At 46.3% G+C, this 115,343-nt stretch carries 99 protein-coding genes, 2 tRNA genes, 1 other RNA gene and 1 other annotated feature (2 of these 103 only partly in view); of the genes, 27 read left to right on the forward strand and 75 right to left on the reverse strand.

Annotation, left to right across the window (positions count from 1 at the left end):
- From ACUALS_RS11235 to yaaA, 8 genes are all read right to left on the reverse strand, one after another.
- A protein-coding gene (locus tag ACUALS_RS11235) for a phosphopentomutase (RefSeq protein WP_038139636.1) crosses the window boundary here: on the reverse strand, nt 1–259 show its beginning. Its footprint begins 962 nt before the window's first position; 259 of the gene's 1,221 nt are visible here — the first part of the coding sequence; it begins with the start codon at nt 257–259; its stop codon lies off the left edge, out of view.
- Between the two features lie 188 nt (nt 260–447).
- A complete protein-coding gene (gene deoA / locus ACUALS_RS11240) occupies nt 448–1,776 on the reverse strand; it encodes a thymidine phosphorylase (RefSeq protein ID WP_454448375.1) in 1,329 nt (442 codons plus the stop codon).
- 113 nt (nt 1,777–1,889) lie between these two features.
- Complete coding sequence (gene deoC, locus ACUALS_RS11245; protein WP_408690508.1) at nt 1,890–2,666, reverse strand: deoxyribose-phosphate aldolase; 777 nt, start codon at nt 2,664–2,666, stop codon at nt 1,890–1,892.
- Nucleotides 2,667–2,928: 262 nt separating this feature from the next.
- Entirely contained in the window at nt 2,929–3,099 is a 171-nt protein-coding gene (locus tag ACUALS_RS11250) for a XapX domain-containing protein (RefSeq protein WP_005473572.1), read from the reverse strand.
- Between the two features lie 301 nt (nt 3,100–3,400).
- A complete protein-coding gene (locus tag ACUALS_RS11255; RefSeq protein ID WP_038215636.1) occupies nt 3,401–4,663 on the reverse strand; it encodes a NupC/NupG family nucleoside CNT transporter in 1,263 nt (420 codons plus the stop codon).
- A 204-nt stretch (nt 4,664–4,867) separates the two neighbouring features.
- Nucleotides 4,868–5,641, reverse strand: coding sequence for a TatD family hydrolase (locus ACUALS_RS11260; RefSeq protein ID WP_454448376.1), 774 nt, complete (start codon nt 5,639–5,641; stop codon nt 4,868–4,870).
- Between the two features lie 2 nt (nt 5,642–5,643).
- Nucleotides 5,644–5,787, reverse strand: a complete 144-nt coding sequence (locus ACUALS_RS11265) for a DUF5363 family protein (protein WP_179944652.1) — start codon at nt 5,785–5,787, stop codon at nt 5,644–5,646.
- 14 nt (nt 5,788–5,801) lie between these two features.
- Entirely contained in the window at nt 5,802–6,575 is a 774-nt protein-coding gene (yaaA, locus tag ACUALS_RS11270) for a peroxide stress protein YaaA (protein WP_038139643.1), read from the reverse strand.
- 126 nt (nt 6,576–6,701) lie between these two features.
- On the opposite strand from yaaA, the gene ACUALS_RS11275 reads away from it, so the two are divergent.
- A protein-coding gene (locus ACUALS_RS11275) for an IS3 family transposase (RefSeq protein ID WP_454448377.1) occupies nt 6,702–7,939 on the forward strand; the annotation gives its coding sequence in 2 pieces (ribosomal slippage) (nt 6,702–7,073 and nt 7,076–7,939; 1,236 coding nt in all).
- Nucleotides 7,940–8,001: 62 nt separating this feature from the next.
- On the opposite strand, the gene ACUALS_RS11280 is transcribed toward ACUALS_RS11275, so the two are convergent.
- Complete coding sequence (locus tag ACUALS_RS11280) at nt 8,002–9,432, reverse strand: alanine/glycine:cation symporter family protein (RefSeq protein WP_038139645.1); 1,431 nt, start codon at nt 9,430–9,432, stop codon at nt 8,002–8,004.
- Nucleotides 9,433–10,139: 707 nt separating this feature from the next.
- On the opposite strand from ACUALS_RS11280, the gene ACUALS_RS11285 reads away from it, so the two are divergent.
- Complete coding sequence (locus ACUALS_RS11285) at nt 10,140–10,322, forward strand: DUF3545 family protein (RefSeq protein ID WP_038139648.1); 183 nt, start codon at nt 10,140–10,142, stop codon at nt 10,320–10,322.
- 38 nt (nt 10,323–10,360) lie between these two features.
- Here the strand turns inward: ACUALS_RS11285 and ACUALS_RS11290 are convergent, their stop codons facing one another.
- The 3 genes from ACUALS_RS11290 to nfo form a co-directional block, all read right to left on the reverse strand.
- Nucleotides 10,361–10,912, reverse strand: a complete 552-nt coding sequence (locus ACUALS_RS11290) for a hemerythrin domain-containing protein (RefSeq protein ID WP_454448378.1) — start codon at nt 10,910–10,912, stop codon at nt 10,361–10,363.
- A 90-nt stretch (nt 10,913–11,002) separates the two neighbouring features.
- Nucleotides 11,003–11,689: a uracil-DNA glycosylase gene (ung, locus tag ACUALS_RS11295; protein WP_454448379.1), complete on the reverse strand. Its 687-nt coding sequence runs from the start codon at nt 11,687–11,689 to the stop codon at nt 11,003–11,005.
- Between the two features lie 247 nt (nt 11,690–11,936).
- Nucleotides 11,937–12,830, reverse strand: coding sequence for a deoxyribonuclease IV (gene nfo, locus ACUALS_RS11300; protein WP_331400899.1), 894 nt, complete (start codon nt 12,828–12,830; stop codon nt 11,937–11,939).
- 324 nt (nt 12,831–13,154) lie between these two features.
- On the opposite strand from nfo, the gene grcA reads away from it, so the two are divergent.
- Nucleotides 13,155–13,532: an autonomous glycyl radical cofactor GrcA gene (grcA, locus tag ACUALS_RS11305; protein WP_005473448.1), complete on the forward strand. Its 378-nt coding sequence runs from the start codon at nt 13,155–13,157 to the stop codon at nt 13,530–13,532.
- 138 nt (nt 13,533–13,670) lie between these two features.
- Nucleotides 13,671–14,531: a LysR family transcriptional regulator gene (locus ACUALS_RS11310; protein ID WP_454448380.1), complete on the forward strand. Its 861-nt coding sequence runs from the start codon at nt 13,671–13,673 to the stop codon at nt 14,529–14,531.
- Here the strand turns inward: ACUALS_RS11310 and ACUALS_RS11315 are convergent.
- The 6 genes from ACUALS_RS11315 to secA all read right to left on the reverse strand — a co-directional run bounded on the left by ACUALS_RS11315 (nt 14,467) and on the right by secA (nt 24,526).
- Nucleotides 14,467–15,246, reverse strand: a complete 780-nt coding sequence (locus tag ACUALS_RS11315; RefSeq protein WP_005473553.1) for a TSUP family transporter — start codon at nt 15,244–15,246, stop codon at nt 14,467–14,469. The genes ACUALS_RS11310 and ACUALS_RS11315 overlap by 65 nt on opposite strands.
- A 178-nt stretch (nt 15,247–15,424) precedes the next feature.
- The gene (carB, locus tag ACUALS_RS11320) at nt 15,425–18,658 is read right to left on the reverse strand and encodes a carbamoyl-phosphate synthase large subunit (RefSeq protein WP_454448381.1); all 3,234 of its coding nucleotides are present in this window, start codon (nt 18,656–18,658) and stop codon (nt 15,425–15,427) included.
- Nucleotides 18,659–18,674: 16 nt separating this feature from the next.
- The gene (gene carA, locus ACUALS_RS11325; RefSeq protein WP_038139660.1) at nt 18,675–19,814 is read right to left on the reverse strand and encodes a glutamine-hydrolyzing carbamoyl-phosphate synthase small subunit; all 1,140 of its coding nucleotides are present in this window, start codon (nt 19,812–19,814) and stop codon (nt 18,675–18,677) included.
- Between the two features lie 524 nt (nt 19,815–20,338).
- Nucleotides 20,339–21,148, reverse strand: coding sequence for a 4-hydroxy-tetrahydrodipicolinate reductase (gene dapB, locus ACUALS_RS11330; protein ID WP_005473506.1), 810 nt, complete (start codon nt 21,146–21,148; stop codon nt 20,339–20,341).
- 93 nt (nt 21,149–21,241) lie between these two features.
- Nucleotides 21,242–21,640, reverse strand: coding sequence for an 8-oxo-dGTP diphosphatase MutT (mutT, locus tag ACUALS_RS11335; protein WP_005473541.1), 399 nt, complete (start codon nt 21,638–21,640; stop codon nt 21,242–21,244).
- 156 nt (nt 21,641–21,796) lie between these two features.
- The gene (secA, locus tag ACUALS_RS11340) at nt 21,797–24,526 is read right to left on the reverse strand and encodes a preprotein translocase subunit SecA (protein WP_454448382.1); all 2,730 of its coding nucleotides are present in this window, start codon (nt 24,524–24,526) and stop codon (nt 21,797–21,799) included.
- A gap of 341 nt (nt 24,527–24,867) precedes the next feature.
- Between secA and ACUALS_RS11345 the strand changes: the two genes are divergently transcribed.
- Nucleotides 24,868–25,332, forward strand: a complete 465-nt coding sequence (locus ACUALS_RS11345; protein ID WP_331398860.1) for a DUF721 domain-containing protein — start codon at nt 24,868–24,870, stop codon at nt 25,330–25,332.
- A gap of 51 nt (nt 25,333–25,383) precedes the next feature.
- Here the strand turns inward: ACUALS_RS11345 and lpxC are convergent, their stop codons facing one another.
- The 16 genes from lpxC to rsmI all read right to left on the reverse strand — a co-directional run bounded on the left by lpxC (nt 25,384) and on the right by rsmI (nt 43,561).
- Nucleotides 25,384–26,301: a UDP-3-O-acyl-N-acetylglucosamine deacetylase gene (gene lpxC, locus ACUALS_RS11350; protein WP_331398859.1), complete on the reverse strand. Its 918-nt coding sequence runs from the start codon at nt 26,299–26,301 to the stop codon at nt 25,384–25,386.
- 101 nt (nt 26,302–26,402) lie between these two features.
- Nucleotides 26,403–27,635, reverse strand: coding sequence for a cell division protein FtsZ (ftsZ, locus tag ACUALS_RS11355; protein ID WP_454448383.1), 1,233 nt, complete (start codon nt 27,633–27,635; stop codon nt 26,403–26,405).
- A 30-nt stretch (nt 27,636–27,665) separates the two neighbouring features.
- Complete coding sequence (gene ftsA, locus ACUALS_RS11360; RefSeq protein WP_454448384.1) at nt 27,666–28,928, reverse strand: cell division protein FtsA; 1,263 nt, start codon at nt 28,926–28,928, stop codon at nt 27,666–27,668.
- The gene (locus ACUALS_RS11365; protein WP_331398857.1) at nt 28,921–29,703 is read right to left on the reverse strand and encodes a cell division protein FtsQ/DivIB; all 783 of its coding nucleotides are present in this window, start codon (nt 29,701–29,703) and stop codon (nt 28,921–28,923) included. Before ACUALS_RS11365 ends, ftsA begins: the two co-directional genes overlap by 8 nt.
- A 186-nt stretch (nt 29,704–29,889) precedes the next feature.
- Nucleotides 29,890–31,350, reverse strand: a complete 1,461-nt coding sequence (gene murC, locus ACUALS_RS11370; RefSeq protein WP_454448385.1) for a UDP-N-acetylmuramate--L-alanine ligase — start codon at nt 31,348–31,350, stop codon at nt 29,890–29,892.
- A gap of 12 nt (nt 31,351–31,362) precedes the next feature.
- Nucleotides 31,363–32,424 (reverse strand): undecaprenyldiphospho-muramoylpentapeptide beta-N-acetylglucosaminyltransferase, encoded by a 1,062-nt coding sequence (gene murG, locus ACUALS_RS11375; RefSeq protein WP_454449253.1) that lies wholly within the window; start codon nt 32,422–32,424, stop codon nt 31,363–31,365.
- On the reverse strand, nt 32,411–33,610 hold the full coding sequence (gene ftsW / locus ACUALS_RS11380; RefSeq protein ID WP_454448386.1) for a cell division protein FtsW: 1,200 nt from the start codon (nt 33,608–33,610) through the stop codon (nt 32,411–32,413). Before ftsW ends, murG begins: the two co-directional genes overlap by 14 nt.
- 38 nt (nt 33,611–33,648) lie before the next feature.
- A complete protein-coding gene (gene murD / locus ACUALS_RS11385) occupies nt 33,649–34,974 on the reverse strand; it encodes a UDP-N-acetylmuramoyl-L-alanine--D-glutamate ligase (RefSeq protein WP_454448387.1) in 1,326 nt (441 codons plus the stop codon).
- A 15-nt stretch (nt 34,975–34,989) separates the two neighbouring features.
- Nucleotides 34,990–36,072, reverse strand: coding sequence for a phospho-N-acetylmuramoyl-pentapeptide-transferase (gene mraY, locus ACUALS_RS11390; RefSeq protein ID WP_005476334.1), 1,083 nt, complete (start codon nt 36,070–36,072; stop codon nt 34,990–34,992).
- Entirely contained in the window at nt 36,069–37,427 is a 1,359-nt protein-coding gene (locus ACUALS_RS11395) for a UDP-N-acetylmuramoyl-tripeptide--D-alanyl-D-alanine ligase (RefSeq protein WP_454448388.1), read from the reverse strand. Before ACUALS_RS11395 ends, mraY begins: the two co-directional genes overlap by 4 nt.
- Nucleotides 37,427–38,908 carry a UDP-N-acetylmuramoyl-L-alanyl-D-glutamate--2,6-diaminopimelate ligase gene (gene murE / locus ACUALS_RS11400; protein WP_454448389.1) on the reverse strand — a complete coding sequence of 494 codons (1,482 nt, stop codon included), beginning with the start codon at nt 38,906–38,908 and terminating at the stop codon, nt 37,427–37,429. Before murE ends, ACUALS_RS11395 begins: the two co-directional genes overlap by 1 nt.
- A gap of 12 nt (nt 38,909–38,920) precedes the next feature.
- The gene (locus ACUALS_RS11405) at nt 38,921–40,648 is read right to left on the reverse strand and encodes a penicillin-binding transpeptidase domain-containing protein (protein ID WP_038190840.1); all 1,728 of its coding nucleotides are present in this window, start codon (nt 40,646–40,648) and stop codon (nt 38,921–38,923) included.
- On the reverse strand, nt 40,645–40,962 hold the full coding sequence (gene ftsL / locus ACUALS_RS11410) for a cell division protein FtsL (protein WP_038215675.1): 318 nt from the start codon (nt 40,960–40,962) through the stop codon (nt 40,645–40,647). Before ftsL ends, ACUALS_RS11405 begins: the two co-directional genes overlap by 4 nt.
- 6 nt (nt 40,963–40,968) lie before the next feature.
- Entirely contained in the window at nt 40,969–41,919 is a 951-nt protein-coding gene (rsmH, locus tag ACUALS_RS11415; protein ID WP_454448390.1) for a 16S rRNA (cytosine(1402)-N(4))-methyltransferase RsmH, read from the reverse strand.
- Nucleotides 41,920–42,105: 186 nt separating this feature from the next.
- Nucleotides 42,106–42,548, reverse strand: an RNA gene (gene rnpB / locus ACUALS_RS11420) — RNase P RNA component class A.
- Between the two features lie 149 nt (nt 42,549–42,697).
- Nucleotides 42,698–43,561 (reverse strand): 16S rRNA (cytidine(1402)-2'-O)-methyltransferase, encoded by an 864-nt coding sequence (rsmI, locus tag ACUALS_RS11425; RefSeq protein ID WP_038139690.1) that lies wholly within the window; start codon nt 43,559–43,561, stop codon nt 42,698–42,700.
- A gap of 63 nt (nt 43,562–43,624) precedes the next feature.
- Here rsmI and ACUALS_RS11430 point away from each other — a divergent pair, with 63 nt between their 5' ends.
- From ACUALS_RS11430 to ACUALS_RS11445, 4 genes are read left to right on the forward strand one after another with little or no spacing between them, the layout of a single operon-like run.
- Nucleotides 43,625–45,439, forward strand: a complete 1,815-nt coding sequence (locus ACUALS_RS11430; RefSeq protein ID WP_454448391.1) for a penicillin-binding protein activator — start codon at nt 43,625–43,627, stop codon at nt 45,437–45,439.
- Nucleotides 45,426–45,791, forward strand: a complete 366-nt coding sequence (locus ACUALS_RS11435; protein WP_081980393.1) for a YraN family protein — start codon at nt 45,426–45,428, stop codon at nt 45,789–45,791. Before ACUALS_RS11430 ends, ACUALS_RS11435 begins: the two co-directional genes overlap by 14 nt.
- A gap of 3 nt (nt 45,792–45,794) precedes the next feature.
- The gene (locus ACUALS_RS11440; RefSeq protein ID WP_005476318.1) at nt 45,795–46,385 is read left to right on the forward strand and encodes a phosphoheptose isomerase; all 591 of its coding nucleotides are present in this window, start codon (nt 45,795–45,797) and stop codon (nt 46,383–46,385) included.
- Nucleotides 46,386–46,389: 4 nt separating this feature from the next.
- Nucleotides 46,390–46,962, forward strand: a complete 573-nt coding sequence (locus ACUALS_RS11445) for a BON domain-containing protein (protein WP_454448392.1) — start codon at nt 46,390–46,392, stop codon at nt 46,960–46,962.
- A gap of 49 nt (nt 46,963–47,011) precedes the next feature.
- On the opposite strand, the gene sspB is transcribed toward ACUALS_RS11445, so the two are convergent.
- From sspB to zapE, 8 genes are all read right to left on the reverse strand, one after another.
- Complete coding sequence (gene sspB, locus ACUALS_RS11450) at nt 47,012–47,488, reverse strand: ClpXP protease specificity-enhancing factor (RefSeq protein ID WP_454448393.1); 477 nt, start codon at nt 47,486–47,488, stop codon at nt 47,012–47,014.
- A 10-nt stretch (nt 47,489–47,498) separates the two neighbouring features.
- Nucleotides 47,499–48,134: a stringent starvation protein SspA gene (gene sspA / locus ACUALS_RS11455; protein WP_038139696.1), complete on the reverse strand. Its 636-nt coding sequence runs from the start codon at nt 48,132–48,134 to the stop codon at nt 47,499–47,501.
- Between the two features lie 97 nt (nt 48,135–48,231).
- Nucleotides 48,232–48,969: a cytochrome c1 gene (locus tag ACUALS_RS11460; protein ID WP_038190850.1), complete on the reverse strand. Its 738-nt coding sequence runs from the start codon at nt 48,967–48,969 to the stop codon at nt 48,232–48,234.
- Entirely contained in the window at nt 48,966–50,231 is a 1,266-nt protein-coding gene (locus tag ACUALS_RS11465; protein WP_005476328.1) for a cytochrome b, read from the reverse strand. Before ACUALS_RS11465 ends, ACUALS_RS11460 begins: the two co-directional genes overlap by 4 nt.
- On the reverse strand, nt 50,231–50,824 hold the full coding sequence (gene petA, locus ACUALS_RS11470; RefSeq protein WP_038139701.1) for a ubiquinol-cytochrome c reductase iron-sulfur subunit: 594 nt from the start codon (nt 50,822–50,824) through the stop codon (nt 50,231–50,233). Before petA ends, ACUALS_RS11465 begins: the two co-directional genes overlap by 1 nt.
- Before the next feature lie 332 nt (nt 50,825–51,156).
- Nucleotides 51,157–51,549, reverse strand: coding sequence for a 30S ribosomal protein S9 (gene rpsI / locus ACUALS_RS11475; protein ID WP_005436094.1), 393 nt, complete (start codon nt 51,547–51,549; stop codon nt 51,157–51,159).
- Between the two features lie 15 nt (nt 51,550–51,564).
- A complete protein-coding gene (rplM, locus tag ACUALS_RS11480; RefSeq protein WP_038139704.1) occupies nt 51,565–51,993 on the reverse strand; it encodes a 50S ribosomal protein L13 in 429 nt (142 codons plus the stop codon).
- Between the two features lie 247 nt (nt 51,994–52,240).
- Nucleotides 52,241–53,344 carry a cell division protein ZapE gene (gene zapE / locus ACUALS_RS11485; protein ID WP_039476717.1) on the reverse strand — a complete coding sequence of 368 codons (1,104 nt, stop codon included), beginning with the start codon at nt 53,342–53,344 and terminating at the stop codon, nt 52,241–52,243.
- 152 nt (nt 53,345–53,496) lie between these two features.
- On the opposite strand from zapE, the gene zapG reads away from it, so the two are divergent.
- The 3 genes from zapG (at nt 53,497) to degS (ending at nt 56,648) form a co-directional block, all read left to right on the forward strand.
- The gene (gene zapG / locus ACUALS_RS11490; protein ID WP_038215686.1) at nt 53,497–53,952 is read left to right on the forward strand and encodes a Z-ring associated protein ZapG; all 456 of its coding nucleotides are present in this window, start codon (nt 53,497–53,499) and stop codon (nt 53,950–53,952) included.
- Between the two features lie 121 nt (nt 53,953–54,073).
- Nucleotides 54,074–55,441, forward strand: a complete 1,368-nt coding sequence (locus tag ACUALS_RS11495; protein ID WP_038139711.1) for a DegQ family serine endoprotease — start codon at nt 54,074–54,076, stop codon at nt 55,439–55,441.
- 145 nt (nt 55,442–55,586) lie between these two features.
- Nucleotides 55,587–56,648, forward strand: a complete 1,062-nt coding sequence (degS, locus tag ACUALS_RS11500) for an outer membrane-stress sensor serine endopeptidase DegS (RefSeq protein ID WP_005472798.1) — start codon at nt 55,587–55,589, stop codon at nt 56,646–56,648.
- Between the two features lie 51 nt (nt 56,649–56,699).
- Here degS and parC read toward each other — a convergent pair whose 3' ends face one another.
- The 6 genes from parC to nudF form a co-directional block, all read right to left on the reverse strand.
- Nucleotides 56,700–58,976: a DNA topoisomerase IV subunit A gene (parC, locus tag ACUALS_RS11505; protein ID WP_454448394.1), complete on the reverse strand. Its 2,277-nt coding sequence runs from the start codon at nt 58,974–58,976 to the stop codon at nt 56,700–56,702.
- A gap of 3 nt (nt 58,977–58,979) precedes the next feature.
- Nucleotides 58,980–60,860, reverse strand: coding sequence for a DNA topoisomerase IV subunit B (gene parE, locus ACUALS_RS11510; protein WP_038139715.1), 1,881 nt, complete (start codon nt 60,858–60,860; stop codon nt 58,980–58,982).
- A gap of 253 nt (nt 60,861–61,113) precedes the next feature.
- Nucleotides 61,114–61,695, reverse strand: coding sequence for an esterase YqiA (gene yqiA, locus ACUALS_RS11515; RefSeq protein ID WP_454448395.1), 582 nt, complete (start codon nt 61,693–61,695; stop codon nt 61,114–61,116).
- 9 nt (nt 61,696–61,704) lie between these two features.
- On the reverse strand, nt 61,705–62,523 hold the full coding sequence (gene cpdA / locus ACUALS_RS11520) for a 3',5'-cyclic-AMP phosphodiesterase (RefSeq protein ID WP_038139719.1): 819 nt from the start codon (nt 62,521–62,523) through the stop codon (nt 61,705–61,707).
- 10 nt (nt 62,524–62,533) lie between these two features.
- A complete protein-coding gene (locus ACUALS_RS11525) occupies nt 62,534–62,974 on the reverse strand; it encodes a DUF1249 family protein (protein ID WP_038139721.1) in 441 nt (146 codons plus the stop codon).
- Nucleotides 62,962–63,591, reverse strand: coding sequence for an ADP-ribose diphosphatase (gene nudF / locus ACUALS_RS11530; RefSeq protein ID WP_038139724.1), 630 nt, complete (start codon nt 63,589–63,591; stop codon nt 62,962–62,964). The genes ACUALS_RS11525 and nudF overlap by 13 nt, the downstream gene beginning before the upstream one ends.
- Nucleotides 63,592–63,824: 233 nt before the next feature.
- Between nudF and tolC the strand changes: the two genes are divergently transcribed.
- On the forward strand, nt 63,825–65,150 hold the full coding sequence (gene tolC, locus ACUALS_RS11535) for an outer membrane channel protein TolC (RefSeq protein ID WP_454448396.1): 1,326 nt from the start codon (nt 63,825–63,827) through the stop codon (nt 65,148–65,150).
- 70 nt (nt 65,151–65,220) lie between these two features.
- Here tolC and ACUALS_RS11540 read toward each other — a convergent pair whose 3' ends face one another.
- The 4 genes from ACUALS_RS11540 to ACUALS_RS11555 form a co-directional block, all read right to left on the reverse strand.
- Nucleotides 65,221–65,667 carry a hypothetical protein gene (locus tag ACUALS_RS11540; protein ID WP_454448397.1) on the reverse strand — a complete coding sequence of 149 codons (447 nt, stop codon included), beginning with the start codon at nt 65,665–65,667 and terminating at the stop codon, nt 65,221–65,223.
- A 1-nt stretch (nt 65,668) separates the two neighbouring features.
- Entirely contained in the window at nt 65,669–68,032 is a 2,364-nt protein-coding gene (gene arcB, locus ACUALS_RS11545; protein WP_454448398.1) for an aerobic respiration two-component sensor histidine kinase ArcB, read from the reverse strand.
- Nucleotides 68,033–68,149: 117 nt separating this feature from the next.
- A complete protein-coding gene (locus tag ACUALS_RS11550; protein ID WP_038190876.1) occupies nt 68,150–69,901 on the reverse strand; it encodes a GGDEF domain-containing protein in 1,752 nt (583 codons plus the stop codon).
- A 64-nt stretch (nt 69,902–69,965) separates the two neighbouring features.
- Complete coding sequence (locus tag ACUALS_RS11555; protein ID WP_454448399.1) at nt 69,966–70,910, reverse strand: TIGR01212 family radical SAM protein; 945 nt, start codon at nt 70,908–70,910, stop codon at nt 69,966–69,968.
- Between the two features lie 535 nt (nt 70,911–71,445).
- Between ACUALS_RS11555 and gltB (ACUALS_RS11560) the strand changes: the two genes are divergently transcribed.
- The 5 genes from gltB (ACUALS_RS11560) (at nt 71,446) to ACUALS_RS11580 (ending at nt 84,321) form a co-directional block, all read left to right on the forward strand.
- A complete protein-coding gene (gene gltB / locus ACUALS_RS11560; RefSeq protein WP_038215706.1) occupies nt 71,446–75,993 on the forward strand; it encodes a glutamate synthase large subunit in 4,548 nt (1,515 codons plus the stop codon).
- On the forward strand, nt 75,993–77,462 hold the full coding sequence (locus tag ACUALS_RS11565; RefSeq protein WP_005472921.1) for a glutamate synthase subunit beta: 1,470 nt from the start codon (nt 75,993–75,995) through the stop codon (nt 77,460–77,462). The genes gltB (ACUALS_RS11560) and ACUALS_RS11565 overlap by 1 nt, the downstream gene beginning before the upstream one ends.
- Before the next feature lie 429 nt (nt 77,463–77,891).
- Nucleotides 77,892–82,355 (forward strand): glutamate synthase large subunit, encoded by a 4,464-nt coding sequence (gltB, locus tag ACUALS_RS11570; RefSeq protein WP_454448400.1) that lies wholly within the window; start codon nt 77,892–77,894, stop codon nt 82,353–82,355.
- A 20-nt stretch (nt 82,356–82,375) separates the two neighbouring features.
- The gene (locus tag ACUALS_RS11575; protein WP_038215710.1) at nt 82,376–83,788 is read left to right on the forward strand and encodes an FAD-dependent oxidoreductase; all 1,413 of its coding nucleotides are present in this window, start codon (nt 82,376–82,378) and stop codon (nt 83,786–83,788) included.
- Nucleotides 83,789–83,892: 104 nt separating this feature from the next.
- Nucleotides 83,893–84,321, forward strand: a complete 429-nt coding sequence (locus ACUALS_RS11580) for a DUF1499 domain-containing protein (protein WP_038139734.1) — start codon at nt 83,893–83,895, stop codon at nt 84,319–84,321.
- 64 nt (nt 84,322–84,385) lie between these two features.
- Here the strand turns inward: ACUALS_RS11580 and truB are convergent, their stop codons facing one another.
- The 10 genes from truB to ubiT form a co-directional block, all read right to left on the reverse strand.
- The gene (gene truB, locus ACUALS_RS11585) at nt 84,386–85,336 is read right to left on the reverse strand and encodes a tRNA pseudouridine(55) synthase TruB (protein ID WP_005472787.1); all 951 of its coding nucleotides are present in this window, start codon (nt 85,334–85,336) and stop codon (nt 84,386–84,388) included.
- A complete protein-coding gene (gene rbfA / locus ACUALS_RS11590) occupies nt 85,336–85,743 on the reverse strand; it encodes a 30S ribosome-binding factor RbfA (protein ID WP_038139735.1) in 408 nt (135 codons plus the stop codon). The genes truB and rbfA overlap by 1 nt, the downstream gene beginning before the upstream one ends.
- Nucleotides 85,744–85,857: 114 nt before the next feature.
- Complete coding sequence (gene infB / locus ACUALS_RS11595) at nt 85,858–88,545, reverse strand: translation initiation factor IF-2 (RefSeq protein ID WP_038139736.1); 2,688 nt, start codon at nt 88,543–88,545, stop codon at nt 85,858–85,860.
- A gap of 22 nt (nt 88,546–88,567) precedes the next feature.
- The gene (gene nusA / locus ACUALS_RS11600; protein ID WP_005472880.1) at nt 88,568–90,055 is read right to left on the reverse strand and encodes a transcription termination factor NusA; all 1,488 of its coding nucleotides are present in this window, start codon (nt 90,053–90,055) and stop codon (nt 88,568–88,570) included.
- Nucleotides 90,056–90,079: 24 nt separating this feature from the next.
- A complete protein-coding gene (gene rimP, locus ACUALS_RS11605) occupies nt 90,080–90,535 on the reverse strand; it encodes a ribosome maturation factor RimP (RefSeq protein ID WP_005472901.1) in 456 nt (151 codons plus the stop codon).
- Nucleotides 90,536–90,746: 211 nt separating this feature from the next.
- Nucleotides 90,747–90,823, reverse strand: a tRNA-Met gene (locus ACUALS_RS11610).
- Nucleotides 90,824–90,879: 56 nt separating this feature from the next.
- Nucleotides 90,880–90,963 (reverse strand) — tRNA-Leu (locus ACUALS_RS11615).
- Nucleotides 90,964–90,994: 31 nt separating this feature from the next.
- Nucleotides 90,995–91,327: a preprotein translocase subunit SecG gene (gene secG / locus ACUALS_RS11620; RefSeq protein WP_005472784.1), complete on the reverse strand. Its 333-nt coding sequence runs from the start codon at nt 91,325–91,327 to the stop codon at nt 90,995–90,997.
- A gap of 279 nt (nt 91,328–91,606) precedes the next feature.
- Nucleotides 91,607–92,110, reverse strand: a complete 504-nt coding sequence (locus tag ACUALS_RS11625; RefSeq protein WP_038139737.1) for a GNAT family N-acetyltransferase — start codon at nt 92,108–92,110, stop codon at nt 91,607–91,609.
- The gene (gene ubiT / locus ACUALS_RS11630) at nt 92,094–92,621 is read right to left on the reverse strand and encodes a ubiquinone anaerobic biosynthesis accessory factor UbiT (RefSeq protein ID WP_005472920.1); all 528 of its coding nucleotides are present in this window, start codon (nt 92,619–92,621) and stop codon (nt 92,094–92,096) included. The genes ACUALS_RS11625 and ubiT overlap by 17 nt, the downstream gene beginning before the upstream one ends.
- A gap of 197 nt (nt 92,622–92,818) precedes the next feature.
- Between ubiT and ACUALS_RS11635 the strand changes: the two genes are divergently transcribed.
- The 3 genes from ACUALS_RS11635 to ACUALS_RS11645 all read left to right on the forward strand — a co-directional run bounded on the left by ACUALS_RS11635 (nt 92,819) and on the right by ACUALS_RS11645 (nt 96,888).
- Nucleotides 92,819–94,858 carry an EAL domain-containing protein gene (locus tag ACUALS_RS11635; RefSeq protein WP_039483618.1) on the forward strand — a complete coding sequence of 680 codons (2,040 nt, stop codon included), beginning with the start codon at nt 92,819–92,821 and terminating at the stop codon, nt 94,856–94,858.
- A gap of 117 nt (nt 94,859–94,975) precedes the next feature.
- Nucleotides 94,976–95,989, forward strand: a complete 1,014-nt coding sequence (gene ubiU, locus ACUALS_RS11640; RefSeq protein ID WP_038190899.1) for a ubiquinone anaerobic biosynthesis protein UbiU — start codon at nt 94,976–94,978, stop codon at nt 95,987–95,989.
- Between the two features lie 20 nt (nt 95,990–96,009).
- The gene (locus ACUALS_RS11645; protein ID WP_038190900.1) at nt 96,010–96,888 is read left to right on the forward strand and encodes a U32 family peptidase; all 879 of its coding nucleotides are present in this window, start codon (nt 96,010–96,012) and stop codon (nt 96,886–96,888) included.
- Between the two features lie 50 nt (nt 96,889–96,938).
- Here the strand turns inward: ACUALS_RS11645 and ACUALS_RS11650 are convergent, their stop codons facing one another.
- The 5 genes from ACUALS_RS11650 to rpsO all read right to left on the reverse strand — a co-directional run bounded on the left by ACUALS_RS11650 (nt 96,939) and on the right by rpsO (nt 102,624).
- Nucleotides 96,939–98,276: an MATE family efflux transporter gene (locus ACUALS_RS11650; protein ID WP_454448401.1), complete on the reverse strand. Its 1,338-nt coding sequence runs from the start codon at nt 98,274–98,276 to the stop codon at nt 96,939–96,941.
- Nucleotides 98,277–98,319: 43 nt separating this feature from the next.
- Complete coding sequence (locus ACUALS_RS11655; protein WP_454448402.1) at nt 98,320–98,730, reverse strand: MarR family winged helix-turn-helix transcriptional regulator; 411 nt, start codon at nt 98,728–98,730, stop codon at nt 98,320–98,322.
- A gap of 118 nt (nt 98,731–98,848) precedes the next feature.
- Nucleotides 98,849–99,763, reverse strand: a complete 915-nt coding sequence (gene nlpI, locus ACUALS_RS11660; protein ID WP_454448403.1) for a lipoprotein NlpI — start codon at nt 99,761–99,763, stop codon at nt 98,849–98,851.
- Between the two features lie 121 nt (nt 99,764–99,884).
- A complete protein-coding gene (gene pnp, locus ACUALS_RS11665; protein ID WP_454448404.1) occupies nt 99,885–102,014 on the reverse strand; it encodes a polyribonucleotide nucleotidyltransferase in 2,130 nt (709 codons plus the stop codon).
- Nucleotides 102,015–102,354: 340 nt separating this feature from the next.
- Nucleotides 102,355–102,624: a 30S ribosomal protein S15 gene (gene rpsO / locus ACUALS_RS11670; protein ID WP_005472830.1), complete on the reverse strand. Its 270-nt coding sequence runs from the start codon at nt 102,622–102,624 to the stop codon at nt 102,355–102,357.
- A 206-nt stretch (nt 102,625–102,830) separates the two neighbouring features.
- Here rpsO and mtnN point away from each other — a divergent pair, with 206 nt between their 5' ends.
- From mtnN to ACUALS_RS11690, 4 genes are all read left to right on the forward strand, one after another.
- Nucleotides 102,831–103,526 carry a 5'-methylthioadenosine/S-adenosylhomocysteine nucleosidase gene (gene mtnN / locus ACUALS_RS11675; RefSeq protein WP_005472895.1) on the forward strand — a complete coding sequence of 232 codons (696 nt, stop codon included), beginning with the start codon at nt 102,831–102,833 and terminating at the stop codon, nt 103,524–103,526.
- Between the two features lie 24 nt (nt 103,527–103,550).
- Complete coding sequence (locus tag ACUALS_RS11680) at nt 103,551–104,504, forward strand: cobalamin biosynthesis family protein (RefSeq protein WP_454448405.1); 954 nt, start codon at nt 103,551–103,553, stop codon at nt 104,502–104,504.
- The gene (gene btuF / locus ACUALS_RS11685) at nt 104,505–105,326 is read left to right on the forward strand and encodes a vitamin B12 ABC transporter substrate-binding protein BtuF (RefSeq protein WP_454448406.1); all 822 of its coding nucleotides are present in this window, start codon (nt 104,505–104,507) and stop codon (nt 105,324–105,326) included.
- 73 nt (nt 105,327–105,399) lie between these two features.
- Entirely contained in the window at nt 105,400–106,020 is a 621-nt protein-coding gene (locus tag ACUALS_RS11690; RefSeq protein WP_454449254.1) for a TRIC cation channel family protein, read from the forward strand.
- Nucleotides 106,021–106,072: 52 nt separating this feature from the next.
- Here the strand turns inward: ACUALS_RS11690 and thrC are convergent, their stop codons facing one another.
- From thrC to thrL, 4 genes are all read right to left on the reverse strand, one after another.
- A complete protein-coding gene (gene thrC / locus ACUALS_RS11695; RefSeq protein ID WP_454448407.1) occupies nt 106,073–107,356 on the reverse strand; it encodes a threonine synthase in 1,284 nt (427 codons plus the stop codon).
- Nucleotides 107,353–108,309, reverse strand: coding sequence for a homoserine kinase (gene thrB, locus ACUALS_RS11700; RefSeq protein ID WP_454449255.1), 957 nt, complete (start codon nt 108,307–108,309; stop codon nt 107,353–107,355). Before thrB ends, thrC begins: the two co-directional genes overlap by 4 nt.
- Nucleotides 108,310–108,324: 15 nt before the next feature.
- On the reverse strand, nt 108,325–110,784 hold the full coding sequence (gene thrA / locus ACUALS_RS11705) for a bifunctional aspartate kinase/homoserine dehydrogenase I (protein ID WP_005472878.1): 2,460 nt from the start codon (nt 110,782–110,784) through the stop codon (nt 108,325–108,327).
- A 29-nt stretch (nt 110,785–110,813) separates the two neighbouring features.
- Nucleotides 110,814–110,932, reverse strand: a sequence feature (Thr leader region).
- Entirely contained in the window at nt 110,868–110,945 is a 78-nt protein-coding gene (gene thrL / locus ACUALS_RS11710) for a thr operon leader peptide (RefSeq protein ID WP_072016647.1), read from the reverse strand. It overlaps the preceding feature by 65 nt.
- A 271-nt stretch (nt 110,946–111,216) precedes the next feature.
- Between thrL and ACUALS_RS11715 the strand changes: the two genes are divergently transcribed.
- Nucleotides 111,217–111,681 (forward strand): hypothetical protein, encoded by a 465-nt coding sequence (locus ACUALS_RS11715; RefSeq protein ID WP_038190929.1) that lies wholly within the window; start codon nt 111,217–111,219, stop codon nt 111,679–111,681.
- A gap of 10 nt (nt 111,682–111,691) precedes the next feature.
- On the opposite strand, the gene ACUALS_RS11720 is transcribed toward ACUALS_RS11715, so the two are convergent.
- Both ACUALS_RS11720 and ACUALS_RS11725 read right to left on the reverse strand, forming a co-directional pair.
- Nucleotides 111,692–112,174 carry a putative 4-hydroxy-4-methyl-2-oxoglutarate aldolase gene (locus ACUALS_RS11720; RefSeq protein WP_005472882.1) on the reverse strand — a complete coding sequence of 161 codons (483 nt, stop codon included), beginning with the start codon at nt 112,172–112,174 and terminating at the stop codon, nt 111,692–111,694.
- Nucleotides 112,175–112,263: 89 nt separating this feature from the next.
- A complete protein-coding gene (locus tag ACUALS_RS11725) occupies nt 112,264–112,653 on the reverse strand; it encodes a DUF3293 domain-containing protein (protein ID WP_005472927.1) in 390 nt (129 codons plus the stop codon).
- A 327-nt stretch (nt 112,654–112,980) separates the two neighbouring features.
- Here ACUALS_RS11725 and arcA point away from each other — a divergent pair, with 327 nt between their 5' ends.
- Nucleotides 112,981–113,697 carry a two-component system response regulator ArcA gene (gene arcA, locus ACUALS_RS11730; protein WP_005472905.1) on the forward strand — a complete coding sequence of 239 codons (717 nt, stop codon included), beginning with the start codon at nt 112,981–112,983 and terminating at the stop codon, nt 113,695–113,697.
- A 99-nt stretch (nt 113,698–113,796) separates the two neighbouring features.
- Here arcA and hldE read toward each other — a convergent pair whose 3' ends face one another.
- The gene (gene hldE, locus ACUALS_RS11735; RefSeq protein ID WP_038140719.1) at nt 113,797–115,227 is read right to left on the reverse strand and encodes a bifunctional D-glycero-beta-D-manno-heptose-7-phosphate kinase/D-glycero-beta-D-manno-heptose 1-phosphate adenylyltransferase HldE; all 1,431 of its coding nucleotides are present in this window, start codon (nt 115,225–115,227) and stop codon (nt 113,797–113,799) included.
- Between the two features lie 96 nt (nt 115,228–115,323).
- Nucleotides 115,324–115,343: the end of a bifunctional [glutamate--ammonia ligase]-adenylyl-L-tyrosine phosphorylase/[glutamate--ammonia-ligase] adenylyltransferase gene (gene glnE / locus ACUALS_RS11740; RefSeq protein WP_454449256.1), read on the reverse strand. It continues 2,779 nt past the right edge of the window; only the last 20 of its 2,799 coding nucleotides appear in the window; the start codon falls outside the window, past its right edge — the gene reads right to left on this strand; its stop codon occupies nt 115,324–115,326.

The following is a 115,343-nucleotide window of genomic DNA, read 5'->3' on the forward strand; positions in this document are numbered from 1 at the left end:
AAGCACCGATAATTTCCGCGTCAGCGTCAAGGCCAGGTGCAAAACTACCTGTTGACTCTTTGTGCGCCATCGCAAGACCCAGTTTAGATAGGTTAGGTAGCTTGAGTGCGCCGCTACGATCCGCGTTGTCAGCCAAGCCTTTGTCACACTGCTCAGCGATATGACCTAGCGTGTCTGAACCCACATCACCAAAATCTTTTGCATCAGCCGTTGCGCCAATACCAAATGAGTCTAAGACTAAAATAAATGCTCTTTTCATTGCTCTCTTCCTATAACTGGCCGAGAGCAAATGCTCAATCGACCAATCTAATAATAATAGTAATTCAACTCTAAATAGTTGGACTTGCAGCAAGGCAACAAGCAAGTGAATCCCCTGAGCATAGCTCGTCTATGTGACTGGGGTGAGCGAGCGCAGTTAACGCCGCTGCAAGTTCAAATATGAGGAGTTTAAAGATCTTCTGCGCGAATCTGACGGTACACCTCTGGCGTTGGCGTATATTCACCACCGATTGTAATCGCCGCTTTCAGTGCGTTAGCCGCTTCTTGCCACTGCTCTTCATTACGAGCGTGGATAACCGCTAAAGGCTTGTCACTAGACGCTTGTTCACCCAAGCGAATAAAGCCATCAAAACCAACAGCGTAGTCAATTTCGTCGGTTGCTACGCGGCGACCACCACCCATAGCCACAACAGCCATACCGATCGCACGAGTATCCATAGCAGAAACCACACCTGACTCATCAGCGTAAACTGGCTTGATGATCTCTGCTTTTTCTAGGTAGTTATCGTAGTTTTCAACGAAGTCGGCTGGGCCACCAAGACCTGCAACCATCTTACCGAAGCATTCTGCCGCTTTACCGTTATCCAGAACTGCCATCAGTTTGTTACGCGCCTCTTCCGTATTCTCAGCCAGCTTGCCAAGAACCAGCATTTCCGCACATGACGCCATGGTAACTTCTAGAAGACGAGGGTTACGGTATTCACCGGTTAGGAACTGAACCGCTTCACGAACTTCTACTGCGTTACCCGCCGAAGAAGCCAGTACTTGGTTCATGTCAGTAAGAATAGCGGTTGTCTTGGTGCCTGCGCCGTTTGCTACTGCAACGATCGATTTTGCTAGCTCTTCAGAAGCTTCGTAAGTTGGCATAAACGCACCAGAACCTACTTTTACGTCCATGACTAAAGACTCAAGGCCTGCTGCAAGTTTCTTAGATAGGATTGAAGCGGTAATTAGCGAGATGTTATCTACCGTCGCCGTGATATCGCGTGTCGCGTATACGCGCTTGTCAGCAGGAGCTAAGTCGCCCGTTTGACCAATAATTGCTACGCCAGCGTCTTTGGTTACGTCACCAAACACTTCATTAGTCGGTGTGATGTTGTAGCCAGGGATCGACTCAAGCTTATCAAGCGTACCACCAGTATGGCCAAGGCCACGACCAGAGATCATAGGAACGAAACCGCCACATGCAGCGACCATTGGGCCAAGCATTAGTGAAGTTACATCACCCACACCACCAGTAGAGTGCTTATCAACGATTGGACCACCAAATTCTTTATGGCTCCAATCAATCACCATACCGGAATCACGCATTGCACACGTTAGTGCGATACGCTCAGGCATCGTCATTTCATTGAAAAAGATAGTCATAGCAAACGCTGCAATCTGACCTTCAGATACTGTGTTTTTTGCTACGCCTTGAATGAAGAAGTTAATTTCGTCGGCTGTTAGAACTTCGCCGTCACGTTTTTTACGAATAATTTCTTGAGGTAAGTACATTAGATCCTCCCATGCTTTGAACAGCAAGGTTGTAGGGTAAAGAGGTAATGTGGAGCAGCGGTTTGCTACTCCACCAAACAGACTTTGTTTTTATCTATTCTCGAATAAGAGAATTAGTATGCTGCTGGATCAGCAGTTTCGTCTGTCACTTCTAATGTATTAAGTAGGTTAGTTAGCAAGCTTGATGCGCCGAAACGGTAGTGACGAGCATCAACCCAGTTATCACCTAGGATTTCATCAGCCATTGCAAGGTACGCAGCGGCATCTTCTGCAGTGCGCACGCCACCAGCTGGTTTGAAACCAACTGTTTCAGCTACGCCCATATCGCGAATCACTTCAAGCATCATGCGAGCGTACTCTGGAGTCGCGTTTACTGGCACTTTACCAGTAGAAGTTTTAATGAAGTCTGCACCTGCTTTGATACAGATTTCAGAAGCTTTCTTGATTAGTGCTTCTTCTTTCAGCTCACCCGTTTCGATGATCACTTTAAGAAGGATGTCACCACACGCTTCTTTACATTGCTTAACTAGCTCGAAGCCAACTTCTTCGTTACCTGCCATTAGAGCACGGTAAGGGAATACTACGTCTACTTCATCTGCACCGTAAGCTACTGCCGCTTTTGTCTCAGCAACGGCGATCTCAATGTCGTCGTTACCGTGTGGGAAGTTAGTTACAGTTGCGATGCGAACTTCTGGCGTACCTTGCTCACGAAGTGTCTTCTTAGCAATAGGAATAAAGCGAGGGTAAATACAGATTGCAGCTGTGTTACCTACTGCTGATTTTGCGTCATGACATAGTGAAATAACTTTCGCGTCAGTATCGTCATCATTCAGCGTAGTTAGGTCCATTAGTTTAAGTGCACGTAGTGCTGCTGCTTTTAAATCGCTCATTTCTATCTCCGATCAATATTCAAAAATTTTACTGCCCAGCTTGATGATTTCGACTCTAATCAAGCTAGCCTTGCAGTCATTAATGAACGGACTTGGTTCCTTGAAGACTCAGGGGTAAACAGCGAATTGACCCCTAATTGCTATCCTTGTCACCGCACAGTACCAGTTTGGTCTATGGCACAACAATCTGCGATTGAAGTGTCTAACGTATATGCAGACATGCTGCAACCAACGCTCATCATACTCCTTGTACTCAGTAGCGCTAGCTAAAAAACTTCTCAATAATCCATTGATAAGTTATGCCACCTAAGTAAACACCGACAATGCCCATGATTCCTGATAACACAGGTGGAGCAGGTATTGGCAACTTGATGGCGGAAAACAGGATTCCGACAACAAACCCAGCAAGGGTTGCGAGGATAACTTCATTCATAAGTTAAGTCCTACTTTCTATAGATATATACATTATAGATATTTGTCGCAAAACTGTAGTGGCTCATAGAGCGCAAACGGTTTGTATCTCAAAAAAGTCGTTGGTTAACGTTTGCTCGATTCAGTGCATCGGCAAACCTTATCCAACTGGACACTCAACTGACTAAGAGTGTCGCGTTCAAGGCGTTTTATAACCTTGAGATTGTTTTACTGCAGCTAGGTACAGAAAAACAAAAAGCCCCGCAGCAAGAAACTTGCTACGGGGCTTTATAAAACGGCGTCTATATAATCTATCTACTTAATTAGAAAGATAGGAAGAAGCCAGCGATTGTCGCCGCCATTAGGTTAGATAGCGTACCAGCACAAACCGCTTTAACACCCATACGAGCGATGTCGTGACGACGGTTTGGCGCTAGACCACCTAGACCACCTAGTAGAATCGCAATAGAAGAAAGGTTTGCGAAACCACATAGAGCGAACGAGATAATTGCTGCTGTCTTAGTAGACATAACTTCACCAGTTGCTGGTACAACTTGTGCTGCGTCACCAACGTAAGGTACGAAGTTTAGGTAAGCGACGAATTCGTTAACAACCAGTTTCTGACCGATGAACGAGCCAGCTAGCGTTGCTTCTTCCCATGGCACACCAATTAGGAATGCTAGAGGAGCAAATACGTAACCAAGAATGATTTCTAGAGTAAGTTCTGGCATACCGAACCAACCGCCAACGCCACCTAGGATACCGTTGATAAGAGCGATTAGACCGATGAATGCAAGTAGCATTGCACCAACGTTTAGCGCTAGTTGTAGACCAACTGATGCACCGCCTGCTGCTGCATCGATAACGTTAGCTGGCTTGTCGTCGCCGCCATCGATATCCGCACCTAGATCTTCATCTGGAGTATCTGTTTCAGGTTTGATGATTTTAGCGAATAGTAGACCACCTGGTGCTGCCATGAATGATGCTGCTACAAGGTACTCTAGAGGTACACCCATAGATGCGTAACCCGCTAGTACACCACCAGCTACAGACGCAAGACCACCACACATTACTGCAAATAGCTCAGATTGAGTCATTTTAGGAACAAACGGACGAACCACTAGTGGAGCTTCTGTTTGACCTACGAAGATGTTAGCTGCTGCAGACATTGACTCGGCACGTGAAGTACCTAGTGCTTTTTGTAGACCGCCACCAAGAATCTTGATAACCCACTGCATCACACCGATGTAGTAAAGTACAGAAATTAGCGCTGAGAAGAAGATTAGCGTTGGTAGTACTTGGAAAGCAAAGATGAAACCGATACCGTCAACTGAGAAGTTAACTAGGCTGCCGAATAGGAAACCAGTACCGTCTTTACCGTAGTCGATCACGTTTTGTACACCAGCTGAGAAACCAGCTAGAAGATCACGACCCCATGGTACGTACAGAACGAAACCACCGATGATGAATTGGATAGCAAAAGCGCCACCCACAGTTCTTAGATTGATAGCTTTGCGGTTATCTGACAGTAGTAATGCAATTCCTAGCAATACTGCCATGCCGACTAGGCTCATAAACAGGCTCATAGTTTATGACTTCCTTATATGTTATTTGTTGGCGTGTTACAAAATGGAGCTCAAAAGCGGAGGCAATTATACTCATCCGTCCATTGATAAAGTAATGCCATCCTCACAGTTTCTGCGAAGATTCATCATGCGTTCACTCATTTACGTGAACAAGATCACCATTCACTCTCTGGGTAATCACTAAAAACACATTTTATTTAGAATTTATTCACAAATACCGAACGCCGAATTGCTATTTTTCCAAACGTTTTCAGCAATCGTTTGCTCTGACATTCCTTTTAACGATGCGAGACAGGACACTATTTCACCTATCATCTTCGGATGATTGGCCTTGCCCTGGTGTCCATTTAGTGGCATGTCGGGTGCATCAGTCTCAAGGACCAATTTCTCAAGAGGCAACTGAGCCACAGTTTGCCTCGTTTTGTTCGCTCTCGGGTAAGTAATTACACCACCAACACCGATATAAAACCCCAGCTCTATAAACTGCATCGCTTGCTGATAACTGCCCGAAAAGCCGTGTAAAACACCACCAAATTGGAATCGACACTGCTTCAATATTTGTAGAGTTCGGTTGTGCGTTTTTCTGCTGTGGAGAATCAGAGGAAGTTGAAATAATGTTGCCAATTTCACCTGAGCGATAAAAATGTGTTCCTGCTCAGCGGCACTGATATTAACAAGGCCATCTAAGCCACATTCGCCAACGGCAACACAGAACTCCGTTCGGGTCCGAAGCCGATTTTCTAGCTCAATAAGGTAATCACCGCTTTCATCAGTCAGAAAATAAGGGTGTAAGCCTAGCGCATGATAAACGCCGTGAAACTGAGAAGATAAGGCTTCTACTTCTTGCCAGTTTTGTGGACCCACTGTGGGAATAACAAAGCGCTCTACGCCACACTGGTTTGCATGGGCGAGATTGTCAGAAAAGTTGTCGGCGAATGGTTCAAAGTCGAAGTGGCAATGAGTATCAAAAAGGCGCATGGTTACTGCGCCTTATCACAAGTCTTGTCTTGGCTGTTTGGATCGCGTCGATATGGAACGCAGCTCCGCTTGTTTTCAGGTGTTAGCCCCATCGACAAACACCAAGCATCATATTTTGCTACCAAACGCTTAATCCATCCCAGCATGCCTGACTCCTTGATTACTGCTCTTCGCGCTTGAAGACCAATTCTGTTGGCGTTGACTCTTCTTCAACGAAGTAATAGCCGGCTACATCAAACTTGGTAAGCTGTGCGACACTCGAGATACGATTTTCAATAATGTAGCGCGCCATCATGCCGCGAGCCTTCTTCGCATAAAAGCTGATCACTTTGTACTGACCATTCTTACAATCTTTGAAGATAGGAGTAATCACCTGCGCATCTAACGCTTTGGGTTTTACCGCTTTGAAGTATTCGTTGGACGCTAAGTTAATGAGGACATTATCACCTTGTGCGGCAATCGCCTCATTCAGTTTGTCGGTAATGACGTTACCCCAAAACTGATACAAGTTCGTGCCTTTATCATTCGCTAGCTTAGTTCCCATCTCGAGGCGATATGGCTGCATCAAATCCAGCGGCTTTAGCAATCCGTATAGGCCGGACAACATACGAAGATGTTTCTGGGCATACTCAAAATCCGCCTCAGTCAAAGATTCTGCATCTAACCCCGTGTACACATCCCCTTTGAACGCCAAGATAGCTTGTCGAGCGTTGTCCGTGGTGAACTCTTCACTCCACTCTTGAAAGCGACCAACATTCAAATCGGCAATCTTGTCGCTGACTTTCATCAAGCTCGCCACATCTGCCGGCGTCAGTTTACGACAAACCTCGATCAGCTCTTTTGAGTAATCAATCAACTCAGGCTGAGTGAACGTCTCTGTCGCAAGAGGAGATTCATAATCTAACGTTTTCGCAGGTGATACGACAATTAACATGACTTTACTTAACCCTTCTCTATTATTTATAACGTTTAGGGTACAAAAAAAGCCACACATTGTCTGCATGGCTTTTTGAATCGTATTGTCCCGTCCTGAAATGTGTTTACACATTGAGGACGAATTATGACTACTTCAAATAAACTCTACATTAAGCGCACTCAGCGTGATTACACACTAGGCTTTAAATTGCAGGTTGTTGATGCCGTAGAAAAAGGCGAAATGACCTACAAGCAAGCACAAGCCATCTATGGTATCCAAGGTCGCTCAACTGTTTTAACTTGGCTGAGAAAGCACGGAAAAATGGATTGGACGCAAAACCCAAGGAGAAACGCTATGCATAAAACGACCAAACCTAGTGAGTCTCCCGCTCAAAAAATTAAACGTCTTGAAAAAGAACTCGAAGATGAGCGAATAAGAAATCTGTTCTTGAATGAAGTGGTTGATATTCTTGACGCTGAGCATGGGACAAGCCTAAGAAAAAAGTATCTCGCCAAGGAGCGAGAAGCCTTCAAAAACAAAAAGGGGTCAGTCTAGCTAGAATTTGCCGCTTATGTGGCATATCGAGACAAAGTGTTTACCAAGGAGAAAAGCGAGCAGCTGCCCGTCAAATTAAGCTCGCTCCCGTAAAGCAAATGGTTTTAGAGCTCCGACGTTATATGCCTCGAGTTGGAACAAGAAAACTGTATTTCTTACTCAAGCCAAAGCTAGAAAAAGCAGGCATTAAACTAGGTCGGGATGCGCTCTTTGACTACTTACGCAATGAGAGACTTCTTGTTCGACCAAAACGTAGTTTTATCAAGACAACCAATAGCCAACACTGGATGCAAAAGCATCCTAACTTACTGAAGGATCTTAAGCCGAGTCATCCCGAAGAAGTATTGGTCAGCGATATCACCTACGTCCAATCGGATAAAGGTGTTCACTATTTATCTCTGGTTACAGACGCATTTAGTCGAAAAATCATGGGGTATGAGTTGAGTCATGAGATGAAAGCAACAGATGTTGTAAAAGCTCTGCGTAAGGCAATAAGAGCGCGTCAATATCGATGCTCTTGCATTCATCACTCAGACCGCGGTCTTCAATACTGCTCAACAGTTTATCAAGAGCAGCTGAAAAGTGGGAGCATAAAGCCATCCATGACCGATGGGTATGACTGCTACCAGAATGCGTTAGCAGAGAGAGTCAACGGGATACTAAAACAAGAGTTCCTACTCAATAGGTGTCAAGACATCAAAGAACTCAACCAACTAGTAAAAGAGTCTATTAGTATCTATAACAATATGAGACCGCATCTTAGTCTCGGGATGAAAACCCCAAATGAGGTTCATGGAAAAAGCCAACTGCTAACGCAGTTGGCTTAGTATAAAACTGTCAACGTATTTTAGGACGAGACATATTAATAGGTAAACGCTATAGTGAACGATTAATCTTTCTTGCTTTGATCCCAGATCCCATCTTCAAGCTGAGACTTCAGTTCTGGGAAATCGTTCGAATCAAATGTCGGCACTTTACCTTCATCAAGCTGACGGTTGTAGTCTTTTGCCAGCTTAATCACGATACCAGACAGTAGGATGATCGCCACTAAGTTAACAATTGCCATTAAGCCCATTGATACGTCTGCTAACGCCCAAACAACTGGCAGCGACGCAACCGCACCAAACATCACCATACCAAGAACAATCACACGGAAAATTCCAAGACCCGCTTTGTGGTTATGCTCAAGGAAGATAAGGTTCGTTTCTGCGTAAGAGTAGTTAGCAATAATTGAGGTAAATGCGAAGAAGAAAATCGCAACCGCAACAAAGATACCACCCCACTCGCCAACCTGAGAGCTTAAGGCTGTTTGAGTTAGCTCGATACCTGTCACTTCACCGTGTGGTACGTACTCACCTGACATCAAGATAATCGCAACCGTCGCCGAACAAATCACGATGGTGTCCATAAACACACCAAGCATTTGCACGTAACCTTGAGACGCTGGGTGCGGAGGATAAGGCGTTGCCGACGCAGCTGCGTTTGGCGCAGAACCCATACCGGCTTCGTTCGAGAATAGACCACGCTTAATGCCGTTGATCATCGCTTGCGCAATTGCGTAACCCAGACCACCTGCAGCGGCTTCTTGCAGGCCGAATGCGCTCTTAAAGATAAGCACTAAGATGTCCGGTAACTTTTCGATGTTCATCATCATTACGAACAGAGCAAGCAGTAAGTAAGCAAGCGCCATGATTGGAACAACTAACTCAGCCACACGCGCGATACGCTTAATGCCACCAAAAATAACCACCGACGAAAGCAGAACAACGAAGATACCAACATATGTATCTTCCCAGCCGAACGCATTGTGCATCGCGTTGGCAATTGAGTTCGCCTGCACCGCATTAAATACAAGACCAAAAGCGATAATTAGGAATACTGAGAACAGTACGCCCATCCAACGCATACCTAGGCCTTTTTCCATGTAATACGCAGGACCGCCACGGTAGTTTCCGTCGTCATCCTTGGTTTTGTATAGCTGTGCTAAGGTACTCTCGGCAAACGATGTTGCCATACCAAGCATCGCAATTAGCCACATCCAGAAAATCGCGCCAGGACCACCAGCGGTTAGGGCAACCGCAACACCAGCCATGTTACCGGTACCAACACGAGCAGCAAGACTAGTACAAAGCGCTTGGAAAGATGAGATACCAGCTTTGTCTGCTTTACGACTGTTCTTCAGAACAGAAAACATGTGGCCAAAGTGGCGGAACTGGATGAATCCCAAACGGACAGTGAAGTAAATTCCAACTCCGACAAGAAGGTAAACGAGAATGGAACCCCAAAGTAGGTCATTCATCAAATTGATTAAATCTGTCATAAGTTCCTCATAGTGAGATTTCGCTGATCATCGCGTCCCTGCCATCCATCTAACTGCCTGACTAAGTGTCAAGATAGCTTAGTGCATTGTTGTTTAATTATGCAGTTTAGACCTGTAAAACTCGCCTCATGCTTCCATTTTACGTATCAGCGTATTTTTTGACGGGCGGATAATGCAGCGAAGGCTCGCAAAAATCAATATGCAACCAAATTCATCTTTATGTTATTTTTCACTATAAAATCACCAATAATTAACACAAGAGAGAACATCAAAAACACAAAACCAGAACATCAACATAATTTATTAACAACATAACAGATATTCCGCTTCAACAAAGAGCCTCTTTCCTACATGCAGGTCGCACCCCTTACCCGCCAAGGTCTCGCATAAAATCTCGCTCATGTGATATTTCGTCGCTTAGACGTCATTTTTTGCACGTAAAGCAACTCTTTGCACATTGGCGAAAAGTGCTCTTTTTTTAAACACGAGATTAACAATCATATTTTGAGAATTTAATCGTTTTCGTTAACTCGTTTGCACAAAAAAAAACCACACCATACGGAAAATAGTGTGAGCCGATGTCAGATTTTTTAGGAAATCTTCATTGAATCGTAACAAATGAGAAACGAATCAAAGATACGCTTCAGTGAGAATGGTATTTAGATAGTACCCCTTCAAAGAGTAATAATTTAAAAAAGAGGTAGCTTATGGATGGCTTAAACTTTGAAGAAATGATGGAAATGGGTTTACCAAAAGCGCGTGCGACGCGTTCGAAACCGGTAAAACGCAAATGGCGAGAAATAGAGGCAATTAAAGATAGGCAACGCCTACAAAGAGAACTCAAAGAAATGGATATCGGCTTTGAAGACTCGGCAGATTTAGAATTCTAAAAAAAGAGGCGCAATGCCTCTTTTTTGTTTCTACGCTATTACAAAGCTTCTGTTTCGTTCTGCCTTACACGACTGGCCAGTTGCTGGTATTGCTCTGCAATCGTCTCACCAAACACTGGATCGTCTTCGTTGACACTCCACATCGCCTCAACCGCTTGCCAATCTTTGACCGTAAAGTTTCTCAGGATTATCGGCAGAACTGATCGCTCTTCCATATCTAGGTGTTGATACTGAGAGCCGATGAACTCTTTCAGTTGCTCCAAGAATATATCTTGTGGTACTACCGCGTCTTGCAAAATCATCTCAACAGTCGCCAAAAACTCGTGAGTCTTCTCAGAGAGTTGTTTATGTTCGGCTTCCAAATTTTCAATGGATTCAAGATGACCAAATTTATCGAGATAATATTGATAAATAATGTCTTCTTTAGGGTGATGAACCCGCTCTGAATGCTCCGCAAGATAGGCAACTATCTCGTACAGCAAGGAATAATTTATCGCTTGCTCGTTTTCAAGTTGAGCCATCTTTTGCTTGAGAACGGCCAACAAACGAACCATGTAGCCGTGCTCTCTTCTTATCCTTTCAATCATCATAGCGCTCTCCTTACACTTACTTATTATAAGTGTATAGCAGATGGTTTGATGACACTTTGACGCTGTTCGAATTTTAAGCAGAGCAAGTGGTTATGACAAGACCTCTAGTGGCAGGTGCCAATCAATGGCAGATTTGCCCTGTTGAGCTAATAGCGCATTGGTTTGTGAAAAATGTCGGCATCCAAAAAAACCTCGATGCGCAGACAATGGAGAAGGGTGCGGCCCAGCTAGCACATGATGCTTATCTCGATCGATAAAGCGGCCTTTTTTCTGAGCATGAGCCCCCCAAAGTAAAAAGACAACGCCGGATTGATGCTGATTGATCGCTTCAATCACTCGGTCTGTGAATGTTTCCCAGCCCGATTTAGAATGCGAATGCGCCTTACCTTGCTCAACCGTTAATACGGTATTCAATAAAAGCACGCCTTGCTCAGCCCAACTTTGTAAATAGCCGTGCTGAGGAATTTGGAAGCCTTCAATATCTTGTGCGAGCTCTTTATACATATTGACAAGAGAAGGCGGCGTTTTGACACCAGGTAACACGGAGAAACAGAGACCATGCGCTTGGTTTGGTCCGTGGTAAGGGTCTTGACCAAGTATCACCACTTTCACATCACCAAACTCAGTGGCGCGGAAGGCATTAAAGACATCTTGCGCCGGAGGAAAGACGACCTTACCTGATTGACGCTCTGCCTCAACAAAACTCAAAGTGTCTTGAAAGTAGGCTTGCTGCTTTTCTTTGCCGATAACATCATGCCAAGTTAATGACTGAGTCATATCCCGTTCCTTCTTCTATTTTAAGTCGCACAAATTGTCGCAAATATAGAAGAAGGAACAAAGGAGTTAATGACTGTGATAACTACTTTTTCTGTGGCGTACGATAATGCCCCTGTCCAGTAATATGACGATTAGGCGCTGGTAGTCGAACAACACGAACAGGAATATGGTAAGAGGTAAAAGGCATAGTTGCACCCTCATTGGTAAAACACAGACTACGCTATGAAAGAATGGTGCCACCTTCTCACTATGAGGTGGATTCAGCTATCGATTGAAGGTGAAATTGCCGCATTGATTGAATCTCCTGTGGCCAAAGATCAGGTTCGATCGTTTCTAAAATCAAAGGGATACCATCAAATCTCGGGTCTTTGGAGATATACTCAAAACAATCCCAACCAATCTCGCCTTTACCGAGTGCGTGATGCCTGTCAACTTTGCCGCCCAAGGCAACTTTTGAGTCATTGATGTGCATTGCGCGTAAATAGTGCATACCAACAATGCGATCAAACTCAGCAAAGGTGGCGTCACAAGCATCAAAATCCCTTAAGTCATAGCCAGCTGCGAAGGTGTGGCACGTATCAATACAGACACCGACACGAGACTTATCTTCTACTTGATCAATGATTTGTGCCAAATGCTCAAACCGCCAACCTAGGTTGGTTCCCTGCCCTGCCGTATTTTCGATCACCGCAATCACTTCAGGTACCGCTTTGTGGGCAAGGTTGATGGACTCGGCAATTCTCGAGAGGCAATCTTGTTCCGAAATTTTCTTTAAATGACTCCCAGGATGGAAATTAAGCAAAGTCAGCCCTAACAAATGACAGCGTTTCATTTCATCGATAAACGCCGCGCGCGATTTCTCGAGCTTATCATCTTCAGGGGCACCTAAATTAATTAAATAGGAGTCGTGAGGCAAAATCTGCCCTGCGTCGAACCCTAAGCGTTTACAGTTCGCCTTAAATGCTTGAATGATTTTGGGCTCCAATGGCTTCGCTGCCCATTGGCGCTGATTTTTGGTAAACAGTGCAAACGCATTTGCACCGATCTCACTTGCTCTGAGCGGAGCCTGATCAACGCCGCCCGCGGCGGAAACGTGCGCTCCAATAAACTTACTTCCAAGCTCTCTTTTTAACATTGTCATTTAATCACTTTACACTTTCAATATACGAACCATTTACCGCTTTTTTTCGGCGACAGGTCAACATTTAAACTCAATTTGTAGTAAATTTACTACAAATTGAGTTATTAACTATTTTTTTATATTATCAGATTTATTGTAACCACATTGTTTTTAAAGAGTTTATTGATTTAGAACAATAAAATAACCTTCATAAAAATAGTGTTTTTAGTTGTTTTTTGACCTAAATCAATATTATCATAAGGGATATTCGCTATATAATACGTAGCTCAACAAAATTCGAAAGTTAACACCAATAACACCACGTAAGTGGACTAGGAGACGGTAATGATCCAAGGTATTCAAATCACTAAAGCAGCTAACGATGACCTACTAAACTCGATCTGGCTACTTGATAGCGAAAAGAACGAAGCACGTTGTGTCGCAGCAAACGCAGGCTTCGAAGCTGACCAAGTTGTAGCGATCAACGATCTAGGTGACTACGAAAGCCGCGAAGTTGCTATCGAAACGGCTCCACGTATTGAAGGTGGTCAACACCTAAACGTAAACGTTCTTAAGCGCGAAACGCTAGAAGATGCAGTTGCAAACCCAGAGAAATACCCACAGCTAACGATTCGCGTTTCTGGCTATGCGGTTCGTTTCAACTCTCTAACTCAAGAGCAACAACGTGACGTTATCGCACGTACGTTCACTGAATCTCTATAAGTTTTAGAGTAAAGAATACACAGACGGCGCCATTCGGCGCCGTTTTTTTATTTAAGCATGCCACTCTCTTCAATGGTGCATAGCATCAGCAAATCAGTTACATTGATCAACCGCATCTCAATGGAAGGGTAACCAATTATGCTTCTGGAAGGCATCGAAACTCTACTTGTATTAAGCAAAGCCAAAACAATGAGTCGAGCCGGCAGTCTGCTTTACATTAGTCAATCAGCCGTGAGTAAACGCATTGCCAATTTAGAGAAAAAAATGGGCAAAAAGCTGATTGTGCCTGCGGGTCGAAATATTCAACTCACTCAAGATGCCATTAACCTTATCGAAAGTATTAGCCCGACATTTAAAGAGCTCCAAGGGCTTATCAACGAACAACAAGCGCTTCCAGATTCAACGCCGCTACGTTTAGACTGTTCTGAAACCTTAGTCGCAGGCTACCTTCACTCGATTCTAGGCGATTATATCGAGCTCGATCCGCATATCACGCTAACGACAAATCACACGCCAAGAATCATTGAGCATGTTCAATCGGGTAAAGCGCATATCGGCATTTGCGCCGGCTATCTGCCTAAACACCCAAGCCTGCTTCAATTGCATTTAATTGACGAGCCATTTTATGTCGTTTCAAAGCAACAGATTCGTCATATGCCTGACACCATCATCACCAATGATCTCAGCAATCCAGCTAACACTTATCAAATCGAGATACTGAGTAAACTCAATGTGGAGCCTGTGATGCAAATGGACTCTTATACTGCATCCACTCAGTTGGCGATCTCTGGCATCGCCCCAGCCCTCATTCCACTGTCTGTAATCAAGGCGATGAAAGTCGAACCAGAATACTGCTTTCATTTTGAACAGCTCACGCCTTTATATCGACCAATTCATATCTGTATGCGGCCGTCCTCATACCGAAATCCGCGAATCAAATCACTGACAGAAGCCATTGCTGATGTTGTTCCCAAAGTAGCTTCAGCGCCATTAGCATAGACATAGTAATCACCAGAGGGCGAATCCATTTTTGCCCTTTAGTTACCACCACCTTAGCGCCCAACTGAGCCCCCATAAATCCTCCGATCGCCATCACCAAACCTAACTCCCACACAGGTAAACCTGCGAGTATGAAAAAGAGTAACGCAGCGATATTTGACGTAAAGTTAAGCACCTTGGTTCGAGCCGTTGCATCCACCAAAGAGAAGTGACCAAAAGCGACGAAACAGACCGTAAAAATGGATCCAGTTCCAGGACCAAAGAAGCCATCATAAAAGCCCACCCCACCACCAACGCTGAACGCAAACATAGCTTCCGAAACCTTCGCTTCACCAGAGTGTTGCTTGGTTTTAGGCATCAGCAGAAAGTAGAGCGAAATAGCAACCAGTAGAATCGGGATCAGACTCGTCAGTACACCTGCATCTATATACTGTACAGCTTCAGCCCCCACCGCTGAGCCAATAAACGTGCAGGCAATAGCAAGGCGCATCTCTTTAATGCTGACAATACCATTGCGGATAAAATACCAGCTTGCGGAGAAACTACCGAATGAGCTTTGAAGTTTGTTCGTTGCCAGAGCTTGAGTCGGTGGAACGCCCGCCGCCAAAAGTGCGGGCAAAGTGAGTAGCCCTCCGCCACCTGCCATCGCATCGATGAAACCTGCGGCCGTCGCAACAAAGAAAAGAATCGTCAGTATTTCGAGTGTAAGTTCCATTTTCAATCAATTAGTTATCAATCGCTACCCATCAAAATACCACCAAGTTAACAATTCCCTTAGAGAAACATTAGACTTAAATCCATTCCAATTTTTCACTATTAAATACAAAAAAAGCCCACTCAAATGAGTGGGCAATGAGGTTGTCATATAAGCTCTGTTGCGAGCCTACTGATTTTTATTTTGCTTCATTCTCTGCAACTTTTGCGTGCAATTCTTGTACTGATGTTACTGACGTTTTCGCGTCTGCAGTGTGAGCCATACATACAGCAAATGCAGCGTTTAAGGTTGTTGTGTAGTTCACTTTCTCAGCCAACGCACCACGACGTAGTACTTTTGAATCCTCAATCGCTTGACGACCAGCAGCCGTGTTTACGATGTAGGTGTACTCGTTGTTCTTGATACGGTCAAGAATGTGTGGACGACCTTCATGTACCTTGTTCACTAGACGTGGGTTAATGCCTGCTTCGCCTAGGATCACTGCTGTACCGTGCGTTGCATCCAGCTGGTAACCAAGCTTAGTGAGCTTAGATGCTAGGTCAACTACACGCTGCTTATCGCCTTCACGAACAGACAGTAGTGCACGACCACCTTCTGGGTAAACTGCGCCGCAACCTAATTCAGCTTTCGCGTAAGCTTCTGCGAACGTTGCACCAACGCCCATAACCTCACCAGTAGAGCGCATCTCTGGGCCCAACAGTGGGTCAACGCCAGGGAACTTGTTGAATGGCAGAACCACTTCTTTCACTGAGTAATAAGGTGGGATGATTTCTTTCGTAAAGCCCTGAGACTCTAGAGATTGCCCCGCCATAACACGTGCAGCAATTTTCGCTAGTGGTGCACCCGTTGCTTTAGATACGAATGGTACTGTACGCGCAGCACGTGGGTTAACCTCGATTAGGTAAACCTTGTTGTTCTTAACCGCAAACTGAGTGTTCATTAGGCCGCGTACACCCAATTCGAAAGCGAGCTTTTCAACTTGCTCACGCATCACATCTTGGATTTCTTGGCTTAGCGTGTAAGCAGGTAGAGAACATGCAGAGTCACCTGAGTGAACACCCGCTTGCTCGATGTGCTCCATGATGCCGCCAATTACGACGCGCTCACCGTCACAAATCGCATCGATGTCGACTTCTACAGCATCATCAAGGAAGCTATCTAGAAGAACTGGAGACTCATTCGATACACTTACTGCTTCGTTGAAGTAGCGACGTAGGTCTTGCTCGTCGTAGACGATTTCCATCGCACGCCCACCTAGAACGTAAGAAGGACGAACAACCAACGGGAAGCCAATTTCTTTTGATTTCTCAACCGCTTGCTCTAGCGTCGTAACCGTTGCGTTCTCTGGCTGTAGAAGACCTAGACGGTCAACAGCAACTTGGAAACGCTCACGGTCTTCAGCGCGGTCAATCGCATCCGGGCTAGTACCAATGATTGGCACACCTGCTGCTTCAAGTGCACGAGCCAGTTTAAGTGGAGTTTGACCACCGTATTGAACGATAACGCCTTTTGGCTTCTCAACACGGACGATTGAAAGCACATCTTCCAGAGTTACTGGTTCAAAGTACAGACGGTCTGAAGTGTCGTAATCAGTAGAAACTGTCTCAGGGTTACAGTTAACCATGATGGTTTCGTAACCATCTTCACGCAGTGCGAGTGAAGCGTGTACACAACAGTAGTCAAACTCGATACCTTGACCGATACGGTTAGGACCACCGCCCAGAACCATGATTTTGTCTTTATCTGTCGGCTGCGCTTCACACTCTTCATCGTAAGATGAGTACATGTACGCCGTGTCAGAAGAGAACTCAGCCGCACACGTATCAACGCGTTTGTAAACTGGGTGGATGTCGTACTGGTCGCGTAAACGGCGAATTTCACTTTCAGACACACCTAAGATTGTAGAGAGGCGAGCATCAGAGAACCCTTTGCGCTTCATCTTGCGCAAAACGTCTTGAGTTAGACCAGCGAAACCACCCGCTTTTACTTCGTTTTCTAGGTTAACTAACTCTTCGATTTGAACTAGGAACCAGCGGTCAATTGCTGTTAGGTTAAATACACCTTCCACAGACATGCCAGCACGGAATGCGTCTGCGATGTACCAAATGCGCTCAGCACCCGCTTCTTTTAATTCGTGACGAATTGTTGTTAGTGCGTCTGGCGCATCCAGATCAACCATCTCATCAAAACCGTTCACACCAACTTCAAGACCGCGCAGTGCTTTTTGTAGAGATTCTTGTTGGTTACGACCGATAGCCATAACCTCACCCACTGACTTCATCTGAGTCGTCAGACGGTCGTTGGCACCTGCAAATTTCTCGAAGTTAAAGCGAGGAATCTTAGTCACTACGTAGTCGATGGTTGGTTCGAAGGATGCGGGAGTCGCACCACCCGTGATATCGTTTTGTAGCTCATCAAGCGTGAAGCCCACTGCCAGTTTTGCAGCGATCTTAGCAATTGGGAAACCTGTTGCTTTAGAAGCAAGCGCAGAAGAGCGAGATACACGTGGGTTCATCTCGATGATAACCATACGGCCATCTTTCGGGTTAATACCAAACTGTACGTTTGAACCACCTGTCTCAACACCGATTTCGCGCAGTACCGCTAGAGATGCGTTACGCATCAACTGATACTCTTTGTCCGTTAGCGTCTGTGCTGGAGCTACTGTGATTGAGTCACCAGTGTGGATACCCATTGGGTCGAAGTTTTCGATAGAACATACGATGATACAGTTGTCCGCTTTGTCACGAACCACTTCCATCTCATACTCTTTCCAACCGATCAGTGATTCATCGATAAGAAGCTCGTTAGTTGGCGACAGGTCCAGGCCACGACGACAAATCTCTTCGAACTCTTCTTTGTTATAAGCGATACCACCACCAGTACCACCCATAGTGAATGACGGACGGATGATACATGGGAAGCCAACCATGTCGAGAACGCCATAAGCTTCTTCCATGCTCTTCGCTGTATCAGCACGAGGACACTCAAGGCCGATAGACTTCATCGCTTTATCGAAACGAGAACGGTCTTCTGCTTTGTCGATTGCGTCAGCTGTTGCACCAATCATTTCTACGCCGAACTCTGCAAGTACGCCGTGTTTCTCAAGGTCTAGTGCACAGTTAAGAGCCGTCTGACCACCCATTGTTGGTAGTACTGCATCTGGGCGCTCTTTCTCGATGATCTTACGAACAACTTCCCATTGGATTGGTTCGATGTAAGTTGCATCCGCCATGTCCGGGTCAGTCATGATGGTCGCAGGGTTTGAGTTTACAAGGATAACTCGGTAACCCTCTTCACGCAGTGCTTTACATGCTTGTGCACCAGAGTAGTCAAACTCACATGCCTGACCGATAACAATCGGGCCTGCACCTAGAATTAGAATACTTTTTAAGTCAGTACGTTTTGGCATTCTCTACTACTCCGAATTAAGCGCTGTGTTGTTTGATTAGTTCGATAAAGTGGTCAAATAGCGGAGCCGCGTCGTGTGGACCTGGGCTTGCTTCCGGGTGACCTTGGAAGCTAAATGCTGGCTTATCTGTGCGGTGAATACCTTGTAGAGAGCCATCAAATAGTGACACGTGCGTTGCTCGTAGGTTCTCAGGCAGTGTCGCTTCATCAGCGGCGAAACCATGGTTTTGAGACGTAATCATAACAACGTTGCGGTCTAGGTCTTTAACCGGGTGGTTTGCACCGTGGTGACCAAACTTCATCTTCACTGTCTTAGCACCAGATGCTAAAGCTAGGATTTGGTGACCTAGACAGATACCAAAAATTGGTAGGCCTTTTTCTAGGAATACTTTTGTTGCTTCAATGGCGTAAGTACATGGTTCTGGATCACCAGGGCCGTTTGATAGGAAAACGCCATCTGGGTTTAAAGCCAACACTTCTTCTGCACTTGTTTCTGCAGGTACAACCGTTAGGCGGCAGCCTCGGTCAACAAGCATGCGCAGGATGTTACGTTTCGCACCGAAGTCGTAGGCAACAACGTGATATGGCAACTCGCTGTCGTCTTGCGCTTCAGGAAGTCCACCCTCAAGCGTCCACGAACCTTGTTTCCATTGATACGCTTCTTTTGTTGTAACTTCTTTCGCAAGGTCCATACCTTTTAGGCCAGGGAATTCTTTCGCTTTAGCCAGAGCTAGAGCCTCGTCTAAGTTGTTACCTGCAACGATACAACCGTTCTGTGCACCTTTCTCACGTAGGATGCGCGTAAGTTTACGCGTATCGATATCAGCAATGCCGACGATATTTTGCGACTTAAGGTAATCAGAAAGAGTTTGTTCACTGCGGAAGTTAGAAGCGACAAGAGGAAGGTCGCGAATCACAAGGCCTTGTGCGTGGATTGAAGAAGATTCTTCGTCTTCGGTATTGGTACCGGTATTGCCAATGTGAGGATAAGTAAGGGTGACGATCTGTTGGGAATAGGAAGGATCAGTGAGGATTTCTTGGTACCCCGTCATCGAGGTATTAAAAACGACTTCACCAACGGATGAACCATCTGCTCCAATGGAAACACCGTGGAACACTGTCCCATCTTCTAGGACTAACAGTGCTGATTTACTCAAGACAACCTCCAGAATAAAAATGCAAAAATAATAAATTAAACTGCAAATCTGCCTTCCTTCACGCAATAAAAAAGCGTTTTTAGGTTATTTAGACAAATTGGCGGTATTCTAATGAGGTGATTGATATGTGTCAATATAATCTTAAAAAGAAATCTAACATTTAGAGCAGTTAAAGCAAGAAACGATTCTAGAGCGCCAAAAAATCAAGTTTAGTCATTATTTATAGACGAAGAGGTAACAATTTTATGAAATGATGATTTTTGAGCATATTTGAGTTCACACTTTTCCTTGAACATTTTAAGCAAACGATCCACCCCCACAGAAAACAGCTCTTTTTGAGCAACTAACCACAAAAACAGCACCAAAGACTAACAATAACAACAAAAGGCAAGGGTTTTTATCCTACATAACACTGTTAATATCGACCAGTGTTATCAATAGATACAAAAAGCGCCGGGCAAGCCCGACGCATAATTATTTATTTTGACAACAACTCTTGATAAGAAGTGGTAAAGAGTCGGAACTTAGAGGTCATTGAGTCCAAGTACATCGGTCATGGTGTAGAAACCTGGCTGCTTGCCGTTTAGCCATACCGCCGCCTTCACCGCACCATTAGCAAATGTCATTCGATCTGTTGCTTTATGAGTAATTTCAACTCGCTCACCAATATCAGCAAACATAGCGGTATGCTCACCAATAATGTCACCAGCTCGAATGGTAGCAAAACCGATTTCGTCTTTCGTACGCTCACCAGTAATCCCCTCTCGGGCATATACTGCGACGTCACTCAATTTATTACCCATCGCTCCGGCAATCGCTTCGCCCATGCCAATAGCAGTACCAGAGGGTGCATCGACTTTATGGCGATGATGCGCTTCAACGATTTCCACATCACAATAGTCGCCCATCACTTTTGCAGCTTTCTCCAACAGCTTGAAGACTAGATTCACACCAACAGAATAATTCGGCGCCATCACGACAGGGACATCTTGAGCAATTTGGTCAATAATTTCGCGTTCTTGTTCCGTAAATCCGGTTGTACCAATGACAATGCTCTTCCCATGCTGCTTACAAAGCTCTAGGTTTGCCAACGTGCTTACTGGCGCTGTGAAGTCGATGATGACATCAAAACGTTCAATATCTTTTGCTAAATCATCGGTCAGGAAGACATCAAATTTTCCTTCTCCGCAAAGTTCACCAATGTCGACGCCAACCAATGATGACTCAGGACGCTCTGATCCTGCTCCAACTTCAGACTGAGGATTTAAATAAGTCGCTTTCACTAAATTGCGACCCATTCGGCCCGCTGCTCCTGCAATTGCAATACGTACCATTGCATCTTCTCCATTTTCGAATTTGTGTTCTTGTTCGTATTGGTTAAAACTAACAGTAATATGAGAGGCTGGCTAGAGGGTATCTTTTTCCAGCTAAGAATACTCGCGAATCACTCGCTCAAGAATTGGCACATTCGCTTCAGGGAACGCATATTGAGCCAAATCAGAGATTTTCACCCATAACCCTTCCTGTCCTTCACGTCCATAGGGTTGACCATCAAACTGAGTCACGGCAATGAAATCGAACTTAAGAGATTTTTCTGGATAATCGAACTCTAAATGTTCAAATGGTTGTTGCTGAGTAGTCACAATCCCAATTTCTTCCTCAAGCTCACGTACCATGGCCTGCTCGACACTTTCTTCGGGTTCAACTTTGCCACCTGGAAACTCCCAAAAGCCGCCTTTATGCTTATCATCTGGCCGTTTTGTAATAAACACCTGCGACTTATCTTGGTTAAAGATAATACCTGCCACGATATGAATTCGTTTCATCAGACTTCCTATTTACTATCCATTGTCATGCCCCGTATTGTGGCTGACTATTTTTCTTAGATAACCATTAGATACAAAAAGAGCCGCCTAAGCGACTCTTAATTAGTTTTATAAGTTTGCATGAAGCTATGCGTTACAGCAACGATTCATCAAACCTTATGCGATTTTGCCGTGGCACTGCTTATACTTCTTGCCACTACCACATGGGCAAGGCTCGTTACGGCCAACTTTACGCTCTTCGCGAACCATTGGCTGATGAGCCCCTTCAGAAGATTCATCGCTATCTGCCAACTGGTTTTCAGCGGCAGCATGCTGCGCTTGAGCACGGCGAGCAGCTTCTTCTGCTTGCGCACGACGTTGAGCTTCCATGCGCTCAACTTCCTCTTGCTGCTGAACACGCACTTTAGAAAGAATTGTAATCACATCAGACTTCAATGCATCAAGTAAACCTTCAAATAGTTCAAACGACTCGCGTTTGTACTCTTGTTTAGGGTTCTTCTGCGCGTAGCCACGTAAGTGAATACCTTGACGAAGATGATCCATTGCCGCCAAGTGCTCTTTCCAAAGCGTGTCGAGGGTTTGTAGCATGACAGATTTCTCGAAGTTGCGTAGTACCTGTGCACCGACCACTTCTTCTTTCTGCTTGTATACCTCAACTGCCGTAGTGATGATTTTTTCACGAAGCGCTTCTTCGTAAAGCTTGTCATCTTCTTCAAGCCACTGCTTGATTGGCGCATCAAGATCAAAATCGTTCTTCAAGCGCTCTTGCAGCCCTTCGATATCCCACATATCTTCTAACGACTGAGGTGGAATATACTCATCAATTACCGCTGTAAGCACGTCTTGACGGTTGTGATCGATCATTTCACTGATGTCTTCAACACTCATCAGCTCATCACGAAGCTCGTAAACCACTTTACGTTGGTCGTTCGCAACATCATCGTACTCAAGTAGCTGTTTACGAATATCGAAGTTACGACCTTCCACTTTACGCTGAGCTTTTTCGATTGAACGAGACAGCATCTTAGACTCAATCGCTTCACCTTCTTCCATACCACTCTGGATTAGGCTCGCCATACGATCAGAGGTGAAGATGCGTAACAGAGAGTCTTCCATTGAGAGGTAGAAACGAGATGAGCCCGCATCCCCTTGACGACCCGAACGACCACGTAACTGGTTATCGATACGACGTGATTCGTGACGCTCTGTACCAATAATATGTAAACCACCAGCATCTAGGACTTGATCATGGACGACTTTCCATTCAGCTTTGATCGCCTCAATTTGCTCTTGTGAAGGGTCTTGTAACGCTTCAACTTTCGCTTGCCAGCTACCACCTAGTACGATATCCGTACCACGACCAGCCATGTTCGTTGCGATTGTTACCGCACCTGGTGTGCCCGCTTCAGCAACAATCTCCGCTTCGCGCTCGTGGAACTTAGCGTTTAGGACGTTGTGCTTGATCTTCGCTTTCTTAAGCGCGTTTGATAGTAACTCTGACTTCTCAATAGAAACTGTACCCACTAGCGAAGGCTGACCTTTAGCAACGCGCTCTTTAATATCTTCGATGATAGCGTCGAACTTTTCAGCTTCAGTACGGTAAACCACATCTGGCATATCGTTACGAATCATCGGCTTGTTGGTAGGAATAACTACCGTTTCAAGGCCGTAAATCGATTGGAACTCAAACGCTTCTGTATCCGCGGTACCCGTCATACCAGACAGCTTTTCGTAGAGACGGAAGTAGTTCTGGAAAGTAATCGATGCTAGCGTCTGGTTTTCATTTTGAATCTTAACGCCTTCTTTCGCCTCTACCGCTTGATGTAAACCTTCAGACCAGCGACGTCCTGGCATTGTACGACCGGTGTGCTCATCAACGATGACGACTTCACCCTCTTCATTGACGATGTAGTCAACGTTCTTTTCAAACAACACATGCGCACGCAATGCAGCGTTTACATGGTGCAATAGGCTGATGTTCGCAGGAGAGTAAAGAGTGTCCCCTTCTTCCATCAGGCCATTTTTAACCATTAGCTCTTCAACAAACTCTTGGCCCGTTTCCGTAAGGTGAACTTGTTTAGATTTCTCATCCACCGTGTAGTGACCATCACCACGATATTCCTCCGAATCTTCTTTGTCTTGTTGCTGAAGATTAGGGATAAGGGTGTTGATGCGCGTATAAAGATCTGAGCTATCTTCAGCAGGGCCTGAGATGATCAGTGGCGTACGAGCTTCATCAATTAAAATCGAGTCCACCTCATCCACGACAGCAAAGAAACGGTCACGTTGAACGCGATCTTCAGCACGGAAGGCCATGTTATCGCGCAAGTAATCAAAGCCAAACTCGTTGTTTGTGCCGTATAGGATATCCGCTTGGTACGCTTCTTTTTTCTCTTGAGGTGGCATATTTGGCACATTTACGCCAACGGTCATACCTAAGAATTCAAATAGTGGACGGTTTGTCTCGGCATCACGCTTTGCGAGGTAGTCGTTCACGGTTACAACATGAACACCTTTACCCGGTAGCGCATTTAAGTAGGCTGGTAGTGTAGCGGTTAGCGTTTTACCTTCACCGGTACGCATCTCTGCAATTTGACCAGAGTTAAGAACCATACCGCCTATAAGCTGAACATCAAAGTGACGCATGCCGTAAACACGTTTTGATGCTTCACGAACAGTAGCAAATGCTTCTGGTAGTAGTTTATCTAGGGTCTCACCCTGTTCTAAGCGCTGACGGAATTCAACAGTTTTGGCTTTTAATTCTTCATCACTCAACGCTTCAAACGTTGGCTCATAATTATTGATCTCTTTTACAATTTTTCTCAGGCGGCGCAGTGTTCGGTCATTGCGACTGCCAATTACCTTTGTCAGTAGCTTAGTTATCATTTGCTATGAATCTCTCTTTATTCAGATCGGGCCCGATCTACTTTTAATGCCTTCAGTCTCTAACAGTTTTGAACTAAGAATACTGAGATAAATCACTTTCCTCAGATATTGTGATGAGAACTATAGATTTCAAGGCTTGTGTATCGATAAGTGGCGCTTAGTTTATGAAATTTTGCTAGCAACAACCAATAACAAGGTGATTTGTTTGAAGCACTCTTTATTTTTTCGAGTTATATGATGGAAGTTTGCCCGGCGGGCAGCATCAAGATAAAAGAGATTTCGCTATCTTCCTCGAAACTCATTCACTAAAATGTCTTTAATAGCATGATAAGAGGCTCACCATGAGAGATCACCGTCCAACCCTTGGCGACGAAATATTAGCAGAATCTCGTCTCTCTCAGCTGCAACAGCACGCAAAAGAGATCATGATGATCAACAAAGAACTAAAAACGATCTTACCGCGAGGGACGGAAGATCATTGCCGTGTGGCAAATATTCGTGATGGTCAATTGGTGATAGAAGTCGCCAGTGCTGCGATCAAAATGAAGATCGACTACGAGCGTTTATCCATCCTAAACCAACTCCGCTCTAGAGGATTCGCCAGATTAATGGCAGTTAGTGTGCAAATTAACCCTGAGCTCTACCGTTCTCGTCAGTTATCTAACGACGAGCAGACCTCAAAAAAACGCGATCCTATCTCTGAAACCGCAGCCCAATACTTAGCTATGATTGCCGATGGCGCATCGCCAAAAGTAAAAGCAAGACTCGAGAGCCTTGCAAAATTAGCAAACAAAAAGCCTGAATAGCGGGCACAAAAAAGCCAGACAAACGTCTGGCTTTTTCACTGTAATAAGGGGTTATGCTAAAACCATATTTGGTTCGGCAAACGCAACCGGCGATGTCGCATCTTCTTCGAATGTGACCCACTCCCACGCTTCTTGGTCAGCCAGTACTGCACGAAGCAATTGGTTGTTAAGACCATGACCGGATTTGAACGCTCGGAACTCACCGATGATTGGATGACCACACATGTAAAGGTCACCAATCGCATCAAGAACTTTGTGCGTTACAAATTCATTCTCGAAGCGCAAACCTTCTTCATTCAGAATTCGGTATTCATCGAGCACAATCGCGTTGTCAAAGCTACCACCCAACACAAGGTTTTGTGATTGAAGATACTCAATATCTCGCATGAAACCGAATGTGCGTGCACGTGAAATTTCTTTCACAAACCCTTTAGAAGAGAAGTCAAACAACAAGCGCTGCTCGTCTGAGTCAATAGCTGGGTGGTTGAATTCAATCTCAAAGTCCATTCTAAAACCATCGAATGGAAGGAATTCTGCCCATTTATCGCCATCTTCAAAGCGAACTGGCTTCTTGATTCGAATAAAACGTTTAAGTGCGTTTTGCTCTTCAATACCCGCTTGCTGCAGCAAGAAAACGAACGGACTCGCACTGCCATCCATAATCGGGATTTCAGGAGCATCGACTTCTACAACGATGTTGTCAATTCCCATTCCCGCAAGCGCCGCATTTAGGTGCTCAACGGTTGAGATTCGAATGCCTTCATCGTTAACTAACGCAGTACATAACATGGTGTCACGTACTGACATCGCATCAGCAGGGAAATCAACAGGAGGATTGACGTCTGTGCGGCGGTAGATTACACCAGTGTTTGCAGCGGCAGGGCGAAGAGTAAGCGTGACTTTACGACCAGAGTGGAGTCCCACACCAGTTGTTTTCACTATTTCTTTCAGAGTACGTTGTCTGATCATCTACTTTGCCTCAGTAAAATGCCACAAATGACGGTCAATAATCGATATTGACCGCGTATGCTACCATAATTTTGAACACTGTCAAATTATAGTGTAACTGATTAATCCGCTTGACGACGTAAGAATGCTGGAATATCGAGATAACCGCTTTCTTTATCTGCCTTAGGTGCTGCACTTTGACCTGCACCAGAACTTGTTGGTGTTGTCGTCGGTTGCGGAGTCACCTGAGGTTTCTCGTGCAAATTTGGTGCCGGTTTTTCTTCCACTTTATTGACACTTGCTTGTGGTGCCGGTGCCGCTTGTGGTTGAGTTTGAGGCTGTGCTACTGGAGCAACTTTCGCCTTACCGCCAGCAACTAGCGTGATATCTGGTTTCTTCTCGTTACCAATGCCAGTCGCAACCACTGTTACGCGAATTTCATCCGCCATATCAGGATCAAGTGATGTACCAATAACCACAGTTGCATTGTCAGAAGCGAACGCTTTAACTGTGTTACCCACAGTTTCAAACTCATCTAGACGCATATCCAAGCCTGCAGTGATGTTTACAAGTACGCCACGTGCACCAGCCAGATCGATATCCTCTAGAAGCGGGCTAGAAATTGCCATTTCTGCAGCTTCTTCTGCTCGGTCTTCACCTTTAGCAACGCCACTGCCCATCATCGCGTGACCCATTTCCGACATCACGGTACGAACGTCTGCAAAGTCGACGTTGATCATACCAGGACGAGTAATTAGCTCTGCAATACCTTGAACCGCATTTTTCAGTACATCATTCGCGCTAGCAAAAGCTTCTAGAAGGGTAATACCGCGACCCAGTACTTTCAGAAGTTTCTCATTAGGAATCGTGATTAATGAGTCCACATGCTTAGAAAGTTCTTCAATACCCTGCTCAGCAAATGCAAGACGCTTCTTACCTTCGAAGCTAAATGGTTTAGTAACCACTGCTACAGTCAAGATGCCCAGCTCTTTTGCGACTTCCGCAATCACTGGAGCAGCACCTGTACCAGTACCACCACCCATACCAGCTGCGATAAATACCATATCGGCACCATCGAGCTCATCTTTAATTCTATCGCGATCTTCGAGAGCTGCGTCACGACCTACTTGAGGGTTTGCACCTGCACCAAGTCCTTTGGTCATATCGCCACCAATCTGAATAACGCTATTCACACTGGTTTTACGAAGCGCCTGAGCATCAGTATTAATACTAATGAACTCAACACCTTCGATGGACTCACGTACCATGTGTTCAACGGCATTACCGCCACCGCCACCAACCCCAACGACTTTGATTACTGCGTCGTCAGACATTTCCATCATCGGTTCAAACATGTGTTATCTCCGTTTTTCCTGCTGCTCAGGTTAAAACTCTTTTTGTATCCAATTACGCAAACGACCAAACAATCCAGTTACTGAAGCACGAGTTGGCTCGTTGTATTCAGTATCTTCATTAATTTGACTGTCACGCGCGTAATGAAGTAAACCAACCGCCGTAGAATGATACGGCTCTTTAACGTAATCTGTCAGGCCGCTGACCTCTAAAGGCTTACCGACTCTAACTTGGTTGCGGAACACTCGCTCCGCACACTCTACCAACCCTTCAATTTGCGCTGCGCCGCCTGTCAGAACAACGCCAGCAGCCAAGTGATGCTTAATACCATCATCACGTAGCTTTTCTTGAACAGAATCAATAGTTTGGTTAACCAATCCCATAAGCTCGGTGTAGCGAGGCTCAATCACTTCCGACAAAGTCTGTCTTTGCAAACTGCGGGAAGGTCGTCCTCCAACACTTGGAACGTTAACCGTATCGTCCTTGCTAACTAGCTCGCTTAACGCGCAGCCGTATTTTACTTTTATCTCTTCAGCATCACTTACTGGAGTGCCGAATGCAAATGCAATGTCACTCGTTACTGCATTACCAGCATACGAGAAAACTTCAGTGTGTCTCAGCGCTCCGCCTGTCCATATGGAGACATCCATAGTACCAGCACCGATATCAACAACACATACGCCCAGTTCGCGCTCATCTTCAGTGATCACTGCATTACTTGACGCCAAGCCTGAGTATACAAGGTGTTCAACCTTGAGTCCGCAACGCTCAACCGCTTTAATAATGTTTCTCGCCATATCATTGTGGCAAGAGATCAGGTGCACGCTAACTTCCATACGTACTCCTGATAAACCTAGTGGATTTTTGATTCCTTCTTGGTAATCGATGGTGAATTCCTGTGGAATAACATGCAAAATGCGCTGTTCGTCACCAATTTTGATCGACTTTGCGGTATGGATTGCTCGATCCATATCTTCTTGAGAGACCTCCTCATCAGAGATGGTTCCCATGCCTTTTTCTATACGGCTCGCAATGTGACGACCAGAGATAGAGATGAACACATTGCTTATCTGGCATTCCGCCATAAGCTCTGCTTGATCCACCGCTCTTTGCACCGATTTAACCACCGATTCAAGATCGTTCACTCCACCTTTATCCATCCCCCGAGATGGACTACTTCCGGCACCAATTATATTAATTTGACCATCAGGCAATACTTCACCTACCAGAGCCGATACGGTTGCAGTGCCTATATCAAGACCAACAATAATGTTGTCATCAGCGGTCTTAGTCATCTGTATTCTCTTGTTCTAACTCTTGTTCTGGGAACCATCCAACGGAAGCTCCCGTGTCATACCTGAGGTCTATGTAGCTCACCCTTTCAGCTGCACTACCTAAATTCTTGTACAACGCAAAAAAGCGTTCGATTCGCTCTTCAAGTGATTCTTTACCGAGCTCTAAGCGGATGCCATTATCCAAGATAACTTGCCACGCTCTTCGATCATTAAGAACCAGTGAGGTAATCGATAAATTCAGTGCCTCAAACTTCGGTTCAAGCTCTCGCCATACTGACAATACTTCTTCGTTTGTCCCTTCTGGTCCGTAAAGCTTGACGCGTTCCCCTTCAACTTGACCCAAGTCACCGTTAAACAGCAGACCTTCGCTATTGAGCAGACTATTTCCATTCCAAATCGCTTCGGCTTTGTGTTCAGTCAGAAACACTTTTACGGTGTCTGGCCACTGTTTACGGATTGAAGCATGAGATACCCAAGGAATAGATTCGGCTACGTCTTGCAGCACATTCACATCCTGCGACATGAATGTGCCCACATGTTCCAAGCGCGAAAAAGCGAATTGGACATCATTGGCAGAGACGTAATGCAAATCGCCTTGAAGCACGATTTTGGACAATGGCAGACGCTGGTCATCCCACATCCAAGAAACGGTCGAGTAAAGGAGAGAGCCTATTAACAATAAGACCACCAGTAAAAAGCTCGCCCCAAAGGCATGCTCTTTGACTAGAGGACTCGAAGTTAAACGAGGGCCTTCATTAAAAGCACTTTTAATCAAAGTCCATAGTCCTTGCCGTTAGCTCGCTGATCGATTCCCTATCTCATTTCGTATAAAAGGGGCAAAAGCACTTACTTTAACCTTCGGATTATACTGTTGAGATTAAAAGTATCAAACACTGATATTGAGAAATCACCACTTAAAATGCAATAAGTGTGTCAAATACCCAAAAACCTGACTTTCCTACTAGGCGTTAAGCATCTTATCGATATTTAACTCAAAAGCCGCAAGCTGTTTCGCCACCTTACCGACATCTCCCGCACCTTGCGTCAGTACTAGGTCACCATCTTGTAGCACATTAGCAAGCACAGAAGGTAATGACTGACTATCGGGAACAAATATTGGGTCGAGTTTTCCACGCCCCCGAATTGTTCGACATAACGCACGGCCATCCGCGCCCGCAATGGGTTTCTCGCCGGCAGAGTAGACATCCAACATGATCAACACATCAACCTGCTCCAACACGTTGGCAAAGTCATCATAGAGGTCACGAGTACGACTGTATCTGTGAGGCTGAAAAATCATCACTAGGCGCTTGTCTTCCCACCCATTACGTGCAGCTTGGATCGTAACTTCAACTTCTGTCGGGTGATGCCCGTAATCGTCTACTAGCATCGCGTTGCCGTTACCAGTTTCGAATTCACCTAAGTGATCGAAGCGGCGCCCCGTACCTTGTGTTCCAGCCATCGCATTTAAGATTGCTTCATCAGAAATGTCATCTTCTGTTGCCACAGCAATTGCTGCTGAAGCATTTAACGCATTATGACGGCCTGGAATATTGAGAGTAATCTCAAGGTCCGCCTTCCCTTCACGAATGACGGTAAATTTCCCTTGCTGACCTTCTTGGCGATAATTGTCGATACGCACGTCCGCATCTTCTGAGAAACCATAGGTAATCACTTGTCGGCTAATGCGAGGTACTAATTCTCTCACAACGGGATCGTCGATACATACAATGGCTTGGCCATAAAATGGCAAGTTATGTAGGAAGTCGATAAAGGTTTGCTTGAGCGTTTCGAAATCGCCGCCGTAAGTGTCCATATGATCAGCTTCAATATTGGTTACGATACTGACCATCGGCTGCAAGTGAAGAAATGATGCATCACTCTCATCTGCTTCAGCAATCAGAATACGACTAGAGCCCAAACGCGCATTCGTTCCCGCACTCTTTACAAGCCCGCCATTCACAAACGTAGGATCTAAGCCTGCTTCTGAGTAGATTTGTGTCACGAGTGCCGTTGTTGTGGTTTTTCCGTGTGTACCAGCAACGGCGATGCCGTGACGAAAGCGCATCAACTCGGCAAGCATTTCAGCTCGGCGGACAATCGGGATACGTGCAGCGCGTGCCGCAATGACTTCAGGGTTTTCTTCGTTAATCGCGGTCGATACGACGACAACGCTAGCTTGTGCCACGTTTTTTTCTGCGTGACCAATGTATACCGTTGCGCCTTTCTGAGTAAGTCTGCCAGTGACCGGATTCTCTGCGATGTCCGAACCTGAGATTTGATAGCCTTCGTTTAGCAAAACTTCAGCAATTCCGCTCATTCCCGCGCCACCAATGCCGATAAAGTGGATGCATTTAACGCGGCGCATCTCTGGCACCATTGCTCTAATCTGAGCCAAATCTTGTGTATGTTGAACTGTCATGAATATTTCTCGTTATTTTGTTAGTGCGACAATGGCCTCAGCAACCACTTTGTCTGCATCTAACTTAGCGGCCTCACGAGCTTTCGTCGCCATCGTCACTAACGCATCTCGATCCAAAGAGCGGATCTGCATGGCTAGCTTTTCGACGGTGAGCTCTGGCTGCTCAATCATTTTTGCTGCGCCACATTCTACTAAGTGGTCAGCATTTAAAGCTTGTTGTCTGTCTTTGTGCATAAACGGGATAAAAATGGCACCAACTCCCGCCGCAGAAACTTCTGAAACGGTCAGCGCGCCTGAGCGACAAACGAGAAGGTCTGCCCACTCATAAGCCTCGGCAACATCATCGATGAACTCAACCACTTGCACACGTGCAACGCTCTGCTGCTGATAAGCTTGAGATACTTCTTGATGATTGTTTTTTCCCGCCTGATGACGAACTTGATAACCATCTCCAAGCTTGGCCATCACTTCAGGCATGGTGCGATTGAGGATCTGAGCACCTTGGCTTCCCCCCATGACCAATATCCGAATCTCGTCATCACGCTCAACCATGCGCTTCGTTGGTGGGTCTATCGCGACAACATCTTCGCGTACTGGATTGCCAACAACCGGAGCCTTAGGAAAAGCCCCAGGGAAAGCCTGAAAGACGCGCTTTGCGATCTTAGACAACCATTGGTTTGTCAATCCTGCGACCGCATTTTGCTCATGCAAAACAACTGGAATACCGAGTAGCCAAGCAGCGACGCCACCAGGACCGCTGACATATCCCCCCATACCGAGCACAGCGTCAGGCTTCCATCGTTTCATATGCGCCTTGGCTTGCATAATCGCGTTTATGATTTGAAATGGTGCTTTAATCAGCCGACCAATACCTTGACCTCGTAGACCTTTTACTTGGATAAAATCGATCTCAATGCCATGTTTGGGGACCAGATCAGCCTCCATCCGGTCCGCAGTGCCAAGCCAGCGAATTTCCCATCCTTGCAACTGCAGCTGTTTCGCAACAGCTAGTCCAGGGAAGACATGCCCCCCGGTTCCACCCGCCATTACCATTAAACGTTTATTCTTTTTCATCATTCTCTAACTGTTTTTCATCATCGCCTTGGCTAATCAATCGACATTCATGGTCAATGCGCAACAATATCGATACGGCAACGGACATGACGATCAAACTCGAGCCACCATAACTAATTAAGGGTAGTGTTAATCCCTTGGTAGGAACCATGCCCGCAGCGGCGCCAACATTGACTAAGGTTTGAAAAGCAAACCAAATTCCAATACCAAATGCTAAATAGCCACCGAACAATTGCTGGTACTCGAATGCTTTGCGGCCAATCAAAATCGCTTTGGTGACCAAGCTAAAGATCAGTACTAAAGCAAGGACGACACCAACGAAACCTAGCTCTTCAGCGAGTACGGCAAATACGAAGTCGGTATGCGCTTCAGGTAGATATTCCAGCTTTTGGATTGAATTACCGAGGCCTTGACCGAACCACTCTCCTCGTCCAAATGCCATCAGGGATTGCGTCAGCTGATAGCCGCTACCGAATGGGTCTTCCCATGGATCGGCAAAGGACGTTACCCGCCGCCAACGATAAGGTTCGAAATAGATCAGTGCCGCAACCGAGGCAAGACCAACGACCATTAACGCGAGGAACTGAGTCATTTTCGCCCCAGCGATAAAGAGCATCCCAAATAAGGTGACAAGCATGACGACCACTGTGCCCAAGTCAGGCTGGAGCAGTAATAGAACCGCTAACGTGCCAAAGACAATGATCGGTTTTATAAAACCACCAAAAAAGCTCGAACGCACCTCGTCATTCTTACGTACCAGATAGCCGGACATAAAGATGAACAATGAGAGCTTAGCGACCTCGGCGGGCTGGAGGTTAAATAACCCTAAAGGAATCCAACGTGAAGCGCCGTTGACTGATTTACCCGCGACAAGCACCACAAACAGCAAACCCACGGAGATAAGCAGCAACGCCATACTGAACTTCAGCCATCGTTCTAGAGGGACCTGTATGACAACGGTCGCGACACACAAAGCCAAAGACAAAAAGATCGCATGTCGGAACATGAAATGAAACGGCTGATCAGTTAAGCGAGAACTGATCGGAAACGACGCAGACGTCACCATCACCAACCCAGTCAGCATCAGACCCAACGAGATCCAGACCAACTGCCTGTCATACAAGACTTCCGGTGATGCTGTGGTAATCCAGCGTTTGATGCTGGCAAAAGGGTTGTTTATCTGCATATCATTTAATGTGTCGAGTTCATCGCTCAGGGTAATCCTTACGAGTAACGAAGCGCTAGCTCAGTGAATGCATCACCTCTAGCCATAAAATTACTAAACTGATCAAAACTAGCACATGCCGGAGACAGCAATACCATATCACCAGCTTGCAGTTGAGGCTTAATCCACGCCACGATCGCTTCCATGTTGTCAAAATCTTTTGCGCTAGGGTGCAACGGCATAAACTGAGAGCCATCTTCGCCAAAGCAACATAGTTGAACATTAAGTGATTCTAGTACCGGTGCCAGTTCAGAAAAGTCTGCTCCTTTACCGACACCACCAACCAACAAATAGAGTTTACCTTGCAGCGAAAGACCAGAAAGCGCAGCCAGTGTACTGGCTACATTCGTCGCTTTCGAATCATTGACCCATTTAATGCCTTGATTATCAGCAACAACTTGGCAGCGATGTGTCAGACCGTTGTAAGACTTTAGCGCATCTAAACCGGAGGAGAGGTCAACGTCGACTTGAGAGAGCAAAGCTAACACCACTAACGCGTTCGCTATGTTGTGTCGGCCAACTAACGTCAAATCACTGGATGGCAAAATAGGTGTCGAACCTTGAAACAAGAACTCTTGTCCTTGATGCTCAGCCAAATGATAGTCCGCCGAACCATTGAGACTGAACTCAATAAGTTGTTTATCGCCCACATCCGGGTATGTCGCTTTATCATCCGCGTTTACAATGCACGCGTCAGCATGATCGAAGATTCTCAACTTCGCTTGGCGATAACCCTCCATACCATCATAGCGATCCATATGGTCTTCGGAGAGGTTCAAAAACGCAGCGGCTTTCAGCGATAAACTAGACGTCGTTTCAAGTTGGAAACTCGACAGTTCAAGGACGTATAAATCCGCTTCTTGCGCTAATAAATCCAATGCCGGAACGCCAATGTTGCCTCCTACACCGACTTTTAGCCCCGCCGCTTTCGCAACGACGCCGGTTAAGTCTGTGACAGTGCTCTTACCATTTGAGCCTGTAATCGCAATCACAGGTTTATCCACCTGCCATGCAAAAAGCTCTATATCACCGACAACTGGCACACCAGCAGCTAGCGCCAACTGAATTTCAGGTGTTGCTAACGCAATCCCTGGATTGGCAACAACCAAATCGGCATCAACGAGCCAGTCAGTGTTCCAACTGCCTGAATGTAACTCCACGCCGCTAGGAAGTGATTCCTGACCAGGTGGGTTACCGCGAGTATCGATGACTTTGATCGTTAAAGAGTGAGGCAATTTGTCGAGGTATTTAACGACAGAGAGCCCGGTAATACCGAGCCCTACTACGACGACACTTTCAATATTTTGCCAGCGGTCCATGGTCATATCGTGTTTCTATCCTTAACGTACTTTTAGCGTCGCCAAACCAACCAAAACAAGCACAATGGAGATGATCCAAAAACGCACGATAACACGCGGCTCCGGCCAACCTTTTAACTCGTAGTGATGATGAATCGGTGCCATGCGGAAAATGCGTTGACCACGCAGTTTATAAGAGCCCACTTGAAGAATCACTGACAATGTCTCCATCACGAAAACACCGCCCATGATAACAAGAACAAACTCTTGACGTACTAACACCGCAATCGTGCCCAACGCTCCACCCAATGCTAGCGAGCCGACATCGCCCATGAACACTTGCGCTGGGTAGGTGTTGAACCATAAGAAACCAAGACCAGCCCCCACAATGGCCGTACACACCACAACTAACTCTGACGCTTGAGGGATGTAGGGAATATGAAGATAATTGGCGAACTGGACGTTGCCCGTCGCCCAAGCAATAGCGGCAAAACCTGCTGATACTAGGACTGTAGGCATAATCGCTAAACCATCTAAGCCATCCGTCAAGTTAACCGCATTACTGGTACCCACGATGACAAAGTAAGTCAGTACGATATACATCAAACCGAGTTGCGGCATGATCTCTTTGAAAAAGGGCACCACCAGTTGAGTTGCAGCGGTATCTTTCCCATGTGCGTACAGAGCAAACGCAACAACTAACGCAATTGCCGACTGCCAGAAGTATTTCCAGCGAGCAATTAAGCCATCAGTGTTCTTTCGCACGACCTTGCGGTAATCATCTACAAAGCCTACAGCACCATAGCCAATTAATACCGCCAACACTGCCCATACGTAAGGGTTAGATAAATCGGTCCAAAGTAGAACAGTGGTCACAATCGCTGCCAGAATCATGATACCGCCCATTGTCGGGGTACCGCGCTTACTAAAGTGCGACTCTGGTCCTTCATTACGAACAACCTGACCAATTTGCAGCATCTGCAAGCGGCGAATCATTTTCGGTCCCATCCATAAAGAGATACCCAGAGCCGTCAAGACACTGACAATGGCTCGAAACGACAGGTATTCGAACAAACGGAAAAACGAAAAATATGGCTGGAGCAGCTCTGCAAGCCAAATGATCATGAATACATCTCCTTTAAAGCAGCGGCAATCTTACTCATTCCGGCACTGTTCGCGCCTTTAACCAACAAGGTTTGCGCGCAATCGTGCAACGGTAGCTGCTGCTTAATAAACTCAATCATCGCGTCATGAGTATCAAAGTGCTTTCCTTGGCATTGTTGACTGATTGCTCTCGCATCAGCGCCATAAGTCAGCACATGTTCAAATTTGAATGGGGCAGCATGTTCCCCGACTTGGCGATGAAGTGCAAGACTTTCGTCTCCTAACTCAGCCATATTGCCTAAAATTAACCAACGAACGCCTTTAAAGCTGCTTAACAAGTCTGCAGCGGCTTTCATAGCGGGTACGCTGGCGTTGTAACTGTCATCAATCAGCGTTATTTTTTCCGTTAAAGCGATAGATTCAACGCGGCCTTTCACTTTTGCCAGATGGCGTAACCCAGACTGAACCATCTGAATTGACGCTCCTAACTCGAACGCCAGTGCCGTTGCTGCCAGCGCATTCGCCACATTGTGTTGACCGATAATGCCTAGCTTAACCTCAAAGCCCCCCATCGGGCTGAGGAGCTCAAATGACGCCTCACCAGAATTGTTCATCGTAATCTTATGAGCAAAATAGTCAGCAGTAGAATCTAACACAGAAAATGTTTTGACCTGCTTATCCGCAAGAACCTCTTGCCAGTGCTCTCCACCATTACTGTCTAAGTTGACAATGGCGGCGGACCCCGGGGCCAGCCCCTGATAAATCTCACCCTTGGCTTGCTTCACCCCATCCATTGAGCCAAAACCTTCAAGGTGCGCCGCAGCGACGTTATTCACTAAAGCCACATCAGGTTTAACTAGCTGAGTCGTGTAGGCAATTTCACCGATATGGTTCGCACCCAACTCGATGACAGCAAAATCGTCTTCTGGAGTGGAGCGCAGGAGAGTGAGTGGAACACCGATGTCATTGTTGAAGTTACCAGCCGTAAACAGGACTTGGCCCTTGTTCATCATAATGCTGGCAACCATCTCTTTGACCGTGGTTTTGCCGCAACTGCCGGTGATGGCAACGGTCGGAGTTTGACAGACTTGATGTACAAATTTGCCCAACTGACCAAGAGCGGCCTTCGTGTCTTTGACAAGCAGCTGCGGTGTTTGCGTATCTAGCGCTCGGCTCACCAGTAAAGCGGTTGCTCCTGCTTCTACTGCATTTAACGCAAAATCGTGAGCATCAAAACGCTCTCCGACCAAGGCAACAAATAGTGCTCCAGGTTCAATTGTACGCGTATCCGTTGAGACCGCATTGATGGCTGCATCATTGCCAACCAACTGCGCATCTAATTCATCTGCCAACTGAGATAACATCAAACTAATCATTAATTAAGCTCCAAAAGTTGCTGAGCTGATTCGCGATCAGAATAGTGAACGGTTTCATTGGCGAGCACTTGGTAGTCTTCATGACCTTTCCCCGCAAGCAAGATAATATCGTGAACCTCACTATTGGCTAGCGCATATTGCAGCGCTTTAAATCTATCGTGTTCAACGATCACTCGCTCCGGATTGCGCATGCCTGCGAGCATGTCATCCACAATCGCACTCGGCGATTCACTGCGTGGATTGTCGTCGGCTAATACAACATGATCAGCAAGTCGCTCACCAATCTCAGCCATCATTGGACGCTTTCCGGTATCGCGGTCGCCACCACAACCAAAGATCGCCCATAGTTTGCCGTGGCAATGTACTCTCAGTGCCATCAGTGCTTTTTCTAGAGCATCAGGCGTATGCGCATAATCTACGACGACCTTAGCTTTACCTTCGTTGTGGAATAACTCCATACGTCCGATAACGGGAGTAAGTTGTTTTGCCGTCTCGATGAGTTGCTGTTTATCGATTCCCAACGCCAGTAACGTGGTAAAGGCGACCAGTACATTGTTCGCATTAAATTCACCGATCAACGGAACGCTAAACTGACCATCACCAAAACGGCCAGAAAATGCGAGTGAGATACCCGACTCTGAGTAATCAACTTGGGAAGCAAAGACGGCATTAGTGCTCGACAATGGTTGAAGAGAGACTTGAATCGCATCCGGCAATTGCTCTGCCCACTTAGCACCCACTTGATCATCAACGTTAATGATCGCTTTTCCACACTGATGCTCGGTAAATAGAGAGCGTTTAGCGAGCTCGTACTCTTCCATCGTTCCGTGGTAATCAAGATGATCTCGGCTTAAGTTGGTAAACACACCAGCGGCAAAAGGCAGTGTTTTTACGCGACCTTGAACCAAGCCATGCGAAGAGATTTCCATCGCCGTAAAGTCTGCACCTTGAGACTCTATCGACACCAGTGTTTGTTGAATTTCAATTGCGCTCCCTGTCGTATTGACCGCAGGTTGAAGTGCATCTAAAAAACCATTACCCGCAGTACCTAATACGGCTGCTCGCTTACCGACTAGATTTAGCCACTGCGCAATAATTTGCGTAATCGTTGTTTTACCGTTTGTCCCCGTGACACCGACGAGTTTCATGTCACCAAGCGTATACAAGCGTGACGCTAGCGCAGAAAGATTGCGATCGAGCTGATCAATATAAATGACAGGCACGCGGCTTTCTGTAGAGCAAACACCTTGAGGATGACGTTCACACGATTGTGCAATCACAGCGTTAGCACCACGATTGATGGCTGACTCGATAAAACGTCGACCATCTACAGCGTGACCTTTGATGGCAACAAACGTTGTACCCTCGGTGATTTTACGGCTATCCAACTCTAGGTTTGAAATAGCCATGTCATGGAATTCATGGGCTGAGATATCCACCCAAGGCGCAAGTAATGTCGATAATGCGATCGGTTTTGACATAAAGCGTCTCTATTAATTTTCTTTAAATCTGTTTTCGTCAGGCGCCACATTCAATATTTGCAGCGTGCCTTTTAAAATCTCTGAAAAAACGGGGCCAGCCACCGAACCGCCGTAATAGTTGTCGCCTTGTGGTTCGTTAACCACGACAACCAGTGCCACTCTCGGGTCACTTGCTGGAGCGACTCCTGCGGTATAGGCAAAGTATTCATCACCATAGCCGCCCGCAATCGCTTTTCTTGAGGTACCAGTTTTAGCAGCGACTCGATACCCTGGTACTGCCGCTTTTGTTGCGGTACCGCCAGGTTGAGTGACCGTCTCAAGCATAGCAAGAACCTTATGGGCATTGTCACTGTCAATCACCTGTCTTGAGAAGTCTTGGTCATTATTTTCAATAATGTGAATAGGCTGGTATTTACCAAAGTTACCTAACGTCGCATAAGCGTGGGCAAGCTGAAGTGGAGTGATGGTGAGACCATAACCGAACGAGAGCGTCGCGATTTCAAATTTAGACCAGCGGCGGCGATTGGGGAAAATACCCTGAGTCTCACCAACCAAGTTAAGACCCGATACTTCACCAAAGCCCACCGAGCTGTACATTCCTAATAAAGCCTCTAACGGCATATCAAGCGCCAGTTTCGCGACACCAATGTTACTCGACTTTTTAAGGATCGTAGTAAGATCGGCTTTGCCCACCTTAGAAGTATCACGTACGCGGCTGCCACCAATTTGCATGATGCCATTGCCGGTATCAATCACGGTATCATCGTCGGCAACGCCATTTTCAAGCGCCGCCAACACGACAAAAGGCTTAACCGTGGAGCCCGGCTCAAAGGCATCGGTGATCACGCGGTTGCGCATTTTTGCCGATTGCAAATCAGAACGATTGTTAGGGTTATAGGAAGGTGCGTTCACCATGGCTAATACAGCGCCAGTTTTCACATCGAGGATAACGGCAGAGCCAGAAGTCGCGCGATAATCTGCAACCGCTTGTTTAATCGCTCGATAAGCGATGGCTTGGATACGTTGATCGATCGTCAATTTTAGGGGTTTACCCTCTTCACGCTCTTCCAGTGAGATGTTTTCAACAACGCGTCCATAGCGGTCTTTACGGATAATGCGCTTGCCCGCCTCTCCGGTGAGCCACTTGTCGTAACTTCTCTCTACCCCTTCAAGACCATGGCCATCAATACCCGTCACTCCGACAAGGTGGGCACTAACTTCACCGGCAGGATAATAGCGACGAGATTCTGCTTTTAAGCCAACCCCTGCGAGTCTCAATTCTCGAATATAGTGCGCCATCGCAGGACTCACCTGACGCTGAAGATAAATAAAGCGACGTTTCTTGTTGCGATTGATTTTCTCGATCAATTCACCGCGTTTAATGCCAAGGACGTCGGCAAGTGCATGCCAGCGGTCTATGTCACTTAATCCACCTTCTTTAAAGATGGTCACAGGATCGGCCCAAACCGCTTCAACGGGCACGCTGACAGCAAGTGGTTCATCATTGCGATCGGAAATAATACCACGGGCTGAGTGCAACGTTTTTGCACGAACAGAACGTAAGTCACCCTGCTTGATCAAATTGTCTGGTTCGATAATTTGGATATAAGCAATGCGCCCCACCAAAGCCGAAAACGCGATAAAAACACAGCAAAGCACAAGGTTAAATCGCCAACGTATAAGCGTTGGTGGTTGACTCACTTCTGAAGTTTTAGCGGGGGTGACTTTCTTTTTGCTCATGGGAGTTGAATAATGACTTCTTTGTCTGATTCAGGACGCATCATTTCGAGCTCCTGCTTAGCAACCGCTTGAACTCGGCTATGTTCAGCTAGAGCGGTTTCCTCTAACAACAGGTTCCGCCACTCATTGTCTAAACGTTCCCGCTCCATTAACGCTTGGTCTTTTTCTGTGATCGCCTGACGGGTGTGGTGAGTGGTAAAAACAACCCCCATTGCACTGGCAAAAATAAGCACCAACAAAACCAACGGCACCCGACCTACCGTAATCAGATCGAGTGCAATAATTTTAGCGAGATTAGGCGCAGACTTGCTCATTGGAAATTACAGTTTTTCAGCAATACGTAACACAGAGCTTCGTGAGCGTGCGTTCACTTCCACTTCATTCTTGGATGGTTTGATGGCTTTGCCGATCGGCTTCATGTTGGCGCTGCCGAGTGCTTTGATTTGTTCTTCGGTCATTGGAATGCCGTGTGGCACTTCAGGACCTTTGCTCTCTTTACGAATAAAACGCTTCACCATACGGTCTTCCAGAGAATGGAAACTGATCACCGATAAACGACCCTCAGGAGCCAAAATGCTTGCCGCCCCTTTTAGCGCGGTATCAATTTCTTCTAGCTCACTGTTGATGTAAATACGAAACGCTTGGAATGCGCGAGTCGCTGGGTGCTTTTTCTCTTTAAAACTCTTTGGCGCAGCGTCAGAGATTAATTTCGCTAATTGACCTGTACGCATGAGCGGCTCATTTTCTTCGTTTTCACGGTACGCCACGATCGCTTTAGCAATACGTCGAGCATGCTTGTCTTCACCAAACTCACGGATCACCCAAGTGATATCATCAAGATCCGCTTCCATCAGCCACTGTGAAACCGGAATCCCCGACGTCGGGTCCATTCGCATATCAAGCGGACCATCTTTCATAAAGCTAAAGCCACGCTCTGCATCATCAAGCTGAGGAGACGAAACACCGAGATCAAGCAATACACCATCAACTTTACCCACCAGTCCGTACTCAGCGGCATACTCTGCCATTCCAGAAAATGGACCATGAATGATAGTAAAACGAGGATCATCAATTTTTGCTGCTTCAGCGATGGCCTGAGGATCTCTATCAATACTGTAAAGGCGGCCATTGTCACCCAGTTGAGACAGAATTGTACGGCTGTGACCACCGCGACCGAATGTACCATCAATGTAAATACCGTCTGGTTTAATCGCTAAACCATCGATGGATTCATGGAGGAGTACAGATATGTGTTTAAATGCTTCGGTCATAGTTATCTCATGTGGCTGACGCATTGACGAATTCGGACTTTCCAGTGTACTGATTTAATGGCGTATCGCCACCACTAGCAAGCGAGAACACGTGATTTTGCGCTAAGTTTAATGGTTCGAAAATAAAATCGGTCAATTAAAAGCAAAAAACCCATCATAACAACAAAGTTACGATGGGTCTCGAATAGGTGGAGCCGACACATAAGCCGGGTTCTGTCTCCGCTTGCGCGGCGGTAGCCATTCGTCTAGGCCAGCAATCACTCACTGGCTCGAGCAACCTACCCGCCTCCTTACGCGAGCAACGCAATGTGGAGGCCTATTTGGTCTTGCTTCAGGTGGAGTTTACCCTGCTACGAACTATTACTAGTCGTCCGGTGCGCTCTTACCGCACCCTTTCACCCTTACCTGTGCACCGCTACTCGAAAATAGGGGCCATCGGCGGTCTTCTCTCTGCTGCACTTGTCGTAGGCTTGCGCCCCCCAGGCGTTACCTGGCACCTTGCTCTATGAAGCCCGGACTTTCCTCCCCCTTGTCAGTCTCCCGAAGGACGTCAACGTCAGTCTCCTAAAGGACCTCAACGTCAGTCTCCCGAAGGACATCAACAAAGCAGCGGCTACCCAGTCAGCTCCGAGGGCGGATTGTATAGAGTTCAGAGTGAAGTGTCTAGCGAGATCACAGATTAGATGAAATCTGAGAGCCAAGTGAACAGAAAACGAGCGCAGTCATTAAAGAAAAATGAGCCGAGACCTTTGAGCTCGACTCACATTATCTCGCTCAATTAGTCGAGATTCTCTAGGCCCCATTTGTAGAGCGCATTTTTCTTTAGATTGTAGATTTCCGCTGCCATTGCAGCCGCTTTCTTAAGTGGGAGCTCTTTCACTAAAATACCAAGCGCACGGGTCGCTTCTTCCGGTAACGAATCATCAATCGCCGCACGGTATCCGTGAATCAACAACGCCATTTCTCCACGCTGTTGGTTTTCATCCGCTCTTACCCATTCAACCAACTCAGCCAATGGCATACCTTGAATAGTTTCAAAGGTTTTGGTCAACTCACGCGCCAAAACCACTTCGCGATCGGGTCCAAGAATCTCTAGCATATCATCCAAAGAATCGAGGATTCGATGTGGCGACTCGTAGAAGACACAAGTGCGCTCAGCTTTCGCAATCTCGAGAAACTTATCTTTGCGCCCTTTGCTTTTGGCTGGCAAGAATCCTTCGAAACTAAAACGGTCAGACGGTAGACCAGATGCACTTAGTGCCGTAATCACCGCACATGCTCCAGGCAGAGGAACAACTTTAACGCCCGCTTGACGACACTTTGTCACCAAGTGATACCCTGGGTCACTGATTAATGGTGTACCTGCATCAGAAACCAATGCAATTGAGTGGCCCGCTAAAAGTTTCTCAACCAGTACTTGCGCTTTTTGCTGTTCATTATGATCATGGAGAGCAAAAGTTTTGGTCGAGATTGCAAAATGAGACAACAGCTTGCCAGTATGGCGTGTATCTTCTGCTGCAATCAGGTCCACACTAGATAAAACGTCTATTGCGCGTTGAGTGATATCACCTAGATTGCCTATGGGAGTCGGGACAATATAGAGAGTTGGGACCTCGGTTGGTAAGGTTTTGTTATCTGTCATTTGTTTACCATCACTTCAACGATTAATATAGACACAATTTTATACGGAATTAACTAAGAACTCATGGCCATGAAAAACCATAAGCGACTCAGTGTAACACGCTTACTCACTCCTGTAGCCCTTGCTGTTGCATTAACAGCTTGTAGCTCAGGTCCATCAACGCCTCAATCCGTTGATATCACCTTAGATCCAAATCAACCACTGCAAACTTACCTAATGCGTGCAGACAGCAGCACTGGCAGTTTACAAAATGATTGGTTAATCATGGCTCTGAAAGCTTCTATTGCGGCAGACGACACAACTCAGTCGGAATTGCTAATTAAGCGTCTCTCCCGCCAGAACTTGACGAACATGCAGCAAGCCGAATGGCAATTAGCACGTGCTGAGCTGTTGATTAAACAAGGGCAGCATGATGAAGCGCTTGCACTGCTCAACTTCCGTACAAACTGGCAACTGGCAGATGAGCAATGGAGGGAATACCATCAGGTTCGCGCCTCATTGTTTGTGAAACAGGGAGATTACTACGCTGCAGCTCGTGAACTCAGCCTTGAAAGTCGTTACGCAGCCGTTGCAGAACAACAGTTTATTGCAGACAGCATTTGGGCAAATCTCGCGCGTGTTTCAACCACTCCTCAAGTTTCGCTGTCACCACAAAGCAACGATGCTGTATTTTCCGGCTGGTTAGCGTTGGCCAACTACAGCCAAACTCTTTCGGGTTCATTGGCTGAACTTCAATCTTCTATCGAACAATGGCTAGCCGATAACCCTAGCCACCCAGCAGCAACTTACACGCCACAATCGATTAAAGACATTCTCTCTTTAGAGATCACTAAACCCGTTAATACCGCGCTTCTACTGCCTTTAACCGGCAAGTTCGCTACTCAGTCTCAGTTAATCCGTGACGGCTTCATTCTGGAAATGATGAATGATGACGATCGTGATGAAAATGCGACCTTAACCGTCATTGATACCAATGCCGTATCCATCGAAGAGCTCGAAAAGGAACTCATCGAGAAAAACATCGATTTTGTCGTCGGCCCTCTGGTCAAAGACAACATCGAAAAATTGCAGCGCGCTGAGGAAAATTTTGCCAAGCCGATGCCAATGCTAGCGTTAAACATTCCCGAAGAAATTGAAGCGAGTACAAGCACCTGTTATCTCGCGCTTTCTCCCGAACAAGAAGTCGCTCAAGCAGCAAAACATCTTGCGAAACAAGGCTATCAATTCCCGCTAGTTCTTGCTCCTCAAGGTCGATTCGGTGATCGCGTCATCGAAGCGTTTGAAGCAGAGTGGAAGAAACACAGTAGTAACAAAGTCGCCGTCAATCTATTTGGCGATAAGCGCCAACTTCAGCGCAATATCAACCAAGTCTTCGGGTTACAAGACAGCCAGCAACACATTGCGCAAATGGATGCACTATTGAATGTTCCCTTAGAAAGCCAACCACGCAGTCGCCGCGATATCGATGCGGTCTACATTGTGGCCAATAGTGCGGAGTTAACGCTGATCAAACCATTTATCGAGGTTGCAATAAACCCAGACACCCTGCCACCGAAACTGTACTCAAACTCTCGCAGCAACAGTGGTCGTCAGCAATATGAAGACCTGACCGGTGTAAGCTATGGTGATATTCCCCTACTTGTGCACCCGAACGCTGAACTCAAAGCACAAATGGATCAACTTTGGCCTCGCAATTCAAACGCCAAGAAACGCCTACAAGCGCTTGGTATGGACGCATATCGACTAATGGAACAATTACCTCAGATGAAAGTTGTTCCTGGTTATGCCATTGACGGCAACACAGGCATACTCACCATCGATGAAAACTGTGTAGTCCAACGTGAAATTAGCTGGGCTGAGCACGGTGCTGCTAAGTAAGCGTAGTAAAGGGCAACACTACGAAGCCGTTGCTGAAAAGCATCTAATCAGTTGCGGCTTCTCATTAATTGAGAGAAACTTTCACGCTAAGGGCGGAGAGCTCGACCTTATTATGCGCGATGGCAACACCATCGTGTTTGTCGAAGTTCGCTATCGAGCCCAGCAAACTTTTGGCCACGCTGCTGAGACCGTCACACGAAGTAAAATACAAAGAATTTTGAAAGCGGCTAACGTGTGGTTGATGAAAAATGGCCTATCCGTCTATTCAACTGACTTTCGCTTTGATCTCGTTGCTATCCATCAGCATGGAAAACAGGTCGAGTGGATTAAAAACGCAATTACTCAAGGATAATCAATGCTAGATAGCATTAAAGACAGCTTTACAGAGAGCATTCAAATTCAAATCGCAGCGGCTGAAGCACTGCCTGATGCCATTACTCATGCCGCGCAAGCCATGGTTGCAAGCTTACTGAACGGAAACAAGATCCTATGCTGCGGAAATGGCGGCTCTTCGTCAAATGCCCAGCAGTTTGTCTCTTGCCTACTCAATCGCTTCGAGACAGAACGCCCTAGTTTACCAGCCATGGCATTAACTGCGGATATCACAACGCTTACAGCCGTCGCCAACGATTATCACTATGAGGAGATTTTCTCCAAGCAAGTTCGTGCATTCGGTCAAGCTGGCGATATCCTGCTAGCGATTTCCACTAGCGGTAACAGCAAAAACATCATTAAAGCTATGGAAGCCGCAGTGACACGCGACATGACCATTATCGCCTTTACAGGTAAAGACGGTGGAGAAATGGCTGGTTTACTCGGCGAAAATGACGTCGAAATTCGTATTCCTTCTCACAGAACGGCGAGAATTCACGAAGTGCATATGGTGACACTGCATTGCTTATGCGATCTTATCGACCAAGTATTGTTTCCAGCTCACGAAGAGTAAATTTATGAAGCTATTAAAAGGTTTATTAGTGGCTGTACTCACACTCAATATCACAGGGTGTGCAGGTCTACTTGTAGCAGGCGCGGCGACAACAGCCAGTATCGTTATTGACCCACGTACTACTCAAGAAATTTGGAACGACAATAACATCGAGTTCGAAATCACCGGATTAGGCAATAAAGCGCCATTTCGTGGTAACGCTCGTGTCACAGCAAGTTCGTACAACGGGACGGTTATATTACTTGGTCAAGCCAATACTCCTCAACTAAGCGAGCAATTTGAGCAACAAGCTCGTAAAGTGAAAGGAGTCAAAACCATTCACAATCAACTCAAAATCAAAGAACCATTGTCTATCAGTGAAATTAGTAACGACAGCTGGATTACCACTAAGGTGAAGTCTGCACTTTTAGCCAATGCTGAGCTAAACGGCGTAAAGATAAAAGTCATTACAGAAGACAAAGAGGTGTATCTTTTGGGTTATGTGTCAGAACAGCACGCGAATATCGCCACAGACATTGCGCGTAATACCTCTGGCGTAAAGCAAGTAATAAAAGCCTTTCAAGTAGGCAATGAATAACAGGCACAAAAAAGCAGCGAAAACTCGCTGCTTTTTAATATTCTTACGCTTATTTTACAACGCGTAAACTCGGACGGCCTTTAGGTCGAGGTGGTTCCTCTTCGCCAGTGTCGTTATCTTCCGAGTCAGACGCGACAGATAATGGAGAAAGGTCTTCTTCCACAATCATCTCGTCGTCTTCTTCAAACTCGCCAATGTAAGCGTCTTCAGGTTCAAACATCGTTCCAGCACCATTTTCACGAGCATAGATCGCTTGAACAGCATACAACGGAACAATAACTGAATGTGGTCGCCCACCAAAACGCGCATTAAACGTAATCGCTTCATTACCGAGCTCCAGATTGCCCACCGCGCGAGGAGCGATGTTCAAAATGATTTGACCATCTTGAACAAACTCATCAGGGACACGAACACCCGGTAATGTCGCCGCTACAACCAAATGCGGCGTTAAATCATTATCCACGAGCCAATCGTAAAATGCGCGAAGCATGTACGGTCGACGTGGAGTCATGTTTGAAATATCCATCAGTAACTGATTAGCGAGCTAGACGCATTTCACGCTCAGCTTCAGTAAGAGAAGCTAGGAATGAATCACGTTCAAACACTCGGTTCATGTACACTTTTAGCTCTTTTGAACCAGGACCTGTCAACTCAATACCAAGTTGAGGAAGACGCCACAATAATGGTGCTAGGTAACAATCGATAAGGCTGAACTCTTCGCTCATGAAGTACTCGTACTCAGCGAATACTGGAGCAAGCGTCAGTAGATCATTACGTAACTTGTTACGTGCAGCTTCCGCTTCTTCAGCAGAACCTTTCACTACTTTTTCAGCTAATGTGTACCAGTTTCTCTCAATACGGTAAATCATCAGACGGCTGTTACCACGAGCAACTGGGTATACAGGCATCAACGGAGGATGAGGAAAACGCTCATCTAGGTATTCCATGATGATCTTTGAGTCGTAAAGCGCTAGCTCACGATCAACTAGAGTTGGTACTGTTTTATATGGGTTAAGTTCGATAAGCTCGGCAGGTAGATTTGTCTCATCAACAAGCTCTACTTCAACACTTACACCTTTCTCAGCCAGAACAATACGTACCTGATGGCTATACATATCAGATGCACTTGAAAATAGAGTCATCACAGAACGTTTATTGGCAGCTACAGCCATGGAGCCCTCCAGCACACTTACAACGATAAAAACAATGGAGGCTAAGCCTCCATTGTAAAGATTAAAAATTGGGAATTAGCACGGTATCGTAGCACAATTAGTGCACATCACGCCAATACTCTTTCTTAAGTAGAACCACAACGATGGTGAAGATGACCAAGAAGCCCATTACCCACCAGCCTAAAGCGTGACGCTCTAGTTTCACAGGGTCACCAGAATACTCAAGGAAGTTAACGAGGTCGCGAACTGCATTGTCGTATTCTTCATCGTTTAGTTCACCTGTGCCATCGCTTTCGATGCCAACAACTTTTGTCACTTCTTCGCCATCAACCACATGTGTTTCATACACTGGCGTCGGAATACCTTGTAGTTCTTCCAATACGTGTGGCATACCAACGCTAGGGAAAACAACGTTGTTCACACCAAACGGACGGCTTGGGTCCGCATAAAATGAACGAAGGTACGTGTATAGCCAGTCAGTACCACGAACACGGGCTACTAGTGTCAGATCTGGCGGTGGAGCACCAAACCATTTCGCCGCAGAGTCCTGTGGAATTGAGTTAACCATCAAATCACCCACTTTCGCTTCAGGATCGAAGATTAGGTTATCTTTTAGGAGCTCAACAGGGATCCCGATATCACGAGCCACACGCTCATAGCGCTGATACTGGGCAGAGTGACAACCAAAACAATAGTTCATAAACAGTTTGGCACCGTTTTGAAGCGAAGCTTGGTCACTCAAGTCATTGTTTGCTTTGTCGAGTGGTACGTTCGCACCCGCTGCCATCGCCAGAGACGGCAGCATTGCAAATAAAATTACAATCCATTTTTTCATTTGAATGTCACCCTTTCTGGTAGAGGCTTAGTCGCTTCGTTCTTACTGTAGAAGAACAGTAATACGAAGAACATGAAGTAAGCTAAGCTGAAGATCTGAGCTAATAGCGTGTATGTTGGTGTTGCAGGAAGCGCACCAAGAATACCCAACGCGATAAAGCTGATCGTGAACTGGATGATATTGAATAAATGGAACTTACTGCGGTAGCGGTAAGAACGAACGCGACAGCGATCTAACCAAGGCAGAACAAACAGAACCGCAATCGACGCACCCATAGCGATAACACCGAGTAGTTTATCTGGAACGGCACGCAGAATCGCGTAGAACGGAGTGAAGTACCATACTGGAGCAATGTGCTCTGGTGTTTTCAGTGGGTTTGCTGCTTCAAAGTTAGGTGGCTCAAGGAAGTATCCCCCCATTTCAGGGTTGAAGAACAACACGTAACAGAACAAGAACAAGAAACCAGCCACACCAATCAGGTCTTTCACCGTACCGTAAGGATGGAAAGGCACTGAATCAATGATGTCATACTTCTTAGAGTAGTAATCGTGGAACTTGAACTGCGTCTTGTAGTCATCGCCCATCGTGCCTTTTGGCAGTTTGGTTTCAATACCGTCTGGGTTATTTGAACCCACTTCGTGTAGTGCGAGTACGTGTAGAACGATAAGCAGCAGAAGTACGATTGGTAGCGCGATAACGTGAAGAGCGAAGAAACGGTTTAGTGTCGCACCAGAGATTACGTAGTCACCACGAATCCATAGTGTTAGATCATCACCAATAACAGGAATTGCACCGAATAGTGAAATGATTACCTGAGCACCCCAGTAAGACATCTGTCCCCAAGGTAGTAGGTAGCCCATGAATGCTTCTGCCATCAACACAAGGAAGATAAGCATGCCGAAGATCCATAGTAGCTCACGTGGCTTCTGGTATGAGCCGTAGATTAAGCCACGGAACATATGCAGGTATACAACAACAAAGAAGGCAGACGCGCCCGTTGAGTGCATGTAACGCAGTAGCCAACCATACTCAACATCACGCATGATGTATTCAATTGACGCAAAAGCGCCATCACCAGATGGAACGTAGTTCATGGTTAGCCAAATACCCGTTAGGATTTGGTTAACCAAAACAAGCATTGCCAGTGAGCCGAATAAATACCAAAAGTTGAAGTTCTTTGGCATTGGGTACTCAGAAAGGTGCTTTTTGTACGCATTCATTGCGGGTATGCGTTTTTCTACCCAATCAAGTAGAGCTTGCATTATGCCTCCCCTCCTTCGTCAACACCAATTAGAATCTTGGTATCGCTCAGGTACATGTGTTTAGGTACAACTAGGTTCAACGGCGCAGGAACGCCTTGGAATACACGACCAGCCATATCAAACTTAGAGCCATGACATGGACAGAAGAAACCTGATTTCACACCCTGAACTTGTTCGCTAAAACTGTCAGGCAAATAAGTCGGTGAACAACCAAGGTGTGTACAGATACCAACAGCAACGAAATACTCAGGCTTAATTGAGCGGTAAGCGTTTTGAGCATAAGTCGGTTGTTGTTCTTCACCAGATGAAGGGTCACGGAGTTGACCATCCAGTTCTTTAAGCGTGTCTACGACAGATTGTGCACGACGTACAACCCAAACAGGTTTACCACGCCATTCAACACGTACCATCTGCCCTTCCTCGAGTTTACCAATATCAACTTCGACAGGGGCACCCGCAGCTTTTGCTTTTTCACTTGGGTTCCAAGATTTAATAAAAGGAACGGCGACAGCAGCGGCTCCTAAACCACCAACAACAGCTGTTGTAGCAGTTAGAAAACGTCTGCGACCGTTATTTAAAGGCGCATTGCTCATCCAAACATTCTCCCATTTGCTCCTTGTGGACTATTGTTATTCCGCTTAAAGAGCATGGCTAACAAAATACGAATTTAGTTGTATTTATTTGATGGCAAATGATAAATAAAACCCTACTTTTTGACAAGATAAAGCTACCTTTTTGTAACATTTGTGAGGCGAATCGCCAGTGAGGTCACAAAAGGGACATAACTAAAACAAAACTTAGGAAAAGCGAGAGGTTAGAAGGGATTTTTTTTGCGTAGAAAAACAAAAAGCTCGGCATAGAGCCGAGCTTTGAACCACAATTCCAGTAATAAAACTGGAGCGGTAAATTTCCTGTAAAGAGGAAATTAACGCTTAGAGAACTGTGGACGACGACGTGCTTTACGTAGACCAACTTTCTTACGTTCAACGCAACGAGCGTCACGAGTAACGTAACCAGCTGCACGTAGAGTAGGACGTAGAGACTCATCGTATTCCATTAGAGCGCGAGTGATACCGTGACGGATAGCACCTGCTTGACCTGAAATACCACCACCTTTAACAGTAACGTATAGGTCTAGTTTCTCAGTTAGTTCAACTAGCTCTAGAGGTTGTTTAACAACCATGCGAGAAGTTGGACGACCGAAGTACTCATCAAGGCTACGCTTGTTGATTACGATGTTGCCGCTGCCTGGTTTAATGAAAACACGTGCAGCTGAGCTTTTGCGACGGCCAGTGCCGTAGTATTGATTCTCTGCCATTTTCGAAATCCCCGATTAGATGTCTAGTACTTGTGGTTGTTGAGCAACATGGTTGTGCTCAGCGCCAGCGTAAACTTTCAGCTTACGGTACATAGCACGGCCTAGAGGACCACGTGGTAGCATACCTTTAACTGCTAGCTCAAGAGCCATCTCAGGCTTACGATCAATTAGCTTCTCGAAGCTGATTGACTTAAGACCACCTGGGAATTCAGAGTGACGGTAGTAAATCTTACCTTTAGCTTTGTTACCAGTTACAGTAACTTTCTCCGCGTTAACAACGATGATGTAATCACCAGTGTCACAGTGTGGAGTGTATTCAGCTTTGTGTTTGCCACGTAGGCGAGATGCAATTTCACTTGCTAGACGGCCAAGAGTTTTACCTTCAGCGTCTACAACGTACCAGTCGCGTTTTACAGTTTCTGGTTTAGCAACGAAAGTTTTCATGCTAATAATAACCCGTTAATTATTTAAATTTACACTTAAAGGAGCCAAAAGCTCCCACTGACTAAGAGTCCAGTCAACACCCCTTCGAGTGGTTGGCACTCTCGACCCGTTATGTCGAAATACCTTCGATAATCAAGGTCTGCAGTAACGGTGGGTCGCAGGATTATAGAGAAGTCAGTAGAAAAAATCACCTTTTTTTGAGGAAAAAATCGATTTTTTTTCAAACCGCTACTATTTCATCAAAGCGTTATGCTAAATGCTCTCTCGCCAAGTAGTCATGGCTCTGCATTTCGATCAAACGAGACTGGCAGCGCTTGAATTCAAACTCGAGTTGTCCACTGGTATATAGCTCCTCTAAAGCAACCTCAGCGGAGATAATCAGCTTTACGTTACGCTCGTAAAACTCATCGACCAAGGCAATAAAGCGGCGAGCTGCATCGTCAATGGTTCTGTCCATCTGTTTTACATCCGCTAGCAGCACAGTGTGATAGATCCGAGAGAGTTCAATATAGTCATTTTGGCTACGCGCTGTCTGACATAGTTGCCCAAACGTTGCATGTAATACGCCCTCAGAAGTCTCAACCACATCAATCTGGCGATGATTAATGTCAATCACTCGCTCTCCTTTTCGAGCTTCACCGACAAGCTGCTCAAAATAGTGGTGTAGATTTTTGTTCGCTTGTTCATCCAACGGATAATGGTAGATTTCCGCTTGCTCTAACGTACGTAATCGATAGTCAATACCACTGTCGACATTAAGCACAATGCAATTTTCTTCTATTAGTTTTATAGCGGGGAGGAATCGAGCCCTTTGTAACCCATTGCGATACAAGTCATGCGGCGGAATGTTCGATGTCGCCACCAATACAACTCCGCGAGCAAACAAGGCTTGAAATAAAGTGCCCAAGATCATCGCATCGGTAATATCAGAAACAAAGAACTCATCGAAGCAGATAATTTCCGCTTCGGCTTTAAAAGTATCCGCCACTAACTCGAGGGGGTCGTTGACATCGCCCAGAGCATTGAGCTCATCATGAACCCGGTACATAAAGCGATGAAAGTGCACTCGCATTTTTTTCTCTGATGGCAAAGCATCGAAGAAGGTATCCATTAAGTAGGTTTTCCCGCGACCAACGCCACCCCAAAAATAGAGTCCTTTTGGCGCGGTCGGTGGCTCAGGTTTCTTTGCAAACCAACTTTTCCACCCAGTCACCTTCTCAACAGGCGTATTCACATATTGAACGAATTGATGGTAAAGCGTATCTAAGGCGGTTACGGCTTGCAGCTGAGCGTCATCTTGCTGAAAACCATGCTCTTTTATGTCTTTTTTATAGCTATCTAAGGGCGTCATGACTTCAAGGACCTACAGAAGAAGAGTGGAAACTGCTATGTAGAGCACATGCATTTTTCTTTATTGGCTGAAGTTCTCATAGTACCATGTCGACTGAACATGTGTAACTAAGTAGTAATAAACATGTTAAATAACAACAATAAGGAGCTAATATGCCTTGGATTTACGCCCTAGTTGGTTTGCTTGTTGGAACTCTGTTAGGTGTCATCGTTTCTCGTCTAACGACACCAGGATACAAGAAACAAAAAAGCACCCAAAAAGAATTAGAAACCGCAAAGTTTGAGTTAGAACAACAAAAGCAAGATCTGGCTGACCACTTTGCACAAACGGCCGATATGTTGGACTCACTGGGTAAAGAGTACACTAAACTCTACCAACACATGACGAAGACTTCATCAGAGCTACTTCCTAATATTCCAGTTCAAGACAACCCGTTTAATAAAAAAGTTGCCGAACAATCTAAGCCTGAGTTAGTCGTCAACGAAGAGACTGACGAAAGCCCGAATGAAGCCCCGAAAGATTACGCCTCAGGTGCGACAGGTCTATTGAAAGAAGAGAAGAAAGAAATTCTCGACTCTGAACAAGTCGTGACCGCTAAAGCGTCTTAAGGCAGAAAATTTGCTGAACTTTGCATAGGTTTTTGAGTCATAACTCTCACAAGCGCCACTTGATCTTATATTTTTCAATCAAATATAAGAGTTAAGGCCTTAACTAAATAGGAGTTATCAGATGAAAAAACCTTTGCTTGCATTAACCGTCCTATCATTAAGCTTGAGTTCAATCATCACCCCAATGCCCGCAACGGCGGCATTGCCTCTATCTGTTAACGGTGAGCAACTCCCTAGTCTGGCTCCCATGCTCGAAAAAGTGACCCCAGCCGTCGTTAGTATTTCTGTCGAAGGCACACAAGTATCAAGACAACATATCCCTGAGCAATTCCGCTTCTTCTTCGGTCCTGACTTTCCAACCGAACAATTGCAAGAGCGCCCATTCCGCGGTTTAGGTTCCGGCGTCATAATCAATGCAGACAAAGGTTACATTGTGACCAACTACCACGTCATTAATGGCGCCGAAAAAATCCGCGTCAAACTGCATGATGGCCGAGAGTACGATGCCGAGCTTGTTGGTGGCGATCAAATGTCTGACGTTGCACTACTCAAGTTAGAGAAGGCTAAAAACTTAACGGAAGTTAAGATTGCAGATTCAGATAAGCTACGAGTCGGCGACTTTACTGTTGCGATTGGTAACCCGTTTGGCTTAGGTCAGACCGTCACTTCAGGGATTGTTTCTGCGTTGGGACGCAGTGGCCTTAATCTTGAAAACTTCGAGAACTTCATTCAAACCGATGCCGCGATCAACAGCGGTAACTCGGGTGGCGCATTGGTTAACTTAAACGGTGAATTGATTGGTATTAATACCGCTATCTTGGGGCCCAATGGCGGGAATGTCGGAATCGGCTTTGCCATCCCATCCAATATGATGACCAATTTGACAGACCAAATCCTCGAGTTTGGGGAAGTCAAACGCGGCATGCTAGGAGTGCAAGGTGGAGAAATCACCTCTGAACTCGCAGAAGCGCTTGGGTATGAGTCAAGTAAGGGCGCGTTTGTCAGCCAAGTGGTTGCGGATAGCGCCGCTGACAAAGCAGGCCTTGAAGCAGGTGATGTTATCGTCTCCATTAATGGTAAATCCATTACTTCGTTCAGTGAACTGCGCGCGAAGGTAGCGACGTTGGGTGCGGGCAAAACCATCGAACTTGGTGTCATTCGCGACGGCAAAGAGAAGACGTTTGAAGTAACCCTTGGTGAAATGCAAAACGCAAAAGCGCCAGCAGAGAAACTTCATGAAGGCTTATCGGGCGCCCAACTGTCCAACACCAATGCAAGTGATGCGGTGCAAGGGGTGAAAGTGACTGCGGTCGAGAAAGGCTCAAGCGCAGACGCATACAAACTCGAAGAAGGTGACATCATCATCGGCGTTAACCGTAAGCGTGTGAAAAACTTAGCTCAGTTCCGTAAAATCGTAGAGAAGCAACCTGGCGTGCTAGCGCTTAACATTCAGCGTGGCGACCGTACGCTCTACTTGGTCATTCGATAGCGCCACTTTACTGATGATAAGTTCATCATAAAAACGCGAACTCAGCCTGAAAGGACAGTGGGAAATTCCGCTGTCCTTTTATTATTGACTCATCTAGTGCTATTCTTCAGCAACTTATCTCTACCAAACGCTAGACGAGGACAGTATGCTGCAATTTATATTGCGTTCCGTAGGCTTAGGGCTTGCCACTGCAGCGCTATTGCTGCTCGCGTTGCCTTCACTACGAAGCAATATCCTTCCACATACTCCATTAGATCAGGAAAAAGATAGCGGCCAGCTACAAATCTCGTTCAACCAAGCGGTCCGTAACGCAGCACCCGCCGTGGTCAACATCTATAGCCGTAAATACACCGAGGCTGACCGTTCAAAGCTACTCACACAAGGTCTTGGTTCTGGAGTGATTGTCAGCGAAAAAGGCTACATCATCACCAACTACCACGTCGTAGCCCAAGCTGATCAAATCATTGTTGCCTTACAGGACGGTCGAGTCGCCGCTGCACAGCTAGTAGGTAAAGATCGCCGTACCGATATCGCAATACTTCGTGTAGAAGGCTCCAATCTTCCAGTGATTCCATTAAACCCAAACTACACACCTAAAGTGGGCGATGTTGTCTTAGCTATCGGTAACCCATATAACCTTGGTCAAACAACGACGTTCGGTATTATTTCCGCGACGGGACGCTCGTCAATCAGTGCTGACGGGCGACAAGCGTTTATTCAAACCGACGCCGCCATCAACGAAGGCAACTCAGGCGGTGCTCTTGTTAACACCCGCGGAGAACTCGTTGGAATCAACACCGCTTCGTTCCAACAAGCGACAGAGCTAGAGACCTATGGGATTTCATTCGCTATCCCATTTACCCTTGCTGACAAAATCATGCAGAAGATCATCGCTGATGGACGGGTCATTCGTGGTTACATTGGTATTGATGGTCAAGACATCAATTCCGTCACATCAAGATTGCTCGGCAATGAGCATCTAGGTGGTATTGTTGTCTTAGGGGTTGATCCAAATGGCCCTGGGGCTGCGGCAGGATTTGAAGCGCAAGACATTATTTTGAAGATCGACGACAAGAAAATTAATGGCCGTCAAAGCGTACTTGATATCGTGACCGAGCTAAGACCCGGCACTGTGGTTGATGTACTTATTCTTAGAAAAGGCGAAGAGAAAACGCTTCAAGTAACCATAGCAGAAGACACACGCTAATTATCTCTGCACTGAAATAAAAAATCCCATGCCTTGGCATGGGATTTTTTGTTATTCAGCGTTCTCTTCAACCGAGGCCGAGCCAGATTCAATCTCTATTCGAGTGACACGTTGCAAACCGCGCGGCAGCAAACTACCTCGTCGCCCACGCTCACCGCGGAAATTATCTAAATCACTCGGCTTCAAGCCTAACTTGCGTTTGCCCGCATAAAGCGTCAATGTTGCGCCTTTAGGCACCGCAATTAAGTGAGAGAGTATCTCTTCACGCTCTTTGGCTTTTGCCGCAGGAATATTAATGATCTTGTTGCCCTTACCTTTTGCAAGCTGAGGCAGATCTTTAATCGGGAACAGCAACATTCGACCTTGGTTCGTGATCGCAACAATCTCGTCTGAATCGAGATCCGCTATCGCATCAGGAGTCATCACTTCCGAGTTCACTGGCAACGTCACCAATGCTTTACCACTTTTGTTCTTAGAAAGCAGATCGCTGCCTTTACAAACAAAGCCGTAGCCAGCATCAGAGCCCACTAACCATAATTGCTCTTCTTCACCCATAATCACTTGGCGAATCGCACTACCCGCCGTGATGTTCAAGCGTCCAGTAATCGGCTCCCCTTGGCTCCTTGCAGATGGCAGCGAGTGAGACTCGAGTGAATAACTGCGACCATCGCTACCGAGGAAGACTGCCTGTTGATTACTCTTCCCTCGAGCATGAGCGAGATACTTATCACCAGACTTGTAGTTTAGACCTTCAGCATCGACATCATGACCTTTCGCGTGACGAATCCAGCCTTTCTCAGACAGAACAACGGTAATCGGCTCACTTGGTACTAGGTCACGTTCAGTTAGTGCTTTCGCTTCTGCACGCTCCACCAGCGGTGAACGGCGATCATCACCGTATTTATCGGCGTCCGCTTGGATCTCTTTCTTAAGCAAGGTATTCATGCGACGCTCAGAACCTAGCAGCAGCTCTAACTTCTCGCGCTCTTTCTCTAGCTCATCTTGCTCACCGCGGATCTTCATCTCTTCTAGCTTGGCTAGGTGACGAAGTTTGGTATCTAGAATCGCATCCGCTTGGATGTCTGTAATACCAAAGCGCGCCATCAAGACTGCTTTAGGATCGTCTTCGGTACGGATGATTTCAATGACTTCATCAAGGTTTAAGTAGGCAACCAACAAACCTTCAAGGATGTGCAAACGAGCCATCACTTTATCAAGACGATGCTGGAGGCGACGACGAACCGTGGTGCGGCGGAACTCGATCCATTCAGACAGAATTTGAACTAAACCTTTAACCTGCGGGCGATTGTCTAGACCAATCATATTGAGGTTAACGCGGAAGTTCTTTTCTAGATCGGTTGAAGCAAACAGATGATTCATCAACTGGTCACAATCAACGCGATTTGAACGCGGAACGACAACGATTCGCGTAGGGTTCTCGTGATCGGATTCATCGCGTAGATCGTCAACCATAGGCAGCTTTTTCGCACGCATTTGGTTAGCAATTTGCTCTAGCAATTTCGCGCCAGACACTTGGTGTGGCAACGCCGTAATCACGATATCAGAGCCTTCTTTGTGCCAAACCGCACGCATCTTAATGCTGCCGCGACCAGTGCGATAGATCTTCTCAAGATCCGCTTTTGGCGAAATGATTTCTGCTTCGGTCGGGTAATCAGGACCTTGAACAAAGTTCATCACATCCGGCAGTTCTGCTTTTGGATGATCGATCAAGTGAATCGCTGCATTTGCCACTTCACGGACGTTGTGAGGCGGAATATCCGTCGCCATACCCACCGCGATACCAGTAACGCCATTCAATAGAATATGTGGCAGGCGCGCAGGTAGCATTTGCGGCTCTTTCATTGTGCCGTCAAAGTTAGGCTGCCACTCGACCGTGCCTTGACCAAGTTCACCTAGCAGGACTTCCGCAAACTTAGACAGCTTCGCTTCGGTATAACGCATCGCAGCGAACGATTTAGGATCGTCTGGCGCACCCCAGTTACCTTGACCGTCCACCAATGGGTAACGGTAAGAGAATGGCTGCGCCATTAATACCATCGCTTCATAACACGCCGAGTCGCCGTGTGGATGGTATTTACCTAACACGTCACCAACGGTACGTGCTGATTTTTTGTATTTTGCTGCCGCCGAAAGACCAAGCTCCGACATTGCGTAAATAATACGTCGTTGAACCGGCTTTAAACCATCGCCAATGTATGGCAATGCGCGGTCCATAATTACGTACATCGAGTAATTGAGATAAGCGTCTTCAGTGAACTTGCGCATCGGCAACTGTTCAACGCCATCGTATGTAATCTCACTAGACATTCATTAAACCTCTGCCATATCACCGTTGGTTTGTAGCCAGCTACGGCGGTCATCCGCACGTTTCTTACCTAGCAACATATCCATCATTTCCATGGTCTGCTCATTGTCATCGATGGTTAACTGAACCAAGCGACGGGTATTCGGATCCATGGTTGTTTCGCGAAGTTGGAGTGGGTTCATCTCACCCAGACCTTTGAATCGCTGTACGTTGATTTTGGCTTTTTTCTTCGATAGGCGCTCTAATACGCCCTCTTTCTCATCATCATCAAGGGCATAGAACACTTCTTTACCGCAGTCGATTCGATAGAGAGGAGGCATCGCGACATAGATATGGCCGGCTTCGACTAGAGCTCGGAAGTGACGAGTAAACAGCGCACATAGTAGCGTCGCGATGTGCAGACCATCCGAATCCGCATCGGCAAGGATACAGATTTTGCCGTAACGTAAGCCATCGAGGTTGTCGTTATCGGGGTCGATACCCAGCGCAACAGAGATATCGTGCACTTCTTGAGAGGCAAGGACTTGGTCAGCAGAGACTTCCCAAGTATTGAGGATCTTACCGCGCAGCGGCATCACCGCTTGGAACTCACGATCGCGAGCTTGTTTCGCTGAGCCGCCTGCCGAGTCACCCTCGACAAAGAAGATTTCAGTGCGATTTAAATCTTGTACAGAACAGTCGGTTAACTTACCCGGTAGTGCCGGACCTGATGCCACCTTCTTGCGCACAACTTTCTTACTAGCGCGCATACGGCGGTGCGCATTGGCAATACACACTTCTGCCAGCTGTTCTGCTAGTTGAGGTTTCTCGTTTAACCACAAGCTGAAGGCATCTTTTACTACGCCAGAAACAAACGCCGCAGTTTGACGAGATGAAAGACGCTCTTTAGTTTGACCGGCAAACTGAGGGTCTTGCATCTTGACCGATAACACGTAAGAACAGCGATCGAAGATGTCGTCACCCGTTAACTTAACCCCACGAGGAAGCAAGTTACGGAACTCACAGAACTCACGCATCGCATCAAGCAGACCTTGGCGAAGACCGTTAACGTGCGTACCACCTTGCTTAGTTGGAACTAAGTTAACGTAGCTTTCGGTGATCATCTCGCCGCCTTCAGGCTGCCAGATCACCGCCCACGTTGCCATTTCCGTTTCTGCAGTGAACTCTCCGATGTAAGGCTCGGCTGGTAGTACTTCATAGCCTTTCACGCCCTCAGCAAGATAGTCTTTTAAGCCATCTTCGTAGTACCACTTGTGCTCTTCATCGTTAACTTTATCGCTAAACGTGATTTCTAGTCCTGGGCAGAGCACGGCTTTGGCACGCAGGTTGTTCACCAAACGTAGCGCTGAGAATTTGTAACTGTCGAAGTATTTAGCATCTGGCCAGAAGTGGACTGACGTTCCGGTGTTGCGGTGTCCACAAGTTCCGGTCACGGTAAGTTCTGTCACGGCGTTACCGTGTTCAAAAGCGATTTCATGCACTTGACCTTGGCGTTTTACGGTGACTTCCACACGTTTGGATAACGCGTTAACCACCGAAATACCAACCCCGTGCAAACCACCAGAGAACTTGTAGTTGTCATTGGAGAACTTGCCGCCAGCGTGCAGCTTGGTCATGATAAGTTCAACACCCGAAATGCCTTTCTCCGGGTGAATATCAACGGGCATACCACGACCATCATCGATTACTTCGAGCGATTGGTCTGCATGAAGAATGACTTTGATTTTTTTCGCATGACCCGCAAGCGCTTCATCCACCGAGTTGTCGATAACTTCTTGGGCGAGATGGTTTGGTCGCTCCGTTTCGGTATACATACCAGGACGGTGTCGTACTGGGTCGAGACCTTCAAGAACCGAAAGGTCTTTCGCATTATATTGTTCAGTCATAATACGGAATATCTATATAAAGAATAAAAGGGTAGCCAAGCAGGCGGGAGATTAAGCTCTAGCAATTGATTGAGAATCGAAAAAGCGAGCAAACTCTAATCGCTTTGCATCCTGCCAAGCATAAGTGAAACATAGTCTGGAAGAGACGTATTGATGTCAAGCGAGATAAGTAAGTAACAGGTAAATTTATGACTCTTCCCTCATCAACCTAACAAATTGTGTTCAAGATGATAAGGAGCTGAGCAACAAGGTTTTAGAGTTGTAAGAATTTGATGATTTTTTCTGGATAGCGTTCGAAGTCGACAAAACTATGATCACCACCTGATTCTACGGTCTGTTTTGCTCCAACAAACTTGCTCACCGCTTGCCGGTAATCGAGTACTTCATCTTCTTCTTGCTGAAGTAACCAAAAATCAGACGGGTCACGAATCGTCGGCGTATCAAGAGCGATCAGTTCATCGATATGCTGCTCTTCCAGCATATACGTTTCATTCGTGTAGGGGTTAACTTGTTCACCCAAGTAATCAGCCAACAACTCATAAGGTTTCACCGCAGGGTTGACCACCACGGCTCGAAAGCCAAACTGGTTGTTCAGCCACATAGACATGTACCCACCTAGGGAGCTGCCGACCAAACCAATACGGTAATCCTCTTTATGCTGTTCAACAATGTCGAGCAACAAGTTCGCAGCAAGCTCTGGAAAACAAGGCAATTGAGGAACCAACATTTTAATATCAGGCCGGTACTGCTCACAGTACGCTTTCATCACATTCGCTTTGTGTGAAAGTGGTGAGCTGTTAAAACCATGAACATATAGAAGTAGTGATGGCTTCATACGATCCTCTTAATATCCGGCAGAGCTGAAATCAGGTTGAAAGCATCCTGCAGGAAGACGCTTTACGTAAGTCTCTAATTGCCCATCGGCTTTAAGCACAAGCTCTCGCCAACCTGGTGAGGTGGTGTCCAACGCAAAGTCATCCGAGTTAGGTTTAAACTGAACGCAAGTCGAGGGCGTTGCCATGACGCGAACACCGTGATGCATCACATTCATATCTTGGTGTACATGACCACATAACACAGCACTGACGTTATTGTGCTTTTGCACCACTTGCCAAAAATCATCCGCGTCTTTAAGTGTGTGCTGATCTAGCCAAGCACTACCCACCAAAATTGGGTGATGGTGAAGCAAAACGAGAGTGTGACGATCGGCATACTGCGCGAGTTTTTCATCCAGTAAAGCCAACTGCTTATCGCTCAGTCGGCCATGCGGCACACCAACAACCTGAGAATCTAGCAGGATCATCTGCCAATGTTCGCCCAGCAAAACATGGTCGACCTGCTGAATTTGTGGCGATGGGATCACCGACGTCATATTCGGTTTATAGTCATGATTGCCAGGCAACCAAAAACAGGGTTTCAGCAATGGCTCAATGCCACGCTCAAAGCATTGATAAGACGCTTCACTATGATCCTGAGAGATATCGCCCGTCGCTAAAAGAGCATCAAAACGACATTCTTGCTCGACAATTGCATTGACGACGGCTTTAAAACTCTCACCAGTGTTGACACTTAATAAGCTGCCATCTGTTGCTTCGAACAGATGGGTGTCTGTAATTTGGAGCAGCTTAATGCTGCTATCTGATGAGTTTGACGTAACTTTCAAAATTTCAAACCTAAATATTGATCGGTGTCCGGCTGATACCATGCCGCAGACAAAATGTTAACCAATCGCCTAAAAAACGATTCAATTGTGCTTTTTCATCTTGTTGAACCATCTTGTCATTTGGGTATTCGTAACGTGCATTGACACGTCGTAAGTGCTCACATTCCGAGACTTCTGCTACGCGAGCATCGTGGTAGAGCCTGACAGACATTCTCGGCAATGGAAATACTGGAACGTCATCGCTTTGACAAATATCGACCAAAGTTGTGTACTTTGTGACTTCGCCCACTTGAATTTGATACGTCATATTAGCAGCTTGATAACAGCGAACGTCGCCAACACTCGCGTTACTCGGAATGAGTGCGTTGAGTTTGGCATAATTGGTTTCATAGGTGCGCATCAGCTCTGATAAATCAACATGATACGGCTTTTTAACTGCTACTTGTGCCATTCGCTTCTTAAACGTTGGTGGTTCAGTTGTAACCATTGCAGCGCAATGATCGAAGCACCATTTTCAAACTTACCATTTGTTACCCACTCATAAGCCTCTTCACGACTAATGACATGGACGCGTATATCTTCACCCTCATAGTCTAAACCATGAACGCCATGTGCGGTTGTTGCGTCAACCTTTCCAACGTAAACATCGAGCATTTCAGAGCAACCACCTGAAGATGGGTAGTAAGACGTCACTTTCTCTAACAAGGTGACGTCAATCCCTGCCTCTTCAACCGCCTCACGACGAACGACATCTTCCGCCGTTTCTCCATGGTCAATGATCCCTGCGACTATCTCCATCTGCCATGGTGATGGATGCTCTAATGCTCCAACACGAATTTGCTCAATGATAACGACCTGGTCTGTAATCGGGTCGTAAGGCAGCATGGCCGCTGCATGGCCGCGCTCAAACATCTCGCGCTCAAGTGGCTGACTCCACCCCCCTTCGAACAGCTTATGTCGAAAGCGGTATTTGACCATGCTAAAGAAACCCTTGAACAGTGTCTCTTTTGAGATTATTTCCACATCTTGGGGTGTAAACTCCCCGTGTCGCTTTTCAGATGGTTGCATTTGGCACCTCGCTGAGTGAATCTTATAGTTTACTCAGACAAAAGCTTAACTTCCAAGGACATGGCTCAACTTTTTATATAATTTTTATATTCTGAGTTAAATTGAATAATAAAATATATTGCACAAGTGGATAGTTAAGTGTAAAAATTTGCAAAGTTTTGCATGAATTAACATCAGTATGGGTTAAACTCTTGACGAGTAACCCTTTTCATCTTTTGGCAGGAATAGGACCTATGAAGAAACTGCTTCCACTATTTATCAGTGCAGCTCTAGGAAGTATGAGCACCAGTGCTTTTGCTGATACGCTCGCTGAAATCTACAACCAAGCGAAAGAAAACGATCCAACACTCCTCAGTGCGGCTGCTCAACGCGATGCAGCTTTCGAAGCAGTAACTTCTAGTCGCTCGACGCTACTCCCTCAAATTTCATTAAAAGCGAGCTACGACATTAATCGTGGTGAACAAGACTTGAATTCGGGCGGTAAGGTGGACACCGATAGCAATCAATTCGGCGCGTCTATTGGCTTTAGTCAAGAGCTTTACAAGCGTTCAAGCTGGGTAACACTCGACATCGCAGAGAAAACAGCACGCCAAGCGGATGCCTCTTATGCTGCAGTTCAACAAGCGTTAATTCTTCGTGTCGCACAAGCCTATTTTGACGTTTTACGAGCACAAGACAATCTAGAGTTTGTTCAAGCAGAAAAAGCAGCCGTAGGTCGCCAGCTTGAACAGACCAAACAGCGTTTTGAAGTTGGCCTTTCTGCAATTACCGACGTACATGATGCGCAAGCTCAGTACGATGCAGTACTTGCTGATGAAGTACTGGCAGAAAACAGCTTGATTAATAGCTATGAAGGGCTACGAGAAATTACTGGTCAAGAACACGCGCAACTCGACGTGTTGGACACGAAGCGTTTTTCTGCAAGCCGCAATTCAACGCCAATTACTCAGTTGATTGAAGAAGCACAAGAGAAAAACCTAAGTTTGCTCTCTTCTCGTATCGCTCAAGATGTTGCCAAAGACAAGATTTCTCTTGCGAGCTCAGGCCACTTGCCATCTCTGACGCTTGATGGTGGCTATTCACTATCCGATGTGTCAAATAGCAGTAACGATTACGACGCCGGCAACTTCAACGTAGGCATCAACCTAGAAGTCCCGCTCTACACGGGTGGTAATATTAGCTCTCAAACTAAGCAAGCTGAGTACAGCTATGTTGCGGCGAGCCAAGATCTAGAAGCTCAATACCGCAGTGTCGTCAAAGATGTTCGCGCGTTTAACAATAACATCAGTGCATCAATCGGTGCTCTGCGTGCATACGAGCAAACTGTTGTATCAGCAGAATCGGCGCTTGAAGCAACTGAAGCCGGTTTCGATGTAGGCACACGTACTATCGTAGACGTATTAGATTCAACTCGTCGTTTGTATGATGCCAATAAAAACCTGTCGAACGCTCGCTACGATTACATCCTCAGCGAACTGCAGCTTCGCCAGGCGATTGGCACACTCAGCGAACAAGACATTATGGATATCAACGCAGGTCTACGTACCGCGAAGAAATAATCTCAAACCATAGTAAAAGAGCAGGCATCTGATGTGCCTGCTCTTTTTGTTTGAACGAAGCCTTCTGCTTCTAGTAAACGGTATCAATCACCACACCCGTTTCTACAAGCCACTCTATTTTATCATCAACACGAACTTGCAAAGCAACATCAACTGGTTTCTCAGCATCTAGCTCAAACTGCCATACAAACGCCAACTCCCATTGATTCTGGTTGTGAGTACGTAAATCCAGTAAGTCGCCATCAATTTGCCAACTTTCATCACCCTGCTTGATTGATAGTGATTCAACCACCAGCTGGGCAGGCAGCACTTTATCTGACTCTAAATAGAGCGCACCATGCAGTGTACTGTCCTGAACCGAACCTATCGTCGGCATTTTATTTACCCAAAGATTACTTTTAAGCGCGATGTTCGTTTGAGCCACTTCAATCGTGTTCGTTTGTTCCCAAACAACAGGTTCATTTGCACATCCTGCCAATAGCGCTGCACTTAGCGACAGCAAAGCGAATTTATTCATCTTATTTTCCTTGTTGCTGAGTTTGATTACCTAACCACTCTTTGAGTACCTCTATGTCGCTGAGGTATTCGTTTTTCATCTCTTCAACCCAATCGTCGATGTTTTCCCACCAAGCAGGTAAATCGGGCGATTGCGCTTTTTGCGCGATTTGCTGGATATGCTTCAAGCCTATTGAACCCGCTGCACCTTTTATTTTGTGCGCTTCAGAGACAATCCCCTCTTGGTGTTTCGCCGTCATATTGGAGTCCAACAGTTCCAAGTAACCTGGCATCATCTCTTCAAACATGGTAATGCTATCTAGCACCGGAGTGGCTCCAACAATGCCAACATAAGACTCCAACATATCGAGATCCAGCAGACGAGAGTAAATCTCACTGGTTTCCGAAGACTCTTCCTCTACGCTCTTGGAGGTGGCTTCAACGACTTGCTCTGGCTGTTGGGTAAATTTGGCGATCACATTGTGCACGTCAGTCACCGACAATGGTTTGCTGATCGCATCATCCATACCTTTTTCGAGATATTCCGTTTTATTCTTCAATACGTTTGCCGTCAGAGCCACGAGAGGTGGAAGGTCTTTGTATGTTTTGCGAAAGAAGTCGGCAACATCGAACCCTGTCATATCAGGCAGCTGAATATCTAAAAACGCAAGGTCGTAGATCTCCGGATCGAACATTTCAATTGCATCTTGACCTGTCATGGCGACCGACACTTCATGTCCCATACTCTCAAGTAAGGAGCGAGCAACCGTGATGTTAAGCTCGATGTCTTCAACCATGAAAATATTCAGCTCAGGTTGCGTTGCAGGCGGTTCAAGAACTGACTCTTGTTCTGCCGCCAATGGGACACGAATCGTTACCGTGAAAGTACTGCCAAATCCTTCTTCACTGGTGACGGTAATATCGCCATCCATCATATTAATGAGCTGCTTCGACACCGCGAGACCAATCCCCGTCCCCACTGCATGAAGGTTATCTTTACCCGATTTAACCTGATAATACATGGCAAAGATTTTTTCGAGCTCTGCTTCTGGAATGCCGATACCACTGTCTTCCACTTCCATGGTGATGGTGGCAAACGCGTCCTCCATCTCAGCGCTTACTGTCATCACAACCCCACCCTCTTTGGTAAATTTCATGGCGTTGCTAATCAAATTCCAAAGCACTTGGCGTAAGCGAGTCGCATCGACTTCAATCTCAGAGGGCAAACTGCTCAATCGCTCGAGATCGAAACGCAGCCCTTTTTGTGTCGCCATCAACGCTGAAATACTTTCGATTTCAGCGACGAAGTTTTCAAAATTCAGTGCGGATGGGTATAGCTCAAGTTTGCGTCTATCAAACTTGTCCATGTCAATGATGTCATTAAAGATATTGCCGAGCGTAATCGCACTCACATTAATGGTTTGCATGTGATGGCGCTGCTCTTCGGTTAATTGGGTATCAAGCAGCATACGACTCAAGCCGACAATGCCGTTGAGCGGCGTTCTCAATTCATGGCTGATGGTTGAGATAAAGGTTGTTTTATCTCGACTGGCTTTTTCGAGAGATTCTTCGTGACGTTTGCGCTCGGTGATGTCTCGTCCAAACCCAACAAGACCAAGGTGGCGCCCATCTTTACTGTAGAAAGGCACTTTACGCAGCTCAAAGTAGTTTTTGTGACCATCGGGATATTCAAGCCACTGCTCATAGGTCAACGCCTGATTATCAGAAAAGACTTTTTGGTCTGTATCCACAATTTGCTGAGCGACTTCTTTGCTGTACACGTCCCAAGGTGTCAATCCAACAAGTTGGCTCTCTTTTTTGCCTGTCAGCTCTTCCATTGCGCGGTTACATCCAGAGAACACCCCGTCTGCATTTCGGTAGTAAATTAAGTCCGGCGACGCATCGATAAACGAGCGCAACAATGCCGTGCGTTCTGCCAGTTCAAGCTGAGTGCGTTCACGCTGATACACCTCATTCTCAAGGTCTTTCATTGCCTCTTCACGCGCTTCTTCCGCTTTAATCCGTTCCTCGATCTCTTGATTCAACTTAGCAATGTTTTGCTGCAACTTGATGTTGAGCTCTTGGTCTCGTGAGCGCATGTCTTTGAGCTTCGAGACAAGTTTGGACAACCGTTGACGTGACTCTTCTAGCTGATCAACCACCACAGAAAGAAAGTAAACCGCCCACGGGGTAATCAGCAGACCAAAAAATACCGAGCGAACGATATCGATATCATCAACATGACCGCTCAACACGAGCGTAATACCCACTTGAACAACGACCGCTAAAGCCACTAAAGCTAAAGCGAGTAGAATGGAGAAACGAAGGATGCCCAGCTTTACAAGTAGATCAACGTAATACTGGGCGAGGTTTTTTATCGGCTTCATCAAACGCTCCGAACGGACACAAGGCAAACTATAATCTAATCAATAGATTGAATAGATGAACAATAATAGTACCCGTTTTCCTAGCGTTCCGCGAAAAGATTCCAAAACGGATCGCGGTTAATTATTGGATGTGTGATGCACACAAGTTTGATTGCGACCATTTGCTTTCGCTTGATACAACGCACTGTCTGCCAAGGCGACAATGGTGTCACTGCGATCATGTGGTTGAGGGACAATGGAAACCAAACCAATGCTCGCGGTAACAACCGAAGAGACTTGCGATGCCTTGTGCTCAATGGCTAACTCAATGACGCCTTGGTGGATGCGTTCTGCCACTTTAATGGCTCCTTCCACCGTCGTATTAGGAAGAATAAATCCAAACTCTTCACCACCATATCTTGCAACACAATCACTCGAACGGGGTAAGGCTCGCTCAAAGACCTCAGCGACCTTAATCAACACTTCATCACCACGTAGGTGGCCATAATAGTCGTTAAACCCTTTGAAGTAGTCGATATCACACAGCATGACAGTCAAAGGCTGCTTTTCACGGATATGAATACTCCACAACGTTTTTAACTGTTCATCAAAGCGGCGACGGTTGGATATTTGTGTTAAGCCATCAATAAAGCTCAAGCGCTCAAGTTCTAGGTTCGCCTCTTCCAACCTCTGCTCAGCGAGGTAACGTTCTGAGACATCACGCGCCATGATTAGAACGCCGTTGGTTCCGGAAGCTGGATCTCTAAATGGCGACTTCACTACGTCGTACCACGTGCATTCACCATTACTGCTCACAACGCGGTCGATATAGCGCAGCGATTTGCCTTCATAGAGAACTTTATTGTCAGTCTCAGACAAGCGGCTGTAACTTTCATCCGGAATCACATCTTGCAGACGCTTACCGAGCAAGTCGTCAACGTCCGAAATTCCCAAGGCTTTCACAAATGGTTTGTTGCACGCCTGATAAACCATGTTCTCGTTAAATATGCCGATAGAGTCTGGGGAAGATTCAAGGATATTCTGCAAAATGGTGTCTCTTTGGGCCAAAGCAATTTCCGTATCTTTACGCTTTTCCATTTCATCACGTAGATTACGCTGCATATTGTGCCAGTCGGTAACATCATGGCTGATACCCAACGACCCAACTTTGTCGCCTTCAGGCGAGAGCAACACCGTTTGGTTCGTCTCTAACAAACAACTACGACCATCCGGTGTAGTGGTCCATCTTCGTTTGCTCGCACGCCCTTCAATAATACCGTGGATATCCGCCGCTCCCTCTTCCACTCGGCCTTGCCAAAATCGCTCGAACGCTCGGTTAGCTGCCACTAACTCTCCGTCTATATTCTTGATAAAAACCAATTCAGATAAGTGATCAAAAGCGCTTTTGTACATGCGAAGAGACTGCAGTTCTTCTAATTTTTCATGAGATGTCGACTGGTGGGTAATTAAGCTGACAAACCAAACCGAGCGACCTCGGAAAGTGGTTTGTTTTCCGCAGACATCCAGTTTAACTTTCGTGTGTTGTGAGATGCTCCACTCGATCATATACGCTTGGTTGTTACTGTCGCTGCCAAGCCCATCAATTAACGATCGTAGTTCCTGCTGGGTTTCATTCTGTGGGAGAAAGTAAGACTTACCGATTTTGCGAATCCCAAGCAGTTGCTTGGCTAGCGAGTTGGCCATGACAAGTTGTGCGTTTTCTGCGTCAATCAAAATCGCAGCGGTGGGCGTTTGCAAAATCAATTGTTCAAGCTGACGCTGAAAACGAGTGTAAACGGACCAAAGAATAGAGATCGAGACGATAATAACTATGAAATCAACGCCATGACCTTGAGAGGTTTCCCACAACCATACCAACAACTGATCCATCTGATCTCTCATTTCCATTTAATACTTGTTATATAAGGATACTAAGATATCAGCTTCGTGGCAGTTAATCTGCCTTTAATAATGGTTTTGTATATATAAATGGTTGATTTAATAATGAACCTTGCGCACCTTCACGATTCAATTGACGACCAATTTCCGTCATTGCTAACCATCGATTCTCACACCACAAAGGAGCGAGCAATGTTGGTCGTCGTGCCGCAGAGGATACGCGATGGTAAATCACGTTTGGAGGGGTTAGGCGAATCATTTCACTCGCAATGGCGACATACTCATCCAATTCTGGCGCTTGCAAACGGCCCGCTTTCCATGCCTTGGCCATGGTGCTTCCTTCAACAATATGCAATCCGTGAAGCTTAATCCCATCGGTGCCGACCTGAAGCACCTTATCTAAGGTGCTGATATTATCCTCGCGCGATTCCTTAGGTAGACCGACAATCAGGTGAGTACATACCTTAATGCCAAGCGCTCGAGCTCGCTGAGTGATCTCGGCGTAACACTCGAAATCATGGCCTCGGTTGATTCGCTTTAACGTGTCGTTGTTTGCTGTCTGTAGTCCAAGCTCCAACCAAATCTCATACCCCTGCTGAACGTAATCTGATAGCAGTTCCAATACTGCTTCGGGTACGCAATCTGGACGAGTGCCGACACACAAACCGACGATATCGGCGGCTTTAAGGGCTTCCTCATACATGTTCTTAAGAACTTGCACTTCTGCATAAGTGCTTGTGTACGCCTGAAAGTACGCCAGATACTTCTTGGCGCGGCTGATTTCTCCAGCACGATCGGTTAACTGCTCATGGATACTTTTTATTTGAGCGTCTTCGTCTGCAAACGACGCAACATTACAGAAGGTACAGCCTCCTCGACCAATCGAACCATCGCGATTGGGGCAGCTAAATCCACCATGCAGAGTCAGCTTATGGACCTTTTCTCCGTACCGACGTTGGAGATCCTGACCAATGGTATTAACTAACTCATGTAACTGCATGTTTGCCCCTGAAACTAATGATAATAAATATCATTGCGATTTGATGTAATTAAATTACAGTTTTGAAAATATTGAAGTGTGAAATGTATCGCTTTCAAACAGGCAGCAAGTTAAGCAAAGTCAATAAACATGCACAAAACACGTGCCTCAAGCCGAATGTTACGTAAAAGTTAAACATATTATTCATTTAAACTACGAAAAAATTGAGCAACAAAGACGATTTTTGATTGCATTTCGAGCTGACAAAATTGTAGGATACTTTCAGATTTTAGTTTTTTTTGTGTATTTAATTACACAATTAATTACTAAAACGTCGGTATTTCCCCACTCCCACCTATATAAATCACTAAATAGTGATACAAAAAACAGGGAAATCACCAAGGATTGTTTTTCTCGCAATATTTTTCCTGCGAGATACGGAATGGAATCAAAGTCACCAACCTAAGTTGACTTCGAATCATAAAAATAAAGGACAGGACGTAGAACTAGTTTCGACTAGCCAAATTGCGCCTATTTGAACTGGAAGGATGTATCCATGGTAGATAGAGAGCAAAGATCACAAGGTCTTTATACTCCAGAGCTGGAGCATGACGCTTGTGGTATCGGTTTTGTTGCTCACCTAAAAAACCGCAAATCACACGCAGTAGTTACTCAAGCACTTGATATGCTTGCACGAATGGAACACCGTGGCGGCCAAGGTTGTGACCCATGCTCGGGTGACGGTGCTGGTATTTTGCTACAAAAACCTCACGAATTTCTCTTAGAAGAAGCGGTCAAGCTTGGTATTAAGCTGCCTTCTTTTGAGAAGTACGGTGTTGGTGTTGTACTTTTCCCTAAAGATGAACACAAGCGTGCACAGTGTCGCGATATTTTAGAACGCAATGCCCAGCGTCTTGAACTAGACGTTATTGGCTACCGTGTTCTACCAACCGACAACTCGATGATTGGTGCCGATCCACTGAGCACTGAGCCTCAGTTTGAGCACGTGTTTGTTTCTGGTGGTCCTGGTATTACACCGGAAGAATTAGAGCGTAAACTGTATGTCTTACGTAACTACACCGTTCGCGTATGTCTAGAAAGTGTCTCTAACATTGGCGATGACTTCTACATCAACTCAATGTCTTACAAGACAGTAGTGTACAAAGGTCAGCTAACTACTGAGCAAGTACCTCAATACTTCTTAGATCTACAGAATCCAACGATGGTGAGTGCGCTTGCGCTAGTTCACTCTCGTTTCTCTACCAATACATTCCCACGCTGGCGTCTAGCTCAGCCTTTCCGTTACATTGCGCACAACGGTGAAATCAACACAGTTCGCGGTAACCTGAACTGGATGAAAGCCCGTGAAGCAATCATCGAATCTGACTTGTTTACTCAAGCAGAGATCGACATGCTACTGCCTATCTGTCAGGAAGGCGCATCTGATTCATCTAACTTCGACATGGCGCTAGAGCTCCTAGTTCTATCTGGTCGTAGCCTGCCACATGCGTTGATGATGATGATCCCTGAAGCATGGCAAGAAAACAAAAACATGGACCCAACTCGTCGTGCGTTCTACCAATACCATGCGAACGTAATGGAACCTTGGGATGGTCCAGCATCGGTATGTTTCACTGACGGTGTTCAAGTAGGCGCCACTCTTGACCGTAACGGTCTGCGCCCTTCTCGCTACACTGTGACCAAAGATGACTTCCTAGTAATGGCTTCAGAGTCTGGTGTTGTTGAGATCGAGCCAGAAAACGTTGAGTTCCGTGGTCGTCTGCAACCAGGTCGTATCTTCGTAGCTGACCTAGAGCAAGGCCGCATCATTTCTGATGAGGAAGTGAAAGATGGCATTGCATCAGCGCAGCCATACGAGAAGTGGGTTGAAGAAAACCTACTAAGCCTGAATAAACTGCCAGATGCGAGTAACGAATTCAGCCAGCCTTCACCAGAGAAGCTACTGCACAAGCAGCAGGCATTCGGTGTCAGCTCGGAAGAAGTGAACGAAATCATTGTACCTATGGCAAAAGACGGCAAAGAACCACTTTCTGCAATGGGTGCCGACTGGCCGCTAGCGATTCTTTCGCACCAGTCACAACATCTATCAAACTACTTTAAGCAGCTGTTTGCTCAGGTAACCAACCCGCCAATCGACCCGATTCGTGAGCGTATGGTTATGTCGCTGAACACTTACCTAGGTAAGGATCAGAACCTTCTTGCTGAGTCTCCAGAACACTGTCAAAAAGTAGAGCTTGAGTCGCCGGTTCTTTCTAACTCTGAGCTTGAGAAACTGCGTGCTATCGATAACGAACACCTGCAAGCGAAGACGCTAGACATCGTATTCCAAGCAAGCGAAGACGAAGGCAAACTAGAACGTGCCCTTAAGCGTATCTGCCAGTATGCCGAAGACGCAGTGATCGATGGTTACTCAATCATCCTACTGACTGACCGTGCAGTTAACTCTAACCACGCCGCTATCCCAGCAATGTTGGCGGTTGGCGCAGTTCACCACCACCTAATCCGTAAGGGTCTACGTGCCAAGTGTGACATCGTGGTAGAGACCGGTGATGCTCGTGAGACGCACCATTTTGCAACCCTAATCGGTTACGGCGCAAACGCAGTCAACCCATACCTAGTTATCGAAACTATGGTTGAACTGCAGCGCACTAAGAAGCTTGATCCTGAAACCAATATTCGTGACCTGTTCGAGAATTACCGCAAGGCTATCAATGGCGGTCTTCTGAAGATCTTCTCGAAGATGGGGATTTCAACCCTACAGTCTTACCACGGTGCACAGATCTTTGAAGCGCTAGGTATCAGCAAGTCTGTAGTCGACAAATACTTCACGGGTACCGTTTCACGTATCCAAGGTCTAACCATTGATGACATCGCGAAGGAAGTTCTCGTACGTCACCGCATTGGTTTCCCAACTCGTGAAATTCCAGTTCAAGTACTGGATGTGGGTGGTGTTTACCAGTGGAAACAGCGTGGTGAAAAACACCTGTTTAACCCTGAAACTATCTCACTACTACAACAGTCGACGCGCAACAAAGACTATGCTCAGTTCAAACAGTACGCGAAAGCGGTTGATGACCAAGGTGATAACGCAGCAACGCTACGTAGCCAGCTAGACTTTGTTAAGAACCCAGCAGGTTCCATCCCGCTAGAAGAAGTAGAACCAATCGAAAACATCCTTAAGCGTTTCGCAACAGGTGCAATGTCATTCGGTTCTATCTCTTACGAAGCGCACTCAACACTAGCCGTTGCGATGAACCGCATTGGCGCGAAATCGAACTCTGGTGAGGGTGGTGAAGACCCAACGCGTTTCGAGCGTAAAGAAAACGGTGATTGGGAACGCTCTGCGATCAAACAGGTTGCTTCAGGCCGCTTTGGTGTGACGTCTTACTACCTAACTAACGCAGACGAGCTACAAATCAAGATGGCTCAAGGTGCGAAACCAGGTGAAGGTGGTCAGCTACCAGGAGATAAGGTTGATGACTGGATCGGTGCAACGCGTCACTCGACTCCGGGCGTAGGTCTAATCTCGCCACCACCACACCACGATATCTACTCAATCGAAGATTTGGCTCAGCTAATCTACGACTTGAAGAACGCTAACCGCGCTGGCCGTGTCAACGTCAAGCTAGTATCGGAAGCTGGCGTAGGTACGATCGCCTCTGGTGTTGCGAAAGCAAAAGCTGACGTTGTGCTAATCGCTGGTTTCGACGGCGGTACAGGTGCATCACCAATGTCGTCTATCCGTCACACAGGTCTACCTTGGGAGCTAGGTCTAGCGGAAACGCACCAAACGCTTCTAAAGAATGGTCTACGTAACCGTATCGTCGTTCAATCTGATGGTCAGATGAAAACCCCTCGCGACCTCGCTGTGGCAACACTACTTGGCGCTGAAGAGTGGGGCGTGGCAACAGCTGCATTGGTTGTTGAAGGCTGTATCATGATGCGTAAGTGTCATAAGAACACCTGTCCTGTTGGTATCGCAACGCAGAATAAGACGCTACGTGAGCGCTTCGATGGCCGCGTAGAAGACGTTGTTACTTTCTTCCAGTACATGGCTGAAGGTCTACGTGAAGTGATGGCTGAGCTAGGTTACCGCACTATCGATGAGATGGTAGGTCAGTCTCACAAACTGAAAGTTCGTGAAGACATCAAACACTGGAAATACAAGAACCTCGATCTGTCTCCTGTCCTTCATATTGAACAGGCTCGTGAAGACGATGGCGTTTACAACCAGACAGAGCAAAACCATAACCTAGAAGACGTTCTCGACCGTAAGTTGATTCAAGCGGCTATCCCAGCACTTGAGAAAGGTGAAGCAGTCAACGCTGAGTTCCCAATCATCAACACCGACCGCTCTGCGGGTACCATGCTATCGAACGAAATTTCTAAGGTTTACAAAGACCAAGGTCTGCCTCAGCCAATGAACGTCAAGTTCACAGGTTCTGCTGGCCAATCATTCGGTGCTTTCCTTGCTAAGGGCGTGAAGTTCGAAGTCGAAGGTGACGCTAACGACTACTGGGGTAAAGGTCTGTCTGGCGGTACGCTAGTGCTTTACCCAGATGCGAAATCAACCATTGTTGCTGAAGATAACATCGTCGTTGGTAACGTGTGTTTCTACGGTGCAACGTCAGGTGAATCTTACATTCGTGGCATGGCGGGTGAACGTTTCTGTGTACGTAACTCGGGTGCGAAAGTCGTTGTAGAGGGTGTGGGTGACCACGGTTGTGAATACATGACAGGTGGTGTTGCCGTAATCCTTGGCTCAACAGGTCGTAACTTTGCGGCGGGTATGAGTGGCGGTGTGGCGTATGTTTGGGACAAGTCTGGTGACTTTGAAACCAAGCTCAACCCTGAACTGGTCGACCTCGATCCAATCGAAGCAGAAGATCGTGAACTACTGAAAGAGATGCTAACCAAGCAAGTTGAATTCACAGGAAGTGAAGTCGCTAAGTCTTTCCTAGACAATTTTGAAGCAAGCTTAGCCTCTATGGTTAAGGTTATGCCGCGTGACTACAAAGCGGTACTTCAAAAGCGTAAGGCAGAAGCAGAGCAAGCACAAACGGAACAAGTGGAGGCAGTATAATGGGTAAGCCTACTGGATTTTTAGAACATGGTCGCGAGCTTCCTCAGAAGATCGATCCATCCGTTCGTATTGAAAACAACAAAGAATTCGTTCTGAACGAAGAGTTTGGTGACAAGATCAATACTCAGGCTTCTCGTTGTATGGACTGTGGCGTACCTTTCTGTCACAACGGTTGTCCGATTGGTAACATCATTCCTGAGTTCAACGACGCGGTTTACCGTGACAGTTGGGAAGAAGCGTGGAACATCTTAAGTTCAACCAACAACTTCCCAGAGTTCACAGGTCGCGTTTGTCCTGCTCCATGTGAAAGTGCGTGTGTGCTAGGTATCAACCAAGACCCAATCACTATCTGTAACATCGAGAAAACGATTGTCGAAACTGCGTACCGTGAAGGGTACGCAAAACCTAAAACACCTCGCTCTCGCACAGGTAAAACGGTTGCAATCATCGGCAGCGGCCCGGCAGGTCTGGCAGCTGCTGAGCAGCTAAACAGCGCTGGTCACTCTGTGACTGTGTTTGAACGTGACGAAAAGGTCGGTGGTCTACTGCGTTTCGGTATTCCTGACTTCAAACTGGGTATGGACGTAATTGATCGTAAGATCAACCTGATGGCTGAAGCGGGTGTTGAGTTCAAAGTGAATCAACACATCGGTGTGGATGTAAATGCTCAGCAACTACGCCAAGAGTTTGATGTGGTACTTCTGACTGGCGGCTCAACGGTTCCACGTGACCTTCCTGTACCAGGACGTGAGCTAAAAGGCGTTCACTTCGCAATGGAATTCCTAGGTCAAAATAACCGCCGCGCAAACAACATGGACCTTAAAACTGAAGAGATTCATGCTAAAGGTAAACATGTTGTGGTTATCGGTGGTGGCGATACGGGTTCTGACTGTGTGGGTACATCAAACCGCCACAAGGCAGCAAGCGTAACTCAAGTAGAAATCATGCCGATTCCACCAGAGAAGCGCCCTGCAAATATGCCTTGGCCTCAGTACCCGATGATTCTGCGCACATCAACTTCGCACGAAGAAGGTGTCGATCGTCATTGGAACATTCTGACCAAAGAGTTCATCGGTAACGACAAAGGTGAAGTGACAGGTCTGCGTCTTGCTGACATCGTATGGGAAGATGCAAAACCAGGTGAGCGTCCAAGCTTCAAAGAAGTTGAAGGCAGCGAACGTGTCATTCCTTGTGATATGGCATTTCTAGCAATGGGCTTTTTGCACCCTGAGCCAACCGGTGTCCTTGCTCAGCTAGATATCAAACTTGATGAGCGTGGTAATGTGGCGACTGATGGTTTCGCAACTAACCAAAAAGGTGTCTTTGCAGCAGGTGATATGCGGACGGGTCAATCCTTGGTCGTACGCTGTATCAACGAAGGCCGTGAGTGTGCCATTGCGATCGACAACTACCTCATGGGCAACTCTAATTTAGAGGCAAAAGCCAACTCGCTGATGCTATCAGCATAAGTAAAACCACCTAGTGACGCGTTTTAGTAGATGCTAGGTGGTCTTAATTAAACAATCATTCCTTCCAAACTTTATGATTTGACCAGTACATTGTGCTGGTCTTTTTTATTTTCCCCAAACAGATCTTGTTGCAAAATTGTAACAATTAAAACCTTAACCTCCTGAATTATATAGATAATTACAGCGTATTACGTGGTAAATCGCACATTGACATGATTTTCCACCAGGAACTTGACCTTTTTCATAATAACCTATACGTTGTGAAGTCGATGAAAATGAATTCCTCAACTTTTGTTAAATACTCTATAGGCATTTAACGCATATCTATTCGATATATAACAATTAGAACGCATAGTTAGTCATATATACCAACCCTTTAAATGTTGGTAGTTCTGTCGGGAAGACAGGTGAAGCAAAGGGAGAATTGCAATGGCTCTATATGATCCAAGTCTTGAGAAAGACAACTGCGGATTTGGCTTGATTGCACACATGGAAGGTGAACCAAGCCATAAATTGGTGCGTACCGCGATTTCAGCACTAGACCGAATGACTCACCGCGGCGGTATTGCCGCAGATGGTAAAACCGGTGATGGCTGTGGCCTATTGCTACAAAAGCCGGACTCTTACCTACGTTTAATCGCGAAAGAAAGTGGCTTTAACCTTGGCAAACAATATGCCGTAGGTATGATTTTCTTCAACCAAGATTCGGCTAAAGCTCAATTAGCCAAAGATGTTATAAACCAAGAACTTGCCCGTGAAACCCTTACAGTTGCAGGTTGGCGAGAAGTCCCAACCAACTCAGCAGTATTAGGCCCAATTGCCGCAGATTCACTGCCAAACATTCAGCAAGTCTTTATCTCGGCTCCAGCGGGCTGGCGCGAGCGAGATATCGAGCGCCGCCTTTATATTGCCCGTCGACGTATTGAAAAACAGATCACAGATGATAGTGACTTCTATATTTGTAGTTTGTCGACCCAAGTCATGGTCTACAAAGGCTTATGTATGCCCGCCGACCTTCCGCGCTTCTACTTAGATCTAGCCGATCTTCGTATGGAGTCAGCGATCTGTTTGTTCCACCAGCGTTTTTCAACAAACACTCAGCCACGTTGGCCTCTCGCTCAGCCATTCCGTTATCTGGCGCACAACGGAGAGATCAACACCATCGAGGGCAACCGCCAATGGGCCCGTGCACGCGCATACAAGTTTTCTTCACCGCTACTACCAGACTTACAAACAGCAGCGCCATTTGTGAATGAAACAGGTTCGGACTCTTCCAGCTTAGATAATATGCTGGATCTGTTCTTGGCTGGCGGCATGGATATCTTCCGCGCAATGCGAATGTTGGTTCCGCCAGCATGGCAAAATCACCCAGATATGGACCCAGATCTGCGCGCCTTCTACGACTTTAACTCCAAACATATGGAACCGTGGGACGGCCCTGCTGGGATTGTTCTATCTGATGGTCGCTACGCAGCGTGTAACCTAGACCGTAACGGTCTGCGTCCTGCTCGCTATGTGATTACCAAAGACAAGTTAATTACTCTCGCTTCTGAGGTGGGTATTTGGGATTACGCGCCAGATGAAGTTGCCGAAAAAGGCCGCGTAGGTCCTGGGGAACTACTCGTTGTCGATACTCGCCGCGGTAAACTGTGGCAATCGAGCGAAATTGATAACGATTTAAAAGGTCGCCACCCATATCGAGAATGGATGGAAAACAATGTCCATAAACTCACCCCATTTTCCGATTTGCCGGATGATCAAGTTGGCGAGCGTAGCTTCGATGACGACCAACTGAAAACGTATCAAAAACAGTTTGCAATGAGCAATGAAGAAGTTGATCAAGTGCTACGTGTTCTAGGTGATATGGGCCAAGAAGCGGTAGGTTCAATGGGGGATGATACGCCAATGGCCGTACTCTCTTCAAAAGAGCGTTTGATCACTGATTATTTCCGCCAAAAGTTTGCTCAGGTCACTAACCCGCCAATCGACCCACTGCGTGAAAAGCATGTAATGTCGCTTGCAACCAGTATCGGCCAAGAGATGAATGTCTTCTGTGAAACCGATGGTCACGCTCACCGAGTTACCTTTGGTTCACCCGTTCTACTCTACTCTGATATGCAGCAACTGCTTGAGCTCAATGACGAGTACTACCGCAGTACCACAATTGATATCAATTACGATCCGGAAGAAAAAGGGTTAGAAAAAGCGATCCAAGATCTGTGTGAGCAAGCCGTTGACGCCGTCAAAGATGGAACCGTACTTGTCATACTCTCGGACAGAAACTTGACCAAAGGCTTGCTCCCCATTCCGGCAGCGATGGCAGTGGGCGCGGTACAAAGTCGCCTAATTGATGCAAACTTGCGCTGTGATGCAAACATCATCGCCGAAACAGGCACTGTCCGAGATCCTCACCAATTTGCGGTTCTACTAGGGTTTGGTGCTACGGCAGTCTACCCGTACCTTGCTTATGAAGCACTTGGCAAAGTGATCGACGATGGCGCAATTGATAAAAGCTACCGAGAGGTGATGCAGAACTACCAATACGGTATCAATAAAGGTCTGTTCAAAATCATGTCGAAAATGGGCATTTCGACGGTAGCCTCTTACCGATGCTCGCAACTATTCGAAGCAGTCGGCCTAAGCCAAGACGTTGTTGACCTCTGCTTCAAAGGTGTCACAACACGCATTCAAGGCGCCAACTTCGAAGACTTTGAGCAAGACATCTATAACCTGTCACGCAAAGCATGGGCAAAACGCAAGCCTATCGAGCATGGCGGTTTACTTAAGTATGTGCACGGTGGCGAGTACCATGCCTACAACCCAGACGTCGTCGGTACACTGCAACAAGCAGTAAAATCCGGTGAATCATCAGACTATAAGAGCTTTGCTAAGCAGGTCAATGAACGCCCTACTGCGATGCTGCGGGACTTAATGCAACTGAAAAAGGCTGCCTCTCCTCTTCCACTTGAGAAGATTGAGCCGAGCACAGAATTGTTTAAGCGTTTCGACTCGGCGGCAATGTCGATTGGTGCACTCAGCCCAGAGGCACATGAAGCATTGGCTACGGCGATGAACCGTTTAGGTGGCTACTCGAACTCAGGTGAAGGTGGTGAAGACCCTCGTCGTTTCGGCACCGAGCGTAACTCACGTATTAAGCAGATTGCTTCTGGCCGCTTTGGTGTTACGCCACACTACCTAACCAATGCCGATGTGCTGCAAATTAAAGTGGCACAAGGTGCAAAACCAGGTGAAGGTGGCCAGCTACCGGGCCATAAAGTAACAGCAGAAATCGCTAAACTTCGATACTCAGTGCAAGGCGTGACACTAATTTCGCCGCCACCACACCACGATATTTACTCAATTGAAGACTTGGCCCAGCTGATCTTCGATCTGAAGCAGGTCAACCCGAAAGCTCTAATTTCGGTAAAACTGGTCTCTGAGCCAGGCGTCGGTACTATCGCAACAGGTGTAGCCAAAGCTTATGCCGACCTTATCACCATCTCTGGCTATGACGGTGGTACCGCGGCCAGTCCGCTCACCTCAGTTAAATATGCGGGTAGTCCTTGGGAACTCGGCCTAGCGGAAACTCAACAAGCACTGGTCGCCAATGGCCTACGTCATAAGATTCGCTTGCAAGTCGATGGTGGTCTAAAAACTGGTCTTGATGTTGTCAAAGCCGCTATTCTGGGTGCTGAAAGCTTTGGCTTTGGTACGGCACCCATGGTGGCAATGGGCTGTAAGTTCTTACGTATCTGTCACCTAAATAACTGTGCGACCGGTGTTGCAACCCAAGATGACACTCTACGTAGAGAATACTTCAAAGGCCTACCTGAAATGGTGATGAACTACTTTATCGGCCTTGCTGATGAAGTGCGCGAACTCCTTGCTGAACTGGGCGTAGAAAAGCTCACTGATCTGATTGGCCGTACCGATCTACTAGAAGCGGTAGAAGGGATGACTGCCAAACAGAGTAAACTGGACCTTTCAAATATCTTGGAAGCACCAGTGTCTCCGCAAGGCCACCCTGTTTACTGGACGGAGCCGAATGCACCGTTTGATAAAGCAGAGCTCAACCAACAGATTATTGAAGACGCGCTAGCCGCTGTAGAAGCGAAGCAATCCGCAGACTTCTTCTATAACGTCATCAATACCGACCGTTCAATTGGCGCTCGCCTATCTGGTGAAATTGCCAAGCGTTATGGCAACCAAGGCATGGCTGCCAAACCAATTAAGCTCCACCTTGATGGCACCGCAGGCCAATCTTTCGGTGTATGGAATGCCGGAGGCGTTGAGCTTTATCTAACTGGCGACGCAAACGACTACGTCGGTAAAGGTATGGCTGGTGGCAAGATCGTCATCAAGCCACACCAAGGCACGGCGTTTAAATGTAATGAAGCGACCATCATTGGTAACACCTGTCTATACGGTGCAACCGGAGGTAAGTTATTTGCCGCAGGTACCGCTGGTGAGCGTTTCGGTGTACGTAACTCAGGCACGATTGCCGTAATTGAAGGCGCTGGCGATAACGCGTGTGAGTACATGACCGGTGGTATTGTTGCGATACTTGGTGCAACAGGGGTTAACTTTGGTGCAGGCATGACTGGTGGTTTCGCTTACGTATTGGATAAGAATGATGACTTCCAAGGCCGTGTCAACGAAGAGTCTGTCGAAGCAGTCGCATTATCAGATCTCAATATTCACCAAGAGCATCTACGTGGTCTAATCGCCGAACACCTAGAAGAAACCGGCTCAGCGCATGCTGAAGACATTCTGGCGAACTTTGATGAATGGATTCCAAAGTTCTACCTGGTGAAACCAAAGTCAGCGGATTTAAATACGCTCCTTGGCCACCAAAGTCGCAGCGCTGCAGAATTGCGCGTTCAAGCCCAATAATCATGGAGGATGTATAGATCATGAGCCAGAACGTATACCAATTTATTGATGTTCAACGCGTCGACCCTGCGAAAAAGCCAATTAAGATTCGTAAAATAGAGTTTGTTGAAATCTACGAACCTTTTACCAAACAACAAGCAACGGCCCAAGCGGATCGCTGTTTAGATTGTGGTAACCCTTACTGTGAATGGAAATGCCCAGTTCACAACTATATCCCTCAATGGTTAAAGCTAGCCAATGAAGGTCGAATCATCGAAGCGGCAGAGCTTTCTCACCAAACCAACAGCCTACCTGAAGTCTGCGGACGAGTCTGTCCGCAAGACCGACTGTGTGAGGGCTCTTGTACGCTTAACGACGACTTTGGCGCTGTCACGATCGGTAATATCGAAAAGTACATTACCGATAAAGCATTCGAGATGGGCTGGAAACCAGACATGTCGAAGGTTGAATGGACGGATAAAAAGGTCGCGATCATTGGAGCGGGTCCTGCTGGGTTAGCAGCTGCTGATATCCTTGTCCGCAATGGCGTTAAGCCCGTGGTATTTGATCGCTATCCAGAGATCGGTGGCCTACTCACGTTTGGCATTCCATCATTCAAGCTCGAAAAAGGGGTGATGGAAAACCGCCGTAAAGTCTTTTCCGAAATGGGTGTCGAGTTCCGCCTTAATACTGAAGTCGGTCAAGATATCCAAATGCAGCAACTCATCGATGACTACGATGCGGTCTTCCTTGGCGTTGGAACCTATAAGAATATGCGCGCTGGCCTCGAAAACGAAGATGCGCCGGGTGTCTACGACGCGCTTCCTTTCCTCATTTCCAATACCTATAAAGTGATGGATTTAGAGGACGACAAGCCATTCATTGATATGAAAGGTAAGAAAGTCGTAGTGCTTGGTGGTGGTGATACCGCTATGGACTGTGTTCGTACTTCTATTCGTCAAAATGCTGACCATGTCATCTGTGCTTATCGCCGTGACGAAGCCAATATGCCGGGCTCACGCCGTGAAGTAAAAAATGCCAAAGAGGAAGGGGTTAACTTCATGTTCAACCTTCAACCTCTTGGTCTTGAACTAGATAGTTCAGGTAAGGTGTCAGGCGTGAAAGTGGTGAAAACGGCATTAGGTGAGCCTGATGAAGCGGGACGTCGTCGTCCGCAGCCAGTAGAAGGGAGCGAACACGTTCTTGAAGCAGATGCTGTCATCATGGCATTTGGCTTCCAACCTCATCAAATGAGTTGGTTAGAACCCTACGGCGTAGATCTTGATCAATGGGGGCGAATCAAAGCACCATCCGATCAAGAGTTTATGTTCCAAACGAGCAACAAAAAGATCTTTGCCGGTGGCGATGCCGTTCGCGGCTCTGATCTCGTCGTGACAGCTATCGATGAAGGCCGTAAAGCCGCAGAGGGAATCTTGGACTTCTTAGAGGTTTAAGAAACTCACAAAGCTCTATCAATATCACAAAAGGGTCCAATTGCTGGATCCTTTTTTCTTTCTCTACATATAATTAGCTCAAAATAAAAAAGTAGGAATTCAACATGAAGAAAGCCGCTCTCCTTTCCATTGCTATGTTGGGTTTAACCGCCTGTAGCCAAGGAGTTCAAACCATGACGGATCGCACTGCCTCACCTTGTGGTGATAAACCTAACTGCGTGTCGACGCAAGACAATCGCGAAAAGTATCAGCTGTCGCCATTTGTTATTACAAGCAACGCTAGCATAGACTCAATCGAAGCTGCTGCACTACGACTCTCGGGCGCAAAAACTGCCGTAAAACAAGACAACTATCTACGAATCGAGTGCACTTCTAAGATCATGCGCTTTGTCGATGATTTAGAGTTAAGAATCGAAGGCGATAGACTGCTCGTTCGATCTGAATCTCGCGTTGGATATTCAGACTTTGGCGTCAACCGTAAACGTGCTGAGCAGCTAAGAGAACTCCTAAAAGCGGAAAAACTGATCCAATAATCATAGGATTCAAAAACAAAAAACCGAAGCACTGGGCTTCGGTTTTTCTTAGTTGGAAAGCAGATTACTGCTCAGCTTCTTCGCGAAAAACAACAAGACGCTTAGGAGCCACCTTGCCATCGTCATTCACTTCAGCAACGCCAATGAACAGTTTCTCTTCACCGGAAGTCATACGCAGGGGTGTCCCTTCTGGTGCACCAAACACTTGCACCGGCATACCATGCTGAACAAGGTTGGTTAGCTCAGCGTTTAGGTTTACCTCAGGTAAATCTTCAACCGCAGTATCCATTGGTAATAGCAGCGGATCTAGTAGCTCTTTTGGCGCGACTTCATCGCGATGTGCTTGCTCAAGTAACTCATTGAGTTGCTCAAGCGTCACCATTTTCTCGTAAGGGTATTTTGCAACTCCAGTACGACGAAGCATTGTCACGTGAGCACCACAGCCAAGCATCTCGCCAAGGTCATCAACGATAGTGCGGATGTAAGTGCCTTTCGAGCAGTGCACCTCCATCTCGACTTCATCGCCTTCAAAGCGATGCAGTACGATTTCGTACACCGTGATTTTGCGTGATTCACGCGGTACTTCGATGCCTTTTCGCGCATACTCATACAGCGGCTTACCCTGATACTTCAACGCTGAAAACATTGAAGGTACTTGATCAGACTCACCTCGGAACTTATCAATACACGCTTCCAGCTTTTCAAGGTTCACATCCACCGGGCGCGTTTCAACCACTTCACCATCAGAATCAGAGGTGTCGGTCCGCTCACCCAGCTTAGCGATCACTCGATAACGCTTATCAGAGTCCAATAGGAACTGAGAGAACTTGGTTGCTTCACCAAGACAGATTGGCAGCATACCTGTCGCTAGGGGATCCAGAGCACCGGTATGACCTGCTTTCTCTGCAAAGTAAATGCGTTTTACTTTTTGCAGCGCATCATTAGATGAAATGCCTGTTGGCTTGTCCAGAAGAACAACGCCATTAATTGGACGACCTTTACGCCGACGAGCCATTACTCTTCCCCTGCTTGATCGTCTTCGCGACCAGATTCTTGCTGCTTACGCTTATCTTCGCTCACGACTTCTGAAACTAGGTTCGACATACGCATACCTTCAACCAAGGTGTTGTCGTAGTGAAAACGAACTTCTGGTGTTAGGCGTAGACGAATGCGTTTGCCAAGCATCATGCGGATGTGAGCTTCATGCTCGCGAAGCGCTTCAAGGCAAGACTCAGGCGTTTGCTCACCCACACATAGGAAAGTAACAAACACTTTTGCATATGCAAGGTCACGTGACACTTCTACATCAGAAATTGTCACCATGCCTAGGCGAGAATCACGAACTTCACGCTGTAGGATCATCGCGAGTTCTTTTTGCAGCTGCTGAGAAACGCGCTGCGTACGGCTAAATTCTTTTGACATATCTTTTCTCTTATTAGAAAGAATGGGGGGATGGATTAATTCCAGCCCCCCATGGCGTATTCAACAACCAATTACTACTTATTCATCAAGGAGTAAGCCAGTAATGTTAGTCAATTAATCAAGAGTACGTTTAACTTCTACGATTTCGAATACTTCGATTTGGTCACCAACGCGAACATCATTGTAGTTCTTAACGCCGATACCACATTCGTAGCCGTTCTTAACTTCTTGAACATCATCTTTAAAGCGACGAAGTGACTCTAGTTCACCTTCATAGATAACAACGTTATCGCGTAGTACGCGGATTGGATTGCTACGCTTGATGGTGCCTTCAGTAACCATACAACCTGCGATTGCGCCCAGCTTAGGTGACTTAAATACGTCACGAACTTCAGCAAGACCAATGATCTCTTGCTTGAATTCTGGAGCTAGCATACCGCCCATTGCTTGTTTAACTTCATCAATCAATTGGTAAATGATTGAGTAGTAACGTAGGTCTAGGTTTTCGTTCTCAACTGTACGACGTGCAGTTGCATCAGCACGAACGTTAAAGCCAAGGATGATAGCGTTAGACGCTGCTGCAAGTACTGCATCAGTTTCTGTAATACCACCAACACCAGAACCTACGATGTTCACTTTCACTTCATCAGTTGAAAGCTTAACTAGTGAGTCAGAGATCGCTTCGACAGAACCCTGTACGTCAGCTTTAAGAACCACGTTAAGCTCTGCAACTTCACCCGCAGCCATGTTAGAGAACATGTTTTCAAGTTTCGCTTTCTGCTGACGAGCCAGTTTCACTTCACGGAATTTACCTTGGCGGTAGTTCGCTACTTCACGTGCTTTACGCTCATCACGTACCACTGTCGCTTCATCACCAGATGCTGGTACACCAGAAAGACCTAGGATCTCTACAGGAATTGAAGGGCCAGCAGATGTCACTTCTTGACCGTTTTCATCGCGCATCGCACGAACACGGCCGTACTCTTGACCACAAAGAACGATGTCGCCTTTGTTTAGAGTACCTGACTGAACAAGTACTGTTGCAACTGGACCACGACCTTTATCTAGGCGAGATTCAACAACAACACCAGACGCCATGCCTTCTTCAACCGCTGTCAGTTCTAGAACTTCAGATTGTAGAAGGATAGTCTCTAGAAGACCGTCGATGTTTGTACCCTGTTTCGCAGAGATGTGAACGAACATGTTCTCACCGCCCCACTCCTCAGGAATAACGTCGTACTGAGCTAGCTCGTTCTTAACGTTATCTGGGTTCGCGTCTTCTTTATCGATCTTGTTCACAGCAACAATCAGAGGAACGCCTGCCGCTTTCGCGTGCTGGATCGCTTCGATTGTTTGTGGCATTACGCCATCGTCTGCTGCTACTACTAGAACAACGATATCTGTCGCTTGAGCACCACGTGCACGCATTGCTGTAAACGCCGCGTGTCCAGGAGTATCAAGGAAGGTAATCATGCCGTTGTCTGTTTCAACGTGGTATGCACCGATGTGCTGCGTGATACCGCCCGCTTCACCTGAAGCAACGTGTGCTTTACGGATGTAGTCAAGGGTAGACGTTTTACCATGGTCAACGTGACCCATGATAGTTACAACAGGAGCACGAGGAACTGCTTCAGCGTTGTTGTCACGATCTGACAGTACCGCTTCTTCTAGTTCGTTCTCTTTACGAATGATAACCTTGTGACCCATTTCTTCAGCCACTAGCTGTGCTGTTTCTTGGTCAATCACTTGGTTGATAGTCGCCATTGCGCCCATCTTCATCATCACTTTGATAACTTCTGTAGCTTTAACAGACATTTTGCTTGCAAGCTCAGAAACAACAATGGTTTCACCGATAACAACATCCGCTTTCGCTACTGTCGCTGTCTTATCGAAACCTTGCTGCATTGAAGCAGGCTTAGCCAGTTTTCCTTTATTGCGGCCTTTGCCACCGCGCTGGTTACGGCCACCGCGAGCTTGTTCGTCGTTGTTAGAAGCTTTTTTCTTCTTCTTACGACGGCCACCTTCTTCACGGCGGTCAGCCGCGTCTTCAGCTTCACGAGCGTAAGAAGAAGTTGTTACATGGTAGTCAGAGTTTTCCAACTCTTTCTTCTTCTTCTCTTCTTCAGTCCAGCGAGCTTCGTTCTCTTCCGCTAGTTTTCGAGCTTCTTCAACAAGCTTCGCAGCTTCTTGTTCAGCTTTACGCTTCGCTTCTTCTTCCTGACGACGTTTTAGTTCATCAGCTTCTTGCTTCGCTTGCGTGTTCGCTTCCGCGTTCTTTGCATTCATGTCTTTCTTAGCCTTATCAGCTTGTGCGCGTTTGGCCTTCTCTTCAGCTTCACGTTTTGCGTCCGCTTCTCGCTTCGCTTTCTCTTCGGCCTCGCGTTGTGCTTTCTCTGCAGCTTCACGTTTCGCTTGCTCTTCAGCTTCACGTTTCGCAAGCTCTTCGGCTTCACGTTTGGCTGCTTCCTCAGCCTCACGTTTTGCTTCGTCTTCGATAGTGCTGCGCTTCACGTAAGTGCGCTTTTTACGCACTTCTACTTGAACATCCTTACTCTTACCGCCACCGGCATTAACGCTCAATGTGCTGCGAGTCTTACGCTGTAGTGTTAAGCGAGTAGGCTCAGTTTCACCAGAGGTGTCACCGTGCTCTTTCTTAAGGTGAGTCAAAAGTTTCTGCTTTTCTTCGTCAGAAACTTGATCACTACTCGCTTTCTTCATACCAGCGTCAGCAAGTTGTTCAATTAAGCGGTCCACTGGAGTTCCAATTTCTTCACTCAGTGCCTTAACAGTAATTTGTGTCATGCCGCTTCCTCCTTGCTGAATATTATGCGTCTTCGCCGAACCAACAGATGTTACGAGCGGCCATGATTAGCTCACCCGCACGTTCTTCAGTTAGGCCTTCGATACCTTCTAGGTCATCGATACCTTGGTCTGCTAGATCTTCTAGTGTTGCAACACCTTTAGCAGCCAGTTTAAATGCCATTTCACGCTCTAGACCTTCTAGACCAAGTAGATCTTCTGCAGGCTCAACACCTTCGAAAGATTCTTCTTGAGCAAGAGCTAGAGTCGTTAGAGCATTCTTCGCACGATTACGTAGTTCTTCGACTAGGTCTTCATCAAGACCGTCAACTTCTAGTAGCTCATTTACAGGAACGTAAGCTACTTCTTCTAGAGTAGAGAAGCCTTCTTCAACAAGCAGTTGAGCAAAGTCTTCTTCGATGTCTAGGTGCTTCATGAAAGCATCAATTGCAGCTTGAGATTCTTCAGCGTGTTTCTTCTGAAGATCCGCAACTGTCATTACGTTTAGTTCCCAACCAGTTAGTTGAGAGGCCAAACGTACGTTTTGGCCGTTACGACCGATAGCTTGCGCTAGGTTGTCCGCTTCAACTGCGATGTCCATTGAGTGCGCGTCTTCATCAACGATGATAGAAGCCACATCCGCAGGCGCCATTGCATTGATAACAAATTGCGCTGGGTTATCATCCCAAAGCACGATATCAATACGCTCACCGCCGAGTTCACCAGAAACCGCTTGTACACGTGCACCACGCATACCAACACACGCACCAACAGGGTCGATACGCTTGTCATTCGTTTTAACTGCGATTTTCGCACGAGAACCAGGATCACGTGCCGCGCCCTTAAGTTCGATGATTTCTTCAGCAATTTCTGGAACTTCAACGCGGAATAGTTCTGCAAGCATCTCTGGCTTAGAGCGAGTGATGAACAGCTGGAAACCACGTGCTTCTGGCGCCACTTTGTAAAGAAGACCGCGAACACGGTCGCCTGGACGGAAGTTTTCGCGAGGAAGTTGGTCGTCACGTAGGATAACCGCTTCAGCGTTGTTGCCTAGATCAAGAACAACCGTCTCACGGTTTACTTTCTTAACCACGCCTGTCACTAGCTCACCTTCATTGTCGATGAACTGCTCTACGATTTGTGCGCGCTCTGCTTCACGTACTTTTTGTACGATTACTTGCTTAGCAGTTTGAGTTGTGATGCGGTCAAATGTCACTGACTCGATATCATCTTCAACAAAGTCACCCAATTGGATTTCTGCATCTTCGTATTGAGCAGCTTCCAGTGAGATTTCCTTTGTTGGGTTCTCAACTTCTTCTACTACCAACCAACGGCGGAACGTTTCGAACTCACCCGTTTTACGGTCGATTTCAACACGTACATCGATCTCGATTTCGTGCTTCTTTTTTGTAGATGTCGCAAGAGCAATTTCTAGGGCTTCAAAGATACGTTCACGAGGTACGGCTTTTTCGTTCGATACCGCTTCTACTACCGCTAAAATTTCTTTACTCATTTTAAATAGCCTCTAAGACTTTAATTAAAATTTAGGGATGAGGTTAGCTTTTGAGATGTTGCTAAGCGCAAACTCTTCTTCGTTACCATCAACAGTAACGGAGATTGTCTCACCATCGACAGAATGGATTACACCCTTCCACTTACGACGGTTGCCAACAGCCATTTTCAAAACGATGCTGACCTCGTGACCAATAAATTGTTCATAGTGAGCTGCTTTGAAAAGTGGTCTTTCTAAACCGGGAGAAGACACTTCAAGGTTGTAAGCCACCGTGATTGGATCTTCAACGTCCATAACTGCACTAACTTGACGACTCACTTCAGCACAATCTTCGACGTTAATGCCGTTCTCGTGATCGATGAAGATTCGCAACGTTGAATGCTCGCCTGCGCGAATAAATTCTAATCCAACTAACTCATAACCTGATGCCGCTACTGGAGCTTCAAGCATTTCAGTAAGTTGTCTTTCTAAACCAGTCATTTAAACCACTCCAGAAACAAAAAAAGGGCTCAGAGCCCAATTTAAATTCCAAGCAAAACACCAAATTTTCCCATTGGGAAAATTTAGATAACAAAAAACCCCGAAAAGTCGGGGTTTTTTGTTGCTGGACCCTGATAGTTAAACGATATCTATGCCGTCTAACTCGCAGTATTACTACTGCGCAAACTTGCCTAAATTCCACTTAAGAATTTGGTTGCGGGGGCCGGATTTGAACCGACGACCTTCGGGTTATGAGCCCGACGAGCTACCAAGCTGCTCCACCCCGCGTCCGACTTGTCGAGCATTATACGCTCTCCAAGGTGTTTTACAAGTTTGTAAATCAATGGTGCCGAGAGAGGGACTCGAACCCTCACACCTAAGGCACTAGCACCTCATGCTAGCGTGTCTACCAATTTCACCATCTCGGCAGCTAAATCTATCTAAAAGCTAGAAAGTAGCTTATTGAGGAATTTCATCGCCCTGTGGAGCGGGAATTTCACTCGCATCGTCAGCTTGTTGAATGATTTGACCTTGTGTCGGGTCAACCCATTGTGACTCAGTCTTATGTGTAGACATATTACCAAGTACCAAGCTAAGGATAAAAAATACTGTTGCAAAAATTGCAGTCATTCGGGTTAGGAAATTACCTGAGCCGCTTGCGCCAAACACTGTGTTTGATGCGCCTGCACCGAATGAGGCTCCCATATCTGCGCCTTTACCTTGTTGAATCAACACTAGGCCGATTACACCAACCGCTGCCAACAGGTAAATCACAAGTAGAACTGTAAACATTATTTCCACCTATGTTCCAAATTGTTGAGCCAGCGCCGCTCGAAAACTTTACTTTACAATACGGTTTTAGAACAAGGCTAGCGACCTCCTTTCCGAAGGCCGAGCAATACTAGCGAAACGCTATGGCGCTGACAAGAGATAATTTGCAAAAAAACACACTAGACGCTTCAAACGGTCAAAAAAAGGGCAAACTGCGACTTTTTTGTCAATCTAGGCGGTACTTTAGCCTCTCTATTGCTTGGGTAACACACTCTTAATTTACAGAGGCTTGATAGAAAACTAGAGAGTATCGAACTCTGAGCTGTACTCAACTAGACCGCTTCGTCCAGAAAACTCATCCTCGGCAAGCGTTTTTACCTGAAATGCACCAGCAGGCACCTCCCACTTACAATGCATATTATGCTGCTCTGCCGAGACAAAGCCAAAACGCGAGTAATAAGCTGGGTCACCAAGTACGACGCAAGCAGGGTAGCCGAGTTCAAATAGAGAGGCGAAACCTTCTTCAATAAGCTGTGCCGCAATGCCTTGGCCTCGGAACTCTTCTTTTACCGCTAAAGGTGCCAAACCTTGCCAGTTAAAATCCTCACCATTTAAAGTGACAGGGCTAAACAATAGGTAACCGACCACTTCCCCTTCATCTGTTGACGCTACAAGAGATAACGAACGGCGACCGTTCTCACGGAGTTTCATCACTAGGTTCGCTTCTGCTTCGGTATCGAATGCAGATTTTAATAATCGGTCTACGGCTAAGATGTCAGCCGGTGCTTCAGTTCGAATAAGCATTTACTACCTCACTTTGTGTCGACGGCGATTGTAAGCCTTTCTGCACAAAGTCGGCTAGTTGATTTAGTAAACTTTGTAACGGTTTTGGTAAAGATTCTAAATCGACACTGTCCATCAGGTTCTTTACTTCTAAACCCAACTCAGTATCGCCTTCAATTGACAAACGACGCTGGAAAAACAGGGTATCCGGATCTTCTTTGCGACCTGCGATTAACACCAAGTCGTTCAGATTACCGCAAAACGCAACGTCCTCTTGGACTGGCTTATCAGCCACAACAAGGCGTTCATTCTCATAGCTGATATACCAGCTTAACTGCATATCCTTCACTTCGACTTTCAACCACTTATCTTCTAGAAACTCGAAGTCGCCATCTTCCAATGCTTCTTTGAAAACAGTTTTAAGCCCTTCTAATAAGGCTTTTTTTTGTACAGATTGCGGCAATAAGTGGACTGGAGATCGCAAAATTGATGCGGCGTTTTGAACTAGTTGGGTGCGAATCTTGTTAATCACGCGAGTTATCCGTTAACTTGTTTACTTGAATAGCCCATCATAGTGGATGTGCAAATCTAGATTCCTGTTATTTGTCAAAGAATCAGCGTTAACAGCTAACTCTTTAATATCACTTCAATGCCAGTTATATTAATAGAGTCGACCCATCCACTAACCTAATGGATCCACCGCTCTTAGGGAATATCGGTAACAGCTTGATGCTATCGCAACAACTTCAGCATTGGTTCACGAAAATTACGGATAACAGTCCGTTTTTTTTCGCCATTCTAGATAACCAGCATAACTATGCATTGGTTAACGGACGCTATTGTGATATCGCAGGCCTCAGCCCTCAAGAACTGGTAGGAATGAACGACTCGCAAATCTTAGGCGAGCAATTTTACGAACTCCTCAAACCGTACTACGAAAGAACATTCAGTGGCGAAGCGCTAGAAGCTGAAATTACCCTCGGCGGAAATGATTTAGAAACCAGCCTGCATTTTAGCCTCTCCCCAATTAAAGCTGAAAACGGTGTTGAACATGTTATTTTTCACGCCATCGATACATCAGAAAAACACATTCTGATTCGTTCACTTGAAGAGTCTGAAGGCAAGTTTTCGACGCTGACTTCCCTACTTCCTGATGGTTTGTTACTTGTTGAAGACGACTGCATTATTTCCGCCAACCCAGCAGCCATTCGCCTGTTAGGCTTTGAATCTACAAGTAATTTGCTTGGAGAGACGTTTTCAAGGCTATTTGTTGACGAAAAAACCAAAACCGTTTTTTCTGACAACCTTAGTTCGACTCTGGGTGAAGCACCATTAATGTGCTTGACGGGGCCACGATGTGGTTTCGAGCGTCGAGTCCAGCTCAATGCAGACTCCACCACACTTCTAGGTAGTAATTCGCAACTGGTATTAATTCAAGATGCCGAGGCCGCACCCAAGCTGTTATCAAACGCGGGGCAAGAAGACGCACACATTGACTCTTTAACAGGGCTATATAACCGTTTTGGCTTTACTAAGCGACTGGAGCAATTGATTCAAAACGATACCCCGTTAATAATGCTCTACCTGGACATTGATAACTTTAAGAATATTAACGACTCTTTGGGTCATCATATTGGCGACAAAGTGATCAAAGAGGTCTCTTCTCGTCTTAAGCGCCTCTTACCCCAGCAAGCGGTTTTAGGGCATTTAGGAGGCGACGAGTTTGGCTTGATTCTTCCTGAGCCAGAAAACAATCGTATGGCAGAAATGCTGTCAGAGCGCATCATTTCATTGATAAATCAACCGTTTGATCTCCACCACTTTAGTAAACGCCTCGCTTGCTCTATCGGTAGTGTGGCGTACCCTGGCGATGGCAACGATGCTCGAATTTTGTTGCAAAATGCAGATACGGCGATGTACGAAGCCAAAGATCGTGGTCGTAACCGATTGATCAAATTCAATGATCAAATGAACAAAGAAGCACGCATGCGCCTTTGGCTGGAAATAGAGCTACAAAAAGCGTTGCAGCAGAACGGTTTGGAAGTTTGGTATCAACCCAAAGTAAATGCGCGGGACTTCAGCATTAACGGCGCAGAAGCTCTAATTCGCTGGAAGCATCCAGTGGAAGGCTACATTAGCCCAGCGGCGTTTATTCCTGTGGCAGAGCGCGCTGGCCTGATCGAGCACTTAGGACGCGTTGTCATGCGTGACGTGTTCAGTACCGTGAAACGTTGGAAACTCCAAGGTATTCTGCCAGGGCGTGTGGCAATTAACCTCTCTCCGGAGCAATTTGGTAACCCGAAATTGATCGACTACATGGAAAAGCTGCTGCGAACGACAGAGCTAGATCCAAGTTGCATTACCTTTGAGCTCACCGAAAGTGCCGTGATGAGTGACAGTGACCATACACTACAAATGCTCAATGCCATCAAAAAACTCGGGTTTTCTCTATCGATTGATGACTTTGGAACGGGTTACTCGTCTCTCTCTTATTTGGCACGTTTCCCACTTGATGAGCTCAAAATAGACCGCGCCTTTATCACCGATATTGATACCTTACCGAAGCAAGTCACCGTTATCGAAAACATCATTAACCTCGGTAAGTCACTCAATTTAACCGTGGTTGCTGAAGGGGTAGAGACTCAACAGCAAGCGACGTTGTTATCCAATTTGAACTGTAACTCAATTCAAGGCTTCCATTTCCATCGACCGCAACCAAAACAAGAAGTAGAAGAGCTATTTGCTCAAAATCGCCGCCACAAAAACTAACTCCAAGTGAGTAATTGGGTGAGAAACTCACTCAAACCTGCCTTACATCAAATTTGCTATTCATAATTCTTCATAAAATGCTCACCAAATTTCGAACAATCAGTCTTGGTAAGAGCAATGGAACTCCTATGCCCAGCAGGTAATCTTCCTGCACTAAAAACGGCCATTGATTGTGGCGCTGACGCGGTGTACATCGGCTTTAAAGATGATACCAACGCCCGCCACTTTGCAGGGTTGAACTTCACCGGAAAGAAACTGGAAAAAGCCGTTCAGTACGTTCACGACCACAACAAGAAAATCCATGTTGCTCTCAACACGTTTGCGCATCCAGATGGCTTTGAGCGTTGGACTGATGCGGTCGACCGCGCCGCCGACAACGGAGTAGATGCGCTTATCGTGGCAGACATTGCGGTACTGGATTACGCAGCTCGCAAGCACCCTGATTTAGAACTGCACCTATCCGTTCAAGCATCAGCAACCAATATCGCCGCTATCGACTTCTACAAGAGCAACTTCAATGTTAAGCGCGTCGTCTTGCCACGCGTTCTTTCTATCCATCAGGTAAAACAGCTATCACGCAATATGACGAGTGATGTCGAGTTAGAAGTTTTCGCTTTTGGTAGTTTGTGCATTATGTCTGAGGGGCGTTGTTACCTCTCTTCTTACATGACAGGCGAATCACCAAACACGGTAGGCGCGTGTTCTCCGGCTAAATATGTTCGCTGGCAAGAAACCGAGCAAGGCCTAGAGTCGCGCCTAAACGACATTCTTATCGATCGCTACAGTGACGGTGAAAATGCGGGTTATCCCACATTGTGTAAAGGGCGATTCACAGCCGACCTAGAAGAGCAGACAAAGGCTTACCATGCGTTGGAAGAGCCTACCAGCTTAAATACTTTGTCAATGCTGCCTGATTTGTTTGCTGCCAACGTCGCCTCAGTCAAAATTGAAGGTCGTCAGCGAAGCCCTGCCTATGTCGAACAGGTGACTCGCACCTGGCGTGCTGCCATTGATCGCTATTTAGCCCACCCAGAAAGCTATCAAGTTGAAGCCGCTTGGAATGCGACATTGGCAAACGTATCCGAAGGTACCCAAACCACCTTGGGTGCGTATCATCGCAAATGGCAATAGAGGTAAGCATGGAAAATAATATGAAGTATGCACTAGGCCCATTGCTGTATTTCTGGCCTAAACAAGATGTAGAAGATTTTTATCAACAAGCAACGTCAAGCTCGGCTGATATTATCTATCTAGGCGAAAGCGTCTGCTCGAAACGCAGAGAAATGAAACCTGCGCATTGGTTTGATATCGCTAAAGAGCTAAGTTCTGCGGGTAAACAAGTGGTTCTCTCCACCATGGCATTGCTTGAAGCCCCTAGCGAAGTCAACATCATGAAAAAGTACATCGACAATGGTGATTTTGCTATCGAAGCTAACGATGTCTCGGCGATTCAACTCGCCTCACAGAGCAAAGTCCCTTTTGTGGTTGGCCCTGCTGTGAATACTTACAACGCACACACTCTCAATCTATTTCTCAAACAAGGAATGATGCGTTGGTGTATGCCCGTTGAGTTATCACGTGAATGGTTAAACAATGTGTTGATTCAATGCGATGAGCTTGGCATTCGCAATCAATTTGAAGTGGAAGTCTTTAGCCATGGCTACTTACCACTCGCTTATTCCGCCCGCTGTTTCACCGCTCGAGCAGAAAACAAAGCTAAAGATGATTGCGAGACTTGCTGCATCAAATATCCAACGGGTATTCAGGTCAGTAGCCAAGAAGGCCAAGAGGTGTTTAATCTCAATGGCATCCAAACCCAATCAGGCTATTGCTATAACCTAATCAATGATCTGCCGAATATGAAAGGTTTGGTTGATGTGGTTCGCTTAAGCCCCCTCGGGCTGAGTACTTTCTCAGATCTGAATAACTTCCGAGCCAATGAAACTGGGCAAAACCCAATGCCGATTCAAAGTAGACAATGCAATGGCTATTGGCACCAACTTGCTGGATTAGAGGTCAAAACACTCTAAGACGTTTCACCTAAAAGCAAGATATGAAAAAGGGCTCAATGAGCCCTTTTTTACGCATGTGCAATCTGAGACTGTTGGGTTTGATAGCGGCGCACATCTTTGACTAACAACAAGATAACCACCGCACTCAGAGCAATGTTGGAGAGCGGATAAGCAATCCAAATCCCTGGAACACCGAACAATTTCGGCATGAGGTAAAGAAAAGGAAGCTGAATCAGCATATTGCCCACCATCACAAACATCGCTTTGCTTCCCTTATTGATGGCTTGATAGTAAGCCCCTGCCACCACCAAGAAACCATCCAATGCCAAGGCAAACATATGTAGACGAATACCCAGCACAGTGTGCTCGACCAGCTGCGTGCTCTCTTCGTTGAACACAGAAACGAACTGAGTTGGAAATACATTAAGCAGAATAACAAAAGCCAATCCAATCAATACCGCACTCGACATCGCCACTTTGAGTAGCTTGCGAATGTTCTCCTGGTTGCGTGCGCCGTGGTTATAGCTGACAAGCGGTTGCATACCATTCGCGATCCCTTCTGCGGTCAAATAGTACACTGTGACGATATAGCCTAAGATGGCATAAGCACCGATCATTAACTGATCGCCGTATTGAGCAAACAACGCGTTATGTAACGCCACCATCATTGACCCATAGGCGTACATAAAGAAACTGGACGTTCCAATCGCAAAAATTTTAGGGATAACGTCAAGCTTGAGCCTCAATTGACTCCAGCGCAAACGCAGATTGGCTTTCGAAGAGAAGAAATACGCTAAGCCAAGCCCGGTCACAGCCAACTGTGCCACTGCGGTTGCTATCGCGGCTCCCGTTAACTCCCAGTCAAGCCAAGCGATAAACAGATAATCGAGCGCAATATTGATAACGGCTCCTACCACCATCAGTATCGTCGCAAGATTAGGGCTATCGTCATTACGCAACAAAAATGGCATCGCAATCGAGCCTAGGGTAAACGCGCAGGCACCAATCAATATATGCAGATACTGGAGGCCCAGTTCGAACACACGCCCTTCTGCCCCTTGCCAATGGAGAAAGTCTTCAGCAAAGAAAAACAGCACACCAGACACAAGCGGTACAAGCGCAAACAACAAGGTAATCCCCGTTGCTAAGATCTGTTTCGCCCCTAGCGTATCTTGCTCTCCTTGACGAATCGAGACCAGCGCACCTGTACCAACGCCAATAAGCATACCAATACCAAGAATGGAGCCGATGACAGGCCAAGCAACGTTGATTCCCGCTAATCCATCAGCCCCAACATAGCGACCAATAAAAATGCCATCGACCACTTGATAGAGACCGTTGACCAACATAGCCGCTACGGTTGGAATCGTATAGCGCCAAAACTGTTTATAGATGGATGTTTGCATATTTTCACCACAAGTTAGCCAGGCTAACTAAATAGATAAATTTTTAACTCAATGATTTTTCTAGCAAGCCGATCAGCGTATTCACTTCATCAGCACTTAGTTTGCGTCCCATTTGCTCTGCAATGTGTTGGTAAACCACTTGCTCATAGGACAAATCCTCGAGCACTTGTTCTGTCAACACAACTCGCTTTGCTCGGCCATCCTCAGCACAAGAAATACGCTTAACCAATCCCTTTCTTTCTAACCTTGCGACCATATTGGAGGCTGAAGGTTTAGTCACTTTCATCTCTTCCGCGAGATCAGTGATACGAATGCCTTGTTGATGTTCTTCTATGGATCTTAAATAGTCGTATTCATTGAAGCTCAACCCATAGAGGAGATCCTCTTTGGCATGAACTCGCCACGCTTTGGAGCAGTATCGCTCCAATTCCATTAAATTATTTTCTAAGCTCATAGTTATTGCACTTAGTTAGCAAGGCTAACTATTTTAGCCAATTACTTGGCCGTTGCAATCTAATTTTCTCGCAACAAAAAAGCCACTGTTCAACAGTGGCTTTTGGGTCGTAATTGGTTTAATTAGAGGTTTGCTGTTCCAGTTTGGCTTTGGCCAACTGTTGCTCTTTTACCTCGTTGTAAATGCGGCTCAGTTCGAGGAAAGCATAACGATGCTCGACATACTCATACACATTGAATGAGATGGCTAATTTATACAGTGAGATGGCACTCGCGAAATCCCCTTCACTTTGATAACGCTTGCCTAAGTAGAAATAGGCCTCCGTCAAGCGCTGGGCAAGTAGAGTGTTATCTCGGGTTCCGGACAAAATAGCTTTAAAGGCTTGTTGTTCAGTGACATCACCAAGTGTTATCGCCACCAGCACCCAGCCCCATTGTTCGTCGCGACGTTGATAGCGTAAAACCAAATCTTGGCGAGCTAACGCAGGATCGACTTCTGCTTGAATCAGATATAACCAAAGCGCTCGAAATGGATCACTAGGATCTTGGTTGTAGTGCTTCTCAATATCCTCTAATGCCAGCTCAATACGATCGCCATAGTAAAGGGCAATTGCTCGATTTCTCTCTGCGTAAGAGTTATCAGGATCAAGTTCTAACGTAGAGTCAAAGGCATCATATGCAGCGTCAAACTCCCCCGCTTGGGTAAAATAGACGCCGAGCAAGTTGAATAAGTCAGGCTGTGCAGGATTTAGTGCTAACGATTGGTTGTAATCGAGGCGAGCTAAGTCCCTTAAACCAACGCTATCGTAATAATTGCCTCGCTCGAAGAACATCTTAGCGCGAACTTCACTTGTCAAGTCTGGACGTTGAAGCAACTGGCTTAAGCGCGCAATCTGAACCTCTTGCTGAACACTGGCCTGCAAAGGTACCGCCATCGGGGGATAAAGCCACTCGGCTTGTTGACTAGATTTAGAGGCACAGCCAGCAGTCACCAATAATGTTAGACCCAATGCCACGGTTTGAAACCATTTCACAAATATGTACTCCTGTCGCTAAGCATCTGCTTAGTTTAGTCCGCAATAAAAAAGGGAGCGTAATGCTCCCTTTATAACATGCTTTTAGCACAATAGGCTAATACGCCTATGGTTGACTAAATTAAGCGTCAGTTGCTGGTTTTTCTTCAGCTGCTTCTTCAGTCTTTTCTACTGCTTCTTTCATGCTTAGACGAACGCGGCCTTGGCGGTCGATTTCAAGTACTTTAACTTGAACTTCTTGACCTTCAGCTAGGTAGTCAGACACTTTCTCTACGCGCTTGTCAGCGATTTGAGAGATGTGTACTAGACCATCTTTACCAGGCAGGATAGTTACGAATGCACCGAAGTCAGCTAGACGAGCAACTTTACCAGTGTAGATACGGCCTACTTCAACTTCAGCAGTGATCTCTTCGATACGGCGGATTGCTTCTTTCGCAGCTGTACCTTCAGTTGCAGCAATCTTGATTGTACCGTCGTCTTCGATTTCGATCGTTGTACCAGTCTCTTCAGTTAGAGCACGGATAACTGCACCACCTTTACCGATAACGTCTTTGATCTTCTCTGCGCTGATCTTCATTGTGTGAATGCGCGGAGCGAACTCAGAGATGTCTTCACGAGCACCAGAAATCGCTTCATCCATTACAGATAGGATGTGCTTACGTGCGCCTTGAGCTTGGTTAAGCGCAATTTGCATGATCTCTTTAGTGATACCTTCGATCTTGATGTCCATTTGAAGTGCGGTGATACCAGTGTTAGTACCCGCTACTTTAAAGTCCATGTCACCTAGGTGGTCTTCGTCACCAAGGATGTCAGAAAGAACAACGAAGTCGTCGCCTTCTTTAACAAGACCCATTGCGATACCCGCAACAGAAGACTTGATTGGCACACCTGCATCCATAAGAGCAAGAGAAGTACCACATACAGAAGCCATTGAAGAAGAACCGTTAGATTCAGTGATTTCCGATACAACACGTACTGTGTATGGGAACTCATCAACAGAAGGCATTACTGCTGCGATACCGCGTTTAGCCAGTTTACCGTGACCGATTTCACGACGCTTAGGAGAACCTACAAAACCAGTTTCGCCTACACAGTATGGAGGGAAGTTGTAGTGTAGTAGGAAGTGATCTTTACGCTCACCTGTTAGCTCGTCGATGATTTGAGCATCGCGCTGCGTACCGAGAGTCGCAGTCACTAGCGCCTGAGTTTCACCACGAGTAAATAGTGAAGAACCGTGAGTACGAGGAAGAACACCAGTACGTACGTCAAGCGCACGAACCATGTCTTTTTCACGGCCGTCGATACGTGGGTTACCAGCGATGATGCTGCGACGTACCACTGTCTTCTCTAGATCGTGGAAGATAGTGTGGATTTCTTTCGTGTTCGCTTCTGGGTCTTCAGCAAGAAGAACTTCGTTAACTTCACCTGCGATCTCGTGGATGCGGTCGTAACGAGCCATCTTCTCAGTGATTTGGTAAGCTTCAACTAGCTTAGCTTCTGCAAGTTCAGCAATCTTGTTTACAAGCGCTGTGTTCTCTTCTGGAGCAACCCAATCCCAAGCAGGAGTCGCAACTTCAGCTTTGAACTCGTTGATTGCTTTGATCACAGCTTGTTGTTGATCGTGACCGAATACAACAGCAGATAGCATTTCTTCTTCAGTTAGGTTGTCAGCTTCTGATTCAACCATTAGTACTGCAGATTCAGTACCCGCAACCACTAGGTCTAGTTTAGACGCTTCTAACTCAGTATTGCTTGGGTTAAGCACTAGTTGACCGTCGATGTGACCAACACGCGCAGCACCGATAGGACCGTTGAACGGGATACCAGAGATAGCTAGCGCCGCAGAAGTACCGATCATAGTTACGATATCAGGTTGAACATCTGGGTTCACAGATACGACTGTTGCAATAACTTGTACTTCGTTTTTGAATGCATCTGGGAATAGAGGACGGATTGGACGGTCGATTAGGCGAGCCGTTAGCGTTTCGCCTTCAGAAGGACGGCCTTCACGCTTGAAGAAACCACCAGGGATTTTACCTGCTGCGTAAGTACGCTCTTGGTAGTTAACTGTTAGAGGGAAGAAGTCTTGACCTTCTACCGCTTCTTTTTTACCAACTACAGAAACGAATACTGCTGTATCGTCCATAGTAACCATAACTGCAGCGGTAGCTTGACGTGCGATAACGCCAGTTTCTAGAGTAACTGTGTGGTTACCGTACTGGAACGTTTTAACAACTGGTTTTTCGAACATTGTTATTCCTTGTTTCCAAGCGCATCGAAAGAGTGGCTCGGAGAGTATTGATTGATACTCAAGGCATTACAAATCGCGACTAGTGAAAATGAACTGTGTAGCGACTCATTGCAGCTAAATTCATTTTGAATAGTCGCGACCTTTTGGTCGACGTGGTTGACTGTAATGCTATGAGCTTTGTGAACAAACATTGATACCCAACGAGGCATCAAAAGTGTGCGGGCGTAGTATAGCGGGATTAATTCGGTTTGGCTAAGCCATACCAAACAAAATAAGTAACGGACAACAAAAAAGGGGCTAAAAGCCCCTTTTTCGACAAACTGTTCTATGCAGCCGCTGATTAGCGACGTAGGCCTAGACGCTTGATTAGATCTTGGTAACGAGAAAGGTTTTTGCCTTTCAAGTAGTCAAGAAGCTTACGACGGCGAGAAACCATACGTAGAAGACCACGACGGCTGTGGTGATCGCCTTTGTGCGCTTTGAAGTGACCTTGTAGGTGGTTGATAGAAGCTGTAAGTAGAGCTACTTGAACTTCTGGTGAACCAGTATCGCCTTCAGTTTGAGCGTATTCTGCAACGATTGCTGCTTTAGTTTCTGCATTCAGAGACATAATTCTCTCCTAATAAGAGTAGGTTTAACATTTGTGCCAGCCAATCTCTGATTCAGCCGACACGAGGAGCGCGAATTATAGGGGATGTATAGAGGTTAAGCAACCGCTATTTGATAGCAACCCTATAAGTACAGCATTCCCATCTAAAGCATTTCTGTTACACTTAGCTGCACAAAACCTACCTAATTGAATTAACAGGATTCCCTATGAAAATCGGCATCATCGGTGCAATGGAACAAGAAGTTTCAATTCTTAAAGACGCTATCGAAAACTGTGAAACCGTATCAAAAGCGGGCTGTACCTATTTCTCTGGGCAAATCAACGGTGTCGATGTCGTGTTGCTCCAATCAGGTATTGGTAAAGTCGCAGCGGCAGTCGGCACAACGATCCTGCTCGATGAGTACCAACCCGATGTTGTGATCAATACTGGCTCTGCGGGTGGATTCGACTCTAGCTTAAATCTAGGTGATGTAGTGATTTCGACCGAAGTTCGCCATCACGATGCTGATGTGACAGCGTTTGGTTACGAAATCGGTCAAATGGCAGGGCAGCCTGCTGCGTTCATTGCAGACGAAAAGCTAATGGATGTCGCTGAGAAAGCACTCTCACAAATGGAAGACAAACATGCGGTACGTGGATTGATCTGTACGGGCGATGCGTTTGTTTGCACAGCTGAACGTCAAGCATTTATCCGCCAACACTTCCCATCGGTCATTGCTGTAGAAATGGAAGCCTCTGCAATTGCGCAAACTTGTCACCAGTTCAAAGTGCCATTTGTTGTTGTTCGTGCGATTTCTGATGTTGCAGATAAAGAAGCAAGCATGAGCTTTGATGAGTTCCTACCTTTGGCAGCGAAGAGCTCGTCGGAAATGGTATTCAAAATGGTTGAACTGCTGAAATAGCTTAGCCGAAGGGAAGACAACATCATGGAAGATTTGTTTAACCAACTCTATTCCAACGGTGCGCTCCTTGTTCTGTGGGGCGCCCTGCTTTGTCACTTGGTGCTTCCCTTTCCTCGAGAAGCGCACCCTGCCATTCTTTGGCATAAATTCGCCGAACAATTGGCCGATAAGGTCAATACCAACAACAGCTATCAACAAAGCATCATTTCTGGCAGCCTCGCTTGGCTACTCATGATTATTCCTATGCTGGTTGTGTTAGTTGCTCTCAAGCCATTAGTTTGGCAACCCCAGCTGTTCGAACTTGCCTTCCTGCTTCTTGCGATTGATTGGCGCAACACCGATAAGTTCACAGCCCAATTTGTCGCGGCATTAGCAAGAGAAGACAAAGAGCAAGCGAAGATGCTGCTTAATCCCATCGTCAATCGTTCGACCCAACCGCTTTCACTGCTTGGGCTAGGAAAAGCGGGCACTGAAACCTTGATTATGTCGTATGGACGCAATGTGGTGGGAGTTCTTTTCTGGTTCGCCATTGCCGGCGGTATTGGCGCGTTCATCTACCGAATGATGGTTGAGCTCGCACGTGCTTGGTCTCCATCTCGTCAAGCGTTCTCTCCCTTCGGAATCCCTGCAGTTCGAGCCGTTGCTATCATGGATTTTGTGCCATTAAGGCTATTCGCACTGATGATTGCTGTTGGAAATCGTACTCAGCAAGTTTTTACGCTCATCAAGCAGCAAGCTAAGTCGTGGCCACTCCCTGGCCCTGCTTGGTTAGTAGTCGCTGTCGGAGCAAAGCTTGAATTATCTCTTGGCGGGCCTGCGATTTACGACGGAAAAAAATCTGAGCGAGCAAAACTCGGCGGTCGAATTGCCCCTTCTGCCTTGCATATTGCTCAAGTCCAAAAACTGCTAGCGTGGCGAATGTTCGCTTGGGTATTGATTCAAAGTGCAGCGATGGCTGCCGTATATCAAGGGATATAGATGCGTAAGTTCATTGCGTTTACCACTAGCTTACTCTCTCCAACGCTTTTTGCCGCACCTGTAGAAAAAGTGATCAGTCTCGCTCCTCATGCCACTGAACTCGCATACGCGGCAGGGTTAGGTGATAAACTCATCGCGGTAAGTGATCACAGTGATTACCCAGAGCAAGCCTTAACGCTAGAGAAAGTCGCCAACTACCAAGGCATCAAGATAGAGCGCATTATCGCCCTGCAGCCAGATTTAATTATTGCCTGGCCATCTGGTAACCCACAAAAGGAGTTAGAGAAACTTAAGCAGTTTGGCTTTAACATCTACTACTCTCAAACCCATTCATTAAGTGATATTGCAGACAATATTGAGCGCCTTAGCCAATACAGCGCCTCACCTAGCGTTGGTCAGAAGGCGGCGGCAGATTTTCGTCAGCAGTTAGGCGACTTCAAAGCCAAGTATCAAACCACTCAGCCCATACGCTACTTCTATCAATTGAGTGAACAGCCGATCATCTCCGTCGCACAAGGCAAATGGCCTAGTGAGGTGTTTAGCTTCTGTGGCGGCGAAAACATTTTTGAGCATAGTGCTGCGCCCTACCCTCAAGTTGGCGTCGAGCAAGTACTGGTGCAACAACCCGATGTTATTTTCACGTCAGAGCATGCAATTAAGAATGGCAACATGTGGGCTAAGTGGGAAAAAGAGCTGAGCGCAGTCAGAAATGACCACGTCTGGAGCCTTGAGTCTGATTGGCTAAATCGACCGACGCCACGTACGCTTCGCGCCATTGAGCAGGTCTGTGACTATTTCGAGACTGTTCGGCAAAAACGCTAACGATTGCCTCTTGAGATCCCGTACAATTCAGCATCGTTTTCTGTTCCCTATTTAAGTAAGAGAAGTGAGTAACATGGATTCCATGCTGCTTTATAGTATTGACCTATTCGGTACTGCCATATTTGCGATATCAGGCGTATTACTCGCAGGTCGATTAAAAATGGACCCATTCGGCGTTGCTGTATTAGGTAGTGTTACGGCGATTGGTGGTGGCACAATTCGCGATATGGCGTTGGGTGCAACACCTGTGTTTTGGATAACCGATACCAACTACCTTTGGACCATTTTAATTACCTGTCTTATCACCATGATTGTGGTTAGACGGCCCAAGCGACTCGCTTGGTGGATTCTGCCAGTCTGTGACGCCATTGGTTTAGCGGTGTTTGTCGGGATTGGTGTCGAGAAAACCATGGCTTACCAAGACTCAGCTTTAGTCGCTGTCATTATGGGAGTCATTACCGGTTGTGGCGGAGGCATTATTCGTGACGTGCTCGCGCGTGAAGTGCCAATGGTACTGCGAAGCGAAGTTTATGCGACAGCCTGTATTATCGGTGGCGTCTTCCATACGACAGCACTTGCCATGGGACAAGACAGCGATACCGCATTCCTGGCGGGTGTCTTTTCTACGCTGCTTATCCGTTTAGGCGCGATTCGATGGCACTTATCTTTACCAACTTTCGCACTAAATCGTTAAGCAATAAAAAAGGTCACCGAGGTGACCTTTTTTAATTTTCTATCGTTATCAATTACTTCTGTACTCGGCGAAGTACATCTTTCAGTAAATCAAAGTCATTCGCTAAGTCTTCAGAAAGTAGCTCCATTGCCGCGTGCTTAGCAAGCGGTCCTGGCAGGTCGATATCAGAGCCTAAAATCTCGTCAACCACTTCCTTGAACTTAGCTGGGTGCGCTGTACATAGGAAAAGGCCAGTTTCACCTTCTTGCAATTGTTCGTCGAGTAGACGGTAGGCAATCGCACCATGTGGTTCACATAGGTAACCTTGCGCGTTCAACTCACGTACAGATTCTGCACTTTGCTCATCAGACACTTTACCTTTGCCCAACGTATCTAAGCCCCAACCTTTAATCTGGCACAGCTCTTCGATACGTGGCCAGTTGTTTGGTTGGCTAACATCCATTGCGTTCGATGTCGTTGCAACCGTTGGTTTAGGATCCCACTTACCTGTTTCTAGGTAGCGAGGAACGGTGTCATTTTCGTTGGTCGCAGCAATAAAGCGCTTAATTGGTAGCCCAAGCGCTTTAGCCAATAGACCCGCCGTTAGGTTACCAAAGTTGCCACTAGGTACCGACACAACAAGGTTTTCACGCTGTTCTTTAGTCAACTGAGATGCTGCTTCAAAGTAATAACAGATCTGCGCCATCAAGCGTGAAATGTTGATGGAGTTTGCGGAATTCAGACCGATTTCTTCACGTAGCGCGGCATCATCAAATGCTTGCTTAACCAAAGCCTGACAAGCATCAAAATCGCCATCAATCGCGACAGTGTGAATGTTCTTGCCCAGAGTACAGAACAACTTCTCTTGTAGCGGGCTAATCTTGCCTTTCGGGTACAAAATCACTACGTTGATGTCTTCCATGCCATAGAAAGCATGTGCGACGGCTGCGCCCGTATCACCGGACGTTGCTGTCAAAATAGTGATTTTTCCGCCATCAGAAACCGCAGCTAAAGATTGCGCCATAAAACGACCGCCAAAGTCTTTAAACGCTAAGGTCGGGCCATGGAAAAGTTCAAGCGCGTAAACGCCATCTTTGACTTTATTGATTGGCGCCGGAAATTGAAATGCAGCATCAACCATTGAGTGAACTTGCTCTTGCGCCAGCTCATCACCAATCAATGCTGACAAAATCTTGGTGCTACGAGAAACAAAGTCCTCAGCTAAAAGTGCATCCACATCATCAAACGTTGGCAGTTCAGATGGGAAAAAAAGGCCTTGGTTACGACCTAACCCTTGGCGAACGGCTTGGCCAAAGGAAACTTGTTCATCATTTTCTTTTATATTGTAAAGCTTCATAGCTCACTTCCTGTAACGATCGAACCTTGCTTATCTAAGCGACAAACATGGACGAATCCTTCTTTATTTTGTACGTAATTTTGTTCAAGCCAGCGTGCAACACGCTCAGCGACATCTTTCTCTTTACAAATGCTAAACAGCGTCGGGCCACTTCCTGAAATACCCGTCGCCAACGCGCCTGCTGTTGCTGCATATTTACGAGCGTCAGCAAAGCCCGGTAGCAGTTTCTCACGATATGGTTCTGCGATCACGTCTTTGATCATTTTTGCCGCAAGCTCTGGTTGCCCAGAATGGCACGCATGAATAAAGCCAGCTAGATGACGGCCGTGAGCGATGATATCTTGACGACGATACTGCGAAGGCAAAATTTCACGCGCTTCAGCGGTGGACACTTTGATGCCCGGGTACGCCATCACCCAATACCAATCATCAAAACAAGGAACTTCTTGGCTAATGATACCCAGCTCTTCAAGCATCAGTTGCACGCCCCCTAGATAGCAGGGCGCAACGTTATCATAATGAATACCGCCAGAAATCTTACCTTCCATTTCCCCCATCAAAGCGAGTAATTCAGTCTCATCTAGAGGTTGACCATGAAAACGGTTTAGCGCATCTAGCGCAGCCACAATCGAACATGCACTCGAGCCTAGACCAGAACCAATTGGCATATTCTTTTCTAGAGTCATCTCTAGAGGGAGTAAAGAGACACCTTTTTTCTCAACCTCACGGGCGAACACAGTCCAACAATCGTAAACGATGTTCTCTTTCGGGTTTTCAGGCAGTTTAGAAACAAAGTTGCCCGCAGTGTTAAGACTAAAAGGCTGCTCACCTGATTTGACCAAGACTCGATCACCAAGTAGCGTACCGTCCACCGGAGACACAGCGGCCCCCAGTACGTCAAAACCAACACTTACATTACCTATTGACGCTGGTGCGTAAACCACCACATCCATACCACTACTCATTGATTAAACCCCTAGCTTCCATCCTAACGTACGCATCACATCTGAGAAGACACCTGCTGCGGTAACTTCTGTACCGGCACCGTAACCACGCAATACTAGCGGAATTGGCTGGTAGTAACGGCTGTAGAAGGCTAATGCGTTTTCACCATCTTTGATTTTGAACATTGGGTCGTTTTCATCCACCGCAGCAATGCTCACGCGGCATTTGCCCTCTTCGATCTCACCGACATAGCGAAGCACCTTGCCTTCTTCGGCCGCTTTCGCTGATTGCTCTTTGAAGTATGCATCTGCTTCAGGGAGTCGAGCCATAAATTCTTCCACACTGCCCGAATCATCAAAACCTGGTGGTAGAGCTTGGTCAACGATCACGTCTTCAAGCTCTAAGTTCATACCGGCTTCACGAGCAAGGATCAGCAGCTTACGAGCCACATCCATACCAGAAAGATCATCACGAGGGTCTGGCTCGGTAAAGCCGTTGTCTTTGGCAATATTCGTTGCTTGGCTGAGCGTCATTCCCTCATCAAGTTTACCGAAGATGTAGGAAAGTGAACCAGATAGAATCCCTGTAAAGCGCTCCAGTTCATCCCCCGCCGAGATAAGGTTTTGCAAGTTTTCGATAACCGGAAGACCCGCACCTACCGTTGTTTCATACATCAGTTTACGGCGAGAGCTACGCGCAACATCACGCAATTGGTGGTAGTAAGCCATGCTTGCCGTGTTGGCTTTTTTGTTTGGTGTAACCACGTGGAAACCTGCCGCTAAGAAGTCAGCATACTGATTTGCGATCGCTTCACTCGAGGTACAGTCAACAAGAACAGGGTTAATGATATGGTTACGCTGAACCAAAGAGATCAAGCGCGCGAGAGTAAATTCTTCCGACGCATCCTTCATACGATCACGCCAGTGATCCAATGGCAAGCCTTCACTATCTAGCAATAAGCCCTTACTGTTGGCTAAACCACATACGCGTAGCACAATGCCTTTTTCTGCCAGTTTCGCTTGTTGACGCTGAATTTGGTCAACCAGTTCACCACCAACGCCACCGACACCAACAACGAAGACATCCAAGAAGTGTTTCGAGTTAAACAGGTTTTCGTGACACGCTTTGATTGCTTCAGAGATCTTGTCTTCTGGAATCACGGCTGAAATGGCGCGTTCAGAAGAGCCTTGCGCGATTGCTACAATATTAACGTTCACTTCTGCAAGAGATGAGAAGAATTGAGAAGCGACACCGCGAGAAGTACGCATACCATCGCCAACCAGTGTCACAATCGCCACATCATCAATAAATTCAACAGGCTCAAGCAGACCATCTTTTAGCTCTAACTCAAACGTCTCACTCAATGCTTTCTCTGCAAGAGCTTTATCTTGCGCTTCAATACAGAAGCTGATGCTGTATTCTGAAGAAGACTGAGTGATCAAAACAATCGAAGCACCCGCTGCTGACATCGCCCCAAACACGCGGCTTGCCATGCCTACCATCCCCTTCATACCAGGGCCCGATACGTTAACCATGGTTAGATCGCTAAGTGTTGTGATCCCTTTGATCGCGAGGTTGTCTTCACCAGTATCTTGACCGATTAAAGTCCCTGCACCTTGTGGATTAAAGCTGTTTTTGATCAGGCATGGAATATGGAATTGAGCAATAGGAGCTATTGTTTTTGGGTGAAGCACTGAAGCACCAAAGTAAGAAAGCTCCATCGCTTCTTGGTAGCTCAATGATTTAAGTAGGCGAGCATCATCTACCAAACGCGGGTCACAGTTGTAGACACCATCCACGTCAGTCCAGATTTCACAACAATCCGCACGCAGACAGGCGGCAAGCACCGCTGCTGAGTAATCGGAACCATTGCGACCTAGCGTCACCAGCTCACCTTTTTCATTGCCAGCGGTGAAGCCAGGCATAATGTTGACATGACCTTGAGGTAGTGGCTTCTGACGGAAGTTTTGCGTTGAAATATCGACATCAACCATCGCCTCTAGATGCTCACCTCTAGCAAAGAGATACTCAACCGGATCGATTAAGTTAGCAGGTTGTCCTTTTGCTTCCAGCACCGCTTTCATCAATTGAATCGAAACTCGCTCACCTTTGCTGATAATGCGAGCATTGACGTTATCAGGACACATGCCTAACAAGTTGATGCCGTGAACAAACTGACGTAACTGAGTTAATGAGGTTTTCACTTGGCTGTCATAGCCACTACCATCAATGTTTGGTAGCACCTGTTTGATATCTTGAAAAAGGTCTCGGAACGAATCTTCCAACTCTGCGATTTGCAGCTCCGCTTCACCATTTTTCAAAGCGCCTTCTATCACAGCCACCAGCTTGTTAGTTGTTTTACCCGGTGCTGATAGTACGACGGCCACTTCTTCTTGCTGTGCATTATTAGCGATGATATCCGCCGCTCTTAAAAAGCGGTCTGCATCAGCTAATGATGAACCTCCAAACTTTAAAACTCGCATCCCTTCCTCCAAATGATTTCAAATTGGCATAAAAAAAGGCCTGTATCTTGTTGGATACAGGCCTTTTTTTGAATTTCTTTCGCTTAGCAGCCTGCCCCAACATGTGCGATGTCGGTAATAATAATGGTTGTTGTCATTACTACTAGGCTGTGATTTTGCATAATTAATTTTTGTTGCGTTTATGTGTTTGCTTACCCATACGTTTAACCTATTTGCTCTACACGAGTCAACGAAAAGTTTTTATTTTTTGTTTTCTCAATAAGCAATTCACACAATATTTTGCAACATCTCGCAGGCATTCATTGACACTTTTAATGAGACCGCAGGCATATAAGCTAATAACTAATGGCTATATAAAAAATGCACCTAGTCCAATAGTTTTATGCTTTAATTAGGTTTGCAGTGGAGAAAGTAACCAAGGAGAGGCAGCGCATGATGAAAACGCTATGCTTGGCAGCGATGTTAGTTGCTGGTTCTCTTGGTGCGGCAGAGTTACCTCCGCTACCATCCCAACAAAGCACATCACCTCATAAGCTTTTTATTTCCAGCGTTAACGACCAGCAAGACTTTGATACATGGAAGGTCGATGGTGGTTATTCCTATAACGTGTTCGACAAAATTGACTTATATGTGGGCGCTCGCCTGAACAATGGCGACAGAATCAACGAAACGGGCTTTCTCAGTGGAGTCAGCTATCAGGTGACCCCTCGCGTATCGGTAGCCAGTACCTTACATTCATACACAAATGAAAGCCTCGGTAACGATAAGCGCGAATCTGCCATTTCTGCAGAGGTATCGAGCCGAGTAAGACTCACCGAGAATTTAGACTTGCACGCCACCCTTGATTATCAAGAGTGGCAACAAGAAGTCGAATTCGGGTTAGGATTTCGGTTTTAAACGTTCGCGTTTACCATTCCAACTTTTCACTCGACATCAACACCCCATTCCAATCCGCGTAAACGAAGTCCCCAGGCTGGATCATCTGATTGTGGATCGTCAGAGTGACATTGACATCACCCACTCCGCGCTTTTCCGTCTTAAATGGGCAAGTACCTAGGGCTTTCACACCAATTTGCATTTCAGCAATTGCACCCGCATCGCGAATGGCACCGTTAATAATTACGCCTTCCCAATGATTATCAATAGCAAGAATTGCCAACTGATCGCCCAGCAGCGCTTTTTGACATGAGCCATGACCATCAACAAATAAAACCTTGCCTCTACCATCTTGGCTTAATGTATCTCTCACTATTGAGTTGTCGTGATAGCACCTCACTGTCACAATTTCGCCCCAGAAAGCGCTTTTGGCGCCAAAGTTGTGCAGTGGAAGTTCCACTAGCGTGACTTTGTCTTCATGCTTATCACAAATATCCGGTGTTATATCTTTCATTTTTCCTCCATGAGATTTTTCCGCCTGCTCTTAAACCAAACCGTGCTAACGGCCAAAGCAGACTGAGTGAATCCTATTCTTAAGCCCTTTTACCTTATGCGAGATTGCCACCCTTTGATTCTGAGACTTGTCGCATCAGGCAAACAAGAGAGCAGATAAAGTTGATTATTTTCAACATAATAAATTGCGTTCTGGCCAAACTTACGCCCTAACTCGATTGCTAACTCTCGCTCAATAGCAACGGCAAAGCTTGCTTCTTTCCATGTAAATGCTTCATCTCCAACCAATACGTCAACATAGTTAGTATGGCTTATTTCAAGAGCTAACCGTTGATTATTTCTTAGGTTTTCCTCATTTGACACCCGCTGACTAGCTGGGTTCCATGCCGTGATGACAGCAAAAAAATCGCTCGTCATTTCATCACTGAACTGAAAGTAAGGCTCACAATATGCCGCCCAAAGTTGCGCATCTATCATCATATAATCAGCTGTTTTACATTTACCTGATACTATTAATATTTGTTACATTCTAACTCTTGATATAAATCAACAAAGTGATTGGAATTAACACTTCTACGTTGTTAGCATGCTGTTAACATTATAAAATCCGCCTCAACGACTAATGGAATCAGTGAGGAACTGGAGCCTCACAAGGTAATTGAGCGAAACCCAAGGATGGCGGGCAATCAAAGAAAGTGTATTTTTACAATCTTTGGTTTATTATCAACATCACATTTCCTGTATGTTATGTTTTTGCCTAAAATTTATTCCATTAGCACATTTTTTTCACAAGTTTAGGTACCGCCAATGCAAACCCCGCACATTCTTATTGTCGAAGATGAGCAAGTAACTCGTAACACTCTTAAGAGTATTTTTGAAGCAGAGGGATACGCTGTTTTTGAGGCCAGTGACGGTGAAGAGATGCACCAGGTGCTGTCTGATAACCAAGTTAACCTAGTTATTATGGACATCAACCTTCCAGGTAAGAACGGTCTACTGCTAGCACGCGAGTTACGCGAGCAAGCCAATGTAGCACTGATGTTCCTAACTGGCCGTGACAATGAAGTGGACAAGATCCTTGGTCTAGAGATCGGTGCAGATGATTACATCACTAAGCCGTTCAACCCACGTGAGCTGACTATTCGTGCTCGTAACCTATTGAATCGCTCAATGAACGCGAGCGCTGTAACGGAAGAAAAACGCAGCGTAGAGAAGTACGTGTTCAACGGTTGGGTGTTGGATATCAACAGCCGTTCTTTGGTTAGCCCAAGCGGTGATGGCTATAAACTGCCTCGCTCTGAGTTCCGAGCTCTACTTCACTTCTGTGAAAACCCAGGCAAGATTCAGACACGTGCTGACCTGCTGAAGAAAATGACAGGCCGCGAGCTTAAGCCACATGATCGAACTGTCGACGTAACGATTCGTCGTATTCGTAAACACTTTGAATCAGTCTCTGGTACGCCAGAAATCATTGCTACGATTCATGGTGAAGGCTACCGCTTCTGTGGTGATCTTGAAGAGTAATCAACTCTCGAAAATACAAAATGGAGCCTCATGGCTCCATTTTTCTTAGCGAAAACAAAAAACGCTCACCAAGGTGAGCGTTTTTTATGGCTTTGTCGATTAGCCTCGGCCGCCTTTGATGGCATCGATAATTTCCGTGGTCGAGCAGCCATCTTCAAAGTTGAGCACTTTGACTTCTCCACCATTAGCAATCACTTCTTTGCCACCCGCGATCTCTTCCGGTTTGTAATCTCCACCTTTTACCAGCATATCAGGCAGAACCTCAGAAATAAGTCGCTGCGGTGTGTCTTCACCAAATGGAACCACCCAATCAACCGCACCCAAACCAGCAAGAACCGCCATTCGTCGATCGGTAGGGTTAACAGGGCGACCAGGGCCTTTTAAGCGCTTCACTGACTCATCGGTGTTAACCGCCACAATTAAGCGATCACCCAGTTCAGCAGCGTGGTTTAAATACGAAACGTGTCCAGCGTGAAGGATATCGAAACAGCCGTTAGTCATGACTACCTTTTCGCCTTTGGCTTGGGCATTTTTCACTGCTTCAATCAACGCTTGCTCACCAATCACACCATAGTCGGTGTCTTGACTACCATGAACCGCTTCCGCCAACTCGATGGTCGATACTGTTGACGTACCCAGTTTACCGACCACGACACCTGCAGCTGCATTTGCTAAGGCACACGCTTCATCAAGAGGTTTACCCGATGCCACTGACGCAGCCAACACTGAAATAACCGTGTCGCCGGCCCCCGTCACGTCGTATACCTCTTTGGCTTGAGTTGGTAAATGGAATGGCTCTTGGCCACGACGAAGCAGCGTCATACCATGTTCGCTTCGCGTCACAAGAAGTGCATCAAAGTCGAATTCTTCAATCAGCTGAAGCCCTTTTTCAACCAACTCTTGGGTAGACTTCACTTTGCCAACCACAAGCTCAAACTCTGCCATATTTGGCGTCAGCAGCGTAGCTCCACGGTAACGTTCAAAGTCCGCCCCTTTCGGATCGATAAAAACAGGGACATTCGCTGCACGCGCTTTTTGAATAAATTTCTGAACGTGCTCTAAAGCGCCCTTAGCGTAGTCGGATAGCACCACCGACTTCACTTTAGGTAACGCCTGCTCCATGCGGCTTAGAATCAGCTCAGAATCGACGTTTTCAAACTTGTCTTCGAAGTCTAAGCGAATCAACTGCTGTCCGCGGCTCATCACACGCAGTTTCGTAATCGTTGGGTAATCGGGTAGACCAACAAAGTCGCAGGTTACATTAAGTGCAGATAAGGTCTCATTGAGCACTTTCGCAGGTTCATCAATCCCTGTTAAACCAACAATATGAGCGTGTCCACCCAGCGAAGCGATGTTCATCGCAACGTTAGCCGCCCCACCAGGACGCTCTTCATTGTTTTCTACTTTTACTACCGGAACTGGCGCTTCTGGTGAAATGCGCCCAGTTGGGCCATACCAGTAGCGATCCAACATCACATCACCAATGATTAAGACACCCGCATCCTTGTAGTTAGGTAGGATTGGTTTCATCGTCGATCTCCAAAATATAAATCTGGCGAGAGTTTAGCACAGCCGTTGAACGCCCTAAACCCTCAGCAGTAAGCAGCTAAAGTGAGGAGGCTTGGTTTAATCGTTAGTATCAAACC

The organism is Vibrio sp. NH-7 (assembly GCF_053643215.1).

What these genes read in the sequence shown, in the direction of transcription:
- deoA (WP_454448375.1), bottom strand. Translation starts at nt 1,776, where the DNA reads ATGTACTTACCTCAAGAAATTATTCGTAAAAAACGTGACGGCGAAGTT.
- deoC (WP_408690508.1), bottom strand. Translation starts at nt 2,666, where the DNA reads ATGAGCGATTTAAAAGCAGCAGCACTACGTGCACTTAAACTAATGGAC.
- ACUALS_RS11250 (WP_005473572.1), bottom strand. Translation starts at nt 3,099, where the DNA reads ATGAATGAAGTTATCCTCGCAACCCTTGCTGGGTTTGTTGTCGGAATC.
- ACUALS_RS11255 (WP_038215636.1), bottom strand. Translation starts at nt 4,663, where the DNA reads ATGAGCCTGTTTATGAGCCTAGTCGGCATGGCAGTATTGCTAGGAATT.
- ACUALS_RS11260 (WP_454448376.1), bottom strand. Translation starts at nt 5,641, where the DNA reads ATGCGCCTTTTTGATACTCATTGCCACTTCGACTTTGAACCATTCGCC.
- ACUALS_RS11265 (WP_179944652.1), bottom strand. Translation starts at nt 5,787, where the DNA reads ATGCTGGGATGGATTAAGCGTTTGGTAGCAAAATATGATGCTTGGTGT.
- yaaA (WP_038139643.1), bottom strand. Translation starts at nt 6,575, where the DNA reads ATGTTAATTGTCGTATCACCTGCGAAAACGTTAGATTATGAATCTCCT.
- ACUALS_RS11280 (WP_038139645.1), bottom strand. Translation starts at nt 9,432, where the DNA reads ATGACAGATTTAATCAATTTGATGAATGACCTACTTTGGGGTTCCATT.
- ACUALS_RS11285 (WP_038139648.1), top strand. Translation starts at nt 10,140, where the DNA reads ATGGATGGCTTAAACTTTGAAGAAATGATGGAAATGGGTTTACCAAAA.
- ACUALS_RS11290 (WP_454448378.1), bottom strand. Translation starts at nt 10,912, where the DNA reads ATGATGATTGAAAGGATAAGAAGAGAGCACGGCTACATGGTTCGTTTG.
- ung (WP_454448379.1), bottom strand. Translation starts at nt 11,689, where the DNA reads ATGACTCAGTCATTAACTTGGCATGATGTTATCGGCAAAGAAAAGCAG.
- nfo (WP_331400899.1), bottom strand. Translation starts at nt 12,830, where the DNA reads ATGACAATGTTAAAAAGAGAGCTTGGAAGTAAGTTTATTGGAGCGCAC.
- grcA (WP_005473448.1), top strand. Translation starts at nt 13,155, where the DNA reads ATGATCCAAGGTATTCAAATCACTAAAGCAGCTAACGATGACCTACTA.
- ACUALS_RS11310 (WP_454448380.1), top strand. Translation starts at nt 13,671, where the DNA reads ATGCTTCTGGAAGGCATCGAAACTCTACTTGTATTAAGCAAAGCCAAA.
- ACUALS_RS11315 (WP_005473553.1), bottom strand. Translation starts at nt 15,246, where the DNA reads ATGGAACTTACACTCGAAATACTGACGATTCTTTTCTTTGTTGCGACG.
- carB (WP_454448381.1), bottom strand. Translation starts at nt 18,658, where the DNA reads ATGCCAAAACGTACTGACTTAAAAAGTATTCTAATTCTAGGTGCAGGC.
- dapB (WP_005473506.1), bottom strand. Translation starts at nt 21,148, where the DNA reads ATGGTACGTATTGCAATTGCAGGAGCAGCGGGCCGAATGGGTCGCAAT.
- mutT (WP_005473541.1), bottom strand. Translation starts at nt 21,640, where the DNA reads ATGAAACGAATTCATATCGTGGCAGGTATTATCTTTAACCAAGATAAG.
- secA (WP_454448382.1), bottom strand. Translation starts at nt 24,526, where the DNA reads ATGATAACTAAGCTACTGACAAAGGTAATTGGCAGTCGCAATGACCGA.
- ACUALS_RS11345 (WP_331398860.1), top strand. Translation starts at nt 24,868, where the DNA reads ATGAGAGATCACCGTCCAACCCTTGGCGACGAAATATTAGCAGAATCT.
- lpxC (WP_331398859.1), bottom strand. Translation starts at nt 26,301, where the DNA reads ATGATCAGACAACGTACTCTGAAAGAAATAGTGAAAACAACTGGTGTG.
- ftsZ (WP_454448383.1), bottom strand. Translation starts at nt 27,635, where the DNA reads ATGTTTGAACCGATGATGGAAATGTCTGACGACGCAGTAATCAAAGTC.
- ftsA (WP_454448384.1), bottom strand. Translation starts at nt 28,928, where the DNA reads ATGACTAAGACCGCTGATGACAACATTATTGTTGGTCTTGATATAGGC.
- murC (WP_454448385.1), bottom strand. Translation starts at nt 31,350, where the DNA reads ATGACAGTTCAACATACACAAGATTTGGCTCAGATTAGAGCAATGGTG.
- murG (WP_454449253.1), bottom strand. Translation starts at nt 32,424, where the DNA reads ATGAAAAAGAATAAACGTTTAATGGTAATGGCGGGTGGAACCGGGGGG.
- ftsW (WP_454448386.1), bottom strand. Translation starts at nt 33,610, where the DNA reads ATGCAGATAAACAACCCTTTTGCCAGCATCAAACGCTGGATTACCACA.
- murD (WP_454448387.1), bottom strand. Translation starts at nt 34,974, where the DNA reads ATGACCATGGACCGCTGGCAAAATATTGAAAGTGTCGTCGTAGTAGGG.
- mraY (WP_005476334.1), bottom strand. Translation starts at nt 36,072, where the DNA reads ATGATCATTTGGCTTGCAGAGCTGCTCCAGCCATATTTTTCGTTTTTC.
- ACUALS_RS11395 (WP_454448388.1), bottom strand. Translation starts at nt 37,427, where the DNA reads ATGATTAGTTTGATGTTATCTCAGTTGGCAGATGAATTAGATGCGCAG.
- murE (WP_454448389.1), bottom strand. Translation starts at nt 38,908, where the DNA reads ATGTCAAAACCGATCGCATTATCGACATTACTTGCGCCTTGGGTGGAT.
- ACUALS_RS11405 (WP_038190840.1), bottom strand. Translation starts at nt 40,648, where the DNA reads ATGAGCAAAAAGAAAGTCACCCCCGCTAAAACTTCAGAAGTGAGTCAA.
- ftsL (WP_038215675.1), bottom strand. Translation starts at nt 40,962, where the DNA reads ATGAGCAAGTCTGCGCCTAATCTCGCTAAAATTATTGCACTCGATCTG.
- rsmH (WP_454448390.1), bottom strand. Translation starts at nt 41,919, where the DNA reads ATGACCGAAGCATTTAAACACATATCTGTACTCCTCCATGAATCCATC.
- rsmI (WP_038139690.1), bottom strand. Translation starts at nt 43,561, where the DNA reads ATGACAGATAACAAAACCTTACCAACCGAGGTCCCAACTCTCTATATT.
- ACUALS_RS11430 (WP_454448391.1), top strand. Translation starts at nt 43,625, where the DNA reads ATGGCCATGAAAAACCATAAGCGACTCAGTGTAACACGCTTACTCACT.
- ACUALS_RS11440 (WP_005476318.1), top strand. Translation starts at nt 45,795, where the DNA reads ATGCTAGATAGCATTAAAGACAGCTTTACAGAGAGCATTCAAATTCAA.
- ACUALS_RS11445 (WP_454448392.1), top strand. Translation starts at nt 46,390, where the DNA reads ATGAAGCTATTAAAAGGTTTATTAGTGGCTGTACTCACACTCAATATC.
- sspB (WP_454448393.1), bottom strand. Translation starts at nt 47,488, where the DNA reads ATGGATATTTCAAACATGACTCCACGTCGACCGTACATGCTTCGCGCA.
- sspA (WP_038139696.1), bottom strand. Translation starts at nt 48,134, where the DNA reads ATGGCTGTAGCTGCCAATAAACGTTCTGTGATGACTCTATTTTCAAGT.
- ACUALS_RS11460 (WP_038190850.1), bottom strand. Translation starts at nt 48,969, where the DNA reads ATGAAAAAATGGATTGTAATTTTATTTGCAATGCTGCCGTCTCTGGCG.
- ACUALS_RS11465 (WP_005476328.1), bottom strand. Translation starts at nt 50,231, where the DNA reads ATGCAAGCTCTACTTGATTGGGTAGAAAAACGCATACCCGCAATGAAT.
- petA (WP_038139701.1), bottom strand. Translation starts at nt 50,824, where the DNA reads ATGAGCAATGCGCCTTTAAATAACGGTCGCAGACGTTTTCTAACTGCT.
- rpsI (WP_005436094.1), bottom strand. Translation starts at nt 51,549, where the DNA reads ATGGCAGAGAATCAATACTACGGCACTGGCCGTCGCAAAAGCTCAGCT.
- rplM (WP_038139704.1), bottom strand. Translation starts at nt 51,993, where the DNA reads ATGAAAACTTTCGTTGCTAAACCAGAAACTGTAAAACGCGACTGGTAC.
- zapE (WP_039476717.1), bottom strand. Translation starts at nt 53,344, where the DNA reads ATGACGCCCTTAGATAGCTATAAAAAAGACATAAAAGAGCATGGTTTT.
- zapG (WP_038215686.1), top strand. Translation starts at nt 53,497, where the DNA reads ATGCCTTGGATTTACGCCCTAGTTGGTTTGCTTGTTGGAACTCTGTTA.
- ACUALS_RS11495 (WP_038139711.1), top strand. Translation starts at nt 54,074, where the DNA reads ATGAAAAAACCTTTGCTTGCATTAACCGTCCTATCATTAAGCTTGAGT.
- degS (WP_005472798.1), top strand. Translation starts at nt 55,587, where the DNA reads ATGCTGCAATTTATATTGCGTTCCGTAGGCTTAGGGCTTGCCACTGCA.
- parC (WP_454448394.1), bottom strand. Translation starts at nt 58,976, where the DNA reads ATGTCTAGTGAGATTACATACGATGGCGTTGAACAGTTGCCGATGCGC.
- parE (WP_038139715.1), bottom strand. Translation starts at nt 60,860, where the DNA reads ATGACTGAACAATATAATGCGAAAGACCTTTCGGTTCTTGAAGGTCTC.
- yqiA (WP_454448395.1), bottom strand. Translation starts at nt 61,695, where the DNA reads ATGAAGCCATCACTACTTCTATATGTTCATGGTTTTAACAGCTCACCA.
- ACUALS_RS11525 (WP_038139721.1), bottom strand. Translation starts at nt 62,974, where the DNA reads ATGGCACAAGTAGCAGTTAAAAAGCCGTATCATGTTGATTTATCAGAG.
- nudF (WP_038139724.1), bottom strand. Translation starts at nt 63,591, where the DNA reads ATGCAACCATCTGAAAAGCGACACGGGGAGTTTACACCCCAAGATGTG.
- tolC (WP_454448396.1), top strand. Translation starts at nt 63,825, where the DNA reads ATGAAGAAACTGCTTCCACTATTTATCAGTGCAGCTCTAGGAAGTATG.
- ACUALS_RS11540 (WP_454448397.1), bottom strand. Translation starts at nt 65,667, where the DNA reads ATGAATAAATTCGCTTTGCTGTCGCTAAGTGCAGCGCTATTGGCAGGA.
- arcB (WP_454448398.1), bottom strand. Translation starts at nt 68,032, where the DNA reads ATGAAGCCGATAAAAAACCTCGCCCAGTATTACGTTGATCTACTTGTA.
- ACUALS_RS11550 (WP_038190876.1), bottom strand. Translation starts at nt 69,901, where the DNA reads ATGGATCAGTTGTTGGTATGGTTGTGGGAAACCTCTCAAGGTCATGGC.
- ACUALS_RS11555 (WP_454448399.1), bottom strand. Translation starts at nt 70,910, where the DNA reads ATGCAGTTACATGAGTTAGTTAATACCATTGGTCAGGATCTCCAACGT.
- gltB (WP_038215706.1), top strand. Translation starts at nt 71,446, where the DNA reads ATGGTAGATAGAGAGCAAAGATCACAAGGTCTTTATACTCCAGAGCTG.
- ACUALS_RS11565 (WP_005472921.1), top strand. Translation starts at nt 75,993, where the DNA reads ATGGGTAAGCCTACTGGATTTTTAGAACATGGTCGCGAGCTTCCTCAG.
- gltB (WP_454448400.1), top strand. Translation starts at nt 77,892, where the DNA reads ATGGCTCTATATGATCCAAGTCTTGAGAAAGACAACTGCGGATTTGGC.
- ACUALS_RS11575 (WP_038215710.1), top strand. Translation starts at nt 82,376, where the DNA reads ATGAGCCAGAACGTATACCAATTTATTGATGTTCAACGCGTCGACCCT.
- ACUALS_RS11580 (WP_038139734.1), top strand. Translation starts at nt 83,893, where the DNA reads ATGAAGAAAGCCGCTCTCCTTTCCATTGCTATGTTGGGTTTAACCGCC.
- truB (WP_005472787.1), bottom strand. Translation starts at nt 85,336, where the DNA reads ATGGCTCGTCGGCGTAAAGGTCGTCCAATTAATGGCGTTGTTCTTCTG.
- rbfA (WP_038139735.1), bottom strand. Translation starts at nt 85,743, where the DNA reads ATGTCAAAAGAATTTAGCCGTACGCAGCGCGTTTCTCAGCAGCTGCAA.
- infB (WP_038139736.1), bottom strand. Translation starts at nt 88,545, where the DNA reads ATGACACAAATTACTGTTAAGGCACTGAGTGAAGAAATTGGAACTCCA.
- nusA (WP_005472880.1), bottom strand. Translation starts at nt 90,055, where the DNA reads ATGAGTAAAGAAATTTTAGCGGTAGTAGAAGCGGTATCGAACGAAAAA.
- rimP (WP_005472901.1), bottom strand. Translation starts at nt 90,535, where the DNA reads ATGACTGGTTTAGAAAGACAACTTACTGAAATGCTTGAAGCTCCAGTA.
- secG (WP_005472784.1), bottom strand. Translation starts at nt 91,327, where the DNA reads ATGTTTACAGTTCTACTTGTGATTTACCTGTTGGCAGCGGTTGGTGTA.
- ACUALS_RS11625 (WP_038139737.1), bottom strand. Translation starts at nt 92,110, where the DNA reads ATGCTTATTCGAACTGAAGCACCGGCTGACATCTTAGCCGTAGACCGA.
- ACUALS_RS11635 (WP_039483618.1), top strand. Translation starts at nt 92,819, where the DNA reads ATGCTATCGCAACAACTTCAGCATTGGTTCACGAAAATTACGGATAAC.
- ubiU (WP_038190899.1), top strand. Translation starts at nt 94,976, where the DNA reads ATGGAACTCCTATGCCCAGCAGGTAATCTTCCTGCACTAAAAACGGCC.
- ACUALS_RS11645 (WP_038190900.1), top strand. Translation starts at nt 96,010, where the DNA reads ATGAAGTATGCACTAGGCCCATTGCTGTATTTCTGGCCTAAACAAGAT.
- ACUALS_RS11650 (WP_454448401.1), bottom strand. Translation starts at nt 98,276, where the DNA reads ATGCAAACATCCATCTATAAACAGTTTTGGCGCTATACGATTCCAACC.
- ACUALS_RS11655 (WP_454448402.1), bottom strand. Translation starts at nt 98,730, where the DNA reads ATGAGCTTAGAAAATAATTTAATGGAATTGGAGCGATACTGCTCCAAA.
- pnp (WP_454448404.1), bottom strand. Translation starts at nt 102,014, where the DNA reads ATGTTCGAAAAACCAGTTGTTAAAACGTTCCAGTACGGTAACCACACA.
- rpsO (WP_005472830.1), bottom strand. Translation starts at nt 102,624, where the DNA reads ATGTCTCTGAATGCAGAAACTAAAGCAGCAATCGTTGCAGAATACGCT.
- mtnN (WP_005472895.1), top strand. Translation starts at nt 102,831, where the DNA reads ATGAAAATCGGCATCATCGGTGCAATGGAACAAGAAGTTTCAATTCTT.
- ACUALS_RS11680 (WP_454448405.1), top strand. Translation starts at nt 103,551, where the DNA reads ATGGAAGATTTGTTTAACCAACTCTATTCCAACGGTGCGCTCCTTGTT.
- btuF (WP_454448406.1), top strand. Translation starts at nt 104,505, where the DNA reads ATGCGTAAGTTCATTGCGTTTACCACTAGCTTACTCTCTCCAACGCTT.
- ACUALS_RS11690 (WP_454449254.1), top strand. Translation starts at nt 105,400, where the DNA reads ATGGATTCCATGCTGCTTTATAGTATTGACCTATTCGGTACTGCCATA.
- thrC (WP_454448407.1), bottom strand. Translation starts at nt 107,356, where the DNA reads ATGAAGCTTTACAATATAAAAGAAAATGATGAACAAGTTTCCTTTGGC.
- thrB (WP_454449255.1), bottom strand. Translation starts at nt 108,309, where the DNA reads ATGGATGTGGTGGTTTACGCACCAGCGTCAATAGGTAATGTAAGTGTT.
- thrA (WP_005472878.1), bottom strand. Translation starts at nt 110,784, where the DNA reads ATGCGAGTTTTAAAGTTTGGAGGTTCATCATTAGCTGATGCAGACCGC.
- thrL (WP_072016647.1), bottom strand. Translation starts at nt 110,945, where the DNA reads ATGCAAAATCACAGCCTAGTAGTAATGACAACAACCATTATTATTACC.
- ACUALS_RS11715 (WP_038190929.1), top strand. Translation starts at nt 111,217, where the DNA reads ATGATGAAAACGCTATGCTTGGCAGCGATGTTAGTTGCTGGTTCTCTT.
- ACUALS_RS11720 (WP_005472882.1), bottom strand. Translation starts at nt 112,174, where the DNA reads ATGAAAGATATAACACCGGATATTTGTGATAAGCATGAAGACAAAGTC.
- ACUALS_RS11725 (WP_005472927.1), bottom strand. Translation starts at nt 112,653, where the DNA reads ATGATGATAGATGCGCAACTTTGGGCGGCATATTGTGAGCCTTACTTT.
- arcA (WP_005472905.1), top strand. Translation starts at nt 112,981, where the DNA reads ATGCAAACCCCGCACATTCTTATTGTCGAAGATGAGCAAGTAACTCGT.
- hldE (WP_038140719.1), bottom strand. Translation starts at nt 115,227, where the DNA reads ATGAAACCAATCCTACCTAACTACAAGGATGCGGGTGTCTTAATCATT.